The following is a 115,343-nucleotide window of genomic DNA, read 5'->3' on the forward strand; positions in this document are numbered from 1 at the left end:
TCTGATCGACCCGGACGGCGGCGAGCGGCGCGTGGAGTTGACCAACCGGACATTCGGCATCAGACATGCCTTCGTCCCTCACGTCGGGCCAGGCGTGCGGTACGGCTTTCGCGCGCACGGCACCTGGGATCCCCACTCGGGCCGACGATTCAACGGGGCCAAGATCCTGCTCGACCCGTCCGCCCGCCAGGTGTCCGGTGACTTCGGGGATCCCGCGGCCCTGTTGGCCTACGAGGACGACCCGTTCGGAGCCCCCAGCAGTCGCGATTCCCTCGGCCACCTCCCGCTCGGCGTCGTCCGCGGACCGTCGGACAACGGCGACCGGCCGCTGAGGCCTGCCGTTCCCTGGGACAGAACCGTGCTCTACGAATTGCACGTCGGGTCGTTCACCGCGCGCCACAACGGCGTACCCGAACACCTCCGTGGCACCTACCTCGGGCTCGCGCAACCGGCCGTACTCGAACACCTGGCTCGAACGGGCATCACGTCGGTCGAATTGCTGCCGGTCCACACCACGTTCACCGAACCCGGGGTACGCGCTCGAGGGATGCGAAACCATTGGGGCTACTCCACGGGCGCGTATTTCGCTCCCGATCCGCGTTTCGCCGCCGTACGAGGCAACGAAGTGGACGAGTTCCGGACGATGGTCGACGCGTTGCACAGCGCAGGGATCGAAGTGATCCTCGACGTGGTCTACAACCACACGTGCGAATCCGCGGTCGACGGGCCGTCGATCAGTTGGCGGGGTCTCGACGCGCCGGGGTACTACCTGCTCGACGGTCGCGGATCCGACGTCGACCTGACCGGTTGCGGCAACACACTCGATTCGGCGTCTCCCGCCGTGGTCCGCATGGTGTGCGACAGCCTGCGGTACTGGGTGCAGGACATGGGCGTGGACGGATTCCGATTCGACCTGGCCAGTACGCTCGGCCGACCGGGCGGTTGGCGATTCGATTCTCGTGCACCGCTGTTGACGGCGATCGGTACCGATCCGGTGCTGTCGGGCGTCAAGTTGATCGCCGAACCCTGGGATGCGACCGGTGCCGGATATCAGGTGGGCAACTTCGGGGTCATGTGGTCCGAGTGGAACGACCGCTACCGAGATACCGTGCGAGGATTCTGGGCCGGCCATCACGGAGTGCGCGAATTGGCTTCCCGCCTGGCCGGTTCCGAGGACCTCTATGCCGGCAGCGGTCGACTGCCGTGGGCGTCGATCAATTTCGTCACCGCACACGACGGATTCACCGCACACGATCTGGTCTCGTACGAACGAAAGCACAACGAAGCCAACGGCGAAGAGAACAGAGACGGCACCGACAACAACTCCTCGGTCAACTACGGCGTCGAGGGTCCGACCGACGATCCCTCCGTCCTCGACGACCGTGGGCGACACGTCCGTGCTCTGCTTGCCACCCTGACGCTGTCGACCGGAACACCGATGCTGCTCGCAGGTGACGAACTCGGCCACAGCCAGGGCGGAAACAACAACGCGTACTGCGTATCTCACGATGCACCGGCATCCGACGCCTGGGCAGTCGACTGGGACAGCGCGGATCAGAACATGATTCGATTCGTGGCGCGCCTGCTGCGCGTACGTGCGAGCGCCCCGACACTGCGTCAGCAGGAGTTCTTCACCGGCCGGGCGACGCCGACCGGTCGACCGGACCTCGTCTGGTTCGATTCCGCCGGAATCGAATTCGATCACGACAGATGGAACGACGATTCGGTGCGCACGATCTCCGCCTGGGTCGACGGGTCCGACGTGCGTTCCTACGCCTCCGACGGCGGGCAGGTGGACGACGCGAGTTCGTTGCTGATCTTGCATTCCGGCGGTCCCGCGGAGATCACGCTGGCCTGCCCCAGTTGGTCGTCGTCTCGATTCGTGCCCGTCCTCGATTCCTCTCGCGTGGACGGCGTCCCACCCGATACCACTGCACTGGAGGCAGGTTCGAAGATTTCGGTGACCGGCTCCACCGTTCTCGTGTTCCGCAGCGCCGGTAGGTGAGTCATGAACAGCTGCACGAGCGGTCCTACCCCGAGCGCGTAGAGCACCGTACCCACACCGAGAGTTCCGCCGAGCAGCCAGCCGGTGAGTACCACTGTCAGTTCGATTCCCGTGCGAGTGAGGCGAATCGACCATCCGGTGCGCGCCACCAACCCGGTCATCAAACCGTCTCGGGGGCCCGGGCCCATTCCCGCACCGATGTAGAGCGCCGTGGCGAAGGCATTGACGACGATGCCCGACACCATTGCCAGTGTCCGAACGATCGGCCCGTCCAGATGGGGCAGGATCGCCGACGTCGTATCCACGGCGACAGCGATGACGATCACGTTGCTCACGGTCCCCAAACCCGGACGCTGCCGCAGCGGTATCCACATCAGGAGCACCGCCACGCCGGTGATGGCAGTGATGGTTCCGAAGCTGAGTGACAGGTGCCGCGACAGACCTTGGTGGAACACATCCCAGGGGTTGACGCCGAGCCCACCGGCGATCATCAGCGACATGGACGCGCCGTACAGCCACAGGCCGACGTAGAGCGCCGTCAGGCGAGACGGGAGACGACGGCCGGCGACGCGTAGCGGTGAGAAAGGCATGGTGTCAGTGTCCGGTCACTGGATACCTCGTTCGATAGCCAGTTGCGCGACAGTGGACCCCCGGCCGATGCTGCGTTACATCCGGACAGCGATCACGGTCGTCGAACCGGGAGCCACTTCGGTGAAACCAGCATCTCGGACTGCGACGGCGCGACCCGCGCGGACCTCGTCCAGCGCGTGCGTCCACTGCTCCGGATCCGCCGATCGAACCGAACAGGCGAAACCGGAATCGGCCCAGGCTCGACAGTCGTCGAGGCTCATCGCACCGGCCAGCAACATCGACGCATGACCCACCTGCGCCGCGGCCTTGCCCACCGTCATCGACAGGGACGCGTCGATCCACAGCACCGGCCCGGCGCTCGGCGGTGACTCTTCTTCGGCCGGTACGTCGGTGCCGCCGATCTGAAGACGCTTGATGCGCGGATCCAGATCGCCGACGCGGCCCGGCACGAAAGCACGGGCCGAAGCGTTCCCGACCTCGACCGTGACACCCGGAACTTCCTGCGCTGCAGTCCATTGCGCGCCGCGGGCACGGCGGGCCACCTTCCTGATCCGCGCCGAGGTCCACGCAACGAAAGGCTCGTGCCACGAGGCGTCGACACCGACCCGTGGGTCGAGGCACAGCGCCACGACGGCTCGGGCGGCGGCTTCGAGTAGGTCGTTGCGCACCGGCGGGTCGGCCTTGGGTATGTGCAGCACCATGGGCATGGCCAGAACCTCAGACGGGTCCTCGGGATCCTCGGCACCGCCGTAGCCGCGGGCCAACTCGGCGTGACGCGAGGCGAAGGTGTTGGCGTCCGAGAACTGCTCGGGTTCAGCCGTATCGGACGTCGACCCGGCACGGTCCCGATCGACGGAGTCGCCGACGGCGGGGGCGTCGGTCATGGGATCGGGACGCGGCGGACTCCCCCGTCGACGGCATCCGCGGCTTCGATCTCGTTTCGGGTGACCCCGAGAATGAACAGGACGGCGTCCAAGTACGGGTGCGAGATCGCAGTGTCGGCGATCTCGCGTAGCGCGGGCTTGGCGTTGAACGCAACGCCGAGCCCGGCCGCGGTGAGCATGTCGATGTCGTTGGCACCGTCGCCGACCGCGACCGTCTGCTCCATCGGCACTCCGGCTTGGGCGGCGAACTCCCGCAGTGCGGTCGCCTTCGCAGCACGGTCGACGACGTCGCCGATGACGCGGCCGGTCAACTTCCCGTCGACGATCTCGAGTGTGTTGGCCTTGACGTAGTCGAGTTCGAGTTCGTGAGCCAAACCCTCGATCACCTGGCGGAATCCACCCGATACGACACCGCAGGCGAAACCGAGACGCCGAAGCGTCCGGATGGTCGTTCGAGCCCCCGCCGTCAGCTCCAAGCTGTCGGCGACGTCGTCGATGACGGATGCGTCCAGGCCGGCCAGCGCTGCGACACGCTGTTCCAACGACTCGGCGAAGTCGATCTCCCCGCGCATCGCCGCCTCGGTGACGGCACGTACCTCGTCTTCGCGCCCGGCCCGGGCGGCAAGCATCTCGATGACCTCGCCCTGGACCAACGTCGAGTCCACGTCGAACACGATGAGTCGTTTCGACCTCCGTGCGATGCCGGCTCGCTCCACTGCGATGTCGACGCCGATTCCCGCTGCGATCGCGGCGAGGCCGGTGCGTAGCTGGAGGTCTGCCTCAGGCGAGGTGTCGGTGGCGGTGACCTGAAGTTCGAGGCCCGTCACCGGGTAGTCCGCGATCCCACGGATGGAATCGATGTTGGTCCCCTGCCGGGCCAATTCTCTCGAGATGGTGCTGAATGCTCGCGCGGTGACCGGACGGCCGAGCACGACGACGACATGCGTGGCCAGTGTGCGTCCACCGTTCTGTGCCGCGTCGATCTCGACATCGACATGGACGCCCACGGTGGCCATCGCGTCTTCGAGTTCTTCCTGGAGCGCCTCGGGATCGCGTGGACAGGTCAGCAACACACCGAGGGTCAGCCTGTTGCGGATGACCACCTGCTCCACGTCGAGCAGGCTGACGTCGTGCCGCGACAGGGCCGCGAACAGCACCGATGTGACACCTGGTTTGTCGGGTCCCGTCACCGTTACCAACACCGCAGTGTCGCTCGATCTCACCGAATCTCCCTTTCGCACTGTCCCCCCATTACTGGTGTGCCCTGCTCGTGTCCCGCGACTGCCGCCGAACGGGCCGGACGCGCAGGGAAGATTGTCGCAAGCGAAGAGCCCCGCCCGGTAGCCGGGAGGGGCTCTCGCTGTGCTGTGGACTACCGGGGATCCGGGTCGCCCGAACCTTCGTGATCGCTGGTCGCGATCGGAGCCCGGCGGGCCTGTTCGAGTACCGCGGTGGTCTTGCCACCATGAGCACCAGGACCGACGTGCGCTTCGGACCGCATCCGCTCGACCATGTGCGGGTAGTGCAGCTCGAACGCCGGACGCTCGGAACGAATCCGGGGCAGCTCGGTGAAGTTGTGCCTCGGGGGCGGGCACGAGGTGGCCCACTCCAACGAGTTTCCGTAACCCCACGGATCGTCGACGGTGACGACCTCACCGTATCGGTACGACTTGAACACGTTCCAGACGAACGGCAGCGTCGAGGCACCGAGGATGAACGCACCGATGGTCGAGATGATGTTCAGTTCGGTGAAGCCGTCGGACGGCAGGTAGTCGGCGTAGCGACGTGGCATGCCTTCGTTACCGAGCCAGTGCTGCACCAGGAACGTGGCGTGGAATCCGAAGAACGTCAGCCAGAAGTGCCACTTGCCCAGAGCCTCGTCCATCATCCGGCCCGTCATCTTCGGGAACCAGAAGTAGATGCCTGCATAGGTCGCGAACACCACGGTGCCGAACACCACGTAGTGGAAGTGGGCGACGACGAAGTACGTGTCGGTGACCTGGAAGTCGATGGGAGGCGAAGCCAACAGCACACCGGTCAGTCCGCCGAACACGAACGTGATCAGGAAGCCGATCGAGAACAGCATGGGCGTTTCGAGCGTGACCTGTCCGCGCCACATCGTGCCGACCCAGTTGAAGATCTTCACACCGGTCGGAACAGCGATGAGGAATGTCATGAACGAGAAGAACGGCAGCAGTACCGCGCCGGTGGCGTACATGTGGTGGGCCCACACGGCGATCGACAGTGCAGCGATGGCGATCGTCGCGTAGATCAGACCCGAGTAACCGAAGATCGGCTTGCGGGAGAACACCGGGAACACCTCGGACACGATTCCGAAGAACGGCAACGCGATGATGTAGACCTCGGGGTGCCCGAAGAACCAGAACAGGTGCTGCCACAGCAGCACTCCGCCCGTTGCCGGGTCGAAGAGATGCGCGCCCAGGTGGCGGTCGGCGGCAAGGCCGAGCAGTGCGGCGGTCAGCAGCGGGAACGCCAGCAGGATCAGAATCGACGTGACCAGGATGTTCCAGGTGAAGATGGGCATCCGGAACATCGTCATACCGGGAGCGCGAAGGCAGATCACGGTGGTGATCATGTTGACGCCACCGAGGATGGTTCCCAGACCGGCGACGGCGAGGCCCATGATCCACAGGTCGGCACCGACACCGGGCGAGTGCAGAGCAGAGGTGAGCGGCGTGTACGCCGTCCATCCGAAGTCGGCCGCGCCACCCGGGGTGATGAAGCCGGCCGTGGTGATCAGCGCACCGAACAGGTACAGCCAGTAGGAGAACGCGTTGAGACGCGGGAACGCCACGTCCGGCGCACCGATCTGCAGCGGAAGAATGTAGTTGGCGAAGCCGAACACGATCGGCGTTGCGTACAGCAGCAACATGATGGTGCCGTGCATCGTGAACAGCTGGTTGTACTGCTCGTTGGACAGGAACTGCATCCCCGGCACGGCCAACTCGGCGCGCATCAACAGCGCCATCAGTCCACCGACGAGGAAGAAGGCGAACGACGTCGCGATGTACATGATCCCGAGAACCTTGGGATCGGTTGTGGTCACCGCCTTGTGGATGAACGAACCCTTCGGTCCCATCCGCGGCGGGAAAGGCCGAGCAGCATCCACCGCGGGAGCGGGCCTAGGCGCTAGGGCAGTCACAGATCCTCCTGATTGCGCGTCCGACCCCGAATCACGAGGCGACGTCACTAGTCGTGCGCTACTCGAATCGTAGACCGTCGGACCGACGCTTGCCGAACCGGTCCTACCGTGTGTCGTATTGGATTCGATCGAACCATGGTTCGGGGGGCGATCTGCCTGCGCCGTCGGCCTTTACGAGCCCTCCGACACACCCTGGAACACCTCCCGAACAGATGGCCGGGAAGGGTCCGCGGCAGTGCTCTGCGCGAGGCGATTTCCGTTACTGTGTGAGACCACCCGATCCGCAGAAAGAAGTTCCGCGTTGCCACTTCGACCACGACTCCCCCGCCGGTTCGCGCCACACACCACGGGCACGGCGGCCGCTGTCTGTCTGATGGCAGCCGTGGCGTTGACCGGATGCTCCGACTCCGCGACCGAGGACGACGCATCCACCATCGTTCGCAGTACGACGAACATTGCCGGAGCGGGGGTGGTCGGTAACAACCGGGACACCGTCGGACTGTGTCCCGCACTTGCCCCACTCGACCCGACGGGAGTCGAGGGCGATACGCGCCCCGTCGGGCACGCCGAGGGAATCAGTGCCATCCCGGCCGATCCACAGCGCATCGTCGTCCTCGACGCTGCGGGCCTCGACGCCAGCTGCGCGGTCGGGATCTGGGAACGCGTCGTCGGCGCTGCCACGCTCGACCCCGACTTCCGGGGAGACGGAGACCAACCGCTGTACCTGGGTACCGGCCTGGCGTCGGTTCCGTCGGTCGGCCCGGTCGGTGCCCCCGACCTCGATGCGATCGCCGCCCTCGACCCGGACCTGATCCTGGGGGCCGATTCTCTCGGATCCGATACCTACGATTCGCTGACTGCCATCGCGCCGACCGTGTTCACCGCGACCGGACAAGGATGGAAAGACACTTTTCTGCAGTCCGCAGCCGCCTTGGGTCGAGGCCAGGCAGGATTCGACCAGCTCGCGTCGTTCTCCGCGGATGCCGAACGCGTCGGACGCGAGATCGACGCGACCCAGACGCAGGCGTCGGTCGTCCGATTCGATGCCGACTCCATCGAGGTCGACGGTCCGGACTCGTTCGCGGGCCAGGTGCTTGCCGAGGTCGGCGTGGGGCGGCCACAGAATCAGCGTGACGGTGGTTTCTCGGTCGAGTCCGGGAACCTGGAGCCCGTCGAGGGAGACATCGTCTACCTGCGATTCGCGGGCCCGGACGGCGAGACCTTCGGCCGTGAGGTGATGGACGGCGACGCGTGGCACGCTCTCGGCTCGGTCACCGACGGGCGAGTGTTCGCGGTGAACGACACGGTCTGGTCCGGCAGTGGAGTTGTCGCGGCGCGCGCCATCCTGGCCGACCTGTCCGCTTCTCTGAACGCCTACGTGTCCTGACGCGATGCCCATTCCGGAATTCGTGCAAGCGCTCCGCAGCGTCGTCGGCACGTCACCACTCTGGTTGTCCGGTGTCAGTGCTGTCGTTCTCGACGACGATCGGCGCGTGCTGCTGACTCTGCGGGCAGACAACAACACCTGGGCCGTGGTCTCCGGAATCCTCGAGCCCGGCGAGGAACCTGCACCCGCCGCGCTGCGTGAGATCGGTGAGGAGACCGGTGTGGACGCCACGATCGTGCGCCTGACGAGCGTCGACGTGACAGAGCCCATCACCTACCCCAACGGCGACGTCGCGCAATATCTGGACATCACGTTCCTCGCTCGCCACACCGGCGGCACTCCTCATGTCGCCGACGACGAGAACCTCGACGTGGCCTGGTTCGAACTCGATGGCCTACCCGAAAACCTCACGGCCACTTCGCGATTGCGAATCGAGAAAGCCATCGCCGACGACCCGTCGGCATGGTTTCGACGCTGACTCCCCTGCCGCACCGAGTGCACAGCTCCACCGAACCGTCCCTGTTTCGATTCGTAATGTGATATCACTTTACTATCAACATCGAGAGGGAGGTTCTCATGTCCGCACCCGCTACCGTCGCCGAGAAGCCGACGGGTACACCGACCACGACCATCGCCGAGCGCACCGGCTGGGATCTGCCGGGCTGGTCGATGCTCGGCGTCGGTCTCGCGCTGTTTCTCGGCGGAATCGCCGCGTTCGCTCTCGGACTGGTCTTCTCCGTGGTGGGGCTCACGGTCGTCGGAGTCGTCCTGTTCGTGCTCTCGCTGCCGGCACTCATGGGATTGACTCTGGTGCAACCGAATCAAGCTCGCGTTCTGCAGCTACTCGGCAGTTCGTACAGCGGGACGCTGCGTACACCGGGGCTGCGCTGGACCAATCCGTTGACGTACCGCAGGGCCATCTCGACGCGAATTCGCAACCACGAGACCGGTCAATCGAAGGTCAACGACGCCGACGGCAATCCGATCGAGATCTCTGCCATCGTCGTCTGGCAGGTTGCCGATACCGCCCTGGCGTCCTTCCAGGTCGACGATTACGAGGAGTTCGTCGCCGTCCAGACCGAATCGGCCGTCCGTCATATCGCCGGTAGCTACCCGTACGACGCCGAAGGACGAATGTCGTTGCGCGAGAACGCCGACGAGATCACCGCCGCCATGTCGGAGGAAGTACACGCGCGGGTGCGATCGGCCGGCGTCGAGGTGATCGAGACCCGCATCAACCGTCTTGCCTATGCTCCGGAGATCGCGCAGGCCATGCTGCGACGCCAGCAGGCCGGAGCTGTCATCGCAGCGCGTCAGCAGATCGTCGAAGGTGCGGTGGGAATGGTGGAGATGGCACTCTCGAAGCTCGAGGAGAAACACGTCGTGGAACTCGACGAGGAGCGGAAAGCGGCCATGGTGTCGAATCTGCTCGTCGTGTTGTGCAGCGATCGTGATACCCAGCCCGTCGTCAACACCGGATCGCTGTACCAGTGAGCCATGGCCGTCGAGCGTAAGAAAATTCTGCTTCGGCTGGACCCAGCGGTGCACGACGCTCTTGCCCGCTGGGCCTCCGACGAGCTCCGAAGCACCAACGCTCAGATCGAGTTCCTACTGCGTCGAGCACTGAGCGAGCAGGGCCGAATGCCGAAGGAGGCCAGAGACATTCGCGCGCCGGGCCGCCCACCGAAGGAGTGAGCGGCCCGGCGCGAGGATGGGTTTCTAGAAGTCCCAGTCCTCGTCTTCGGTGTTGACGGCCTTTCCGATGACGTACGAGGATCCCGAGCCGGAGAAGAAGTCGTGGTTCTCGTCGGCGTTGGGTGACAGTGCCGACAGAATTGCCGGATTCACATCCGTCTCGTCCTTGGGGAACAGACCCTCGTAGCCGAGGTTGTTCAGTGCCTTGTTGGCGTTGTAGCGCAGGAACTTCTTGACGTCCTCGGTCAGACCGATCTCGTCGTACAGATCCTGGGTGTACTCGACCTCGTTGTCGTACAACTCGAACAGCAACTCGAACGTGTAGTTCTTGAGTTCCTCGCGCCGCTCCTCGCTGACCTTCTCGAGACCCTTCTGGTACTTGTATCCGATGTAGTACCCGTGGACGGCCTCGTCGCGAATGATCAGCCTGATCAGGTCCGCCGTGTTGGTCAGCTTGGCCCGTGAGGACCAGTACATCGGCAGGTAGAAGCCGGAGTAGAAGAGGAACGACTCGAGCAGAGTCGACGCCACCTTGCGCTTGAGCGGGTCGTCACCGTGATAGAAGTTCAGTACGATCTCGGCCTTGCGCTGAAGGTTGACGTTCTCCTCGGACCAGCGGAACGCATCGTCGATATCGCGGGTGGAGCTGAGGGTGGAGAAGATGGAGCTGTAGCTCTTCGCGTGCACCGACTCCATGAACGCGATGTTGGTGTACACCGCCTCCTCGTGCGGAGTGATGGCGTCGGGAATGAGGCTGACGGCACCGACCGTCCCCTGAATTGTGTCCAGCAGGGTCAGTCCGGTGAACACGCGCATCGTCAGCTGCTTCTCGACGGCGGTCAGAGTGGCCCACGACGGGATGTCGTTGGACACCGGCACCTTCTCGGGCAGCCAGAAATTACTGGTGAGACGCTCCCAGACTTCGGAGTCCTTGTCGTCCTGGACCCGATTCCAGTTGATTGCGGAAACGCGATCGATCAGCTTCACCATGTGTCCTATCTACCGAGAGAATCTGCCGAATATTGGCTTGCTTGAACACTACCCGTTGTGTCCGACATCAATAGCTAACACAAGATCTGTGTCGTGCGCGTTCTGCGTACCTGGAGGGGCGCACAACGCGCACGACGTGAGTTCGCCCTCCCAGCCCTCACGTCGAAGAACCTGCGCCACGTCTCCTGCGACGCCGCACGGATCGCTGCTGACCTCCTCGTACCCGAAAACGAGTCGCGCACGCCCGGCGAGTTCCGAAGCATTGTCACGTCGCCGATCGCGGAATGCGACCTCTTGCATCGAATGGAACCGACGACCGTCCAGGCGCACGGTCAGCGTACGAGATCCAACTCGGTACACGACGTCCTCGTAGAGTGTCCGCCCGTCGACCTGTATGGCGCTCTGCCGTTCGGCAGCCGGAAGCCCGTGAGCCTCTTCGACGTTGGTCGCATATTCGAGTTCGAGAACGGATTGAACGCCGTTCGCGAGCAAGTCGACGGCTTCGGTCAGCGCTGTGAGATACCGGTACGGCCTGCGGACGGCAATCTGCTCCCGGACGTCCGTCAATCGAATTCGTCGCTGAGTCACCGACGACACCAAGCTGCGGAAAGCCTGCCTCGGCGTAGGTTCCGACACCGCCAGATCGAGTGCAGTGTCCACCAACGTCGTTCGCGGCATGTCCCCTGGTACCCCGATGTATCTGTGTGCACGAGAACGATGCACCACCACTCCGGGATGCAATGCCGATCCGATGCCTGCCACCAGCCGTACTCCCTGCACAGGGGCCGAGCGCACCGTCGGCCGTTGATTGCACGCAGACTTTCCGTACGGCACAGTGACGTGGACCGCCGCGGATGGGTCGGGCGTGCGGAAACCCCACTCCTCCGCCGCGGATCGATGGCTCAGCATTGCGTGTCCACCTCCGTACAGAAGCGCTGCCATCAGGATTCGATCCCGCGTCAACGGCCCGGTGAAGATTGAATAGACGCCGCGCAGAACAACGATCCACGCGCCACTGTCCACTAGCTTGCGGACTCGATTTCGGCTGTACCCCAACTTCGTGACCTGCGACTGAGTGAACAGCCCCCACTGCGTGTCGATCAGAACCTGAAGTTCTCGACCGTCCCCCCGACCATGTTCCATGGCCGGCCATCCTGCCCAGTGGGTACGACAACTTCCGTCGTGCGCGTTTTGCGCCCCTCCAGGTACGCAAAACGCGCACGACGGCGAAGCCCTACAGCATGCAGGAAACGCAGCCCTCGACCTCGGTGCCCTCGAGGGCCATCTGACGCAGACGGATGTAGTACAGCGTCTTGATGCCCTTGCGCCATGCGTAGATCTGCGCGCGGTTGATGTCGCGGGTGGTGGCCGTGTCCTTGAAGAACAGCGTCAAGGACAGGCCCTGATCGACGTGTTGCGTTGCGGCAGCGTAGGTGTCGATGATCTTCTCGTAGCCGATCTCGTACGCGTCCTGGTAGTAATCCAGGTTGTCGTTGTCGAGGTACGGTGCCGGGTAGTAGACGCGGCCGATCTTGCCTTCCTTGCGGATCTCGATCTTCGACGCCACCGGGTGAATCGACGAGGTGGAGTTGTTGATGTACGAGATCGAGCCGGTCGGCGGAACGGCCTGCAGGTTCTGGTTGTAAATTCCGTACTCCTGCACCGACGCCTTCAGTGCGGCCCAGTCGGCCTGGGTCGGGATGGCGACGTCGGAGTCGGCGAACAACTTCGCGACCTTCGGTGTCGCAGGCTCCCACACCTGGTCGGTGTACTTGTCGAAGAACTCACCCGACGCGTACTTGGAATCCGGGAAACCCTTGAAGTACTGGCCGCGCGCCTTCGCCAGCTGGTTCGACGCCTGGATGGCGTGGAACAACACCGTGTAGAAGTAGATGTTGGTGAAGTCGATTCCCTCGGTCGAGCCGTAGTGAATGCGCTCGCGGGCGAGGTAGCCGTGCAGGTTCATCTGACCCAGGCCGATCGCGTGAGAGTCGTTGTTGCCCTGCTCGATCGACGGTACCGAGAAGATGTGGGTCTGATCCGACACCGCAGTCAGACCACGGATCGCCACCGCGATGGTCTTACCGAAATCGGGCGAATCCATCGTCTTGGCAATGTTCAGCGAGCCCAGGTTGCACGAGATGTCCTTGCCCACATGGCTGTACGAGAGGTCGTCGTTGAACGTCGACGGCGTCGAGACCTGGAGAATCTCCGAGCACAGGTTGGAGTGAGTGATCTTGCCCTTCACCGGGTTCGCACGATTGACGGTGTCCTCGTACATGATGTACGGGTAGCCGGACTCGAACTGCAGCTCGGCGAGAGTCTGAAAGAATTCACGCGACTTGATCTTGGTCTTGCGAATCCTCTTGTCGTCGACCATCTCGTAGTACTTCTCCGAGACGTTGATGTCGGCGAACGGCACTCCGTAGATGCGCTCGACGTCGTACGGCGAGAACAGGTACATGTCCTCGTTCTTCTTCGCCAGCTCGAACGTGATGTCCGGGATGACGATTCCGAGGGACAGCGTCTTGATGCGGATCTTTTCGTCGGCGTTCTCACGCTTGGTGTCGAGGAACTTGTACACATCGGGGTGGTGCGCGTGCAGGTATACCGCGCCCGCGCCCTGGCGTGCCCCGAGCTGGTTGGCGTACGAGAACGAATCCTCGAGCAGCTTCATGATCGGGATGACACCGGATGACTGGTTCTCGATCCGCTTGATCGGCGCACCTGCTTCGCGAATGTTGCTCAGCAGCAATGCAACTCCGCCGCCGCGCTTGGACAGCTGCAACGCGGAGTTGATGGATCGTCCGATGGACTCCATGTTGTCTTCGATGCGGAGCAGGAAGCACGAGACGGGCTCGCCGCGCTGCTTCTTGCCCGAGTTGAGGAAGGTGGGCGTCGCGGGCTGGAATCGGCCGGCGATGATCTCGTCCACGAGATCGGTGGCCAGGGCTTCGTCACCGGCCGCCAGCGTCAATGCCACCATGCACACACGGTCCTCGAAGCGTTCGAGGTAGCGCTTACCGTCGAACGTCTTGAGCGTGTAGGAGGTGTAGTACTTGAACGCACCGAGGAAGGTCGGGAATCGAAACTTCTTCGAGTACGCGTGGTTGATCAGGAACTTCACGAACTCACGTGAATACTGGTCCAGAACCTCGGGCTCGTAGTAGTTCTCCTCGACCAGGTAGTCCAGCTTCTCGTCCAGGTCGTGGAAGAACACGGTGTTCTGGTTGACGTGCTGGAGAAAGTACTGATTGGCAGCTTCGCGGTCCTTCTCGAACTGGATCTCACCATTGGGCCCGTAGAGATTGAGCATCGCGTTGAGCGCGTGATAGTCCATGTCACCGTCGCTGCGAACGGTCGCGGGTGCGGGTGCTGCGTCGGTGATGGTCGGTGCCACGGCGGTGCTCCTACTGGTCTGTGGTGGTTGATGCTCAGTGCGTGTGGGCAGCGCGACGGACTTCCCGTTCCCAGAAGTCTTCGAGTCCCTCGCGGACTCGCACTACGTCCTCGGGGGTGCCCATCAATTCGAAGCGGTAGAGATACGGAACCGCGCATTTCTGCGAGATGACGTCTCCGGCAAAGCAGAAGGAGTCACCGAAATTGGTGTTTCCGGCAGCGATGACGGCTCTGATCAACGATCGATTGTGCTTGTCGTTGAGAAACTTGATCACACGCTTGGGGACGTAGTTGGTGTCGCGGCCGGCATACGTCGTTCCTCCGCCGTACGTCGGCACGATCAGGACGTAGGGAGAGTCGACGCGAAACGTGCCGTCCGGATCTCGTAAGGGAATGCGCGTCGCGGGGATATCCAACTTCGATACGAAACGGTGCGTGTTCTCCGACGCGCTGGAGAAGTAGACGAGTGAGTTCGAGGACTGCTGTTGTGAACTCACCGCTCACTCACTTTCTCGATCTGTTCAAGCAGCGTTCGTCGCGAGGGTCTTGATGCGATCCGGGCGGAAACCGGACCAGTGGTCGTCACCGGCGACGACGACGGGGGCCTGCAGGTAACCGAGCGCCATGACGTAGTCACGTGCCTCGGGGTCCTGCGAGATGTCGATGACGGAGTACTCGATACCCGCTTTGTCGAGGGCGCGGTAGGTGGCATTGCACTGGACGCAGGCGGGCTTGGTGTAAACGGTGATGCTCATGGTGTCCCTCTTTCCGTTGTCGCCGTCGGGTGCACCGATGGCGACGATGTGCTCTGCGTGTGGCACCGAGAACATCTCCCGCTCAGGGCGACTGCGACCTGCTCGAACCCACGTCGTTCGGGCTCTTCGAGTTGTGGTCTCTCGGCGGGTCAAACACTACACCTAGTGTCCCCCATCTGCCTAGAACACGAGATGTTGCGAACAACATGCGTGGTATTCGCTGGTCACGGCCGTGCGACCGATGCTCGTTCACCCCGCATCGGCGTGTCGGACGTCACAAAAGGAGGTGTCTTTCGTCACTACGGACCGTCGCCCCGACAGTGACGTTCCCCTACGACATCCGCGCACGACGACGGCCCCTCGGAATTGCTCCGAGGGGCCGTCACGTGGATCACGCGAGTGTCAGCGTTGACGCGCCTTGAACCGCGGCTCCTTCTTGTTGATCACGAACACGACCCCATGGCGGCGAACCACCTGGGCGCCGGGCTTGCTCTTGAGCGATTTCAGAGAATTTCTCACCTTCATGAGACCAGGCTACATGAAAACGATTCCCGATACCATCAAGCGGTCACGCGCTGACGAGTTCCTTCGACGCCTTGACCAACTCGGCCACGACGTGGCCGATCTCACCGGACACCTCGGCGTTCTCACGCGGGTGAGCGGTCCCGAACTTGTCGATGGTGCCGCCGATGGAGAGCTGGACGTCCTCGAGTACGGATCCGCCGGCGATGCGGACGGCCTTGCTCGTGTCCTCGTGGGCCCACTTGGCACCGTTGCCGCTCGGCGATGCGCTGATGACCACGACCGGCTTGCCCACCATGGCACCGGCACCGTAGGGACGTGAGAGCCAGTCGATGGCGTTCTTCAGCACGGCCGGAATGGTGCCGTTGTATTCGGGCGTGACCAACAGCAGCGCAGAAGCCTTCTCGGCAGCGGCGCGCAGAGCGAGGGCGGCCGTAGGCACGGAGCCATCGACGTCGATATCCTCGTTGTAGAAGGGAACGTCGCCCAGCCCGTCGTAGACCACGATCTCGGCATCGGCCGGTGCGACGGTGACTGCAGTCTCGGCAATCTGCTTGTTCACCGATTCGGCGCGCAGGCTTCCGACGAGAACGAGTACGTGTGCGTCTGACATGAAATCTTCCTTCGAAAGTTCGGATGACGTGATCGTCGTGTCAATTCATACCATCCAAGCGGACCGCGGTCCACTTGTATTCCTCAGCGAGGTACCCTGAACAGGTGACCGGTCCGATGCTGCCCGTAGTAGGCGAAGACTCCGAACGCTGTGACGCTGCCCGCAACCGCCGGCTGCTTCTCGACGCCGCGACGGAGCTGGTGGCGACCCTCGGTGCCGACGCCGTCACCATGGAGGCCGTGGCAACGAGGGCCGGCGTCGGCAAAGGCACCGTGTTCCGGCGCTTCGGCAACCGCGCCGGGTTGATGCGAGCCCTGTTGGATCACACCGAGAAGATGTTGCAGAGCTCGTTCATGTTCGGCGAACCGCCGCTCGGGCCCGGTGCCGATCCCATCGACCGCCTCGTCGCGTTCGGTCGGGCACGGCTGGAGTTCGTCAGGGTTCAGGGTGAGGTGCTGCGGGCCGCGGAAAGCTCGGCCGACGCTCGGTATTCGGCTCCGGCGCACATGGTCAATTTCACACACGTTCTGTCTTTGCTCCGTGCAGCCGGCGTGGAGGGAGACCTGGAACTTCTCACCTATTGGCTGCTCACCCCCCTGGAAGCCACGTTGGTGCTGCACCAGTACCGAGACCTCGGAATGACGATGGATCGTCTGGCCGACGGGTGGGAAGATCTGGTGCGCAGAGCAACTCGCGTCCCATAGCGGTTGTCGGTCACGTCGCGAGGATCGACAGTGCCGCCGAATGCAAGGCAGTTCCGTACGAACGGCCGTGTCCGGCCGCATGTACGGCCAGAGGATGCAACTGGTGCAGGGCGGTCCGGTCGCGCCACCCCGTCCGCAGCGGGTGCACGGACTCGTAGCCGTCGACCATGGCGTCCAGATGAGGACAGCCGAACAGTGCCGCCATCGCCAGATCCGTTTCGCGATGGCCGCCGTGTGCCGCGGGATCGATGAGCACGACACCCGCATCGGTCCAGAAGACGTTGCCGTTCCACAGGTCTCCGTGGATTCGACTGGGCGGTTCACCGTCGTCGAACTCGCCGTCCGCCACCCGCTCGCACGCCGCCTCGACGGTCGCCGCCTCGGACTGCGTCACGTTTCCGGCGTCGACCGCGATCCGCAGATACGGCAGCACTCGCTCGGCGGCGTAGAACGAACCCCACGTGGCGTGGACAGTGTTGGTCATGGGCCGCGAGCCGATGAACAACTGCCCGGGAAACGGTGTGCCGTCCGGGCGATTCGGCGGAGCCCCGAATCCGGCCGCGCCGCCGTCGTGCATCCGGGCCAGTGCGCGCCCGAATCGACGGGCCGCGATCTCGGTGGGACGCGCGGCCGTCAACCGCTCGAGTTCGATGAACGTCGGTCCGCGATCGAGAACACCGACGACAGGCACCCCTGTCTCACCGAGCCACGCGAGTCCCGTCGCCTCGGCCTCGAAGAAGTCCGGGTGCGCGCGGGTATCTCGCTTGACGAAGGTATCGGTGGATCCGCTCACGTCGAACGACACTACGCATCCTTCTCGACCCGAACGCGTACCCGCACTCGTCATTAGGATGATCGGATGGGACACATCAACTCGGAATTGCGCTCCGGAATCATGCGTGAGCTGGCGGTACAGTCGACCATCGATCCGGTGACGGAGGTCCGCAGGCGCGTGGACTTCCTCAAGGACTACCTCGCGTCGACACCGGCCTCCGGTTTCGTACTCGGGATCAGCGGCGGACAGGACAGCACGCTCACCGGCAAGCTCGCACAACGGGCGGTGACCGAACTACGTGCCGACGGGCACGAGGCCGAATTCGTCGCCGTACGGCTCCCCTACGGTGTGCAGGCCGACGAGGACGACGCGGCGATCGCACTGAAGTTCATCGATCCCGACCGCACGGTGACGGTGAACATCAAGGAGGCCTCCGATGCCGCAGCCGCTGCGACCGCCGAGGCTCTGGGAACCGGCGAGGTCCGAGATTTCGTGCGCGGCAACATCAAAGCACGTCAACGCATGGTCGCCCAGTACGCGATCGCCGGCGAACTCGGCTATGTGGTCGTCGGCACCGATCACGCGGCCGAGGCGGTCACCGGCTTCTTCACCAAGTTCGGCGACGGCGGGGTGGATTTGACACCTCTGACCGGCCTGACCAAGCGACAAGGCGCTGCGCTGCTGCGCGAGCTCGGTGCGCCCGAAAGTACCTGGCGCAAAGTCCCCACCGCGGATCTCGAAGACGATCGACCGGCTCTGCCCGACGAGGAAGCACTCGGCGTCACATACGAGCAGATCGACGACTACCTCGAAGGCAAGGACGTCACCGAGGAAGTGGCCGACAAACTCGAGAAGATGTTCGCCGCGACGCGGCACAAGCGAACCGTTCCAGTGACACCGTTCGACGATTGGTGGAAGAACGGTCACTGACCGACCTTCGTCGGCGGCGATCGGTGACGATCAGCCGCCGGCGAACGGCGGCAGTACGTCGACTCTGCTGCCTACGGACCGCCCCAGATCGCGGGTCAACTCGTCTCCGACCAGATACGCCGACACCCGCAGAATCGGTTCCATCGGGGCTCCGTACCGAGAACGGATGGCCTCGCGCAATTCTCCCAGCGTCGCACCGGCCGGCAGAGTGAGGTGTTCCGACTCGCAGCCGGACGCGTCGACGGCGGCTGCGAAGTACCGCACCTCCACCTGCATCGTTCGACTATCGGTCGTGCTGGGCTGTGTCTCAACCACCGATTGCTCCCATACTGCGGGTCGGTGGCACGAAGCCCTCGGCGTCGATGCCGTGCCCGGCCCATTTGTTCCACATGGCTCCGCGCCATACTGCTGCCAGCTCGTCATCGGTGGCACCGCCCCGCAGCGCCGCGCGAAGATCCGTCTCGTCGTCGCTGAACAGGCAGGACCTGATGGTCCCCTCGGCGGTGAGCCTCGTGCGATCACAGTCGCCGCAGAACGAGCGCGTGACGGACGCGATGATTCCCACGGTTGCCTCCGTGCCGTCCACGCTCCATTCCTCGGCGGGAGCGGACGGATCGGCGCGACCCACTTCACGAAGATCGAAAGCAGTGGACAGCTCGTCGAGCAACGTCTGGGCGTCGATCATGTTGTTGCGGGCCCATTCGTGATCGGCGTCGAGTGGCATCTGCTCGATGAATCGAAGCGCGACCCCCTCGTCCAGACACCACCGGAGCAGATCCACGGAGCCGGAGAGCGTATCTCGCATCAGTACGGCATTGACCTTCACCGGACCGATGCCCGCCTTCTTGGCCGCTCGGATACCGGCCAGCACCGACGGCAGACGATCGCGTCGAGTCAAGCGCGCGAACTGTTCACGATCGACCGAGTCCAACGACACGTTGACGCGCGTCAGACCGGCCTCGGCGAGGGCCTGCGCACGATGTTCCAGACCGACGGCATTGGTGGTCATGGACAACGGAACGCCGTCCGCCACAGCGGAGCACGAACGAAGGATCTCGTCCAGGTCTCGGCGCATCAGAGGCTCACCGCCGGTGAAACGCACGTCGCGTATTCCCAACAGGCGCACGGCAACCGAGACGACCCGAGCGATCTCGCCAGCGGTCAGTAGGTCGGCTGCGGGGATTGCCGGCAGCCCCTCCTCCGGCATGCAATACGTGCACCGCAGCGAGCACTTCTCGGTGATCGAGATGCGCAGATCGCGTGCCACCCGCCCGAAGCGATCGATCAGATGCGGCACGTCGGGACGATCGTCCACCGGGCCGAACGACGACCCCGAGGAAGCTGCGCCTATACGTGGGATCCCGAGGGACGTGACACTGTCCACCGTCACCTCACACCTCGAATCCGTCTGTTCCTGCATGTCTCACATCGGCTTGTCTACCCAGTATGCCGCAGCCCACACGCGCCCGTCGTGTCGGCGTGCCTAGGATTGGCAGCCATGACGGCTGAGCACACTCGAGCGATCACCGGACCTGCACTGTGAGCGCCGTATCCGTCGAGGAGCACGCAGCAGCGATCGAGTGGCTGCTCGCAGACTTGGGCACCCGAGCAGCTCAACGAGTGCCGCTGACCGACGCACTGGGGCGGGTGGCATTCCACGACGTGACCTCCCCCGTCGATCTACCTCTGTTCCGGAATTCGCAGATGGACGGTTATGCGGTCGATTCTCGCTCGGTGCAGTCTGCGCCCGTGACGCTTCCGGTATCGACGATCATCGCTGCCGGACCCACCCGACCCTCAACGCTCACGCCCGGTAGCGCAGCCAAGATCATGACCGGTGCACCGATACCCGACGGAGCGGACGCCATCGTCCCCGTGGAGGACACCACGGTGACCACCGCAGGTGCGGTGACCGTCGAACGAGCCCGCGTCGCAGGCGAATTCGTGCGCGAACAGGGTAGCGACGTACGCGCGGGAACGATCCTGATCGACGCGGGCAGAGTGCTCGAGCCCCGGCACATCTCGGTTCTCGCGGCCGTCGGACTGGCCACCGTCGACGTACGGTCGCGTCCTCGTGTGGCCGTGGTGACCACCGGAGCAGAGTTGGCCGACGCAGGCGAGACGCTCTCGCCCGGTCAGATCTTCGACTCGAACGGCATCACTCTTGCCGCGCACCTGCGCGCGAGCGGTGCCGACGTGGTCACCGTCGCACGCAGCACCGACGATCCGGAACGCTTCCGAAGCATCCTCACCTCCGCAGCCGCATCGGCGGAGCTCATCATCACCTCCGGTGGAGTGTCGATGGGCGACTTCGAGGTGGTCAAGGACGTTCTCGCGCCGCTGGGTGGACAGTTCGGATCGGTTCGGATGCAACCGGGTGGACCGCAGGGCATCACGATGTTCGACGGCACTCCGGTCCTGAGTTTCCCCGGCAACCCCGTCAGCACCGTGGTGGCGTACATCATGTTCGCGCGCAACATCGTTCGGCGATCTGGCGGCCTGCCACCGGTCTTGTCGGGCCCTGCGACTCTGTTCCAGTCGATCACCTCGCCGCCGGGCAGGCGTCAACTGCTCCGCGGGAAATTGCGTGACGACGGCCGGGTCGAACTGGTCGCCGGACCGGGGTCCCACCTGGTGGCCGCACTGGCGTGGGCCGACGTGCTCATCGACATCGCCGCCGAGACGACCGAACTCGCCGCAGGATCACCCGTGGAGGTATGGCCGCTGTGACCACCGAAGTTCCGCAGAACCCCCTGTCGCACCTCGACGACGAGGGCCGCGCCCGCATGGTCGATGTGGCGCACAAGAAAGAGACCTCCCGAACCGCTGTGGCGGCAGGCGAGTTCGTCACCACGCCCGAGGTCATCGGGTTGGTGCAGGCGGACGGCATGCCGAAGGCCGATGTCCTGGCGACCGCTCGGATCGCCGGTATCTCGGCTGCCAAGCGCACGTCCGATCTGATTCCGCTGTGCCATCAACTCGCGCTCTCGTCGGTCAAGATCTCCTTCGGATTCACCGACACCTCCATCACGGTCGAAGCCACCGCGCGCACGACCGGTAGGACCGGCGTCGAGATGGAAGCCCTCACCGCCGTCGCGGTTGCCGGGCTGACCCTGCACGACATGGTCAAGGCAGTCGACCCGGGTGCGACGATGAACGGCGTCCGGCTGATCACCAAAGACGGTGGTAAGCATGGACATTGGCAGCGTGATGCGAAGGCGACCGCCCCCGACGACGACGCTCGGCCGTCGGAGGGGACGAAGTCGGCGGTCGTGCTCGTGGCCTCCACCGGCGGTGCTCGCGGAACCCGCCCGGACACCACCGGCCCGTCCATCGCATCCTGGCTGACCGATCGGGGCTTCGCGGTGCGCGGCCCGCTGGTGTACGCCGATGCCGACATCGAGGCCGGGCTGCGCGACTCGCTACGCGGCGAGCCGTCGCTGATCATCTCGACCGGCGGAACCGGCGTCTCCCCTACCGATGCAACTCCGGAGGCCACGGCGGCACTGCTCGACATCGAGATGCCAGGAATAGCAGACCAGATCCGCGCCAAGGGAACCTCCGCGACGCCGCACGCGGTGCTGAGTCGCGGAGTGTCCGGGTTGATCGGACGTACCCTCGTCGTCAATTTGCCCGGATCACCGGGAGGCGTGAAAGACGGCTTGGCCGTTCTCGATCCGCTCCTCGATCATGTACTCGCCCAGATCTCAGGAGGAGGACCCCACGATGACTGAACTCGTCGCCCGCATCTCGAACGAGCCGCTGACGACCGCCGAGGTAGAGGCCGCGGTACAGGATTCGCACCACGGTGCCGTGGTGCTGTTCAGCGGAATCGTTCGTGACCACGACGGTGGCCACGCCGTGGAAACTCTCGAATACCGCGCCCACCCCGATGCGGAACGCTTCTTGAGCCGATGCTGCTCGGAGGTCTCGTCCGAAACCGGTCTTGCGGTCGCTGCCGTGCATCGCGTCGGGGACTTGCGGGTCGGCGATCTCGCGCTCGTGGCCGCAGTCGGATCGGCTCATCGCGCCGAGGCGTTCGAGGCGTGCGCCCGACTGGTCGAACGCATCAAGGCCGAGGTACCCATCTGGAAACGGCAGGGCTTCGAAGGCGGGCGCACCGAATGGGTCGGACTGTAGAAGACCTACGCCGGCTCGAGGTATCGATGGACCGGCAACATGGCCGAGGCGTCGACTGCGTCGTCAGGGCCGCGCACGCAGGCCCGCAGTCGATGTTCGACCGCGTCCGCATCGAGTTCGGTGCCGATCAGCACCAGTGATGTCTGCTGGGCTTCACGCCGTGACCACGCTGCACTCTCGAACCGGATGTGTCGCCCTACCGTCTGCACGATGAACTTCTGCTGGTGTCCCGGCAGGTCGAAATGCACGACACCCTTGATGCGGTAGAGGTTTCCGGTCGGGTTCTCCAGAAATTCGATCAGCCGACGCGGCTCCATCGCTGCTGTGCTGACGAACTCGGTATGCGAGTACTGCGCATGCAGGTGTCGGTGGTGTCCGTGCTCGTGGCAGCTGTCGTCGTCGAGGTGCTCACGCAGAAGTTCGTCGAAGGACAACTGCACGGGTAGTGCGGATTCGACCGGCCCGTTCTGGGGCCGGTCGAACAACAACAGAGGATCGACGCGTCCGAACGACACAGCTGCGACAGGGACGTCGCCGACAATGGACCGAACCGTCGACACCACCGCAGAGCGCTCCGAATCCTCGACGGCGTCGGACTTGTTCAGTACCACCAGATCCGCCAATTGCAGATGCTGATCGATTTCGGGATGCAGGGTGCGGGTAACCGCGAATTCGACCGCGTCGACGACTCCCACCAATCCGCCGTACACGATGAACTCGTTCTCACTGCCGCGCACCATTCGAATGAGATTCCGTGGCTCCGCCAATCCGCTGGCCTCCACCACGATCACGTCTATGGCCGAACGGCGGTGTGCCAGCGTATCGAACATCGCGTCCATGTCACTGATGTCCACCGCACAGCAGATGCATCCGTTGCCCAGTGACACCATCGAATCGACCTGTCCTGCAACGAGCATGGAATCGATGTTGATCGCACCGAAATCGTTGACCACGACGCCGATCCGAATTCCCGCATCGTTGCGCAACAGATGATTGAGCAGAGTGGTCTTGCCTGCACCCAGAAAGCCGGCAACGATTACCACCGGAATTCGTCGACGCGCCACGCCGGTCGAGACTACCGGGCGGCGAGAATTCGATTCAGGAGGCCTCGAGCGAAGGTGGAGACGCTGCTGACGTTCTCGTCGGTCACCAATCCCTTCAACCCGTCGACACCGAACGATTCGACATACGGCGAGACGCTTTCGAGTAGTCGAGACAAGGCACTACGACCCGCTACGGACGTCGACGTAGCGGCGGGGACAGTCGCGCTCGTCGGCGTCGGCGCAGAGGCGGTGGGAACTGCGACGTCCGGCGACGAGGCAGCCTCGGCTCCGAGAAGATAGTCGATGATGCCGGTGGAGATGGCGATCGCATGCTTCACCTGACCGTCCGAGCCCTCGAGCACCGCCGCGTCGTCCGGGTTGGAACCATTGCCCATCTCGACGAACACCAACGGAACAGTCGTCAGTGCGGGCCCCGCGACGTCGGATCGTTCCTGGATCCCGTCGACAACGCCCGAGTAATTGGCGGGATCGAACCCGGCGCGAACGTAGGAATCTCTCATCAGCTTCGAGGCCGAGCGCCCGCCCTCGGACTGAGCCGCATCGGCCGCCGCATTCGGAATCGGCAGTGTCGGCACGATCAGATGGAATCCGTGCTTGTCGGTGTCGGTCGTCGTGCTCGTCGAGTCCGCATGAATGCTGACGGCCACATCGGCTCCGGACGCGCTGGCAGCGCGAGCCCGATCGTCGACGCACCCGCCCCATCCGGCGTCGTCGACGCGGCTGGTCTTCACCGTCGCACCGAGACTCTCCAGACTGGACCGAACCAGCTCCGAGACCTTCCAGTTGATGGTGTGCTCCGGCACCCCGTCCACCGTGGTCATGCCCGTGGTCTGGCAATCCTTGGTACCGCCGCGCCCGTCGTCGACCTGCCGTTGCAGATTCTCCGAGTGAGCTGTGCCCTGGTGACCCGGATCGAGGAAGACCGTCTTTCCCGTCAACTCTCGTCCGGCCGATTCCGTGCTGGGTGTCGCCGACGGCGCGGTGGCGGGCGTGGACGGGTCGGCCGATGCCGGTGCGCCGACGAGCGCTCCAGCACCCAGTAGACCTGCGCACATCAGCGTCACCGCAGCCGACCCGGCTGTTCGTGAAGATTTCATCGACTCGTGGGCGCTCCGGTGGAGCCGGTCGCGCCACTCCCCTCTCGGCACCTCGGACGCCGTCGAGCCACGCGGTTCCCATTGGCATCAGGAGCTACCGTGCGTCACAACAGACACTTGCTGCTCGAGTGAACCAGAAATCGAACCATTCGAGTCCCTGATCGAATTTCGTTAGCCAAAGGAGTGCATTTCGTGATCGATTCGTTGCGATCTGCCCAGCCTTCTCATGTTTCCCACGACGGCGACACCAGTGCCGCGAAACTCCGAAATCGGCCGCCGGCTCGAACCGACCCCGAGAACGAATTTCCTATCAATACCGGACAGTTTGTCTTTGTTCACCGCAACAGCGATCCCTCGCACTGCGCACACACTTAATGCCTGCGCCACGTCGGTTTCGACGAATACATCTGCAGATTCTGTGGCAATGCTGCGAAACCGGTAACAATCGATCGGCCAGCATGGATATACACATTGTTCGGCCGTATAGTCGACACAGTTCGATCTGGACATCCCCCCGCATCATTCCCTGCACCATTGGAGAGCTTCAGCATGGCCAGAAAAGTCTATGTGCAACTAGTCGATGACATCGACGAAAAACCGATCGAATCCGGTGGCGAACACATAACCTATTCGGTCAACGGAGTCAGCTACGAAATCGATCTGAGCGACAAGAACGCCAAAGAATTCCACCGCAAGCTCGACTATTACATCGAGCACTCGACGAAGGTGGGTGGAAAGCGACAGAAGAAGTCGACTTCCCCGGCCACCGGGGCGAAGCGCGACGCCAATCAGACCAAAGCCATCAGAGAATGGGCGAAGGCGAACGGCCACAACATTTCTGCGCGCGGAAGAATACCCGCCGAAGTGGAGCAGGCGTTCGACGCAGCTCACTGACTCCCGCCTTCCGAATCGGCGTCTCAGGACTCACGCTGCAGACGCCGATTCGGTGGCCGAAGCCATAGACACAACAAAAGCGCCGCCCGATGGGCGGCGCTTTTGCTTTCTCGGTGGAGCTAAGGGGACTCGAACCCCTGACCCCCACACTGCCAGTGTGGTGCGCTACCAGCTGCGCCATAGCCCCGAGTACTGCGTGCTCCCGCTCATGCGGTTGCTCGAACGAAGTTACACCATGGCTCGCGGCAGCAACAAATCAGCTGGTGCGGCCCGTACTCGATGCTCCGGTACGGGCCCCCGCGCTCGACCCCGATCAGCCGACCGTAGCCAACCATTCCGAGTCGCCCAGCGCGTCGACCACCTGTCCGTCCACCAGAACACCCGGAGTTCCGCGTGCGCCCGATGCGGCCAAGGCGTCCCGACCGGTCGTCGCGTCCGCCACCGCTGCGTCACGCTGAGCGCCCGTGGTGATGCACTCCACCGCAAGATCGCTCGCTCCGTTCGACGTTGCCAGCTCCGCCAGCTCGGCATCGGTTCGGTCGGAGTCGCTTCCTTCCTCCGGCTGGAATTCCGGGTCGAACAGCGCGGCGTGGAAAGCCGAGTAGACCCGCGCATTCTCGGTGGCGGCCACGCAGTGCGACGCCGCAACGGCCCGCGTCGAATAGTCACCCGAGGCCGAGCTCGCATCGAGGAAATTGATCAGGTGGTAGTTGACCGAGACAACGCCGTCGTCGATTTTCTGAGCCAATTCCTGGCCGTGCTTCACCTCGAGATCACTGCAGAATGGGCACATCGGGTCCTCGTAGATATCGATGACGCGCTGCGCGCCCGGACGAGCCAATACGACGACACCGTCTCCCGGCAACGACAATTCGACCTCGGGATTCTTGACCGATCCGTACCCGTCGTTCCGGGGCGCGTCGCTGCCTCGCTGCCACAGGATCGCTACCACGACGACCGCGACCACCACGAGGAATGCAATACCGCCCAGAATGTACGTCACGGTGTTCGACGAGGCCTGCGGAGTGTGTTTCGTGCTGGATGTCTTCTTCTCGCTCACAGAGCGAATACTACGGACGTATCCGTCAGCTGCGCTCGCGCTCGAGGGTGTCCGGAACGCGCGACCACCACAACCCCGCCAGTAGAAGCAGTGCGCCCGTCACGGCGAAAGCCGGACCGAACGAGACCCGTTCCACGATCATTCCGGCCACGATCGGGCCGATCACAGCGCCCACGTCGGACGCCATCTGGAAGGCAGCCAGCACGGGTCCTCCACGCGCCTTGGAGCCGATCACGTCGGCGACCGAGGCCTGCTGGGCAGGACTCATCAGGCCCGATCCGATTCCGGCGATCAACGACACCGCGAGGAACAACACCGGATCGTGGACATAGCCCATCACGACCGTTCCCAGGCCGCACACCGCCAAACCGCCCAGCATGAACGGTTTGCGTCCGCGTACGTCGGACAGGCGACCGGCACTGGTGAGAACCAGAGCGTTACCCACTGCGAACACCGTGAGAGCAATCCCGACGAACACCTCGGACCGCTGCATTGCCTCGACGACGAACAACGGCACCAGCGCCACCCGGACACCGAACACGGCCCATCCGTTCGCGAAATTCGACGCCAGGGCGGCCCGATAGGACGGGATTCGCAGAGCAGCGAGCAACGACATCGTCGGCGGCGCAGTTCCCTTCTCCGGCTTGACCAGATCGGAATTGCCGAGGGTGAAGTACACGACGGCAGCGGCGATCACCAGAGCCACGGCATAGATGACGAACGGCACCCGCAGACCGAAACCGACGAGCGCGCCGCCGACGAGCGGACCACCGATGGTTCCCAGCAAGAAAGCGGTCGCGTACAGCCCGGAGATGCGGCCTCTACTGGTAGGTGGACTGATTCTGATCAGCAGTCCGAGAGCAGACACCGAGAACATCGTCGACCCGATCCCGCCGAGTCCGCGAAACACCAGCAGCTGCCAGTACGTCTGAGCCAGAGCGCACGCACCGGTGGAGACCGCCACGATCAACAGTCCGATCAGGTAGACGGGTCGTTCGCCGAGCCGCTGAACCAGAGCGCCGCTCGCAGGCGCGAACAGCAACCGCATGAGAGCGAAGGCACTGATCACTGCCGACGCGGCCGTGTATCCGACGCCGAATTCTCGAGCGAACTGCGGCAGGGCAGGCGCGACGATGCCGAATCCGAGGGCGATGACGAACGCTGCCGAGACCAGTACCCAGATCTCCGGTGGGAGTTTGCCTCCGGGTTGGAATGCCGGCTCGGGGGCCGAGCTGTCGTGGTCGGGTGTCGGTGAGTCGGTCACGAGCTCTCGAGAGCGGACGAGACCAATTCACGTGCTGCAGCCTGGACCTCGGCGAGGTGTTCCTTGCCCTGGAACGACTCCGCGTAGATCTTGTAGACGTCCTCGGTTCCCGACGGACGAGCTGCGAACCAGGCGCTCTCCGTTGTCACCTTCAGCCCTCCCAGTGCGGCCCCGTTTCCGGGAGCCTCGGTCAGCGTCGCGGTGATCGGCTCCCCCGCCAATTCGGTGGCGGTGATCTGGTCGGGCGACAACTTGGCGAGCACAGCCTTCTGCTCCCTGGTTGCCGGAGCGTCGACGCGGGCGTACGACGGATCGCCGTACTCGGCTGTGAATTCTGCGTAGCGTTGCGACGGTGTCGATCCGGTGACCGCGGTGATCTCCGAGGCCAACAGCGCCAGAATGATTCCGTCCTTGTCTGTGGTCCACACTCGGCCGTCGTGCCGCAGGAACGAGGCACCGGCGCTCTCCTCGCCGCCGAAGCCGAGCTCGCCGTCGAGCAGGCCCGGCACGAACCACTTGAACCCGACCGGGACCTCGAGCAGCTTTCGTCCGAGACCGGCGACGACGCGATCGATCATGGAGGAACTCACCAGCGTCTTGCCGACTGCCGCCGTCGGTGACCACCCGGGCCGGTGGGTGAACAGATAGTCGATCGCGACCGCGAGGTAGTGATTGGGGTTCATCAGACCACTGTCGGGAGTGACGATGCCGTGTCGATCGGAGTCGGCGTCGTTGCCCGTGGCGATGTCGAATCGATCCCGGGCTGCGATCAGTGATGCCATCGCGTTCGGCGACGAGCAGTCCATTCTGATCTTGCCGTCCGTGTCCAACGTCATGAAGCGGAACGTGCCGTCGACCAACGGATTGACGACGGTCAGATCGAGGTTGTGTCGTTCGGCGATCGCATCCCAGTAGTCGACACTGGCACCGCCGAGCGGATCCGCACCGATGCGAACTCCGGCGGCGCGGATCGCATCGAGATCGAGCACGTTCGGGAGGTCGTCCACGTAGGTGCCGAGGAAGTCGTACCGCGAGACGCTTCCCGCGAACGCCTGCGCGAGAGTCACGCGCTTGATTCCGGTAATGCCCTCGCGGAGAAGCTCGTTGGCGCGGGCAGCGATCACCGACGTCGCATCGCTGTCGGCCGGTCCACCGTGCGGAGGGTTGTACTTGAACCCGCCGTCACGCGGCGGATTGTGGGACGGTGTGACCACGATGCCGTCGGCTTTCGCGGTCGGCCCCGACTCGTTGTACCGGAGAATGGCATGACTGACGGCGGGCGTCGGGGTGTAGCGATCCCCAGAGTCCACCAGAACGTCGACGTCGTTGGCTGCCAACACCTCCAGAGCCGTCGTCCACGCGGGCTCGGACAATGCATGGGTGTCTCGACCGATGAACAGTGGCCCGGTGATGCCTTGCGCGGAACGATATTCCACGATGGCCTGCGTGGTCGCGACGATGTGCGCCTCGTTGAACGCCGAATCCAGGCTCGAACCTCGATGACCCGAGGTCCCGAACACGACCTGCTGACTCGGCTCCGACACGTCCGGAATGCGCGAGTAGTACGCCGTGACGAGTTGCGAGAGATCGACCAGATCCTCCGGCAGTGCAGTGGTTCCAGCTCTCTCGTGCGCCACGATGCGCCTCCTCAATCCTCGAACGAACCGAATCCGGTCGACGAACCGAATTTCTCGTTCAACCCTAACGCCGCTGCCCCACCCGCGAGCTACTTGCTCTGCCGTTTCGGTGGCCGTGGCAGAAAATAGCTGGTTCGCTGCTGATATTCGCGATACCCCGGACGCTTCTCCATGCTCCTTTCCAACAGCCGAGCCCCGGTGGCGAACACCAAGAAGTACGTCATCGCGACAGGCGACAGAATCGTGAACACCCCAGGCCACGCCGAGGCCGAGACGAGGAACAGTCCCCACCACACTGCCGAGTCGCCGAAGTAATTGGGATGCCGCGTCCAGGACCACAGACCTCGGTCCATGATCTTGCCCTTGTTCGACGCGTCCGCCTTGAACGCCTTCAATTGCGCGTCGCCCACTGCCTCGAACGTCCATCCGAGTAGCCAGATCACTACGCCGAGTACGACGACGGGTAGAACCGATCCGTGTGAGACGGCGGATACCTGCAGTGGAAGGGACACGAACCACAGCGCAACCGCCTGCGTCAGATAGATTTTCCGCAGGGCGTACCAGGTTCTGTTGCCGGTGGCCTTGGACAGCAGCTCGGTGTACCGCGGATCCTCACCGTGTCCGCGTGAGCGCTGCACCATGTGCAGCGCAAGACGAAGCCCCCACACTCCGACGAGCACGACCAGCAGGAGTCGTCGCCACAGATCACCGGTTCCGGTCGCAGCCGAGATCAGCGCGATCAGAACGAAGCCGCCACCCCACGTCACATCCACGACATTGTGTCGTCCGATACGGGCACCGACGAGGGCGGTGATGATCATCAGGACAGCAGTACCGCCGAGACTCGCCAGTGACACGGTGAAGAAGTCGGACCAATTCACCGCGCGGCCACCCACACCGGGCGGACCGGTTCCATCCCGGACGACCCCTCGACCGGGCGAACGGACAAGATCTGGTCGACGCCCATCCTGTTGTCCCGGAATGCCATTCCCCCGCCGATCAGGTACAGCCGCCACACGCGCGCGACCTCTTCCCCGACCATCGCCACCACGTCGTCGTACCGCGACTCGAAGCGCTCGGTCCAGACGTCGACGGTCCGCACGTAATGCTCCCGAAGCGCATGGACGTCCCGAACCTCGAGTCCGGCCTCCTCGATCATGGCCACGGTCCGCCCGACGGGGCGCATGAACATGTCGGGCGCGATGAACGATTCGATGAATGCCCCGCCGCCGGGGTTGTCGCCTTCTCTTCGCGACATCTGCTGGATCAGTACTCGTCCGCCGGGCTTGACGTTGGCATGCAGTGCGGCGGTGTAGGTCGGGTAATTGGCCTCCCCCACATGTTCACCCATCTCGATCGACGCCACCGCGTCGAAGGGCCCGTCCGGAATTTCGCGGTAGTCCTGGATTCGGATCTCGACGTTGTCCTGCAGTCCTCGGTCGGCGATTCGCTTGTCGATGAAGGCCTTTTGTTCGCGCGAGATGGTCACTCCGACGACCTGCGCTCCGTATTCCTGTGCCGCATGCAGGCTGAGAGACCCCCAGCCACAGCCGACGTCGAGGAACCGTTGCCCGGATCGTTTGTCGAGCCCGATCTTTCGGCACACGAGGTCGAGCTTGTCGCGCTGGGCATCATCGAGGGTGTATTCCGGCGAATTCGAGGTCCAGTACGCCGACGAGTACGCCATGTGCGAATCGAGGACCAGTTCGTAGAAGTCGTTCGACAGGTCGTAATGGTGGCTGATCGCAGCGCGGTCGCGAAGCAACGAGTGCAGCCGCCCCTTCACCGAGGCCTGCGACGCGGGTGGCGGTAGTGGGCGGCCGAACACGCCGAGATCCTTGGCCAGCCGCGCCAGCCGCAGTAACGATGCCGGCCCCGGTCGTACTGCCGAGAGCCGGCGCTCACGGACCACACCCCAGACATGATCGAGAGCCGCGGCAAGATCGCCGTCGACGTCCAACTCCCCGGTGACGTACGCCTGCGCAGCACCGAGTTCACCGGGGCTCCACAGCAATCGACGAAGAGCGCTGGGGCTCCGCAACAGCACTTTCGGTGCCAGGGCGTCGCCGGCAACGGATCCGTCCCACGCCTGCAGCCGGACGGGAAGCGGGCCACCCACCAGGGGTTCCATCAACTCGGCAATTCGGTGTGCAACACCGACGCTGCGATCGGTCCGGTCCACGGTACTTGTCGAGGTGGTCATCGGTCGTCCCTTCGATCGAGCACGATCTGCTGAACATCGAGGTACCCGGATCGAAATCCGGCCTCCGAATAGCAGAGGTAGAAGTGCCACATTCGCGCGAATACATCGTCGAACCCGAGATCCGCTGCCTCGCTGCGGTATTCACGGAAGCGACTGTCCCACAGGGCCAGGGTTCGCGCGTAGTGATCACCCATGGACAGGCGCTCACGAACCCGAAGCGAGGTGTGCTGCTCGGTCACCTCCTCGATGGCCCGCACCGACGGCAGGAACCCGCCGGGAAAGATGTACTTGTGCACCCACGTGTACGTATTGCGGGTGGCCAGCATCCGGTCGTGCGGCATGGTGATGGCCTGGATCGCCACGCGTCCGCCCGGTGCCAGATGTGCATCGATCGTCTCGAAGTAGGTTGCCCAGTACTGATGACCGACGGCCTCGATCATCTCGACCGACACGATGGCGTCGTATCGGCCGTCCACCAACCGGTAGTCGAGGAGATCGATCTGTACTCGATCGCTGTATCCCGCTGCCGCGCAACGCTTACGCGCGAGCTCCTGCTGCTCCACCGACAGTGTCACCGACCGGACCGTCGCGCCGCGAGCGGCCGCGCGAATGGCCAGCTCGCCCCATCCGGTGCCGATCTCGAGGACCCTGGTTCCTTCGCCGACGCCTGCGCGATCGAGTAGCCGGTCGATCTTTCGGCGCTGGGCGTCGGCGAGCTCCACGCTGTCGTCGGGTCCCGATCCGGCGAACAACGCACTCGAGTAGGTCATGGTCTCGTCGAGGAAGAGCTCGAACAGCTCGTTCGACAGATCGTAGTGACGCGAGATGTTGGATCGAGTGTTCTTCGTCGTATTGCGCTCACTCCGTGGAGGTTTCGGGATGTAGAGCCCACGGAGTCGCTGCAAGGGCTCGGGAATCAGCGACGCCATTCGACGAGCGAAGACCTCGAGCACAGCGGTGAGATCCTCGGCATCCCAGTCTCCGGCCATGTATGCCTCACCGAATCCGATGAGGCCGCTGTCGCCGACGCGCGCGGCGAAGTCGTGTGGCCGATAGACCGTCATCAACGGTGCGTCGGACGATCCGGCCCCGAGCACTGTGCCGTCCGGCATCGCGACTCGGACCTGCAATCCCGCGACCGCACGACGGAAGAGAAAGTCGGCAACGGGCGCGGCTACCGCAACTTTCACGCCACCGGGAACGTGGGCGATCTGGGGCCAGACCCGAGGATCGACCAGCGGGCGCGGCCCGGGGCCGGACGGGTGCGACACGGAATCGGTTCGAGACACCGTCGTCATCTGTGAGCTCCTTCCTTCTGAACTCTCCGCGCCCCCGGAGGGGCAGGTTTCTGCACGATCTTCAGACCCCGCGCCCAGAGCCGAATGCCTTGCCAGCGAATCTGTATCACCACTCGCAGCGGTGCCATCGGGATCTCGAGTGCGGTACGAAGAATCGATCGCGTCGTCACCTGGCTGCGACGGCCGACGACGGTCGCCACGAACGGAGGGTGACCGAGACGTTCGAGGACGATCGACAGCCGGAGTGTGGCGTCCGGCTCGGGCAGCTGCATGGAGTACTCGCCGTCGACGTCGTTGAACGGTGAGACGTAGAACTCTTTGGAAGTCCGTGCCTCACCGTGGCGACCGGTGTCCAACAGGTACCGGTATCGCTCGCCGTAGGTGTTGTGCACCTCGGCCACCACGCAGCGGAGGTCTCCGTCGCGGTCGTGACACCAGTACACAGTCAATGGGTTGAACGTGTGCCCGAACACCCGCGCGCTGGCCAACATCGTGATGCGACCGCCGCCGAGATCGATTCCGCTCTCTGCCAAGAAGGCATCGACGTTCTGGCGAATGGTGGCACCAGGGTCACCCATGTGGTCGCGGGAATCGAATGATGCGAGTGGCCGCAGGATCCGCGGCAGTTCGGGAAGTGCGTCGAGGTCGACGAACCAGCTGTAGCTCTTGTACGAGAACGTATTTCGTATCGGTGCTCGTCGGACGTGATCGATCCGAGTGAGATACAGCGCCGCCCCGTGCGCCCGGGTGTTCGGCAGAACCGACGTCAGAGCCACGAGGCCCCCACCCGTTGCGCGGCGCGCGCTCCGGACAACGCACCGTCCTCATGGAATCCCCACCCGTGGTACGCCCCGGCGAACGACACCGTATCGGTGTCCAATTCGGGCAGCCGTCGCTGCGCTGCGACGGATTCGGGGGTGTACTGCGGGTGCTCGTAGGTCATCTCGTCGAGCACCGTGTTCGGGTCGATGCGATCTGCTCCCCCGAGGGTGACCAGCATCCTTCGATCGCTGTCACCCAATCGCTGCAACCTCGTCAGGTCGTAGCTGACCAGAACTCGATCGGGTTTGGCGCTACAGGACGGGAGGTGGTAGTTCCACGACGCTCTCGCTCTGATGTTTCGTGGCAGCACCGACGAGTCGGTGTGCAGTGCAGTGTGATTGACCGAATACGGCATAGCTCCGAGAACGCTGTGTTCGAGCGCAGTCGGCTCCGCGAGCATCTTCAGCGCGGCACCGGGATGGACTGCGATCACGGCGGCGTCGAACGTGCGCAGGTCGTCGTGGCCGTCCCGGATCTGCACCGAATCCCCGGACCGGTAGACAGCATGTACCGGATTGTCGAGCAACACCTCGTCGATGTGCTCCGCAACCCGACGAACGTATTCGATCGACCCGCCGGTGACGGTACGCCAGGTGGGAGATCCTGTGACGGTGAGCATTCCGTGGTGGCGGAGAAAAGTGAACAGGTAGCGAGCCGGGTAGGCGAGAGCAGTGTCCGGATCGCACGACCACACCGCGGACACCAACGGTGTCATGAAGTGGGATTCGAAGTATGCGGAGAACGAGTGCTGCTCCAAGAATTGAGCGAGCGTCGTCTCGGTGTCCGCGGCGTCCTCGCGCTCGAGTAGCTCGGTCGCCAGACGATGAAAACGCTTGACGTCGAGCAGCATCGAGACGAAGCGAGGCCGGAGGACCGCGGTCCGCTGCGCGAGAATGCCCCGCATTCCCTGTCCGCCCGAGTATTCGAGCCCGCAACCGTCGCACCGAACGGACATGCTCATGTCCGAATCCTGCGTCGGCACGTCGAGCTCGTCGAACAGACGGAGCAGCGTCGGATACGTGCGGTCGTTGTGCACGATGAACCCGGTGTCGACGCCCACCGGACCACCGGGGCCGTCCACGAAGTGGGTGTCCGCATGGCCGCCGAGCCGAGAGTCGGCCTCGTACAACGTCACCGACGAGTTCTTGGACAGCGCGTATGCCGCCGTGAGGCCGGCCACCCCGCTACCCACGACGGCAACACGGCGGGTCACGACGATTCTCCCCTGCAGCCCGTCGACGCACCGGATTCGCTCGAATCGGCTCGCGCCCTTGACTCGTCGGCGATACGGAGAACGAAGTCACGAGTGACGCGCGACCACACGCGCGGATCACGCAGCATGAAATGGCCTCCAGGCACCGAGAGATATTCGGCGTCGGCACCGTTCGCCATCGCGCGTTCGGTCGCACGACGGGAGGTTCGCGCGTCGGTCCACCGGTCGGCAGTTCCGTGCACCACGAGCAGCGTGCGATTCTCGTCGAATCCGTCGGCCTCCGTACCCTGCGGCCACCACGGAGCAAGCGCAACGACACCCGCGATCGACGGGTCGTCGATCAGCGCAGCAGCTGTGCGCCCGCCCATCGAGTGCCCCACCACAACCACAGGAACTCCGGGATTGCGGTCACGAATGCGGCGCAGCGCCCACCGCGCGTCCTCTACCGGCGTCCGTTCGGGGGCGTTCCAGCCGCGGAACCGATATCGCAGTTGTTGGACCGAAATATCGCGGCTACGTCCGGCCCGCCGAAGCGTCCAGGTGAAGGGCCACATTCTCAACCCCGCCAGGTGCCACGGCCTGCTGCGCGCGCGACTCACGTCCTTGCCACCGCTCAGAACCAATACCACCATCGACGGCGACGACAGCCGCTTTCCCGCGTAGAGAACTGGGGTCCGCTGGTTGCTCATGCCCTCTATTCGGCACCGAGCCCCCTCCGGGTGGGACCGGGTCGACAGCAGTGTTTGTGAGGTGTCCGACACAAAAAAAGACCGGGCCGAGAGAAAGTCTCTCGGCCCGGCCTTCACAGTGGAGCTGCCGGGAATCGAACCCGGGTCCTCTGCTGCATTGCCAGGGCTTCTCCGTGTGCAGTCCGCTATGCCTCTACTTGGATCTCCCGATCTCGCGAACAAGTCAGGATGACGATCCCAGCCACTGTTTGATGTTCCTCATCATCCCGCGGCCGGATGAATCGGTGAGCCCTCTAGCTGATGCCAGTACCCGGGCCGAGGGCAAGCCCGGACTGACAGACACGCAGTCGCTACTTAGGCAGCGAGTGCGTAGTCGCGCTGATTGGAATCGGCGCTTATAAGGTTGCGATGACGCTTACGGTGGTCTCTCGCCTGCACCGACACGCTTCCCCTGACTCAACATACAAAGTCGAAACCGTTCAGCCCCGTATGTTCCCGGACACCGTGCCCGGGCTGTTCAGTGTAACGCGTCGATCGGCCATATTCATCCCGTTAACGGCCGGCAGGTCCCTGCGCCGCGGCTGCACCGGCGTCGGACTCGACTCGATCCACTACTGTCCGCAGCATTCGACGAGCAACGGCCCTGCGTACGGGCAACGACGCGTACCACACGGCTCGCCCGGCCAGTCCGCGAGGAAAGAACACGAGTCGCTGTTCGATCGTCGGCTGCTTGGCGGTGCCACCGACCGTGAGATCCAACCACGCCTCACCAGGCAGCCGTCGTGACGACTTCAGCCGGGTGGTGTGCTCGGTTCCCGAGGCGGACGCATCCGGCCCCGTGGCGTCACGGTGCCAACCGGTGAGCACCTCGGCGTCGGCCAATCGTTCGAGCGCGGGCCGAATGGCGCTCGAACGCGCGCTGCTTCGGGCCACCCGGGTATCGGTGTAGACGACCTCTCCAGCCCAATCGGGGTCGGAGGGCAGCGGATCCGACGGGGCCGCAGTTCCGGTGGCGTCGGTCCACCGTGTCTCGACTTCGCCGTCGTCGATCTTGCGTAGAGCCAGCCGCACCGAATCTCGGTAGCCCGTCAAGCCTTCGGCCGGACGTGGAACGACGGCGTCGATATCCATTTCGTGACCGACGGCGTCGTACTGCAACGATTCGATGAGCGGCATCGCCAATCCGCGCGGAATCGGCGTCACCAACCCGATCCAGTGACCGGCCAGGCGAGGCGTCAACACCGGCAGCACGATGATGCGACGCTGGCGCAGACCGGCCACGTCGGCGTAGATGTTCATCATCTCGCCGTACTGCATGACGTCCGGCCCGCCGATGTCGTACGTGCGGGACTCGGTGACCGGAGCGCTCGCGGCCCCGATGAGGTAGTGCAGCACGTCGCGTACGGCAATCGGCTGAATTCGGTTGTGTACCCACCGTGGGGTGGTCATCACCGGCAACCGATTGGTCAGGTGGCGAATCATCTCGAACGAGGCCGAACCGGAACCGATGACGACGCCTGCCTGCAGCACGATCGTCGGGACACCCGACTCGATCAGAATTCGACCGACCTCTGCGCGTGACTTCAGGTGTGGCGACAGCTCTCCCGTCGGCGGATGCAGGCCACCGAGGTACACGATGCGGCCGACGCCGCAATCCGCAGCGACGGTGGCTACGTTCTCGGCGCTGTCGCGTTCGGTGTCGGCAAAATCGGAATGGCCCGCGGTGCCCATCGAGTGCACCAGGTAGTACATGACGTCGACGTCGCTGAGCGCCTCCTTCAGTGACTCCCGATCACTCAGGTCACCCTGGACGATCTCGACATCCGCCGCCCACGGAACGTTGTCGAGCTTGCTCGGGGTCCGAGCCAACACGCGGACCCGGTAACCCTCGTCGAGCAGACGCGGTGCCAGACGACCGCCCAGATATCCCGTGGCACCGGTGACCAGCACACGCGGCCGAGACGACGCGTTCTCGGACGTGGGGACATCGGAGGTAGAACCGGAAGCAGTCATAAACGGGTTCATTACCCGTGCGCGGGCAAGTTCAACCCGCGAGCGCGATCATCGCGATTGCCCCGAGCGCCAACGCCATTCCCACCTTCTGCAGTGCGCCGACCCGTTCGCCGAGCATCACCATCGCCAGCAACACCGTCGCAGCCGGATACAGCGAGGCGATGACGCTCACCAACGACAGCAGACCGCCCTCGTACGCGTAGATCATCGCGGCGTTGGCGACCACGTCGAGCACGCTGACGAACGCGGCAAGTTTGAGCACGCTGCCGTGTGGCGGTGCGAAATGCCCCGATGCCAACGCGACGGCCCAGACCACGGCGGTGGCCGATGCGCGGGACGCCGCGAGGGGCCACAGCCCACTGCCGTCACCGATCTGATGCAGGAAGATGAAGGCGAAGGCGAACGTCACACCCGACCCGACCGTCAGCCAGGCCACGGTGCGGGTGAACTTCATGTCGCGGCCGCCCGCGACCTCGCCGGTCACCTCGTCCGGTGACTCTTTGCTGACCAGCACGACGGCCACCAGGGCAACGGCGATGCCCACGAAGGCGATGACGCCGGGACGCTCGCCCATCGACAACCCGACCAGAACCGGGATCCCGGCGACCAGCACTGCCGTCACCGGGGACACCACTGCCATCGGCCCGGCCGCGAGCGCGAGATAGAACCACCACACGGCGACGCCGCCCGCCACACCCGACGCCAGGCCCCACAGCATCGCGGGGAGTTCGATGGTCCCGCCGACGAACGGAGCGACGAGCAACACGATGACGAGTGACAGCGGGTAGGACACGATGACCACCCGCAGGGCGGCGACTCGACGGGACGCGACACCGCCGACGAAATCGCTCACCCCGTAGCCCACGGCAGCTACCAGAGCGAGCAGAACAGCGGTCAGCGCATGCCCTTCACTCGACGCCCGAGCTCGCGGGTGACTTCGCGTTCGGCGGTGCGCTTGGCCAACGACTGTCTCTTGTCGTAGTCCTGCTTGCCCTTGGCCAACGCCAGTTCGACCTTGACCTTGCCGTCCGAGAAGTACATCGACAGCGGCACCAACGTCAGGTTTCCCTCTTTGACCTTGCCGGCCAGGCGGTCGATCTCGCGACGATGGAGAAGAAGTTTGCGGTTTCGACGCGGCGCGTGGTTGGTCCAACTTCCGAGCGTGTATTCCGCGATGTGCAGCCCGCGCAGCCAGATCTCGCCGTCGTCGACGGTCGCGAAGGCGTCGACGAGGGAGGCCTTGCCGTCGCGCAGGCTCTTGACCTCGGTGCCGACGAGCGCGACTCCGGCCTCGACGACGTCGAGTATGGAGTAGTTGTGCCGTGCCTTGCGATTGGTCGCAATGGCCTTGCGGCCCTTCTCTCTCACTGCAGGGCCCTTTCTCGAGCGTTCGATGCGTGACGCCGTATCGTCGGCAACCGCTCCAGCATAGAACCGATGGGCAACCGAATTTATTCGCGCACGTAGAGGCGCAATGTGATGTAGGCGGTGACCGCCGCCATTCCCACTCCGACGAGTGCCAGGAACGGCGAGACCAACAGCACGTCACTGTTCGATATCCGGGCCAGAATATTGGCTTGATAGACGTCGGAGAGGACGTCGTCGATGAACATGTTCTTCGCGGTGAACAGCCCGGCAATCGCCAGCGCCGAACCGACCAGAGCTGCGACCACGGCTTCGAGGAGGAACGGCAGCTGGGTGTACCACCGGGTGGCGCCGACCAGCCGCATGATTCCGACCTCGGTTCGTCTGGTGAACGCAGCGATCTGGACCATGTTGGCGATCAGGAGGATCGCAGCGATCGCCTGCACGGTGGCAATCGCGAACGCTGCGTTGCGTACTCCGTTGAGGACGCTGAACAACCGCTCCACCAGGTCTCGCTGGTTGAGCACGCTCTGCACACCCGGACGGTTCTCGAAGTTGTCGTTGATCACTCCGAATCGCTCCGGGTCGCTCAGACGCACCTTGAACGAGGCCGGGAAACTGTCGGCACTGACCAACTCGGCCAGTTCGGGTTGGTCCTTGAACACTCGCTCGGTCGCGTCCTTCACCGCGTCCTCGCGGTTGAGGTACTGCACCGAGACCACGGAGGGTGTGTTCTCGAGATCCGAGCGCAACGTAGCGCACGTCTCCTGGGCACAATCTGCGTCGGTGGCAGAGATGTCGTCGGTGAGGAAGATCTGCACCTCCACCCGGTCGAGGAAGATCTGCTGGGTCTTTCCTGCCATCTGCACCACGAGCAATCCGCCGCCGAACAGACCGAGGGAAATAGCGGTCGTCAAGATCATGGCGATCGTCATGGTGATGTTGCGGCGAAGCCCGGTGAAGACCTCACTGAAGATGAAACTTGCGCGCATCGCGGAATCCGAGCCCTTCGATTCGTTCGGTCGAGAAGTCTGAGCGGTCGAGTTCGGTGGTCGGCGTCAGCGGCCGACGCCGTAGACCCCTCGGGCCTCGTCACGAACGACTCGTCCGTTGTCCAGTTCCACGACGCGTCGACGCATGGAATCGACGATGTGGTTGTCGTGGGTCGCCATCAGCACGGTGGTTCCGGTGCGATTGATGCGCTCGAGCAGCAGCATGATGTCCTGACTGGTGTCCGGATCGAGGTTTCCGGTCGGCTCGTCGGCGAGCAGCACCAGCGGTCGATTGACGAACGCCCTGGCGATCGCCACACGCTGCTGCTCACCACCGGACAACTCGTTGGGCAGACGGTCGGACTTGCCGCCGAGTCCCACCAGATCCAGCACCTCGGGAACAGTGCGCTTGATCATCGATCGAGGCTTGCCGATCACCTCGAGCGCGAACGCGACGTTTTCCACCACGGTCTTCTGCTGCAGCAGTCGGAAGTCCTGGAACACGCACCCCATGCTCTGTCGTAGCCGCGGGACGCGACGAGCAGCGAGCCGGTTGACGTGAAAATCCGCTACGTGGATATCGCCGGACGTCGGCGTCTCTTCCTTGAGCAGTAAGCGCATGAATGTCGACTTACCCGAACCCGAGGGCCCGATCAGAAACACGAACTCGCCTTTGTCGATGGAGACCGTCACCTTGTCCAGAGCGGGCCTGGTCGAGGTCTTGTAGGACTTGGACACATTCGAGGTGCTGATCACGGGTCGCCAGTGTAGTCCTTACCCGTCGGTAACCGCCGGAAGCGAGCGGGTGCCGCGGCGAGTCCCGAGGGCCGGTAAAGGATGCCTCAGCGCGACGACGTCGGTGCAGGCCGGGACGGGATGAGCGACTGAATCGCCGGCGGGATGGGCACGCCGAACGGGGCAGTCGTCGTGGTCGGCGGGGCGGTGGTCGTCGTCGACTGGGTACCGGTGTCGTCGGCGCTCGTCGACGACTCCGGCTCGGTGGTCGTGCTGGGTGTGGTGGTGGTCGACAGACGTGAGGGCGTCGGTACGTACGTCTGCGATTCGCTCGGTTGCGTGAGCTCGTCCGGGCTCACCGCAACCGGCCCCTGAACCGCTTCCCCGTTCCTCTCGGCGATATCTGCGCTGACCTGCCCGTACAGCAGAGCGGTGAGCACGAAGCAGATTCCGAACGCCACGGTGGAGGTTCGGACGCGGCCGTAGATCTTGGCCGGAATGCGCCACTGCCGCCAATGTCGTTGCGAGCGTTCGGTTCCGGTATCGGGTGTACTCACTGGTCTTCCGTTCGATCTCGTCCCGATGATTCCGGTGCAACTCCGGCCGTGCTGACGTCGGGGGCAACGTTGATGCCCTCGGGCTGCAGCGCAGCGGCAACTCTCACACGCAGCTCTCGTCCCACCTGGAATTGCTTGCCCGGCAGCGTCCGCGCGACCAAGCGCACGTTGACCTGCCCCACCTCGATGCTCTCCACGCCCATCACGGTCGGTTCGTCGAGTAGGAGCGGACGCAAGTGTGAATCTGCGAACGCATCGCGGCCGACCGCACGCAGCAGCGCATTCACCTGAGTCAGATCGGCGGTACTGGGGACCGGAACGTCGACGACGGCGCGAGCCCAATCCTTGGACAGGTTGATCGCCTTGACGATCTGCCCGTTCGGCACGGTGATGACCTCGCCGTCGACGCTACGGACCCGCGTCACTCGGAGCGTGACGTCCTCGACGGTGCCCTCGGCATCCTCGGCGGAGCCGTTGACGGCGATCTGCACCACGTCACCGAAGCCGTACTGGCGCTCGGTGATGATGAAGAAGCCGGCGAGGATGTCTTGCACCACGCGCTGAGCACCGAAACCGAGGGCTGCACCGATGACAGTTGCGGGTGCCACGAGTCCACCGACCCCGAAGCCGAACCGGCGCAGCACCTCGATGGTGACCAGGATGTAGATGAGCGTGACCAGCACCCAGGTGATGACCTGTGCCAGGGCATGACGGTGTTTGGCGGCCTCCGACCGGACGAGCGCGTCGCTGTGCTGGTAGTTCTGGTCGATGCGGGCCGTGATCCGGGAGCCGGTCCACGTGACGAACCGCGCGGCCAGTAGCCCGCCGAGGATGTAAAGCACGATTCCGAGGCCGTTGAGCTTGACCTCGGGCGTCACGTTGAGCCAGGCCGTCATCGGTTACTGCTCCCCTCGCATTCGCCAGCGAATTCCCGATTCCAGGAAGCCGTCGATGTCTCCATCGAGAACAGTAGACGGATTGTTGACCTCGTACTCGGTACGCAAATCTTTGACCATCTGGTACGGGTGCAGCACGTACGAGCGCATCTGATTACCCCAGGAGCTGCCGCCGTCACCTTTGAGCGCGTCCATCTCGGCCCGCTCTTCCTTGCGCTTGACCTCGAGCAGCTTGGCCTGCAGCACGCGCATGGCCGACACCTTGTTCTGCAGCTGCGACTTCTCGTTCTGGCAGGTCACGACGATTCCGGTCGGAATATGCGTCAACCGGACGGCGGAGTCGGTGGTGTTGACCGACTGCCCACCTGGCCCGGACGAGCGATAGACGTCGACCCGAATGTCGTTCTCGGGGATTTCGATGTGGTCGGTGGTCTCGACGACCGGAAGCACCTCGACCTCCGCGAACGACGTCTGGCGTCGACCCTGGTTGTCGAACGGGCTGATCCGGACGAGCCGGTGCGTGCCTTGCTCGACCGAGAGCGTTCCGTAGGTGTACGGCGCCTTGACGGCGAACGTCGCGCTCTTGATTCCGGCTTCTTCGGCGTAGGACGTGTCGTAGACCTCGACGCCGTACCCGTGCTTCTCGGCCCAGCGGATGTACATGCGCATGAGCATTTCCGCCCAGTCGGCGGCGTCGATTCCGCCGGCACCGGAGCGAATGTTCACGAGGGCGTCGCGGGCGTCGTACTCACCGGACAGCAGCGTTCGAACTTCCATGGCAGCGATGTCCTCTCGGAGCGAGGCGCGTTCGGCGTCGGCGTCAGCGGTGGCGGACGCGGCGGCCTCGCCCTCTTCGCCCTCGGCCAACTCGTACAGAACCGGCATGTCCTCGAGGCGCTGCCGGAGCTCCTCGACGCGGCGCAGTTCGGCCTGCGCATGGGAGAGCTGGCTGGTCACCTGCTGAGCGTGTTCCTGGTCGTTCCACAGGTCGGGTGAGGCGGCCTGATGTTCCAGCTCGTCGATGCGTCGCCGCAGCTCCTCGACGTCGAGAACGGACTCGACTGTGGACAGAGTGGTGTCGAGCTCGGCGAGGTCTGCAGAAACGTCGGGATGCACGAGAGTCAAGGTTACCGGCACACGAACCCGTCCCCGACCGCCCCCGAAGACGCATGGTCATCCAGGTGTTCGAACCGTGCTGATTCGAACCCTGTTCGGGCACCTCGTCCGCTGTTAGCTTTCGACGAGTCGGCATATGCGCATGTCGACATCCCTGCCGCCGCACGGTGCCAGCGACATTCGATGGACAGAGGAGTCTCGTATGACCGTCACCGACCAGTACCTCGAGAACAACAAGGCATACGCCGCCCAGTTCGACGGTCCCCTACCGCTGCCGCCGTCGAAGCACGTCGCGGTGGTCGCGTGCATGGATGCCCGGCTCGACGTCTATCGGATTCTCGGCCTGGCAGACGGGGAAGCACACGTGATCCGCAATGCGGGTGGGGTGATCACCGACGACGAGATTCGTTCACTGGCCATCAGCCAGCGGCTGCTCGGCACCAAGGAGATCATCCTGATCCACCACACCGATTGCGGCATGCTCACGTTCACCGACGACGAGTTCAAGAACGACCTCCAGGAAGAAACGGGTCTGAAGCCCAACTGGGCTGCCGAGTCGTTCCCCGATCTGAACCGCGACGTTCGGCAGTCCTTGGCGCGCATCGAGCTCAGCCCGTTCGTCACGAAGCACGAGTCGCTTCGCGGGTTCGTCTTCGATGTTGCCACCGGAAAGTTGAACGAAGTCACCGGATAGGCCCGGCCACCCATATTGCCGCGTGCGAGCAGGCCCGTGCGCGGCGATAGTCTTCTGCGGTGACCGACTACTCTGCCGATCTGCATCTCGCCCTCCGGCTCGCCGACGAAGCCGACGTCATCACCCGTGGACGATTCCTCGCCATGGACCTGACGGTGGACTCGAAGCCGGATCTCACACCGGTCAGCGACGCAGACCTGGCCGTGGAAACGATGATTCGGGCGCAGCTCGGATCGGAGCGTCCCGACGATGCTCTGCTCGGCGAGGAGTTCGGTGGCACGGCTACGTTCAGCGGCCGCCAATGGGTCGTCGATCCGATCGACGGCACCAAGAACTTCGTGCGCGGCGTACCCGTGTGGGCAACGCTGATCGCGCTGCTCGAGGACGGCGTCCCCGCAGTCGGAGTGGTCAGCGCCCCGGCGCTGCATCGCCGATGGTGGGCCGCCGAGCAGCTGGGATCGTGGACGAGCGTCGGCGACGAAACCGCCCGTCGAATCCACGTGTCGAAAGTCGATTCACTGGCCGCGTCCAGCCTGAGCTTCTCCAGCCTGTCCGGCTGGGACGACCTCGGAACGAGAGACCGCTTCGTCGGACTGACCGATGACGTGTGGCGAGTTCGCGCCTACGGCGATTTCTTCTCGTACTGCCTGCTCGCCGAAGGAGCCCTCGACATCGCCGCCGAGCCGGAGGTCTCCTTGTGGGATCTGGCGGCACTCGATGTTCTGGTGCGCGAGGCGGGCGGGACGTTCACCTCGCTCGATGGACGCGTCGGGCCGCACGGCGGGAGCGCGGTAGCCACGAACGGGCTGCTGCACCAGGACATCCTCGGCCGCCTCTCCCCCGCTGTGTGATTCGGTCGGCACTCACCGGAGACGGACCGTGAGAGCAGCGCGGAGTCAGAGGACTGCGGCCAGGACCAGGGCCAGGAGCGGAGTGATTCCCTGCACGAACGCGGGCCGGAAGTACTTCGCTCCGCCGGTGGCGAGCACCAGAGCCGCGCCGACGATGCTGGCGCATGCGAAGTAGACGATCGCGTCGCCGGCCGAACCGCCCACGATGAGGCCGACCACGATGCCGATGCCGAGAAACAGGTTGTAGAACCCCTGATTGAAGGCCATCGGTTTGGTGATGTCTGCGTCGTTCTGACTGGCGACACCGAACTTCGCCCACACGGCCGGCTTGGACCAGAGCACGCTTTCCATGACGAAGATGACGACATGGAGTACCGCGGCGAGGGCGGCGAAGACCTGAGCTATCGGATGCACAGGAAACAGCCTGTCACATCGGTACGACGCAGGATACGAAAGACCCGCCACGGTGTTGTGCGCCACCAGTACTTACTCGACAGTAGACAGCTAACTTACTCGGGAGTAAGATCTGTGAAGTCCGTGCCCGACGCCGAGGAACTGGTGATCATGAGCAAGCAAGACAGTGTGGTCGACGCGAAGGCCCCCAAGGTGCCCCGCGATACTTCTGCGGTTGGCCTCAACCCGTTCAAGAGAGATGCGATCGGAACCGCCATGCGCGTTCTGACGGCCATCACCGGGTCCGAACTGGCGGAGAAGTACAACCTCCGACAGACGATCGACCGCGTCACGTACGAGAGCACCAAAACCGGTTTCAAGACTCTCGGTGCCGCCAACCGTACGTTCGCCAAGGTCACCGGAGGCGGCAAGCCCAAGCGTCTCGACGACGGTGCCGCGAAGAACCTGAGCTACTTCGACCTGACGCCCGACGACGAGCAGCGCATGATCGTCGAAACGGTCAAGGAGTTCGCCGAGGAAATCCTCCGGCCGGCCGCCTTCGAGGCCGATCACAACGCCTCCTCCCCCGAGGACCTGGTTCGTCGCTCGGCCGAACTCGGCATCACGCTCATCAACGTTCCCGAGGAACTCGACGGTGCCGCCAGCGAGCGCGGTGCGGTCACCAATTCCCTCGTCGCCGAGGCTCTCGCTCACGGCGATATGGGCCTGGCCCTGCCGATCCTCGCGCCCAGCGGTGTCGCGGTCGCCCTCACTCAGTGGGGAACGGACGCGCAGCAGAAGACGTACCTCCCGGCATTCGTCGGCGAGAAGGTGCCGAACGCAGCAGTGGTCGTCAACGAGCCCCGCGCACTGTTCGATCCGTACGCGTTGCAGACCAAGGCCGTTCGCTCCCCCAGCGGGTACAAGCTCAACGGAGTCAAGAGCCTCGTGCCTGCGGCCGGCAGCTCCGAGCTGTTCGTCATCGCCGCTGAACTCGAAGGTCGCCCGACTTTCTTCATCGTCGAGTCCGATTCCAAGGGCCTCGTCGTCGAAGCGGATCCGAGCATGGGTCTGCGCGCCGCGGGCCTGGGTCGCCTGATCCTCACCGACGTGGCAGTGCCCGAGTCGGCTCTGCTCGGTGATGGTGACGCCGACCAGCGCGCCGCCGAGTACAGCGCCGCCATCGGTTTGGCCCGTCTGGGCTGGGCCTCCTTGGCCGTCGGTACGAGCCAGGCCGTACTCGACTACGTCGTTCCGTACGTCAACGAGCGCGTTGCGTTCGGCGAGCCGATCAGTAACCGCCAGGCCGTGGCCTTCATGGTCGCCAACATCGCCATCGAGCTCGACGGCATGCGGTTGGTCACGCTGCGTGGCGCGTCTCGCGCCGAGCAGGGACTGTCGTTCACTCGTGAATCGGCCCTCGCACGCCGCCTGGCGTCCGAGAAGGGAATGCAGATCGGCTCCGACGGTGTGCAGTTGCTCGGTGGACACGGCTTCACCAAGGAACATCCGGTCGAGCGCTGGTACCGCGATCTACGGTCCGTCGGCGTCGCCGAAGGCATCGTTCTCATCTAGCTCGCCGACCCGAATTCCATGGCACTCACCCAAGGACACACACGATGATCAATCTTGAACTTCCCAAGAAGCTTCGGGCGCAGGCGAATCAGGCTCACCAGGTCGCTGCCGAGATTTTCCGCCCCATCTCCCGCAAGTACGACCTCGCCGAGCACGAGTACCCGGTGGAGCTCGACACCATGGCGTCCATGGTCGAAGGCATGTCCGACGCCGGTGGCGAAATCGGCGGAGCCGCTGGTGGCCGCGAGAAGGACAGCGAGTCGGCCAAGCCCAGCAAGACAGCCAACTCCAACGGCGGCAACATGTCCGCTCTGGTGAACGTCATCGAGACCTGCTGGGGCGACGTCGGCCTCACGCTGTCGATCCCGTACCAGGGACTCGGCAACTCCGCTATCGCCGCGGTCTCCACCGACGAGCAGCTCGAGCGCTTCGGCAAGGTGTGGGCTTCGATGGCCATCACCGAGCCCAGCTTCGGCTCGGACTCCGCGGCGGTCACCACCACCGCTGTCCTCGACGGCGACGAGTGGGTGCTCAACGGCGAGAAGATCTACGTCACCGCCGGTGAGCGTTCCACCCACATCGTGGTGTGGGCAACGGTCGACAAGTCTCTCGGCCGCGCGGCCATCAAGTCGTTCGTCGTCCCGCGTGACGCTCCGGGCCTGTCCGTTGCCCGCCTCGAGCACAAGCTGGGCATCAAGGCCTCCGACACCGCAGCCCTGCTGCTCGAGGATTGCCGCATCCCGAAGGACAACCTGCTCGGCACCGCCGAGGTCAACGTCGAAAAGGGCTTCGCGGGCGTCATGCAGACGTTCGACAACACTCGCCCTCTGGTTGCTGGAATGGCGATCGGCGTCGCCCGTGCCGCACTCGAGGAGTTGCGGTCCATCCTGGTCGATGCCGGAGTCGACATCTCGTACGAGACTCCCGCCTACAACCAGCACGCGGCGGCCGCAGAATTCCTGCGACTCGAAGCAGACTGGGAAGCCGCGCACCTGCTCGCACTGCGCGCGGCATGGATGGCAGACAACAAGGAGCCCAACTCGCTGCAGGCGTCGATGTCGAAGGCGAAGGCCGGACGCTCCGCAGTCGACATCACCCTCAAAGCAGTCGAGTTGGCCGGTACCTACGGCTACTCCGAGCGCCCGCTGCTCGAGAAGTGGAGCCGTGACTCCAAGATTCTCGACATCTTCGAGGGCACGCAGCAGATCCAGCAGCTGATCGTTGCCCGTCGCGTACTCGGAAAGTCCTCGGCCGAGCTGAAGTAAGCAGTGGCTCGTCATCGAGTCGGCACGTGATCGACAAGCGGCACCGGACTGTGCGTCCGGTGCCGCTTTCGTGCGCTTGGAAGAAATGTCGAGGGTCCGTGTCGATATCGTGATGTCTCGATCGTCGTCTTCGTGTACGGCGAATCGCGCCGCGACACCGAGGTACCGAGCCAAGGAGCGCACCATGAAGTACATCCTGTTGATCAACGCCGACACCTCCCCCGGTGCTGCACCCGGCTGCAGCAGTGTGGAGGACTGGATGACGTACGAGAAGGAACTGAAGGAGGCCGGGGTCTACGTTGCCGGGCACGCGCTGGCCGACTTGACCACTGCTACCGCGGTACGCGTCGATCCGAGCACGGGCGAACGGACCGTTACGGACGGCCCGTATGCCGAGTCGCACGAGGTACTCGGGGGTTACGACGTCATCGACGTTCCCGACCTCGATGCTGCGCTCGAGTGGGCGGCCCGCTGCCCCGGCTCCAAGGACGGCGGCACCGTCGTCGTGCGCCCGCTCGCAGAATTCTGACGCGCGGGATCGTTGGGTGAGCGAGATCGAGATCAGTCGAACGATCGGATCGGTCTTCCGTGCCGAGCGCTCGATGCTGCTTGCGTCGTTGGTGCAGCGCTACCGTGACCTCGACCTCGCGGAGGAGGTGACGTCGGATGCCATCGAGGCGGCTCTGACGCATTGGCCGATCGATGGCATACCGGCCAAGCCAGGGGCCTGGTTGCTCACCACAGCCCGGCGCAAGGCAGTCGACCGCCTCCGACGCGATGAGACACTGGCTGCGAAAGTGGCCTTGCTGCAGATCGACTCGGACCGCGGCAACCCGTCTGGCACGAATGCGCTCGACGACCGTGTGCCCGACGATCGCCTCCAGTTGTTCTTCACGTGCTCCCACCCGGCTCTTGCTGCCCAGGACCGACTCGCCTTGACGCTGAGGTGTCTCGCGGGTCTGTCCACGGCAGAGGTGGCGCGCGCGCTGCTCATCCCTCCCGCCACGGCGGCACAGCGAATAGTGCGGGCCAAGAACAAGATTCGCACGGGGCGTATTCCGTTTCGCGTTCCAGGACCGGACGAGCTGGCGGAGAGAGTGCCCATGGTGCTCGAGGTCGTCTACTCCATCTTCACCGAGGGGTACTCGGCGACATCCGGCGATGGGGTCGGACGCGTCGATCTCTCGGACGAAGCGATCGGTATGGGCAGAGTTCTGCACGCGGCTCTACCGGGCACGTCCGAGGTGACCGGCTTGCTGGCGCTGATGTTGCTGACCGACGCCAGACGCCGCGCCCGGATCGACGAACACGGCGAGATCGTACTGTTGGCCGATCAGGACCGGCGCGTATGGAATGCCGCGTTCATCGCCGAGGGAACGGAACTCGTGAGCGAGGCCCTGACCCGCGGGCCGGCCGGCCCGTACTCCGTTCAGGCCGCCATCGCGGCATTACACGACGAGGCTGCTGACGCCGCGGGCACGGACTGGCCTCAGATCGTGGCCCTGTACGACGTGTTGATGGCACTCACACCATCACCGGTCGTCGCGCTCAACCGGGCCGTCGGCGTCGCAATGACCGAAGGGCCCGAGGCCGGGCTCGAGTTGTTGGACGCCATCGCCGCTGAGCCGGTCCTGCGCCGGTACCACCCGTTCGCGATGGCGAAGGCCGATCTGCTGCACCGACTGGGCCGGATGGACGAGGCCGCCGTGCACTACCGGAGAGCACTGGATCTCGCGCGAACGGCACCGGAGAAGCGTTTGCTGGGAAGACGACTGGCCGAGGTTGCCGACGCACGGGATCAGGCGGACAGCACAGCATCCACCTGATCGGCCGTCAGCGGTCGGTCTGCGAACACCAGACGGATGGCCTCGGGATCGGGGTTGCCGATATCGGGTCCACGGGATACCAGCTTCAGCCGGCGCGCTCTGCCACGCGAGCGGAGGAGAGGTTGTGTTCGAGAAGATATGCCACGACCGGCATTTCGGGCCGAGTTCGGTGCGCGCACTCGACTGCGGATCACTGCAGATCTCGTACAACGCGTCGAGATCCGCATCTGCAGGCTCGTCGAGAACCAGTCGTGGGATCTGCATTCGCACACCGGTGATCCTAGAGGGCTCGGGTCTGGTAGACCGGTGGTAGACGATCGAGCGAAGGGTGACAGTCATGGCCGAGTGGATCAAGAAGGTCGAAGAGAACGCCAAGGGCCTCATCGCAGAGGCAGAACAGGAACTGACGGCTCTCGAGGGCGCGGACACCGTCGACCTCACCGCAGACGAGCCGGAGGATGCTGCGACCACCGACGACGATGACATCGTCACCAGCGACGATGCACGGGAGCAGGTCTCGGACTGACGTCGGTGCCCGACCCCTCCGTGTCCGGCCGAAGCACTTGGTCCACCACGACGCACGACTGGTCGATGGACGTCGATCGAGATCACCTCTCGCACATCAGAAGCCGCCCCGGTGAGTACGCGCCGGGTGGAGTGCTGCACCTGGTTCTCGAAGTCCTCGCGTATGCGGTGGACGAAGCCGAGGATCAGGGAGGCGGTCACGCGACCATCACGTTCGACTCGGACGGCACGATCGATGTAACGGACCTCGGACGAGGTACCGACACACGGTTCGACCGCGGACTCGCAATTCGCAAGCCCGTTGTGAGCACTGCAGATGTTCGATTCTTCGACCGGCTGGAGCCAGTGCTGTTGGCGGACGGACATGCCCGCCGCGGAATGTCGACTGTTGCAGCGCTGTCGGACGTGCTCGAGCACACCAACCGTCGCAGTGAGGGCTCGTGGACCCGTCGATACCAGCACGGGTTGCCCGCCACCGAATTGGTGTCGACTGCCCCTACGGATCGGACCGGTACCACGATCCGGTTTCGTCCCGATACGTCACTGCTTGCCGCAGATCAGCTGAGGCCGCACGATCTTCGCGCTCTGGTCGTCGACACCCAGTCCTTCACGGTCACGGTTCTGTAGATCTACTCGAACACGTACCAGCAGATGCTGTTTCTCCTGTGCTGGTCCTCCAACACCAGAGCCCGCACGCTGTCCGGCAGCTGTTCCCTCTGCCACTCATTTTCCGCATACGCCGCGGCGGCTGCGCTCGACGACGGTGCCGCAGCTCGAACTGCCTTGATGGCGTATGCCGCTGCTCCGAGGTCGTGTTCGGCCACGTGCGCCACGCATGCGGCCTGACCTGCGGCGTAGGCGGCGAATCGAGCCGCTCCGCGAAGGGGACGCGCTGCGCCCATCGCGTGTCCGCCGAGGGCGCGGGTCTCCATCATCGGCAGCTCACCGCGTACCCACGCGCCGATCCCGTCGATGGCTTCCCGCGGTCTGGCGTCCGACGGAACCGAGCTCTCGAACAGAGGCAGCACGTGTTCGGCACAGGCAGCAGCCCAGAGTGCCAGGGCCCGATGATCGCCATCGGACAGCAGTCCCCCGCGCCGGGCGGTGACGAGCCGGGGATCTCGAACAGCGGGCAGGATCATCCTCGGTCGCCCTCTTCGCACGGGCATCGGACAGTCCAACGTGATTGCACGGTGGCTATCAGAGCACAAAAAAGCCCGAGACAGTGTGGTCTCGGGCTTTTTCGAGTGGTAGCGGGGACAGGATTTGAACCTGCGACCTCTGGGTTATGAGCCCAGCGAGCTACCGAGCTGCTCCACCCCGCGTTGCAACTACGAAGTTACCCCTGCGTGTACGACGAATGCAAATCACGTGACCACGGGGTGCTCGGTCCAGTCGATCAGGCTCGACGCGCGGCCGAGCCGACCCGAACAGCACGTTCGCAGCCCCTCGAAATAGTGCTCCGGGTCTCTTTTCTTGCGTGTTTCGAGTCACATAACGGTCGGGTCACGAAGGTGAAACATTCCCGCCACAATGCGGCTCGAGCTGCACGAACAGGGGGCCCAATCCCACTATGTGGACGGGTCGCATCCCATATCCGCTCAGTGACGGTGAGTGAATCCTCGACTACCTTCACGGACGGCCCTAAACCGCTGGGCTTGCACCACCCCGCCGCTTCTTTCGCTCTGCCCCGCGGGTGTGGTCCCCAATACGTACGGGGGCAGAGCCGCGACGATACGAAGTGCCTGGTCGTCATCGCCATCACCACCGGCGTAACGATTCGCAGGCCAGTCGCGCCAGTCGAGCGCGGAGAGGATTCACCCCGCATGACCACTCAGAACAACTTCGGTAAGCGCGCACTCGGATTGGCCGCCATCGCCGGCGCAGCCGTCGCCATTCCGCTCGGCGTTTCTGCCGGAACCGCCAACGCAGCCCCCCACAACTGGGACGGCGTCGCACAGTGCGAGAGCGGTGGCAACTGGAACATCAACACCGGAAACGGCTACTACGGTGGCCTGCAGTTCTCGCAGAGCACCTGGACGGCCAACGGCGGAACCGGATCACCCGCCAACGCCTCCAAGGCCGAGCAGATCCGTGTCGCGGAAAATACCCTGCAGAGCCAGGGACCGGGCGCATGGCCCGTCTGTGGTCAGCAGCTGACCACCGGCACCTCGGCAGCCGAGCCCGAAGCGGCACCGGCACCGGCTCCTCAGGCAGCACCGGCACCGGCCCCCGCGCCTGCCGTCGCACCCGAGGTCGCAGCAGCTACACAGGCCGCTCAGGGCGCATTCGATGCAGCATCCAAGCTCGCCGACCAGTACGGCCTGAGCACTCAGTTCCAGCACTTCGCTGCTGCGAACGCTCCAGTGCTCGCGCCCATCGGACGCTGATTCACCGGCAGTTCGCTAGAACTGCCTCGTTCCGCTCGCAGTGGATGCCCAGCGCATCCGATGTAGCGAACAACGACAGAGCCGCCTCACCGATTCGGTGAGGCGGCTCTGTCGTTGCAGTCAACCCGGTGGAACAGTGCCGATCAGCTACCGGCCCCGTTGTACGCGTCGACCGCCTTCTGCAGGTTCTCCAGCGCGGTGCCGAGCTGCGCCAGGTTGCCGCTCTGTTGTGCAGTCCGCACGGCGGAGAGTGCGTACCGCGACTATTCGGGTGAAGCGTCGTTGAGCCCGAGCGAAGTGGCATCGGAGTCGGCCACGATGTCGAACATCCGGTTGCTCGATCCGAACATCCTTGCGCCGACATTCACTCAGCAGCGTCAGATCCGTAACTTCTACGGATTCCCCGACACACTGGCCGTCGACCGCTACCCGGACGCGGACGGCAACCTCCGCGACTACGTCGTCGCCGCGCGTGAGATCTCACCGCAGACTCTCGACGCGAACCAGCGTGACTGGATCAACCGCCACACCGTGTTCACGCACGGAAACGGCTTCGTTGCTGCTCCTGCCAACTCCGTCGACGAGGCTGTCGCCGACGAGTCCAGCGGCGGGCGTGGTGGTTATCCCAACTACCAGGTGAACTGGATCGAGAACAACGCCGAGGGAACCGTGCGTAAGGACGGCCCAGGTGACCTCGATCAGCCGCGCATCTACTTCGGCCCGGTCATCGCGAATTCCGACGCCGACTACTCCATCGTCGGCTCGGCCGAGACCACGTCATCGGTCAAGCCGTACGCAGACCTCGTTGCCGCGATGTTGCGCTCGATGTACGTGCTCTCCTTGTCGGCCGCGTTCGGACGAACCGAGAACTGTTCCATCACCAACGGCCAGACGGCACCGATGAGGATCGACGACAACACCAACAGCGCTGTGGCCAAGGCGGGGATTCTGAGGTCACGAAGGAAGATGGCCGCAAAGAAGGCAACAGCACAGATGACCGCGATGGCCAACAGAATCAGCTTCGCCGGCAGCACCGCATTGATGTCGGTGAAGCTGGCACCGGTGAACGTCGGCTCCTTACGACTGCTCGACAACAACGTGTATCGGTCGAACCAGTAGGCGATGGCCTTGAGCAGGACGAAGGTGCCGGCCAGCACAGCGAGCTGAATCCGCGCCGCACGGGTGAGCGCTCCTTCTCGGCCGGCGAGACGAATGCCGCCGAAGACGTACTGCGTCACCAGATTTGCGAAGAATGCGACCAGGATGGCAACGAACAGCCAGTTCAGGATGAAGCGGTAGAACGGCAGATCGAACGAGTAGAACCCGACGTCCAGGCCGAACTGCGGGTCGGTCTGGCCGAAGTCGCCGCCATGCAGGAACAGCTGCACGGTGACCCAGTTCGTCTGCGCGATCATGCCGGACAGGAAACCGAACACGACCGGGATTCCGATGCCGAACAACCGCAATCGGCTCATCACCGTGGTGCGGTATCGAGCGATCGGATCGTTGGGTCCGGCCACCGGAACGAACACCGGGCGATTGCGATACGCGACGACCAGCGCGCCGAAGACGATGAGCCCGACGACGACCGAGACGACGAGGAAGATCACCAACCGGGTCAACAGAGTGGTGGTGTAGACGCCGCGGAAGTCGACTTCTCCGAACCACAACCAGTTCGTGTAGATATCGATCAACCGCGGACCGATGAGCAGCAAAGCTGCTACTACCAAGGCCAATACGAGCAAGATCCGGCTTCGCCGCGACAACGACGGCATACCGGTGGGGGGCCTCATGCCCACGTGCCACACTCCAACTTCGGGCGACGCCGATGGCGCCGCAGATGACTGTCACGGCGCACCTCGCGTGCGCCGCATGTCCGTTTCGCCCTACTGTACGTACGTTGATCCTACGGCTGTGACGCCCGTACTGCGGCCCCGCCGGACCGCAGGTCAGGAGCATCGACATTCGTGGAACCATTCGGATGCGAGGATAGTGCGGTGAGCAACGACAGTGACGGACTGCCCGGCCAGGAACATTTCGGAGACGACTTCGACCCCGAGTCGGGCGGACCCGGCGTCGCCGAGGCATTGGCTCGGTGCGCGCGTGAGGTGGCGGACTTCGTCGACGCGGGCGGGTGGGGCCAGTCGCCCCAGATGTTCGCGCTGGTGCCCACCGCTGCCCTCGCCGCGGCAGAACCCGGCCTGCTCGACGATCTGGCCGACGGTGCTGCACTCACACCGATCCAGCAGCATTCGTTGCCCGAGGACATCACCGGCGGCTCCCCCGCCCTCGACGAATTCCTCGCCACGTCGACGTGGCCCGAGGGCGTCGTGGGATGCGCACTCGTCCAAGAGATCGTCGTACTCCCCCCGGCGGCGGAGTCGGCACTCGACGATGCGCTGATGCCGCTTCTCGCAGATCCCGACGCGGCCGACAACGCGGCGCGATCGGCCGCCGAGAACCATCCTGAGAAGCGTGACGCGCGGCTGATCGTGGCAGTGCTCAAGGACGGGCCGTCGTTGACGTTGTTGCAACTGCATCCGGACGAGGACGCCGATCCGTTCGCTCCCATCGACCTACGCATCGCCGAGGACCTGGCACCCAACGTCGTCCACGGTCTGTACGCGACGTTCGATGTGGTCGACGACGAATAAATACGACCGAGCGGGTCAGCTACACGTCGGAACGTCTTCGCCCGACCCGATCGCTCGGAGCGAGTCGATCGCGTTGTCCAGCGATTCGACTCGCACCAAGCGCAGACCGTCGGGCACATTCTGTTGCGCCTCACCACAATTGGCGTCGGGCACCAGGAACGTGGTGGCCCCTGCCTCGCGAGCTGCTATCAGCTTGTAGGGAATACCGCCGATGGGGCCGACCGTTCCCGCTGCGTCGATCGTGCCGGTTCCCGCCACGAATTCGCCGTTGCTCAGCTCGCCGGGACTCAGTTTGTCCACCACCGCGAGGCTGAACATCAAGCCGGCGGACGGACCACCGACGTCGGCGAGATTGAACTTCACGTCGAACGGAACGTCGGGCTGCTCCTCGGGCGTCACACCGAGATATCCCTTGGACGGGTCGTCCGGCCTGGCCCCGAGCACAACGGAACCCGTACGAGGGGCACCATCACGCACGTAGTCGATGTCGAGCGAATCGCCGGGTGCCTTGGCGCTGACGGCCTCGCGAACCGCGCCTGCCGTCGAGACGGGGGTGCCGCCCACCGCAACCAGAGTGTCTCCGATGTTCAGCACGCCTGCGGCGGGGCCGTCCTGGGCCACGCTCGTCACCGACAGCGACACCGGGAGGTCGAGGTGATGCAGAGCGGCGAGTTCAGCACTGGATTCCGATTGCTCGAAATCGGCCTGATTACCCTCCTGCACTTCCTCTTTCGACTTGTCCGGTGGGTACACCTCCTCACGAGGCACCAGTCCCTGACGCCCACTGGCCCAGAACCCGAGAGCCTCGAAGAGATTGAGCTGATCCCGCACGGCCACCGTCGTCATGTTCAGATGGCCTGCGGTGGGGTCGACGTCGGTGCCGTCGATCTGGACTACGGGCACGCCGTCGACGTCACCGAGAGTGTTGTACGTCGGCCCGGGGCCGAGTGCCGCGAACGGAACGGTGACGACCGAGCCGGTGACGCCCAGCACCACGACCGGTACCAGCGCTGCGACGAGTGTGGCGATCCTTCGGTTCACTCGGTAGACACTAGATCCGAACGTGCGGCGGCGTGGATACCGCCCCTGCCGGAGCCCGACGCACGATGCGACGAAGCCGTTCTGTTCGCCGTCAGCGTGACGATCTTTCGCGCTCCGAGTGCTCATGGCTTGTACCGTTGAGCCATGAGCAATTTTGGTTTCGGTGCTTCCGACGACGACCCGGACAAGAAGAAGGATCCGGACGGGTCGGGTAACCCCGCCGGTTTCGGGTTCGGGGCGGAGGGCTTCGACCCTGCACAACTGGGCCAGATGCTCACCCAGTTCGGCCAGATGCTCAGCGGCATGGGTGCCGCGGGGTCGGGCGGATCGTCGGCCGGACCGGTCAATTACGACCTCGCCAAGCAATTGGCCCGACAGCAGATGGGCGATTTCAGCCCGGTGTCGGCCGGGGAGCGTGAGGCCATCACCGAGGCCGCGCACCTCGCCGAGCTCTGGCTGGACGGTGCCACCACATTGCCTGCCGGTGCCACCAAGACTGCAGCGTGGACGCCGGTCGACTGGCTGGACAACACCATCGACACCTGGAAGCGGCTGTGCGATCCGGTCGCCGAGCAGATTTCGGGCATGTGGACCTCGGGGTTGCCGCCGGAGGCTCAGCAGATGGCCGGACCGATGATGGGCATGCTGACCCAGATGGGCGGAATGGCGTTCGGCTCGCAACTCGGTCAGGCACTGGGCCAACTGTCGAAGGAAGTTCTCACCTCCACCGACATCGGTCTCCCGCTCGGCCCGTCGGGCACCGCCGCGTTGCTACCGTCGGCGATCGCGTCGTTCAGCGAAGGTCTCGAACAGCCCGAGCGTGAGGTGCTGGTGTTCCTGGCCGCCCGCGAGGCTGCACACCAGCGGCTGTACAGCCATGTCCCGTGGCTGCGCCAGCGAGTTCTCGCCACTGTCGAGGAATATGCTCGCGGCATCCGCATGGATTTCTCGGCAATCGAGGAAGCCGCTGCCGGGCTCGACCCGTCGGCGCTGACGGATCCGTCGAAGATCGAAGCGCTGCTGCAGCAGGGTTCGTTCGAGCCGCAGACCACACCCGAGCAGAAGCACGCTCTCGAACGTCTCGAAACGTTGCTGGCACTGGTGGAGGGCTGGGTGGAGACCGTGGTCACGGCCGCACTCGGCGACCGTCTCCCCGGCGCGGTTGCCCTCGCCGAGACCATTCGCCGTCGCCGCGCCTCCGGCGGCCCGGCAGAGCAGACGTTCGCGACGTTGGTCGGTCTCGAGTTGCGTCCCCGCAAGGTGCGCGAGGCCGCCGATCTGTGGCACCAACTACTGGCCGCCGCGGACGTGGAGGGCCGCGACGGGGTGTGGGCACACCCGGATCTCCTGCCCGACGCATCCGACCTGGACAATCCGGCGGCGTTCATCGACCGAGTCGTCGGCGGCGGCACCTCCAGCTTCGACGACCCCATCGCGCAACTCGAGGCGATGGAGGCAAAGGAGGCCGCCGAACGAGCGGAACACAGCACGGACGACGCCTCGGAGGACGGCGACGACCATCCGGACAAGGGCTCTTCCACACCCTGAACCGGGACGGCGCACACCAATGCCGTCGGCCCCGTCGAACGCCTGCTCGAAGCCCATTTTCCCCTGTGGATAACGTGCTTCGAGCGGGCGTTTGCCGTTCGACCGAGTGTCACAGTGTGGTTCATGATCACATCGACCGTTCGACTCGATCCCGCGGTGGCCATCCTGCCGCGACGGGACGGAACCGTTCAATTGGGGTGGAGCCCCGAGACCAGCGTCGTCGTCACTCCCCCTCCCGGTGCGGAACCGGGCTCGATACTCGAGATCCTGCGGCTTCTCGCGGCAGGACGTTCCAGGCCTCACATCGTCTGTCACGCAATGACGTTGGGTTTGTCCGCGAACCGAGTGTCGTCGATGCTCGCCGAATTGGACGATTCCGGCCTGCTCGTGCACGGCACGAGTGGCCCGGCGGCGAGCAACGCGGACGCTCCGTCGAGTGAACTGCGCGACATTCGTTCCGTGCATCTCGTGGGCCGCGGGCCGCTCTCGGATGCGCTGACCGCCGGGTTGCGGCGCACCAGTGTCGCGGTGACCAGAACGAGCCTGACCCCGACACGCTATCCGCACCTCGCCGTGAACTCGTGGCAGTACGACGTGGTCGTGCTCACCGACGACCTCGTCGCCGAGCCTCGTCTGGTGACCGATCTGGTGCGGAAAAGGATCCCGCACCTGCAGGTGCGACTGCGGGACGGGAAAGGAATCGTCGGCCCGTTCGTAGTGCCCGGACAGACGAGTTGCCTGCGCTGCGCCGATCTCACCCGCTGTGATCTCGATCCGGAGTGGCCGCATCTGTCCGCACATCTGCTCGGCACGGTGGGCCAGGCGAGTACCGCCACGGTGTTGGCCACGGCGGCGTTCGCGTTCGCGCAACTCGAGACCCTCATCGATCGCACGGACGGAACGATGCCCGAAACCACCGACTGCACGATGGAGCTGAGTTTCGCGGCAACCGGTACGTCCGTGCACAAAAGACAGTGGACGCGACATCCGCATTGCGATTGCTGGTACTGACGACACGGTCACTCGACCACCCGCCCACCTCGGCAGTCGAGGCCACGGTTTCACCGGTCCGAGCATTTGTCGGAAGGTTCAGCCATGATGGAGCTGTGTCAGACATACCGCGCCGTGGATCCACTCGTACCGCGAAACTAGCCAGCATTCCCCTGGGAATGGCCGGACGTGCCGCGATGGGCTTCGGAAAGAAGCTCGCCGGCGGAAACCGCGACGAGATCGACGCGGACATGGCCGCCAAAGCAGCCGAGCAACTCTTCTCCGTCCTCGGAGAGCTCAAAGGCGGGGCCATGAAGCTCGGTCAGATGCTGTCGGTGATGGAAGCCGCCGTCCCCGAGGAGTATTCGGAGCCCTACCGTGAGGCACTGACGAAGCTGCAGGCTCAGGGCCCGCCCATGCCGGCCAAGACGGTGCATCGCGTACTCGATCAACAACTGGGTACGGCGTGGCGATCACGGTTCGAGAGTTTCGACGACACCGCAATCGCCTCGGCCAGCATCGGCCAGGTCCACCGAGCCACGTGGGCGGACGGGCGCGACGTCGCGGTCAAGATCCAGTATCCGGGTGCGGACGACGCCTTGCGGTCGGACCTCAAGACTCTGTCTCGTTTCGCGAATCTGTTCAGCACGGTGCTCGCCGGTACGGACGTCAAGCCCGTGCTCGAAGAGCTGACGGCGCGCACCGAGGACGAGCTCGACTACCGCATCGAGGCAGCCAATCAGCGCGCCTTCAGCAAGGAATTCGCGGGCGATCCTCGGTTCGCGGTACCCAAGATCGTCGCCAGCGCCCCGAAAGTGGTTGTGAGCGAATGGATGACGGGCAGACCCCTGGCCGATGTGATCGCGCACGGAACTGCGGACGAGCGTAATCGAGCCGGCGAACTACTCGCGCGGTTCGCGTTCGAGTCTCCCGCACGCGCGAAGTTGTTGCACGCGGACCCACATCCGGGAAACTTCATGATGCTCGACGACGGCCGAATGGGCGTCATCGATTTCGGGGCATGTGCTCCGATGCCCGACGGCCTGCCTCCGGTCCTCGGCCGGATGGTCGCACTCGCTCGTGACGACAAGTTCGACGAACTGGTCGAACTGTGCACCGAAAGTGGCTTCGTGGTGCCGGGTCGCACGGTGACGGAGAAGGAAATTGCCGATTACCTTCGCCCGTTCACAGACCCGATTCACACCGAGTCGTTTCACTTCACTCGGGCGTGGCTGCAGAAAGCGGCAGGCACCGCAGCCGATTTCAACAGCGCACAGTTCCGCACCGTTCGCTCGCTGAACATGCCGCCGGAGTACGTGATGATCTTCCGGGTACTGGGTGGCCTGGTGGGAATCTGCGCGCAGCTCGACGCCTATGCGCCGTACATGGCAATTCTGACGGAATGGTTGCCCGGCTTTACCGAGTGAATCACTCGGTGAAGCCGGACCTCCGGATCGAGCTTCATGCCGCGTTCTTACGTGGCCGTCCGCGAGGACGCTTGCGTGCGATGACAACACCCTGTTCCAGGATCTCGCCACCCCATACGCCCCACGGCTCGGCGCGATCCAATGCGGCGCTGAGACAGGTTTGGCGGATGGGGCATTCGGCGCACAGCGCCTTGGCCTGCTCCAATTCGGCAGGGGTGTCGGCGAACCACATGTCGGGGTTCGCCGCTCGGCAAGGCACCGACAGCTCGAGCTCCGCCGATTCGGCGAAACTTGTTGCTGCGTAGGTGCTTTCGGACTCTGGTCGGCATGTCGTCCGGATCGTGGCGGTTGACACGTCGGTCTCCTCTACTTTTCGTGCGGCGTCGTTATCGGTTCGAGGGGTAATGCGAACCATGTCGGCCTCACGCTCGGGTAGAGGATCTACCTGAACGACAAAGGCCACGGTCCGCGAGTGCGGGTCCGTGGCCTGGTGGGCAAATCGAAGCGTCTACCTACAGTGAAGTCGGTATCTGCTGTCGAACACGGACGCGCGTGGTGCGCGGTGACGTCGATGGGTGTACACAGCGGGTGCTGCCAACGCCAGGACGCCGGGGGCGGAATTCGACCCGAGGGCTTCCGATGCGGACTGGTGCATCGGGCCGAAAGCGGTGGGACGAATCCACGTCTGCGCAACCGAGCCGGCGGCTACGGCCGCAGCAGCGGGCGTACCGACCAGTGCATCGCCGAAGGGCGTTGCACCGCAGACAGGGCTGAGCACGACGGTTGCTCTTGCACCGGCGATGTCGAATGTGTCGATCATGTTCTTCAGCTCCTGTTCTGGTCTCGTGGGCGGACTGGGCAGTGTGCGGTCTCCCGCGACACGAGAAACAGACTAAGCCCCCCGCCGAGATCTGCACAAGTTATTTTTGACCAGCAGTTTTACGGCAACTGTTCGACGGACGGTTACCGGTCGGAGGACCGCACCACCGTGAGCACGTCCTCGCCGAAGCGCTCGAGCTTCTTGGCCCCGATTCCCGGTATCGCAACAAGCCCACGCTCGTCCTGCGGTTGCTGTTCGGCGATAGCAGTCAACGTGTTGTCACTGAACACGACGTATGCGGGCACCTTGAGTTCACGAGACTTGTCCAGGCGCCACGACTTCAACGCGTCGAGCAGGGCGATGTCCACGTTGGACGGGCAGCTATCGCATCGTCCGAGCATCGTGGCCGACGTGCCGATCAACGGCTTACCGCAGATTCTGCACTTGGGCCCCGACCTCTTGGCCGCGGGTGCCGCGATGCGCGACGCGGGCGAATCCTCGGGCACCAATCCGACGAGGAATCGGGAGCGGCGACGCGACTTGCGCCCACCCTCGTTACGGGCCAGGGCCCACGACAGGTGCAGGTGGACCCGCGCCCGGGTGACACCCACGTAGAGAAGGCGACGCTCTTCCTCGACGGCGGCCTCGTTGTTCGCACTGGGATCGTTGCCGATCGCGTGAGATATCGGCAGCGTTCCGTCGGCAAGCCCGACGATGAACACTGCATCCCACTCGAGCCCCTTCGCCGCATGCAACGAGGCCAGCGTCACGCCCTGCACCGTCGGTGGATGCCGCGCCTCGGCGCGAGCCGCGAGTTCACCGAGAAGTGAGTCGAGGGTCAGTTCGGGGTCGTGCACCAGCAATTCCTCGGTGAGTTGCACGAGACCTCCCAGGGAGGCCCACTTCTCCCGCGCCTGCGCACCGGTCGGCTCGGTAGCGGTCAACCCCAGTGGAGCCAGCACGGCCCGAACCAGACCGGTCAGGCCGTCCCCGGCACGAGAACCGTCGGGTAGATCGTCTCGGCCAGCAGCCTGGCGCAGTGCATTGACTCCCTGCCGCACTTCGGGTCGAGTGAAGAAACCCTCGCCGCCGCGAACCTGATAGGGAATCTTCAGCTCGGTCAGGGCCTGCTCGTGCGCCTCGGACTGCGCATTGATGCGGTACAGAATTGCGATCTCGGCAGGCTCGACGCCTTTCGAGATCAACCTCTTCACCGCGCGTGCCACTCCGTCCGCTTCGGCGGGCTCGTCGTCGTACTCGAAGAACTCCGGCTCCGGACCGGAATCACGCTGACCGATCAGCTGCAGCCGAGTGCCCGCAATGCGACCCCGCGCGGCACCGATCACGCGATTGGCCAACGACACGACCTCCGGTGTCGATCGGTAGTCACGTTCGAGACGGACAACGGTGGCCTCGGGATACTTGCGAGAGAAGTCGAGCAGGTAGCGAGGGGACGCTCCGGTGAACGAGTAGATCGTCTGATTCGCATCACCGACGACGGTGAGGTCGTCACGATCGCCCACCCAGGCGTCGAGAACCCGCTGTTGGAGCGGCGTCACGTCCTGATACTCGTCGACGACGAAGCAGCGATAGCGTTCGCGGAATTCGTCGGCCACCGAAGAGTGCTCTTCGAGCGCCGCGGCGGTGTGCAGCAGCAGATCGTCGAAGTCGAGCAACATGCCGTCGCCGCCGCGAGATTTGAGTTCTTCGTATCCCGCGTACACCGCAGCGACCTTGGCTGCGTCCATGGGCACGTCGCGTCGGTTGCTCGCCGCTATGCGCGGGTAGTCCTCGGGGGCGATCAACGAGCCTTTCGCCCACTCGATCTCGCCCGCGAGGTCGCGGATGGCGTCGGTGGACGTGGAGACGCCGGCCCGGTTCGCTGCCTGCGAGACCACGGTGAACTTACGGTCGAGCAACTGCCACCCGGTGTCGCCGACGACCTGTGGCCAGAAATATTTGAGCTGGCGCATCGCGGCAGCGTGGAAGGTACGAGCCTGCACCGGAGGTCCCTCTCCCCCGACGCCGAGTTCTCGAAGACGGCCGCGCATCTCACCGGCCGCCCGCGCGGTGAAGGTGACCGCCAACACCTGGCCGGAGGACACGTGCCCCGCGGACACGAGATGCGCGATGCGTCGAGTGATCGTGCGAGTCTTGCCCGTTCCGGCCCCGGCGAGCACACAGACCGGACCACGAGGAGCCAGCACTGCCGCGGATTGCTCCGGATCGAGACCGGCAGTCATCGCGTCGTCAGCCATGGGTCCATTGTGTCAGTGCCTACCGACAGCGATGTCCGGGCCCGACGCCGCCGAGACTCGCCGAGGCCGCCGTCACGGAACAATCACCTGCGCCCTGCTGTTGACTGTCTGCGTGACCACTACCGAGAACACCCCACAGACCCCGGCCGCGCTGACCGTCTACTCCACCACCTGGTGCGGGTACTGCCGCCGGCTCAAGACTCAGCTCGACGAGGCGGGAATCGCCTACTCCGAGATCGACATCGAGCAGAACCCCGAGTCCGCCGAGTTCGTCGGCAGCGTCAACAACGGAAACCACATCGTGCCCACCGTGCAGTTCGCGGACGGATCGACGGCAACCAACCCCAGTCTCGCCGAGGTCAAGCGCGCTCTGGCGCTCTGATCGAGCGTCAGGTCGTCGCTGCCCACGCCTCCAGCATCCCGCGAGCGATCGAGATGGATCCGGGAAGCAGCAATCGAGACGTCGACTCCGATCCCCAGTCGCCCAGTTCGAGGGCGGCGACGACCTCGGTCCGCTCGAACCAGTGCGCCTCGGCGATCTCGCCGTCCTGGAACGCGAGCGGCTGATCCGGGTCGGCGACGGCCGAGAAGCCGATCATCACCGAACGCGGAAACGGCCACGGCTGACTGCCGAGATATTCGATGCCGGATACGTCCAGCCCCACTTCTTCCTTGATCTCCCGCGCGACACAGGTCTCCAGCGATTCGCCGGCCTCGACGAATCCGGCCAACACCGAGAACCGACGTTCGGGCCACATCGGTGCGCGCGCCAACAGCACTCGATTCGCGCCGTCGTGAACCAGGCAGATCACCGCAGGATCGGTGCGCGGAAACTCTTCGTGACCCGAGGACGTGCTGGTCCGCGACCAGCCTGCAGCCGACGGAACGGACGGAGCGCCGTCGAGCGAGCTGAACCGCGCACTGGCGTGCCAATTGAGGATGGCCAGAGCCCCGGTGACCATCGACAGCGACACACTGTCGAGGCGCTCACCGTCGGTGCGCAGATCTCCCAACGTGCCCTGGACGAGTTCTACGCGCCGGGTCCACAGGTGACGATCCTCATGAATCCCGAGGAAGACCACGTCCTCGGTCGGTTCCGTGGCCACGTCTGCGGCGTCGACGAAGACCAGACCACCGTCGTCCACTGCGAATCTGCCGCGACCGTCCACGTCGAGTATGCGAGCCGTGGACCAACCGGCGGCCAGTGCCGCTGTGTCACGGCGCAATTCCTCGGCCCGGTCGAGCGGTGATCGAGACAGTCGAGGTGGATGGACGAGCTGAAAATTCGGCACGCTCACGACCCTACTGGGCCTGCTCAGTCGGCCACGCGACGGATGTACAGCAGTCGGTCGGTTGCCTCGATCGCGTCGACCTCGGGTGATCCGACCCGGAACAGCTTGCCGCCCCGGACCACTCCCAACACGATGTCGGCCAGATGACGCGGTGAACCGCCCACCTCGTCCCGCTCCACCTCTCGCTCTGCGACGGCGAAGCCTGCCTCCGGGGTGAGAAGATCCTCGATCATCTCCACGACGGACGGTGTGGACGTGGCAATTCCGAGCAGCCGACCCGCAGTTTCGGACGAGACGACCACCGAGTCCGCACCGGACTGGCGCACCAGGTGCGTGTTCTCGGCCTCTCGGATCGCCGCGACGATCTTGGCCTTCGGAGCGATTTCCCTGGCCGTCAGCGTCACCAGGACCGCCGTGTCGTCGCGATTGGTCGCCACGATGATGGCCGCGGCATGTTGAGCGCCCGTGAGCCGAAGCACATCGGACTTGGTGGCCGAGCCGTGGACGGTGACCAGACCCATCGCCGAGGCCGCGTCCAGCACGGTCTGGTCGGTGTCGACCACGACGATGTCCGAGGCCGACACTCCGTCGCCGAGCATCGCGTCGACTGCGGTTCGGCCCTTGGTACCGAAACCGATGACCACGGTGTGATTGCGCACGCTGCGTCTCCATCGCTGAATTTTGAATGCCTGTCGAGACCGCTCGGTGAGAACCGACAGCGTGGTGCCGACCAACAGAATGAGGAACAGGACTCGTAAGGGGGTGATGACCAGAATGTTGACCAGCCGCGCAGACGGACTCATCGGCGCGATGTCACCGTATCCGGTGGTCGACAACGACACCGTCGCGTAATAGAACGCGTCGAGGAACGACAGCTCGCCGTTCTGATTGTCGCTGTAGCCGTCGCGATCGAGGTAGACGACGAACGCCGCGAGAAAGAGAATTCCCAACGCCATCAGAACCCGCTTGTAGATCGCGCTCCACGGGCTGGATTCGATTTCCGGAACCCGCAGCACACCTACCAGCGCGAAATCGGGCTTGTCGGTCAACGCGCCGCTGTCCCCCAGGCGCGTGCGCAACCTACCTCCCACGTCGCCCACCGAGGTGCTCACCGAAGTCGAGATCATTCACGGCACGCAGCGTAACCCCATGCCGCGCTTCTGCGTCGACAACCGACCGCTTCGAGCGGACCGGATGGGCGGATGCAGCACCGTGTGGCACGGTGTGTGCATGACACAGAGACCGAGTCAGGCCGCAGCGCTGCGTCTCGCGGGATTGCTCGCCGGCGCCGGAGTACTCCATTTCGTCACTCCCCAATTCTTCGATGCGCAGGTACCGACCGCCCTTCCAGGTTCGGCGCGGACGTACACCCAGGTATCGGGAGTAGCCGAGCTCGCTGTGGCTGCCACGTTGGCCGCACCCCGCACCCGTCGAATGGGCGGTGCGTTGGCAGCGGGCCTGTTCGTCGCGGTCTTCCCCGCCAACATCAACCTCGCATGGAAGTACGTACGCAGCTCCAAGACGTCACCGGCCTTGAAGGCCGCCATGATCGCTCGTCTCCCCCTGCAGATCCCACTGGTCACCGAGGCTCTGAAAGCTCGTCGACTGGCACCGTAGTGTCGACGTCGTCCACGACGGATCGACCTTCGAGCAGCGCCGCCAAAGCTGTTGCGTCAGGCAGCTTGTCGGGCGAGATGGTACGACCGCTGCGGACGTAGTGGAACGCCGCACGGACGCGATCGAGCGGTACCGGCTCGGCACGACCGACGGACATCAACTCCGCCCACGCCAGCCGGTACGCCGCCAGCTGCATCGCCACCGCCTGCTGCTCGGACGCCGACGGTTCGGCTCCGGTCTTCCAGTCGACGACGGTCCAGCCGCCGTCCGGGTCGGCGAACACCGCGTCGATCCGACCGCGCAGCACTGTTCCTGCCACCGACGTCTCGAACGGCACCTCTACCTCCACCGGACTGCGCAGAGCCCAATCGGAGGCCTCGAACGCCCGCTGAAGAGTGTCCAGGTCCACATCGGCAGAAGCACCGGTATCGGCGGAGCCCGGTAGTTCGTCGAGATCGAGCAGGCGGGTCGCGCCGAACCGGCGCTCGATCCACGCGTGAAACGCTGTTCCCCGGCGCGCCAACGGATTCGGGGGAAACGGAAGTGGCCGGCGCAGTCGCGAGGCGAGCGCATCCGGATCTGCCGCCAAGTCGACCAGCTGCGTCACCGACAGGTTCTCGGGTAGTGCGACATCGACCCCGGCAACGGCCCGCGCCGAGCGCTCGGCCAGCAAGGTCCGGACGTCGAAGCCCCACTCCTCCGGGTCGTCCTCGTCCTCGTCTTCGTCCGAATCATGGTGGGAGCCGGCCCTGTCGGCCAGGGCCCGCAGAACGTCGGCCGCACCACTCTCGATCGCGCCTCGCCGCGGCCCGAGCGGATCTCGCGGCCAGGATGCCGTATGCGGCTCGGCCCCCAACGGGTTGACGGCTCCGGCTTCGGGGGCCGGTGCCCACTGCTCGACCACCGCGACGGCGTCCTCGGCCGTCGAGGTGTACCGGTGGAGCTCGTCGAGAAACTCGGACGGGCCACGAGGCTTCGTGGACGTCTCGTCCCACTGATGCGCCGAGACCAGCAGCACCCGTTCGGTTCTGGTGAGTGCAACGTAGAACAGTCGACGATCCTCCGCGAGCCGACGCCGAGCGAGTGCATCCTTGTGCCGCTTGACGGCGTCCTCGAGGTCCTTTCGGTTGTAGAGGTCCTCGAGCTCGAGTACCGGTACCCCCTCGGAACCTTCACCGTCGAGAGCGCGGTCGCCGCGCAGGGACGGCGGCAGTTCGGCCATCGCCCCGAGCCAGGTCGACGAGGCGTTCGAGGACGGGAACACTCCGGTCGCCACGTGCGGTACGGCCACGACCTCCCATTCGAGGCCCTTCGCCGAATGCACCGTCAGCACCTGTACTCGATGCGGGGCGACCTCGACCTCGCCCGGAGCCAACCCGTCCTCGACAGTCTCTGCCGCCGCGAGGAACGACAGGAATCCGGTGACCGTGGCCGTTGGATTGTCGGCGTAATCGGCCACCACATGGGCGAATTCGTCGAGATGCTCGCGCCCGACTGCACCATCGACACCGAACGGTGTCCGCGCCTGCGCTTCGACGCCGATGCCCATGATGCGTTCGATGTCGGCGACCAGTTCCGTCAGCGGCTGCCCGATTCGGTCGCGCAACAGATGTAGTTCTCCGGCGAGCGCAGTGATGCGTCGGTGCCCGGCCTCCGAATATCGTTCGGCCGAACCTGGATCGGCGATGGCGTCGGCCAGACCGGCCTGCTCCGACTGTTCCCCCGGCAGGGCACTTCCGAGCGCGGCGTCGAGCGCCTGTGGGTCGTCGACACGGCCCGCGGTGCCGTAGCCGCCCCGAATCTCGAGCTCCTTGGCGCGCTGAGCGAGCGCCCGCAGATCGGCGGCCCCGATCTGCCATCGGGAGCCCGTGAGGATACGCATGGCCGAGCTGCCCGCAGTCGGATCGGCCACCAGACGCAGCATCGCGGTGATGTCGGCGACCTCCGGCACATGCAGCAATCCGCCGAGCCCGACCACCTCGACGGGTAGGCCACGGCTACGCAGCACCTCGGCGATCGGCTCGGCATCGGCGTTGCGCCGCACGAGTACCGCGGCACTGGGCGGAGGCCGGTCCAGTTCGAGGGCGTCGCGGTAGTGCTCGGCTATTCGGTCGGCGATCCATTCCCGTTCGTCGAGGACGGTGTCGGTGACGGCCAGCCGTACATCGCCGGGCACCGCGCCCGGCCGGGCCCGCAGGGTCGGCACCGGTACACCGACGCGGCGCAGGGGGTCGGTGATCAGATTGGCGAGAGCGAGTGCCTCGGGCGGGTTGCGCCAGCTGGTGAGGAGTTCGAGCCGCGGTGCCGGACTGCCGTCCGCCTGCGGGAAATCGGTGGCGAACCGCGGCAGGTTCGCCGCCGACGCCCCTCGCCACCCGTAGATCGACTGCATCGGATCGCCCACGGCTGTCAGCGCCAGGGTGGCATCGCTACCGGATCCGAACAGTGAGGACAGCAGCACCCGCTGGGCATGACCGGTGTCCTGGTATTCGTCGAGCAGAACGAGCCGAAAGCGTTGCCGCTCTGCGATTCCCACTTCGCGATGTTCGGCCGCGACCCGCGCCGCCATCGACATCTGCGAACCGAAATCCAGTGCCCCTTCGTGCCGAAGCGTCTGCGCGAGTCGTTCCACCAACGGCAGCAACGTGATTCGTTGATGTTGGGCATCGAGGATGTTGAGCAGCTCCTTGGTCGGCCCACCACGTTGACGCGGACCGGGGCCGAGTGTGTGCACCAATTTCTCGAGTTCCACGTGCGCCTCGCGCAGCTGGTCGGGGTCCACCAGATGCTCGGCCAGCTGACCGGAGAGGGCGAGTACCGCCTCGGTCACCGACGTGGGATTTCGGTCGGTGTCGAGATCGCCGTCCCACGTGCTGACCACACGATGCGCGAGCTGCCACAGTTCGGTCTCCGACAGCAGCGTCGCGGAGGGCTCGATGGGCAGCAACAGGCCGTGCTCGGTGAGCAGTCGCCCGGCATACGAGTGGTAGGTGCTCACCTCCGGCTCGGCGGCGAGAATCCGTTCGCGCAGTGCCAGACTCGGATCCAGCGCGCGCACCAGATCCGACCCGGCGAGCCGCGCCAGCCGAGCGCGGATTCGGGACGTCAGTTGCTGCGCAGCCTTGCGGGTGAAGGTCAGTCCGAGTACCTGATCCGGATCGACGAACCCGTTGGCCACCATCCACACCACTCGCGCGGCCATCGTCTCGGTCTTCCCAGCCCCTGCGCCTGCCACGACGAGCGTCGGACCGGGTGGGGCGGCGATCACCGCCGCCTGCTCGTCGGTGGGTGGGTGCTTCTGCCCGAGGGCGCGGGACAGTTCGACGGGTGAGACCCGCACGGTTGCGCTGCGCGTCGCCGAGGCGGTCACTGCTCGGTCACCTGCCGTCCTGTCTCGTGGGCCGGGCAACTGGATTTGACGGGGCAATGTCTGCACCCGTCGTTGACTCTGGCTTCGAAGACGGGACCCTGCGTCGCCGAGGCCGCCCGGTGGACGGTGTCTCGCCATTCCTCGAGTTTCTCCGGTGTCGGCACCTCCTGGATCCGCTGCGTTGCGCCGTCCTTGTTGTGCGGTTTGGCCACGAACACCAACCGGGCACCCCCGGGTTCGCCCGCGGGCTCTCCCTCGATTGCGCCCGCGGCAGCGGCGACCTGATACGTAGCCAATTGATGGTGATTGCGCGCGTCTTCCTTGGACATCACCGTTTTGGCCGTCTTGACGTCGATGACGACCGGGCGGCCGTCCGGATCGTGTTCGAGCCGATCGATCCGGCCGCGCAGGGCGACCGCAGGCTCGTCCTCGGATCGGGCGGCCAGAATGCCGTCGACCTGTACCTCGACGCCCGCCTCGGTGAGCTCGCCTCGGGTGCCCTGCAGCCAATTCTCGAACGTGTCGAGCATCGCCCCGGTTCGATCGAGCTCGTGACGCGAGAACCACTGTGATCCGAGATCGACTGCATCCCACGCCGTCTCGAGTGCCCGCCTGAGCTGGTCCGGTGGAATCCGGCCTGCCACCGCCTGCACCAGAGTGTGCACGAGGGTTCCGGTGACGGCGTGAGTGTTGGTGCCGTCGTTTCCTCCGTGACGTTCGAGCATCCAGCGCAGCGGGCACGTGGTGAGCTGTTCCACCGTCGATGGCGAGAGCGGGACCGGCCCATCGCCGAGGTGCCACAGGGGCTCGCTGGTGCTGAGGCCCGCAATTCCGAACCACTCGTCGGGATGTGCGCCTCGGACGCCGGCCTCGGCGAGTGTGGCCAGGTGCCGCGCGGCGCGCGCTCGCTTGTCCGGATCATGTTCGGCGACAACGGGATCACAGACGACCCCGCGAAGCTCGGCGACCAACATCGGTAATGCCAACACCCGGTGCGGGGTCGGCGGCTCGGAACCTTCGGGCAGCGGGACGGGATCTGCGTCGCCGTCGACTCCCCGGAGTTCGTCGACGAATCGGGAGCGGACCAGATCGGTATCGCCCGTGCTCGAGTCCACGGCGGTGACGAGCAGAGTGGAGCGCGCGCGACTGCACGCCACGAGGAAGAGCTTGCGTTCCTCGGCGAGTAGCGGTGCAGCTTTCGACAGTCGTCCGTCGAGGGCCGCAGCCGCGTCGACCTTGCCGGACACCAGATCGACGAGCGTGTCGGTTCCGAGGAGGCTGCCGCGCGCTCGCAGACCCGGCCACAGCCCCTCCTGAACCCCGGCGACCGCCACCAGTTCCCATTCGCGACCGGCTGCCGAGTGCGCGCTGAGCAGCGTCACCGCATCGGCCGGCGCAGTCGAACGATTCGAGCTCGAGGTAGGAATCTGTTGCTGCGCAATGTAATCGAGGAATCCGCCCAGCTGCGCGCGCGGCAGCCTGTCGACGTAGGCCGCCGCGGCGTCGAAGAGTGCGACCACCGCGTCGAGGTCTCGATCGGCCTGAGCACCCGCGGACCCACCCCACGCGGACGCGGCGGCCCAACGCCGCTCGAGTCCGGACGCCTGCCACGCAGCCCACAGCACGTCCTCGACTCCGCGGCCCTCCCGAGCCACCGCTCGCGCCTTACGAACGACGCTCAGTGCTCGTCGCAGCGGTGCCGCTTCCACGTCCGACAGACCAGTGATCCACCCGAACTTCTCTCGCGTCTCGCCGGTGAGAACGACTCTGAGCAGTTCGGCCGAATCGCGCTCGCCGCCCGAGGCCAGTTCGAGTCTGCGGACACCTCGGCGCAGCCGCCGCAGACCTACCGGATCGGCACCCCCGATCGGGCCGGACAGCAGAGCCAGCGCATCTTCTCCGTCGAACGACGGGTCGGAGATCGCCCGCAGCACCAGCAGCAAGCCCACCGCTCCGTGCTGGCGATGCAACGGCAACTCCGAAGCCGGGGTGATCATGGGGACACCGGCCGCGTGCAGAGCGCGACGCAGCGGCGCGACGGTACGCGGGACCGACCGCACGACGATCGCCATCTCGGACCAGGGCATTCCGTCGATCAGGTGCGCGCGTCGCATGGCGTCGGAGATGATCGCGGCTTCCTTGGCAGGCGAAGACACGACGTGTACCCGGGCCTCCGGCTCGCCGAACCGAGCCGTGGCCACCGGCTCGGGACTGCGGTGCCGACCGAGCCCGGGCAGTCGCCCCGCCACGATGTCGGTCAGTTCCGCCACTGCAGGCACCGATCGAAAGTTCCGCGTCAGGACCACCCGTCGAGGCGAGTCCGCATCGAGCAGATCGGCCACGAACGTGGGATCCGCTCCACGGAACGTGAAGACGGATTGATCGGGGTCCCCGGCGATCACGGTCGATTCGGTATCGGTGCCGATCAACCGAATCAGCTGCGCAGCTTGCGGATCGAGGTGCTGTGCATCGTCGACGACGAGGTGCCGGATGCGGGCGCGCTCACTGCGCAGCAGATCCGGGTCGGTGGCGAACGCCATCAGTGCGCTGCCGATGAGCTCGGCCGCGTCGAGGCCCGGTGCCGTGGCCCCTGCGGCTTCGACGCCGACTGCGCCGCGCAGCAACATGGCTTGTTCGTATCGAGCCGCGAATTTGCCGACGGCGATCCATTCGGGTCTGCCGTGCGTGCGGCCCAGCTTGACCAGATCCTCGGGTCCGATTCCGCGTTCTGCGGATCGGAGCATCATGTCTCGCACCGCGGTGACGAATCCTGCGGTACCGAGAGCCGGGCGCAATCGATCCGGCCAGTCGGTTGCGCCGTCCTCGATGTCGCCCCGCAGCATCTCGCGGACCACCGCGTCCTGCTCGGCACCGGTCAGCAGTCGAGGAGGCGGATTGCCGTAGAGGGAGGCCTGCAACCTCAGTACCGCGAACGCATACGAGTGCACCGTGCGTACCAGCGGTTCGCGCGTGGCGCGCAGCGCGTGATCGCCGCTGAACAGACCGGCGGTGATCTGCTCGCGGAGCGTGATGGACGCGCGCTTCGACTGAGTGAGCACCAGGACCGATTCCGGATCGCCGGACACGATTCGGGAGACTGCGTAGTCCGCCACGAGCGCTGTCTTTCCCGAGCCGGGCCCGCCGAGCACCTGCCAGGGGTTCCATCGAGGAGCGCCCTGAGCCGCCTCCGCCGCCGAATCGGGAGTCCACGCCAGCAACCGGGCAGCGGAATCGGTCCACCGGCGGGGCGGCTGCGCCACCCTGGGTGCACGGACGAGGGTGACCGTCGCGCCGTGTCTGCCGTCCGTGCTCATGCGGGACATGCAATCACGACCCACCGACACGAACGGCCGTGCCCCGATCCGGCGGCCCGGGGGCGGCAGCCGACCCGTCCCTTTCGAAACCGGGGCCTTCGATGCGGCATAGTGGTTCACGTGCCCGAATTGAATCTGCATACGTTCGGACCCGCAGACGGTCCCGAAATCCTCGCCGTTCACGGTGTAACCGGCCACGGTGCCCGTTGGTGGGACCTCGCCGAGAATCACCTGCCCGAGGCCCGCATTCTGGCTCCCGATCTGATCGGCCACGGCCGTTCTCCGTCCGTTCCACCGTGGGACATCGACGCTCAGGTCACCGCACTGAAGGCCGTGCTCGACGCCCATGCGCGCGGTCCGGTCGTGGTGCTCGGACATTCGTACGGCGGCGCGTTGGCCGTGCATCTCGCACAGCGGTTCCCGGAGGTGGTGCGCGCGCTGGTGCTGCTCGATCCTGCGATTGCCTTGCCGCCGGAGGAGCTGCTCGAGGTCGCCGAGGCCACTGCGAAGTCCCCCGATTACACCGACGCCGACGAGGCGCGTTCGGAGAAGATCCACGGGGCTTGGGCGGACGTGCCCACCGAGTTGCTCGACCGCGAGGTCGCCGATCACCTGGTCCCTGCCGACGGCGGGAAGGTCGCGTGGCGAATGTCGATTCCGGCCATCGTTGCGACGTGGGGCGAGCTCGCTCGTCCGATCGTGGTGCCCGCCGAGAGCGTCCCGACCATCGTGGTGCGGGCCATGCGCGTCGAACCTCCTTACGTGACCGAAGAATTCGTGTCCGCGCTCCGAGACAAGCTCGGCGAGAACCTGCGCACCGTCGAACTCGACTGCGATCACATGGTCGGCCAGGCCAAGCCGGCCGACGTGGCCGAGCTGGTGCGATCCCTGCTGTAGATGGCTCCGATCACCGAGGCGCAGGTGGAGCGGGTACGCGCGTTGGTCGCGTCGATTCCCGTCGGTTCCGTTGCCACCTACGGGGACATCGCGGCGGCGGCCGACCTGTCCAGCCCCCGCATCGTCGGGTGGATCATGCGGACCGACTCCGCCGATCTGCCGTGGCACCGTGTCCTGGGTGCAAGCGGAAAGCCTGCGGCGCATCTGGCGACGAGACAACTCGAGACGCTGCGCGGAGAAGGTGTCGAGATCCGCGACGGGCGAGTGTCGCTGAAGTCCGTTCGCTTCGACTTCGGGGCGCTCCCCCAGCCTCCGACGTCGACCACTAATCTCGAAGGATGAACATCGGAGATCGGCTCGGGCAGTTCGATCCACGCCCTGCGGCGAAGTTCGCCCTGTCCAAGGCGAGCACTTTCGTCGCCGCGGCCGGCCTGGTGATCGACGAGGTCTCGGGCACGCGGGTAGCGGGGCACATCGAGTTGACCGAGGAACATTTCACGCCCTGGGGCGTCGTGCACGGTGGGGTCTATTCCAGCGCCGTGGAAAGCGCCGCGAGCATCGGTGCGAGTGAGGCGGTCAAGGATCGCGGCGAGTTCGCGGTCGGAGTGCACAACGGAACCGATTTCCTGCGCGCCAGCAAAGGCGGACGGGTGGATGTTCTCGCGGAACCGTTGCAGCAGGGCCGCGTTCAGCAACTCTGGCTGGTCACGATCATCGCGACCGACAGCGGTAAGACCATCGCGCGCGGCCAGGTTCGACTGCAGAACGTGCCGCTGCCGACGTGATGGGATCGCACCGGTGAGCGGCTCGTCGACCGAGCCGATCTGCGACGCCATCGTGCTCGCGGGTGGTCGCGGATCGCGAATGGCAGGCCTTGCCGGCTCGCCATCTGCAGAAGTCGACAAGCCCGCGCTCACCGTCGGCGGACGACGACTGGTCGACATTGCAGTGTCGGCCGTCTCGGACTGTCGCCGAACGGTACTGGTGGGCCCCACACGCGACGCAGTACCGGGTTCGGTTGTGCAGACCCGAGAGTCCCCCGCCGGCGGCGGCCCGGTGGCAGCTCTGGCCGCCGGACTCGAAACACTGGACGGCACAGCCGATCTGGTGGCAGTCGTAGCGTCGGACATACCGCTGCTGAATGCTTCTGCGGTGCATTCACTGATCGATCAGTTCTACCGAGTCGAGACCGACGCAGTGTTCGCGGCCGACGCCACCGGTCGCACCCAGTTCCTGCTCGGAGTCTGGCGCTACAGCGCGCTGCGCTCGGCGGTGGCGGCGCTCGATACCGTCGAGGGCGCCCCGATGCGCGCACTCGTACCGAACGAGCACCGCGTCGTCACGGTTGCCGATATCGAGGACTGCGACACCCCTGCCGATCTGGTAGCCGCGCGCGCCGCAGCCGCGTCGAGATCGGACGACGTACTCGACATCGACGCCGCGCACGAACGAATTCGACAGCGAGTAGCCGCCCTCCCGGTTCATCGAATTCCGTTGCAGGACACGGCTGGGACCGTGCTCGCGCAACCGTTGGTGGCAGCAACAGCACTGCCTGCGGTCGACATCTCCGCGATGGACGGATTTGCCGTGAGCGGACCCCCTCCGTGGACGCTGAGGCCCGATATCGCCTACGCCGGAACGTCCGGCATCGCCCGACTCGCCGACGGCAGCGCAGTACGCATCGCGACCGGCGCAGCGCTTCCTCCCGGTGCCACTGCGGTCGTTCGCGACGAACACGCGGTCACGACACCGGCCGGCGTCGTGGAACGCGCACCGACGGCGACGTCGACCGACGACACGCGTCGCCGCGGCGAGGACTGGCTTCCCGGAACGGAGTTGGTTGCCTCGGGTACCGCAATCGGCACTGCTGTTCGGTCACTCGCCGCGAGCGCGGAGGTGACCGAACTCGATGTGCGGGGACCGGTTCGCGCACAAATTGTCATTAGCGGGAACGAGATTCGGGTATCGGGTCCGCTGGCACCCGGGGAGACCAGGGATGTACTCGGATCGGCGCTGCCGGAGTATCTGGCGCACTGTGGAATCGCTGTCGTGGACGCACTGCTGCTCGACGACACGGCGACCGCGTTCGCCGACCTTTTGGGAAGTACCGAGAACATCGACCTCGTGGTCGTGGTCGGAGCCACCGGAGGAGGTGCCGCCGATCAGCTACGCTCCACGCTCGCCGCCCTCGGTGCCGAAACCGTCGTCGGGCGAGTGCGCGTGCGTCCCGGCGGATCTCAGATCACCGCGACCCTGCCCGACGGTACGGTTGTCCTCGGCCTCCCCGGCAATCCGCTCGCGGCAGTGAGCACGGCGCTGCTGACCGCACCGGCGATCGTCGACGCGCTCACCGCTCGCATTCCGCGTTCACCGCGAACGGGGTTGTTGTCCAATGCATCCGAGGTTCGAGCCCCGATCCCTCGAATCGTTCCCGTGGTGGCCGACGGTACCCGCTGGCGAGCCGACGTCAAGGTCCGGACAGCTCATCTGGCGCACCTTGTCGGCCGTGATGCTCTCGCCGTGATACCCGCCGACGTCAGCGACGACGAGCCGGTGACAATTCTTCCGTTGCCGTACTGAATTCCGAACCGGCCAGCAGCCGAACACCCTCTTGGTACCGCTCGACGACGAGATCGACGATGGCCGGATGCACCCCGAGCGGCGCACCGACGCCGTCGGCTCCCACGTCGGCCAACCGATTGTGGAAGAGCCCACGAGCCAGCAGATAGCTCGCCACGAACACTCGATCGTGCCCGGCTTCCCGCAGCCCGGACACCGCCTGCGCGACGGTCGGCGTACTGGTGGCCACGTATCCGATCTTCACCGGTGTCCGAGCCGCGTCCGCGAGCATGGCTGCCGCGATCCGATGTTCCTGCAACGCACGAGGATCGGACGATCCTGCGGCCGCGAGCACGATGCTCTGGCCGGCTCGCCAGCCGGCGTCCCGGAGCCGATCGACCATCACTCGTGCGAGCACCGGGTCCGGCCCGAGGGCACGGGTGACGGCGACCGACGAGTGCGCACAGTCCGTGATCTCGCGCGGCACGTCGGTGTGGACGTGATAACCCGATGCCAGAAATGCCGGAACGACGACCGCCGATTCCGGAGTGTCGCGCAGTACCTCGGACGGGGACGGTCCCAGCACGTCGACGAAGGCGACACGCGTAGTACCGATCTGCTTCGAGACGGCGTCGGCGAGCGCGGCGACCATCTCCACACCGCGCGGGTTTCGAGTGCCGTGTGCGACCAACACCAAGGTGGGTTCCATCAGTACTTACTCCCCTCGCTCACGGCAACAGCCCCCGTGGGTTCGTGTGCATCGCAGTCGGATTCGGTCTCGATATAGTCCAACGCGATACGGTAGCCGCGTTTGACCACGGTCTGGATCGCCTTGGGTGCCCCCAGTGAGGAACGGAGTCGGGTCATGGCGGTCTCCACCGCGTGGGTATCGCCACCCCCTCCGGGCAACGAGGCCAACAGGTCTTCACGGGAGACCACGCGCCCCGGATTACGACTCAGCGTCTTCATCAGCGCCATCCCGGCCGGGGACACGGGCCGCACCTCCCCGTCGACCACCACACACCGTCCCCGAACACTGACCACATGCCCGCCTGCGTGCAGGCGACCGGTTCTCCTGGGCAGCTCCTCGGCGATGTGACGGGCGAGCGCGCCGAGGCGCGCACGCGCAGGCGCAGTGGTGGCAACCGACAGCTGTTCGAGCGGGGCTGCGGTGACCGGCCCCACGCACACCGGGAGCACCCGCGTACGCATCGACTGCAGCAGAGGCTCGAGTACGCCGTTCTCGTCGGCACGCATCAGCATCGACGCGACCGCCGGTGCCGAGGTGAAGCTGATGGCGTCGAGTTCACCGACGACGACCGACTCGATCATGCGATCCATCGGACTCTGATCGTCGGGCGCCGTCCAACGGTAGACGGGCACCGGTACCACTTCGGCTCCGGCGCAACGCAGTACCTCGCAGAAGTCCGGAACCGGCTCCCACTCGGTGGTCGCGCCGTGCAGTTGTACCGCTATGCGTTTGCCCTCGACGCCCTCGGCGAGCAGATGTTCGAGCACTTCGGCGGACGACTCGGAGGCAGGCGACCATTCTTCACGTAGATCCGCCGCTCGAATGGCACCGGTGGCCTTGGGACCACGCGCCAACAGTCGCGACGCACCCAGAGCACGACCGAGTTCTTCGGCTCGCCCCCAACCGTCGGCGGCCTCGATCCAGCCACGAAAACCGATTCCCGTGGTGGCGACGGTGATCTCGGGTGGTGCAGCGATGATCGCCGCGGTGACGCGTTCCAACTCTGCGTCGTCGGCGAGCGGGATGATCCTGATCGCAGGCGCGTGCATCACACTGGCCCCACGCCGCTCGAGCAAAGTCGCGAACTCCTCGGCGCGACGCGACGCCGTCACCCCGACGGTGAACCCGGCCAGGGGCATGTCCGCCCCGGCATTTTCGGTCACGTAGATCCGCCGCGGACGAGCACGACACCCTCGACCGTGGCGACCTCGAACGAGCCGAGCAAGACCTCCGCATCGTCGAGGCAACGTCCGTCGACGAGAGAGAAGACCTGCTTGAGCAGCGGAGACGCGACCGTGGGCTCGCCGCCGCGGTCGCCGACCAGACCACGCGACATCACTGCGGCCCGGCCGTAGGGATCTATGTTGCCCACGGCGAACAGTCGTCCGTCGTCGAGCAAGAACAGTGCCGCCTGGGTGCCGCCGCGCAGCAGCACCGCCACCCCGCGGCCCGGGATTAGAGCGTCGAGGGTGCAGGCCGGGGTCCAGTCTCGCGAAAGATCGTTCGGTACCGAAGTATGTGAATCGATGACAGTCATGACGTACCTCCTGGTCAGCTATTTGACGCTGCCCGTGTTTCTTGGCCGTTAAGCGGCGATTACCCACCTGTGCACATGCGCTCAGGTTCGTGACCTGTCAGTTGTCAGGAACCCGTCACTCGATCACGTCACGCTCCGATGCGCGGCATCCCCATCAGCACGGGCACCTTGCGTGCGCCGGACTCGTCGAACGCGATGGTCGGATCGGCCTCGGCCGGAGCGTTGACGAAGGACACGAACCGGCCGAGCTTCTCCTCGTCCTCGAGCACCCCTGCCCATTCGTCCTTGTAGCCGGCGACGTGGCGTGCCATGTCTGCCTCGAGTTCTGCGCCGATGCCCAGGCTGTCCTCGCAGACGACGGCTTTGAGGTGGTCCAATCCCCCATCGAGCGATTCCAGCCACGGTGCGGTGCGTTGCAGGCGGTCCGCGGTGCGGACGTAGAACATCAGATAGCGGTCGATGTAGCTGACGAGTGTGGCGTCGTCGAGGTTGGACGCGAGCAACTGGGCGTGCTTGGGCGACTGGCCACCGTTGCCGCCCACGTAGAGATTCCAGCCACCTTCTGTGGCAATGATGCCGACGTCCTTGCTGCGGGCTTCGGCGCACTCACGTGCGCAGCCCGACACTCCGAACTTGATCTTGTGCGGCGAGCGCAGTCCGCGGTACCGGTTCTCGAGGTCGACGGCCATTCCCACCGAGTCCTGAACACCGTAGCGGCACCAGCTGGACCCGACGCAGCTCTTGACCGTACGCAGCGACTTTCCGTACGCCTGACCCGATTCCATGCCTGCGTCGACGAGCCGCTTCCAGATTTCGGGAAGCTGTTCGACGCGGGCACCGAACATGTCGATGCGTTGCCCGCCGGTCACCTTGGTGTACAGCCCGAAGTCCCGGGCGACCTCACCGATGACGATCAACTGCTCGGGCGTGCACTCGCCTCCCGGCATCCGAGGCACCACCGAATAGGTGCCGTTCTTCTGGATGTTGGCCAGGAAGTGGTCGTTGGTGTCCTGCAACGACGCCAGTTCACCGTCGAGAATGTGATCCGACGAGGTGGACGCGAGAATCGAGGCCACGACGGGCTTGCAGATGTCGCAGCCGGCACCCGATCCGTACTTGGCAATCAACGACGAGAAAGTTCGGGTGTTCGTCGCCCGCACGATCTCGAACAGCTCGGCCCTCGACTGAGAGAAGTGCTCGCACAACGACTTCGACAGCACCACTCCCGATGCCGCCAGCAGTGATTTGATCGACGGCAAGCATCCTCCACAGGTGGTGCCTGCCGTGGTGCAGCTCTTCACCGCGGCCAGATCGCACGCACCGTCGGAGATGGCCGAGCAGATCGCACCCTTCGTCACACCGTTGCACGAGCAGATCTCGGCGTCGTCGGGAAGCGCTCCGATGCCGACCTGCTCGGCCGCCGGAGAGATCAACGAACCCGGATCGCCCGGCAATTCGCGTCCGACGAGCGGCCGGAGCAGCGAGTACGCCGATGCGTCGCCGACGAGGATGCCGCCGAGCAACGTCTTGGCGTCGTCGGTGACGACGAGCTTGGCGTAGGTGCCCTTCGGCGCGTCGCTGAAGACCACCTCGAGCGCACCCGGAGTTGCGGCCATCGCGTCACCGAAGCTCGCCACATCGACGCCCATGAGCTTGAGCTTGGTCGACATGTCCGCTCCGGGGAACTCCGCTGCGCCGCCGAGCAATCGGTCGGCCACCACCTCGGCCGTCGAGTATCCGGGCGCGACGAGTCCGTAGCATCGGCCTTCGACCGCAGCACATTCGCCGATGGCGTAGACGTCGGGATCGGATGTGGTGCAGCCGATGTCGACCAGAATACCGCCGCGCTCGCCGACGTCGAGGCCGCTCTCGCGAGCCAGCCGGTCCTGCGGTCGTACCCCCGCGGAGAACACCAGCAGCGCCGCGTCGATCGTATCGCCGTTGCTCAGCGCGACCGTCAATCCGGCGCTGTCGTTCTCGGTGATCGACGACGTGCCCACTCCCACATGCACGTTCAATCCGAGATCGGTGACGAGGCGGGCCAGTAGCGCACCGCCGCCTTCGTCCACCTGAAGCGGCATCAATCGCGGCGCGAACTCGATGACGTGCGGCGTCATGCCCATCTTCTTCAACGCATTCGCCGCTTCGAGGCCGAGCAGGCCGCCACCGACGACCACGCCCACGGCTCCCGGTCCAGCGGCGTCGGCGCGTGCACGGATCCTGTCCAGATCGTCGAGGGTGCGGTAGACGAAGCAGGCGGGCAGGTCGTGTCCGGCGATCGGCGGGACGAACGGGTAGGAGCCGGTGGCGAGGACCAGCGCGTCGTAGTCCACGGTGTCGCCGGCCGAGGTGATGACGGTTCGGTGGTCACGGTCGACGCGTTCGGCCCGCACCCCGGTACGCATCTCGACCAGGGAGTCGCCCGGATAGTCGTTGCCCGCCAACGCAAGTTCCTTGTGGTCCCAGGCACCGACGTAGGACGACAGACCCACCCGGTCGTACGCCGGCAGAGCTTCCTCGCACAGGATCGTGATCTTCCACTCGGCACCCTCGTCGCGCGCCCGCAGCGCCTCGACGAACCTGTGCCCTACCATTCCGTGCCCTACCACTACCGCGTTCTTCATTGCGGGTCCTTCCGATTTCGTTGCCGTGCAGAATGTTTCGAGCGCGCCTGCACCGAGCGTCAGACGGCTACCGGAGCGTCGGCATCGGCGGAGTCGGTCCTGCGCAGGTAGATCGCCCACGTGACGATCGCGCAGACCACATAGAAGCCGAGGAACACCCAGAACGCTGTGGTTGCCGACTTCGCACTACCGGAGTACGACGCCCGCAGCACCAGGTTGATGGCGACACCGCCGAGTGCGCCGATGGCACCGGCGATCCCGATCAGTGCGCCGGACATCTTGCGGGACCAGTGCTGCTGTTCCTCGACCGTCATGCCCTGCAGTGCAACAGATTTTGCAGCGAAGATCGCGGGAATCATCTTGTACACCGACCCGTTGCCGAGGCCCGAAAGCAAGAAGAGTGCGATGAATCCGATGACGAAGAGGACCATCACAGTGCCGCTGGCCGCCCCGGGCGTCGAGTCGTCCCAGGTGCTGGCCGCTACCAGAATTCCGGTGGAGAAGGTCATGGCCACGAACGTGTACAGGGTGATTTTTCCGCCGCCGATCTTGTCGGCGAGCTTGCCGCCGAACGGACGCGACAGCGACCCCAGCAGTGGCCCGAGGAACGCGATCTGTGCAGCGTGCAGCGAGGCCTGGGCCTGCTGAGCCGCCGTGGCGGGTGCCCCGTCGGTCAATCCGGCCAGGAAGTTGATCTGGAGTACCTGCCCGAATGCGAAGCTGAAGCCGATGAACGATCCGAACGTGCCGATGTAGAGGAAGGCGATCCACCATGCGTCGGAGAACTTCAACACGTCGATCATGGAGCGGCCGTTGGTCTTCTGGTTGTCGAGGTTGTCCATGTACAGCGCGGCACCGACGGCGGCGATCGCGATGAACACCAGGTACACGGCGCAGACGATCTCGGGTGCGGTGTTGCCGACGGTAGCGATGACCAGCAGACCGATGAGCTGGATGACCGGTACGCCGATGTTGCCTCCGCCGGCGTTCAGTCCGAGGGCCCAACCCTTTTCGCGCTGCGGATAGAAGGCGTTGATGTTCGTCATCGACGAGGCGAAGTTACCGCCGCCGACTCCGGCGAACGCCGCCACGATGATGTACGTGGTGTACGAGGCCGGGTTCAACATGAAGTACATCGTCAACAGCGTGGGAATCAGCAACACCAGAGCGCTGAAGATGGTCCAGTTGCGCCCGCCGAATTTCGCCGTGGCGAACGTGTACGGAATGCGCAGGACAGCACCGACGAGGGTGGGGACGGCCACCAGGAAGAACTTGCCCGCGGCATCGATGCCGTAGACCGACAACGGCATGAACAACACCATCACCGACCAGATCGACCAGATCGAGAAGCCGACGTGTTCGGCGACGACCGACCAGATCAGGTTTCGTTTGGCGATCTGCTTACCGCCGCCTTCCCACGCCTGCACGTCCTCGGAATTCCAATGCGCGATCCGGTGATTCACCGAGACGGGAACGGTTCCGGGCGGAACGGGTGCGGTGGCAGCAGAGCCGGTTTCGGCTGAAGCGCTGCGAGAAAGGCTGGTCACGTATGGCCTCCTGGTTCGGTGAGTGACACCAAGATAGGAAAGCCATGTTGCAGCGGCGCTGCGTGCGGTGACCCGCTGATTAACTCGTTCTCACCCGCTCGTCGACGCGTACGTGAGATCGAACGCGTCGACGAGCCGGGTCACCAGGAGTCTTCGAGCATCCGAGGTCGACAGCACAGATAGCCGCCGACCAGCAGAATCACAACGCATCCGGTGAGCAGCGTCAGCGGCAATCCCCAACCGCCGGACACGGTGTGCAGGAAGCCGAACAGTATCGGTCCGGTGGCCGACACCACGTAGCCCAGCCCCTGGGTGAAGCCCGAGAGCGAGGATGAGCCCACCGCGGTGCGGGTCCTGAGATTGATCAGCGTCAGCGACATCGGAAAGGTCATCGTGCCGAGGCCGATCAGGCACACCCAGATCACCGTTCCGGCGGCAGGCGAGAAGTGCAAGCCGGAGAACCCACAGAGGTAGCACACCGCGGCGACCAGGACGAGGCCGAACGGATTTCGCAGTTTTGCGCAGAGGGTCGGCGTGGCCAGCGACGTGACCAGGCCCATCGCTCCGAACGCGGCGACCGAGGCTCCGGCCAACCCCTCGCCGATACCCGAGTCGATCAACAGCGTCGGCAGCCACGTCAACATCGAATACGTGATCAGCGACGTCATCGCGAACATCATCACCATTCCCCACGCGAGCGAGGATCGATGGATGCGGCCGCCGGATCGGGTGTGCACGGCCGCCGAACCGGCCTCGGCAGAGACGTCCTTCTCGTCGCGACCACGTCGGGCGATCACGACACCGAGCCACGGCAATGCTGCGGCAACACCGACGATCGCCCAGACCCCGATGGAGAGCCGCCACCCGTGGGCATCGGCGACCGGAACCGCGAGCAGCGGCGGAATCATGGTGCTGATCTGGAGTGCACAGATGTAGATGGTGCTGACCACTGCGAGTCGATCCGAGAAGTACCGCTTGACCAGAGGTGGAATGACGACGTTTCCGATACCCATGCCGGCGAGGGCGATCGCGGACAGCGCCAGCAACGACGCCGTGTTCGGCGCGAATGCCCGGGTGGCCATCCCGATCGTGGTCAACGCCATGGCGAGCAGGGCGGCGCGCTCGAGACCGGTGCGCTTGGCGAGAAGCGGTGTCGCCAACCCGAACACGGCGAACATCGCCGGCGGCAGCATCCCGACGACGCCGATGACGGCATCCCCGAACTGCAGATCCGTTGCGATCCTGCCGAACAGAGGGCTGATGGACGTCACGGCGGCGCGCAGCGTCAGCGCAGAAAGAACGATGGCGGCGAACACCAGCAGTCGGCCGCGAACGAGTGATGTACCGGTCTGGGTGGTCTCGGAAACGGTAGGCGCACTCACCGCGTAATCATAGGATGACCGGATCATCGGGTGCAACGCAGTATCATCGTCGGCGCAGCACCCCGAGCACTGCACCGCCCCCAGAACGAGGAGCCTCCGTGCGCCAGGTCCACCGATCGAGCCTGATCACCCAGGTCACTGCAGCCCTGCGCGACGAGATCACGTCGAAACGATGGCCGGTCGGCAGCAGAATTCCCACCGAACCGGAGCTGTGCGAGATGACCGGCACCGGGCGAAACACGGTTCGTGAGGCCGTTCAGGCACTCGTCCACGCCGGCATGGTCGAGCGACGGCAGGGGTCGGGAACGTTCGTCATGACCTGCTCGGACCTCGGCGGCACCCTGGGCAAGTACTTCTCGGACGCCCGTTATCGCGACGTCACCGAGCTCCGGGAAACTCTCGAGGTGACCGCAGCAGCATTGGCTGCGGATCGACGCGACGAGCACGACATCCGAGAGATGAACGACGCCCTCGAGAACCGCAATGTCGCCTGGTCGAGCGGCGACGTGCCGTTGGCCGACGCCGTACGAATCGACGCGCGCCTGCATCGGAGCATCGTCGCCGCCAGCCACAACGCGATCTACCTGGAGTTCTACGACTCGTTGCTACCGGTGATCCACGAGACGATCAGAGAACACGCCACTGCTCACGACGACGACTACGTCGCCGAGCACACAGCCCTCGTCGACGCCATCGTGGACGGTGATTCGGCCCGGGCAATCGCCTCCGCCCGGTCGCTGTTCCGCGAACTCTCCGCCCCTCCGGGCCACGCGCCCGAACCTACAGAATGAGACGCACCAGATCTGCCGTGCGCGCGAGGCCGGGAAATGCCTCCGACGTCGACCGCGGATGAAGTGCGTGCACAGCCAGACGAAACATCAACGCGCGCAACAGCATCTGCGGCCATTCCGGTAGATCGTCCCACCGGCCCACCAGACCGTCGTCGGCGTCTCCCCACGAGAGCGCGTCCACCACGGCGACGCCGGCAGCCCACGACGCCGGACGCCAGTACGGGGTGATATCGCTGATCCCCGGAGCATCGCTGCCGGAGAACAACACCGTCCCGAACAGGTCGCCGTGTACCAATTGGTCCGGCGATTCGACGGGCTTACGCAGTGTCGCAAGCTGTTTGACCAATTCGAGGCTGCTCTTGCCGTCACTCGACGACGGCTCCGGCGCACCCGCACCGCGAGCGGTCCGTAGCGGAACGGCCTCCCAGGCGGCCCGGTCGGCCGCGACGAACACGTCGACGTCGGCCCACGGGGCGACGGGTGGCTGCACCAAGAAGCGGGGACGTTCCAACTGCGCGGTCGCTGCGTGCAACCGCATGGACAACGAGACCACTTCGTCGTGGCGAGGCTCGGGTTCGCCTGCGACGAACGTATCTGCACGCCAACCGGACACGACGTATCGACCATCGGTCGAGCGCACCGGTCGAGCGAGGCGCACACCGTCCACAGTCAGTGTTTCTCGCACCTTCGCAGACCAGGCTGCGCGAGCGTGATCGGCGACGGGCGAGAGCACGACGTCACCCAGACGCCACCCTCCGTCCCAGTCCGCACCCAGTGGCGCAGGCTCGACATCGCGCAGCCCGAACGTAGAGATCACGTGCTGAGGAGGTTCGACAGAGCTCACGAACGCCACGGTACCGCCGATCGGGCAGAGCTCTGCGGACGACGCGCGCATGCGGCCCAGCCGCCACGTCAGTAGATGGGCAGGCCGGGCTCGATCTGCTTGGCCCACTCCACGATTCCGCCGTCGAGATGGGTTGCGTCGGTGAAACCGGCACCGACGAGTGCGTCGAGAACCTCCGCGGACCTGATGCCGGTTTTGCAGTACAGAACGATCGGTACCTGCTGTGGCAGCTCGGCCAACGCCGCCCCGGACAGAATTCGCCCGCGTGGTATCAGCCGAGCGCCCTCGATGCGGACGATGTCCCACTCCACCGGCTCACGCACGTCGATCAAGGCGACCTCGCGTCCGGAATCCAACATCGCCCGTAGCTGCTCGGGGCTGATCGAGGCGTCGTCGGATTCGACGGCCGGCACCACCCCGCAGAAGGCGTCGTAGTCGATCAGTTCCGTGATCGGGGTTCGGTGCGGATCACGGGCCAGTCCGACGGTTCGGTAGCTCATGGCCAACGCGTCGTAGATCATCAGCCGTCCCAGCAGCGTCTCGCCTATTCCGGTGATCAACTTGATGGCTTCGGTCACCATCACCGACCCGATCGAGGCGCAGAGCACGCCCAGGACGCCACCCTCGGCGCAGGAGGGCACCATTCCCGGCGGCGGAGCCTCGGGGTACAGATCTCGATAGTTGATCCCGACGCCGCCCGGAGCTGCATCCCAGAACACCGAGACCTGCCCCTCGAACCGGTAGATCGAACCCCACACGTACGGGATACCGACCAGTGCGGCCGCGTCGTTGACGAGGTATCGGGTGGCGAAGTTGTCGGTGCCGTCGAGAACGAGATCGTAATTGCCGAAGATGTCGATCGCGTTGGACGAGTCGAGGCGGACCCTGTGCAGCACCACCGAGACGCCGTCGTTGAGTTCGAGGATCGAGTCCCGTGCGCTGTCGGCCTTCGGTCGTCCGACGTCGGACCGCCCATGGATGACTTGTCGCTGGAGGTTGGACAGCTCGACGTCGTCGAATTCCACGATGCCCAGAGTTCCGATGCCGGCGGCCGCGAGGTACAGCAGCGCAGGCGAACCCAGTCCGCCGGCTCCGACCACGAGCACGCGGGCGTTCCGCAACCGCTTCTGGCCGTCCGTTCCGACGTCCGGAATGATCAGGTGACGGCTGTACCTGGCAACCTCCTCGGAGGTCAGTTCACCGGTGGCTTCGACCAGTGGCGGTAGGTGGACCACGCTCAGCGACACTCCTCGACTCGACGGGGCGACCGCACAATTGCGTTCGCCGCCTTCGAATCTAATCCGCGATCGCTCACCCGCGCGGATAGGGCCACGGGTTGAACCGGCAGGTCTTGCCGTCCATGGGCACGACGCCCTCGGGGTCGAGCCGCGCGATGTCGTCGTTGGCCGTTCCGAACGTCTGCTGCATCATCACCGGTGCCAGCCCGCCGTCGGTTTCGCACGGCTGGTGCTGCTGGTAGCCGATGGCGTGCCCGACCTCGTGGTTGATCTGATATTGACGGTAGGAACCGATGTCTCCCTGGAAGGAGATCGCTCCGCGTACCCATCTGGGTTCGTTGAGCACGACCCGTTCGATGCCGGGGTTGTAGCAGGACACCTCGAGTTGGATGTCGTATCCACACGCCTGCCGAATGGACATCTGCGACGTCAGGGAGATCCGGAAATCCGGGTCACCCTGATCGATACGGCGGAACGCGAAACGTGGGTCGTTGGTCCAGCTCTTGGGGTTGGCCAACGTCTGATCCACCAGACGGCCGAACGACTCGTCGCCGCCGAAACCGACGGTGTCCACACCGTCCTCGACCTCGACGGTATAGGTGAACACCCGCTCGGTTCCCTGGCCGACCTGCTCGGTGCTTCCGGCGACGGTGTGCCAGGTGCCTGCCCCCTGCACCGCGAACGGTCCACCGTCGGGCAGCTCACCGGACGAGATCGTTTCCGCGAAGTTGCCGTCGGCCTGCGGCGGGACCCCGATGATTCCGGTTCCGGACGTATCGGAGCTCAGCGTGCCGAACCCTGGGTCCTGCGAGGTGCCCTGAGAGGCGGTGCCGACAACCGGGTCACCGGCCCGAACGGCATCGACGACCACGAGCGCGGTGACGGCGATCAGGATCGGTACCGCGTACGCCCGCCAGCCGTAGGTGGCGGCGAACTTTCCCAACTTGGTCTGTTTACGCACGTCACGCTCGGGGCGGCGACTGCGGTCCTTGACCTCGCGCTGCGTCGGGTCCCACTGCGCGCGCAAAGGCTGATGCGACCCACGACCACCCACGCCTCGTGGAAGATCGTCCGACCGCTCGTCGAACCCGCCGGACTGCACACCGCCGCGAATTCGCGGCTCGCCTCGGTCAGTCACTCGCTCACGATCTCACAATCCTGCTCGCTCGCCGCTCGGCACGCCGATACCGGGGACGGATCTATCGGGCTCTCGGTACGACAAACATCGTACAAACAAACCATCCGATGTGATTCGAGATCGACCGTTTCCGACAAGGATCCCCCAGGATCCCAGCGGTGCCGACGGCCACGAGTATCGTTGCCCGTGATCTGCGCTACGAGCGGTCCGAACCGAAGGCCACCCGCCGAAAGTTCACGCCGGACCGCACGTTGTCGAACCAAGACGAGCGCAGCTGTCGACGCGATGGGAACATATTTGATGACAGATCTCGACGACCGGAGGTCCTCCGACCGTCCGGCCACCACCGGCAACCGCCGCAGCGCCAGGCTGCCGCGTGATGCCCGTCGGGCGCAACTGCTGGCTGCTGCGAGCGAAATCTTCGTGACCCGCGGCTATCACGCGTCGGGAATGGACGAGATCGCCGAATGCGCCGGAGTCAGCAAGCCGGTTCTCTACCAGCACTTCCCCGGCAAACTCGAGCTGTACCTGGCGGTACTGCAGAGCTACGTCGACACCCTCATCGCCGGGGTTCGTCAGGCTCTGCGTTCGACGACGGACAACAAGCAACGCGTCCGCGCCGCGGTTCTGGCGTTCTACGATTTCGTCGACACCGACACCCAGGGTTTCCGTCTGGTCTTCGAGTCGGATCTGATGGGTGACCCTCAGGTCAACGCCCGCGTGGAGCAGGCGACCGAAGCATGCGTCGACGCCGTCTTCGACCTGGTCGCCCACGATTCCGGACTCGATCCGTACCGAGCACGAGTGCTGGCCGTCGGCCTAGTCGGTGCCAGCCAGTTCACCGCGCGCTACTGGCTCGAAGCAGATCGGCCGATCTCCAAGGAAGACGCCGTCGACACCACGGTCTCACTGGCCTGGGGCGGCTTGTCGCACGTTCCGCTGCAGTCTCCGTAACCAGCCGGTCGGGCATCCCTCCCACATACGCCACACGCCCCTCGTTCGAGTAGAACGAGGGGCGTGTGGTGTTACCGGCCGTCTCAGGTGGTTGCGAACCCGACCTTGCGAGGATCGGACGGGCCGATCTCGACGTACGACACCTTGGCGGTCTGGATCAAGAACTTGCGTCCCTTCTCGTCCTCCAACGACAGCACTCCGTCCTTACCTGCGAAGGCGGTCGATACGAGCGCCTCGACCTCGGCCGGGGACTGCGCACTGTTCACGACGAGCTCACGGGAACTCTCCGACACACCGATCTTGACCTCCACGGTCAACCTCCGAACTCTCGACAACTGACGCTGTTCTCGCCAGGCTAGTGCAGCCCGCGTGCCGCAGCCGCTTCCAGGCCTGTGCTGTCAGCGAACACCGGCGGGGACCCGCCCCGCCCGGTGCCCGATCGAGCCGATCAGTCCAACCCGAGCGAGGACATCCGCTCGGCATGCTGCTCCTGCATGCGATCGAACAGTGCGACGACCCCGTTGAGGTCGCCCGACGCGGTGATGACGAGATCGGTCAGCGACTCGCGCTGCGCGAGCACGAACTGGGCCTGCGTGATCGCCTCGCCGAGCAGTCGACGCCCCCACAACATCAGGCGTGCCTTGTCCTGGGAGCTCGCCCGGACCCGTTCGGACACCTCGTGGACGACGAACTCCGAGTGCCCGGTCTCGGCCAACACGTCGCGAACGATCTCCGCGACGTCGGGGGCGAGGCTGTGCGCGATCTGCCGGTAGAAATCAGCGGCGATTCCGTCACCCACGTATGCCTTGACCAGAGACTCCAACCAGGTCGACGGCGTGGTGGAGGCGTGGTACTCGTCCAGAGCCCGCACGAACGGATCCATCGACGAATACACGTCGAGGCCACGGTTGGACAAAGCCTGTTCCAACGTCTCGAAATGACTCATCTCGGCGGCGGCCATACTCGCCAGCGCCACCCGGCCTTCCATGGACGGAGCCATTCGAGCGTCCTCCGCCAACCGGTAGAACGCAGAGATCTCGCCGTAGGCGAGCACGGCGAACAAGTCGGGAACGCCCGGGTGATCGTGTGCGATCGCGGGCTCCCCTCTGTCCGGATCGCTCGACCCGACGAGGGCGGTGGATGCAACTGCGGGCGACGACGACTCCGACGAATGGGCTCCCATTCCACGAATCGTAGACCCGTGTCCGACGCCCCGTCGCGGGGCGCGTCACACCTGCCGCGACCCGTCGACCGTGGAGAATCGGGCCGGGCAAGCTACCATGGTGTCGATCGTTGCTCGCGGACCTGTCACACGGACCGAAAGCCGATGCGGCGATCATCGATAATGTGTGCGCACCTGATCCGGGTCGCCTCGAGAGCTTCGCCGCAGCGAACGTCACAGTTCGCGGCCGCGCTGAGGCTGACGGCGACATCACATCGGATTGAGGGCATCGACTTCGGCCGGCAATAGGCCTGTGCCCTTCCTTGTGCGTACGTTCGACCACGAGGAAGGCCAGTCCCCTGAGCAAGATAGTCGTAGACCAAGAATCCGAGACCGGCGACACCACCCTGTCGGCCCAACTGGACGACACGCATGTGCCACCGACGTTCGCCGAGTTGAACGTCGACGCCGACATCGTTCGTGCACTCGCCGACATGGGTATCGAGCGCACCTTCGCCATCCAGGAGCTCACTCTTCCGCTGGCCATCGCGGGCGACGACCTCATCGGGCAGGCCAGGACCGGAATGGGCAAGACGTTCGGTTTCGGCGTGCCTCTTCTGCATCGTCTCGCCACGGAGAATTCCGGAACGACCCCGCTCGACGGCACGCCACGCGCGCTGATCATCGTGCCGACCCGTGAGCTGTGTGTTCAGGTCAGCTCCGACCTCGAGAATGCATCGAAGTACCTCAGCGCCGCGAACGGCCCGGTGAAGGTTCTTTCCATCTACGGCGGTCGCCCGTACGAAGCTCAGATCAGCGCGCTCCAGAACGGCGTCGACGTCGTCGTCGGCACCCCCGGCCGTCTACTCGACCTCGCCAAGCAGAACCACCTGATCCTCGGCAAGGTCGGCGTCCTGGTTCTCGACGAGGCCGACGAGATGCTCGACCTCGGGTTCCTTCCCGACATCGAACGCATCCTGGGCATGGTCCCCGACAAGCGTCAGACGATGCTGTTCTCCGCGACGATGCCCGGCCCGATCATCACGCTGGCGCGCACGTTCCTGACGCAGCCGACGCACATCCGGGCCGAAGAGGCTGAGTCCTCCGCCGTGCACGATCGCACCGCCCAGCACGTCTACCGGGCGCATGCACTCGACAAGGTCGAGATGGTCGCCAAGGTCCTCAAGGCGGAAGGCCGCGGCGCGACGATGGTGTTCACCCGCACCAAGCGCACGGCGCAGAAGGTCTCCGACGAGCTCGCCGAGCGTGGCTACTCGGTCGGCGCGGTCCACGGAGATCTCGGGCAGGTCCAACGCGAGAAGGCTCTCAAGGCGTTCCGCACCGGCAAGATCGACGTGCTGATCGCCACCGACGTCGCGGCCCGGGGTATCGACATCGACGACGTCACCCACGTCATCAACTACCAGTGCCCCGAGGACGAGAAGACCTACGTCCACCGCATCGGCCGTACCGGCCGTGCAGGGCGCACCGGTATCGCCGTCACCCTCGTCGACTGGGACGATATCCCGCGCTGGCAGCTGATCGACAAGGCCCTGAATCTGGGTATGCCGGATCCGGTCGAGACCTACTCGAGCTCGCCGCATCTGTTCGCCGAGCTCGATATCCCCACCGATGCGACCGGCACCGTACGCAAGGCGGCACCCGCGCGAGCCGCAGAGCAGGCCGCTGACAAGGCCCCCGACACCGAGTCCGCAGCACCGTCGGCAGAGGCGTCCGCACCGAGCAAGCCGCGCCGCTCACGCAGCCGCCGTCGCACCCGCGCGGGACAGGACGGGGACCAGGCCTCGACCTCGACCGACTCGGCCAACGCCTCTGCATCGACCGCGAACCCTGTTGCGGCACAGTCGGATTCGACCGATTCGTCGACACCGGAAGCGTCGACCAAGACCGCTCCTCGTCGCCGACGCCGTCGCCGCACGAGCGGATCGTCCGCCGAGACCGGACCGTCGACGGCGAGCGCGTCGGAGTAGTCTCCCGCCGTGCTGGCTCCAGAACGTAGGTCGAGAACCGATCTCGTCGTCGCGGCAGTCATCGCGGTGACGGTGGTCGTGGCCGCGAGCGTCGCTTGGCTCACGGGTGACGCTCGGGGCACCACCTCTGTCACGGCCGACAATCCACTCGCGCCGTCCGAGGCGGCCGCCTCCGTGCCCGCCGCCCTGTCCGAGTTGTGGCGGGCACCGAGTTCGGCGACGGATTCGGCGCATACGCCGGTTCCGGTCGTGACCGGTTCGGCAGTCGTGACCGCCGATGGCGGTTCGGTCGTCGGCCACGACCCCCGTTCCGGCGACCCGGCGTGGTCGTACTCGCGAGACCTACCCCTGTGCTCGGTGATCGCCTCCTGGAACACTGCCGTCTCGGTCTACCGCGACGACCGCGGTTGCTCGCAGGTGACCACGCTCGACGGATCGACCGGCGTCCGCGCAGCACAGCGCACGTCCGACGCAGACGACTCGGTGTACCTCTCGTCCGACGGCACCTACGTGACCTCGCGAGGTGACACTCGGATGGAACTGTGGCGCTCGGACATGGTGCGCACACTCGAATACGGGCGCGTCGATGCTCCGGTCAACCCGGGTACTCAGCCGAGAACCGGATGCACGCTCCTGTCCACCACGTCGTCCAATTCGCGGACGGCGGTACTCGAACAGTGCCCGGGTGAGCCGGCCGCACGACTGTCTCTGCTCAACCCTGCCCCCAAGGATGCGAGCGAACCCGAGGAGTACGGATCCTCGGTGGTCCCGGATCTCGTCACCTCGGAGCAGGAGCCGACATCCGGACGCGTCCTGGCTCTGACGGGAAGCCTTGTCGCGCTGTATGTTCCGTCCGCAAACGGTGCCCCTGCGCGCATCGCGCTCTACGACGACACCGCCACGGCCGTCTCCGAGTTCGCGCTCCCCGCGGGCCTCGGCCCAACATCCGCACCGCCCGCCTCGCCGGCAGCGAAACAGGGTTCGGTGTTCACCTGGTTCACCGGCTCCGGAGTGCAGGCACTGAACTCCACCGACCTGACTCCGGCGTGGTCCATGCCCGGGGCCCTCGGCAGCGGTGCCGTCATGGCCGGCAGGCTACTGGTTCCCGTGCCCGACGCGATCGCGGTGGTCGAGCTCGCCACCGGCACGGTGATTGCCGAGATTCCGATCGATCGCGGCGACTACGACGGACCGGTGCAGACCTCCGTGATCGGCGATGTCGTCGTCGAGCAGCGCGGTTCCGACCTGGTCGCGCTGGGTTGATCGAGGACGGCCGATCGGAGGAGCTACTCCGCAGGGTCGTACGTCTTCAGTTCTGCTGTGCCCTCCCAGTGGGCCAACAAGTTCTCGGCCAGCTCGCGATACGCCTGCGCGCCCTTGTTCTTTCGCCCCGACAGCACCGTTGCGCCGGATGCACTCGCCTCCGCGAAACGCACCGTCCTGGGGATCGGCGGAGCGAGGACCGGCAGCGAGTACCGATCGGAAACATCGCCGAGCACGTCACGGCTATGGGTGGTACGGGCATCGAACAGGGTGGGCAGTGCACCCAGCAGTGCGAGGTCGGGGTTGGTGATCTGCTGCACCTCGGACACCGTCCGCAGTAGTTGTCCGACGCCGCGGTGAGCGAGCGTCTCGCACTGGAGTGGGACCAGAACCGATTGCGCTGCAGTGAGACCGTTGAGCGTGAGAACACCGAGCGAGGGTGGGCAATCGATGACGACCACGTCGAAATCCTGCAGAATCGGTGCCAGAGCACGCTTGAGTGCGAACTCGCGACCGGCGCGCATGAGCAGCAGCGCCTCCGCACCCGCGAGGTCGATCGTGGCGGGCAACAGCACGATCCCCTCCGCCGTCTCGATCAGTACGTCCTCGACCTGTGCGTCCCCGGTCAATACCTCGTGCACCGACGAGTCGAGCTTGTCCGGGTTGTGACCGAGCGAGAACGTCAGGCATCCCTGCGGGTCGAGATCGACCACCAGAACGCGTCGGTCGAGTGCGTGCAGCGCGGCTGCCAGCGAGGCGACCGTAGTGGTCTTGGCCACGCCGCCCTTCTGATTCGCTACCGCAAGAATTGTCGTCACGCCCTGATCCTTGCCTAGATTCGCCGCTCGAGCGAGGTTTGTCGGTTCCGGGCGCGTCAGTGCATCACGATCGGCGGCGCGGATTCCTGAGAAACGTGCTTGGTTCGGGGCAGGAAGAACGCGGGCACGAACGTGATGACGATGAGCACCAACGCGACCATGAAGGTGGTCCCGAACGCGCGCGCCGAGATGTCGAATGCTTCGAGCTGGCTCGAGGCCGTCAGCGCCGGCTTCTGCTGCGCGGTCAACACCACCGACATCAACGCGGTTCCGATCGATCCGGCGGCCTGCTGGACGATGTTCATCAATGTCGAACCGCGGGCGACTGTTTCGTTCGTCAACGTCTGCAGCGCAGCAGTCATGATGGGCATCATCGTCGAGCCGAGCCCCACCCCCATGACGAACAAGGCTCCGATCAACAACGTGTACGACGTGCTGGTGCCGACCTGGGTGAACACCGCCATGCCTGCGGTGATCAGGACCATGCCCATCAGCACGATTCGTCCTGGACCGGTCTTGTCCGCGATCACTCCGGCGATCGGCATGGCTATCATCGCGCCGATACCCTGCGGTGCGAGAAGCAGCCCGGCCGACAGTGTGGACTCGCCGCGGAGCAGGAAGTAGCTGGGAAACAGCAACCCTGCGCCCATGAACGCGACCATGAAGAAGGTGGTCGTGATGACCGCGACGGTGAGTGAGCGGTTCCGGAAGAGCCTCAGGTCGATCAACGGATGCTCGACGCGCAGAGCGTGGAAGACGAACAACACGATCAGCACCAGGCCCACGATGACCGGAACCAGCACCTTGACGGCCAGTACGGTCTCGGTTTCGACGACCGACGACGCACCGTAGAGAAACAGGGCCAGACCGGGCGAGAGCATCAGCATCCCGCGGAAGTCGAACGATTCCGACGGGGTCGGATTGTCTCGCGGAAAGATCACGATTGCGGCGATCAGCGCGAGAATGCCGATCGGCAAGTTGATGAGGAAGATCCAGTGCCAGCTCGCGGCCTCGATCAGCCACCCGCCGAGGATGGGGCCCGCGATGGGCCCGATCAGCATTGGCACACCGAGCACGGCCATCACCCGGCCGATCCGTTCGGGGCCGGCGGCACGCGTCATGATCGTCATGCCCAGGGGCATCAACATGCCTCCGCCGAGGCCCTGCAGTACGCGGAACACGATCAACGACGTGATGTCCCAGGCGAAACTGCACAGCACCGAACCGAGAACGAACAGCACCAGTGCCGTGATGTAGAGACGCTTGGTGCCGAAACGGTCCGCAGCCCAGCCCGTCAACGGGATGACGGTGGCCAAGGCGAGGGTGTACCCGGTCATCGTCCAGGCCGCGTTGGCATACGTGGTCTCGAACACGTCGGTGAACGTCCTCAAGGCCACGCTGACGACGGTGACGTCGAGAATCGACATGATCGCGCCGAGAACGACGACACCGGCGATCTTCAGCAACGCTCCGTCGAGCTTCTCCGGGGCACCGGAGGGCGCGGGCTTCTGCAAGTCGGTCATTGTTCTCCAGATCGATGAGAAGAGCTACGAGGTCAATGCAGTGAGCACACTGACGGGCAGGACTGCGTTGCCTGCGACGGTGAAGATCCAGAAGAGAATAACCGTCCGGTAGGTCTGGACTCAATCGCGTTTTCGGACACATCCACCGGTTCGGTATGACGAAGCCCACACCCGACCGGCAGGCATGATCGTGTGCATGACCAACCACGGAGCCGTCGAGGCCGGCCGAGTCGTTCTACTCCGTCACGGGGAAACCGAATGGGCCCTCGCGGGTAAGCACACCGGAAACACCGATGTTCCACTCACCGCGCACGGTGAGCAGCAGGCAGTCGAGGCCGGCTCACTGCTGACTCTGCTGAATTTGCGCGACCCGGTGGTCATCAGCAGCCCGCGCGAACGGGCCCGTCGAACAGCCGATCTCGCGGGGCTCGAGGTCGATCGAACATGGGATGCGCTGTCGGAGTGGGACTACGGCGACTACGAGGGCATCACGTCGTCGGAGATCCACGAGACAGTGCCGCACTGGACCGTCTGGACGCACCCGTGCCCGGGCGGAGAGTCGATCGGTGACATCGCTGTTCGCGTCGAACTGGTGTTGTCCGTTGTTCTTCCACTGCTCGAAGGCCGGGACGTGGTGCTGGTGGGACACGGCCATTTCTCGAGAGCACTGATCGCCGGCTGGACGGAAGCGTCCATCACCGAAGGGAAGCGCTTCGCATTGTCCCCGGCCGCCTACTCACTGCTCGGTTTCGAGCACTCCTTTCGACAGCTCATCGCCCACAATGTTCACCCCTCGATTCTCTCTGCAGCCACCGATCGCTCGATCGGCACCGACCCGGCCGGAGGTCCACGATGATCCGCCGCGCCACCGAAGACGATGTATCCGCCATCTGCGGGTTGGTCCACGAACTGGCGGAGTACGAGAAGGCGTCCTCGTTGTGCACGGTCCGAGACGACCACCTTCGGTCGGCTCTGTTCGGTGAGAATCCGTCGGTGTTCGCGCACGTCGCCGAGCACGACGGCGTGGTGGTGGGGTGCGCGCTGTGGTTCTTGAACTTCTCCACCTGGGACGGGGTCAACGGAATCTATCTGGAGGACCTCTACGTGCAGCCGGACGCACGCGGCCATGGGTTCGGAACCGCACTGCTGGCAGCGTTGGCGGCCGAGTGCGAAGCCAACGGCTACACGCGGCTGACCTGGTCGGTGTTGGACTGGAACACCCCGTCGATCGGGTTCTACCGAGCGTTGGGCGCGCAGGCTCAGGACGAGTGGACCACATTCCGATTGACCGACGGTGCCCTGAGGGACCTGGCAGCGAAAGCGTCCTAGAGACGCGGTTCGTCGTCGACGTCGCTGTACTCGGCCGCCATCCACTGCGACGAGGGTGGACTGAACAGCAGCACCAGCACGGCAACCACGACGATTCCCAGAACGATGCCGTAGACGGTCTGATGTGAACCGGTGAGCAGCGACCACACGACGGGAAGCAGCAGTAGCTGTACGACGGTTGCCAGTGCCCTCCCCCACCGTTTGCCGAGAACCAGGGCGACGCCTGCAGCCCCGACCCCGAGGCCCAGCACGCCGAACCACCCGGCCGTGCCGTACCCGTTGGCGACAGCGTTGTCGCCCTCTCCGGAGACCGCGCGCACGACGAGAACGAAGGCCGCGACCAGCGAGACGGCACCTTGTGCTGCGACGAGGACCCCGGCGGATCGAAAAGTGGCCGGTGGGGTGAGGTTCTCGGGTTGGGTGGACACGGGACCAGCCTAGGCAACCGGGAGTGGAGCCTGCGGGACGACCCGGGTGGCGCGAGTGGAGCCTGCGGAACGACCCAGGGGGCAGGAGTGGAGCCTGCGGAACGACCCAGGGGGCGGGAGTGGAGCCTGCGGAACGAGCCGGGTGGTGCCGGTGGAGTCCGCCGAGCCACCCGGTTAGTGTTTGTTCCTGTGCGTGCGCTGCTGATCGTCAATCCCAATGCGACTTCTACGACGGCTGCAGCTCGGGATCTGTTGGCTCATGCATTGTCGAGTCGGTTGCGGGTGACGGTGGCGCAGACGACGCATCGTGATCATGCGTCGGAGTTGGCTCGGGGTGCCCGTGAGGACGGGGTGGGCCTGGTGATCGTTCACGGGGGTGACGGCACGGTGAACGAGGTCATCAACGGTCTGCTCGGGGTTCCGTTGCCGACGTCGATGCAGGCGGTGACGATCGGCGCGATTCCGCCTATTGCGGTCGTTCCCGGTGGTAGTGCGAATGTGTTCGCGCGCTCTCTCGGAATCGAGGCGGATCCGGTAGCGGCCACGAATCAGTTGATCGGTCTGCTGGACGCGCGGGCGCGGCGGACGGTCGGTCTGGGGCATTGCGACAACCGGTGGTTCACGTTCAATGCCGGGATGGGTTTGGACGCGGAAGTGTGTCGGGCCATCGATGCGAGCCGGAAGGACGGTACGCCGGTGTCGGCGACGCGTTATCTCCGGTTCTCGGTGCAGGAGTTCTTCAAGCACAAGCGTCGTCCGGCGCAGTTGACGGTGGAGGTTCCCGGGCGGGATCCGTTCGAGAACGTGCACTATGCGTTCGTGTCGAACTCGAGTCCGTGGACCTTCTTGAACGATCGTCCGGTCCATACCAATCCCGGGACCGCTTTCGATTCGGGTCTCGGTGTGTTCGCGATGCGCTCGACGGCACTGTTCCCCACGCTGCGGGTGTCGCGTCAGCTGTTGGCCAAAGGTGCAGAACCGAAGTCTCGCAAGTTGATTCGAGTCGACGACGTCCCGAGTGTTCGAATCACGTCTGCAGAACCGATGGGGCTGCAGATGGACGGAGACTATCTGGGTGAACGCACCGAGGCGGAGTTCTTCTCAACTCCCGACGCATTGGATGTTGTCGCGCCCGTCACGTGAGACCCACTGTGACCTGCGCGCGAAGATGCTCGATGGGCAATTTCCTGCGAAATCACGAGCAATATCTGCCGAGTCGGGGTAGAAAGGAGCGCAGAAGGCTAAAGCGAGCCTAACAGAGTGAGCTTGACCACGGTCACGCGCGTATCCCTTGACTTCACCTGAGTTCGTGAAAGCATTCACAAGCAACAGTGCGGAAACATTGGTTACCCACTCGTGAAACAGAAGAGAAACGAAACGGCGCTTCGGCGCCCGGTAAGGAGCAGAGGATGGACTGGCGCCACAAGGCAATTTGTCGCGATGAAGATCCGGAACTATTTTTCCCGGTGGGAAACAGTGGTCCGGCGCTCGCGCAGATCGCCGATGCCAAAGTCGTCTGTACTCGGTGCCCCGTCACCGCAGAATGCCTGTCCTGGGCACTCGAATCCGGCCAGGACGCAGGAGTATGGGGCGCAATGAGCGAAGACGAGCGCCGTGCACTCAAGCGACGCAACGCACGTACGCGCGCACGTAGCTCCGTCTAGACGCAGACACACAACACTCGGTAGGCCCGGTATCCGCTCAGCGGATACCGGGCCTTCTGCATGTCGGGCTGCATAGCGGGCGCTTCCACAGATCGGGCGTCCTCACGTCACAGTGCGGCCGGTTCGTAACGCACTGTTCACGAGCGGCCCGTCAGGCTCGCGGCACCCGACGGCCCAGTGGCACTCGCAGCATGGCGTCGGTGCCACCTCCAGGAGCCGGATGCAGGCCCAGAGAACCGTTCAGTTCGACCGACACCAGAGTGCGTACGATCTGCAGCCCCAGTCCGTCCGAACGCTCCAACGAGAACCCTGCGGGCAATCCGCGACCGTCGTCGTGGATGACGACGTCGAGCCATTTCGACGAACGATCGGCACCGATGCGCACCACGCCGACCGATCCGGCGTCGAACCCGTGCTCCATCGCGTTCTGCACCAGCTCGGCCAACACCATCACCAGCGGTGTCGCCCGCTCGGCGGAGAAGACACCGAGTTGGCCGTCTCGGACCACCCGCACCCGAGGGTTGACGGTGGCGATGTCGAGCATGATCGGCACCAACCTGTCGACTATCTCGTCGAGATCCACTTCTTCGTCGACCGACATCGACAGCATCTCGTGCACCAGCGCGATGGACGTCACGCGGCGAACGGATTCGGACAACGCGGTGCGAGCTTCCTCGTTCTCGAGGCGACGCGACTGCAGTCTCAGCAGAGCCGCCACGGTCTGCAGGTTGTTCTTCACCCGATGGTGGATTTCGCGAATCGTCGCGTCCTTGCTGAGCAGCGCACGGTCGCGGCGCTTCACCTCGGTGACGTCTCGGACGAGTACGGCTGCGCCCGCGGATCGACCGTGCGGCTGCAGTGCCAACGTGCGCACCAGAACCGTCGCGCCGCGGGCGTCCACTTCCATTCGGTGCCCGACGTTGCCGGACAGTGACGACCGGATATGGTCGGCCACTTCTTGCGAATCGAACGGGTCGGTCACCAGAGACCGCGTCACCGACGCGAGGTCACGGCCCGACAGTTCCGTCGTCAAACCCATCCGGTGGTACGCCGACAGCGCATTGGGGCTCGCGTAATCCACCCTTCCCTCGGTATCGATGCGGATGAAGCCGTCGCCGGCCCGCGGCGACGAGTTGACGTCGGTTCGCTCTTCCGGCGTCGGAAACGTTCCCTCACTGATCATCAGGCACAGATCGTCCGCGCATTCCCGATACGCGACCTCGAGCGCACTCGGCGGACGAAGCTGGGCCGGATTGGTGTCACGGGTCAGCACGGCGATGACGTGCTCTCCACACCGCACGGGAATGCTCTCGCTGCGGGTCAGAACACCACCCTGCACGATCTTTCGCTGTTGCAACGCGACGAGCACTTCGGGGTGCTCGGACTCGGAGATCGTCGTCCCCACGATGTCGTGGGTGAACACCGTCGGCGCGGTGGTGGGTCTGCACTGGGCGACACACAGCACGTCCGCCGACCCGTCCGAGACGTCGTCGGTACCGACCCAGAGCAACACGTCCGCGAACGACAGGTCGGCCAGGAGCTGCCACTCCCCTACGACGCGCTGCAGATGGTCCACCGCGGCACCGGGCAGATCGGTGTGTTCGGCCAGCAGGTCACTGAGGGTCGACACGGGTTCTCACGCAGCCGTCGGTCAGGACACCACAGCGATGAGATCGCCCTGTTGAATGACATCCCCCACTGCGACGTCCACGGACGTGACGGTTCCTGCGGTCTCGGCGAGCACGGGAATCTCCATCTTCATCGACTCCAGCACGACCAACGTGTCACCGACCTCGACGGCATCACCGCGGGCCACGACCACCTGAAACACCGTCGACACCATCTCCGCACGAACATCCTCGGACACCGGCGAACCCCTCTCTCACGACACCTCGAACCGCGGCGGGCACACACCGGAGACCATGCCCGTCACAGTAAGCCAATCACACGTGGGAGACTGTAGTGAACAAACGAGAGGAGCCCATCATGGGAAAGCGTGGACGTAAGAAGCGTGCTCGTAAGGGCAACAAGGCCAACCACGGCAAACGTCCCAACAGCTGACGTTCTGCCACCAGCCACGAAGGGCCGAGAAGCACTGCTTCTCGGCCCTTCGTCGTCGGTACGATCTGGCTATTCGGAGTCGACGCTACGGGTCAGCACCGTACGTCGGATTTCGACGCTGAGTCGCTCGCGGAGCCCGGCGGGCGCTTGATCTCCGCCACATTTACGGGAGATCAGCCGCTTGACCTTCTCTTCGATGCCGTACGCCTCGAAGCACGATCCGCACTCGTCGATGTGCTTCTGCAACCGTTGCCTGCTGGCCTCGTCGCACTCGTTGTCCAACATGATCCATACGTCCGCGATCACGGCCGAGCAATCCAGTCGCTCGAATTCGGCGTCGGCTCCGCCGTCGCCCACAGAACCGCCGCCGATGATGTCATCGCCGGAATCACCGGTGCGCGTCACTGGACTACCTCCTGCTCGTGCCGGTCGACTGCGCCGTCCCGGTTGAATCCACGGTCGCGGGCCACACCCGCCAGCAAACCTCGAAGTTGCTTACGCCCACGATGCAAGCGCGACATCACCGTTCCGATGGGCGTTCCCATGATCTCCGCGATTTCCTTGTACGGGAAACCCTCGACGTCGGCGTAGTACACCGCCATCCGGAATTCCTCGGGCAACGACTGCAGAGCGGCCTTGATGTCGTCGTCCGGCAGTGCGTCCAGCGCTTCGACCTCGGCCGAGCGCAGGCCGGTGGACGTGTGTTCAGCGGTCGCGGCGAGCTGCCAGTCACTGATCTCGTCGGTCGGGTACTGCGCCGGCTGACGCTGCTTCTTGCGATAGGAGTTGATGTAGGTGTTGGTCAGGATTCGGTAGAGCCACGCCTTGAGGTTCGTGCCCTCACGGAACGACCGGAACGCCGAGTAGGCCTTCACGAACGTCTCCTGCACCAGGTCCTCGGCATCTGCGGGGTTGCGCGTCATCCGCAGCGCGGCACCGTACAGCTGGTCGAGCATCGGCAACGCGTCACGCTCGAAGCGTTCGGTCAGCTGGGCCTCGGTCTCGGCTGCCCGCTGCTCGGCGATCGCCTTCTCGTCCGCTTCGGTGGGAGTCCTGGCTTCTGTCACGCTGATCCCTTCGGTAGCTTCCACCACCCAGGCTACCGCGCCCGAAGTCGGCTTCTGCGACGAGATCACCCCCTTGATCGCCAAGGGACGTCCCGCGGTCAGCACTGCCATTCGTCATTCCTTCCGCCTGCATCCGTATCTGCCCTGTCACAACACTGCCGCGCGCCGCGGTGTTCCCGCCGCAGTCGATAGAGTCCGACGAATGGCTGCGTCGACTCCCGCTCTTGCGCTGCTCACCGCACGGAAGGTGGCGCATATCGTGCACACCTACGAGCACGATCCGCGCACGCAGTCGTTCGGCAGCGAGGCCGCCGAGATTCTGGGCGAGCGCCTCGGCGTGCACCCGGAGCAGGTGTTCAAGACCCTGGTCGTCGAACGCGCAGATCGTTCGCTGGCCGTCGCGGTGGTCCCCGTCACCGGACTGCTCTCGTTGAAAGCGGCAGCAGCCGCTCTGGACACGCGGAAGGTCGCGATGGCCGACAGAGCTGCCGCCGAACGGTCGTCGGGCTACGTGTTCGGTGGAATTTCTCCGCTCGGCCAACGTAGATCCCTGCCCACCGTCATCGACGACTCGGCACTCGAGTTCGACCGTGTGCTGTGCAGCGGAGGTCGCCGTGGCCTGGAGATCGAACTCGCTCCGGCCGATCTGATCCGCCTCACGCGCGCCGTCACCGCGCCCATCGCCGCACACTGACCGCCGATGAGCGAAGATGGACCGGTGAGCACTTGGACAGCCCCCGCCGCCGATGGACCCATCGACGCGACAGTCACTCTGCCCGGATCGAAGTCGATCACCAATCGCGCGCTGATCATCGCCTCGCTCGCATCCGGCCCGTCGACCGTCACCGGCGCGCTTCGCAGCCGCGACACCGACTTGATGATCCATGCTCTGGAGACACTGGGCGTGCAGGTGGCCGCCGACCGCAACGATCCGACGTCTCTCCGCGTGACGCCGGGAACGCTGCACGGTGGATCCGTCGAGTGCGGCCTGGCCGGAACGGTCATGCGTTTCGTCCCGCCCCTGGCCGCGCTCGCCGACGGCGTGGTGTCCTTCGACGGAGACGAGCAGGCTCGCATCCGGCCGCTCGACACCATCCTCGACGCACTGCGCGCTGTGGGTGCCGACGTCGACGGCAGCGCGCTGCCGTTCACGATGCGCGGTACCGGTTCGCTGCGTGGTGGATCCGTCGGAATCGACGCCTCGGGGTCGTCGCAGTTCGTCTCGGGCCTGATGCTCTCGGCCGCGGCGTTCGACGAGGGAATCGAGATCCATCACATCGGTAAGCCCGTCCCGTCCATGCCGCACATCGACATGACCGTCGAGATGCTGCGCCGTGCGGGTGTCCGAGTCGACACCCCGGAATCGAGCGGAGACGCGAACACCTGGCGCGTGCATCCCGGTTCGGTCACCCCCGTCGACTGGAGCATCGAGCCGGATCTCTCGAACGCCACCCCGTTCCTCGCTGCCGCCGCTGTCACCGAAGGTGTTGTGCGAGTACCGAATTGGCCTGAGTCGACGACTCAACCCGGCGATGTGTTCCGCGAGATCCTTACGCAGATGGGCGCGGTGGTCGAACTACGCGCAGGGGTGCTGACCGTCGAAGGTCCGAACACGTTGCGCGGCATCGACTTCGATCTACACGACGTCGGCGAGCTGACCCCCACCGTCGCAGCGCTCGCCACCCTGGCCGAGGGGCCGTCCATCCTGCGCGGCATCGCCCACCTACGCGGTCACGAGACCGACCGACTGGCCGCACTGACGACCGAGATAGTGCGCCTCGGCGGGCGAGCGGTCGAAACCGACGACGGCATTCGCATCGATCCCGCACCGCTGCACGGCGGCACCTGGCACTCCTACGCCGACCACCGCATGGCCACTGCCGGCGCGATCGTCGGGCTCCGCGTCCCGGGCGTCGAGGTCGACGACATCGGCACCACTGCCAAGACTCTCCCCGGCTTCGAGAACCTGTGGGACACGATGTTGTCCGCTTCCACACCCAGCGGGGTCGGATCCTGACCGCGCGCCGCTACGACGAGTCCGACGTCCGCATCCGGCCGGGCAAGAGTTCTCGTCCGCGCACCAAGACTCGACCCGAACACAACGACGCCGAAGCCGGCATGGTGGTGTCCGTGGACCGCGGCCGCTGGGGCTGCGTACTCGACGGTGACCCGTCTCGGCCGGTCGTGACGATGCGGGCCCGCGAGCTGGGGCGAACTCCGATCGTGGTGGGCGACGAAGTCGGTATCGTCGGAGATCTGTCGGGCAAGGTCGACACTCTGGCCCGAATCGTGCGCGTGGCCGAGCGGCGAACGGTGCTGCGCCGCACCGCGGACGACACCGACCCGTTCGAACGCGTCGTGGTGGCCAACGCCGACCGACTGCTGATCGTCGCAGCGCTTGCCGATCCACCTCCCCGCACCGGCTTCGTCGAGCGCGCTCTCGTCGCAGCGTACGTCGGCGGACTCGAACCGGTGCTGTGCCTGACCAAGAGCGATCTCGCTGCACCCGACGAGTTCACCGCGTCGTTCGCAGATCTGGACGTCCCGGTGGTACTGGCGGGCCAGTCCGAGGACCTGACCGAACTGACCGCCATGCTGACGAACAAGGTCACCGCGCTAATCGGACACTCCGGTGTCGGCAAGTCGACGCTTGTCAACAGACTGGTGCCCGACGCCTATCGCGCGACCGGGGTGGTCTCGGGCGTCGGCAAGGGCCGCCATACGTCGACGCAGTCGGTGGCGCTGCCGCTACCGGGCGGCGGATGGGTGGTCGACACTCCCGGCATCCGATCGTTCGGATTGGCGCACATCTCGCCGGAGAACGTCGTGGCCGCATTCTCCGACCTTGCCGAGACCATCGAGGACTGCCCCCGCGGCTGCACTCACCTGGGTCCGCCGGCAGATCCCGAGTGCGCTCTCGACACGCTCACCGGGGATGCAGCACGACGGGTGGCTGCCGTACGGCTCCTGCTGGAAGCGGTTCGAACGAACGAAGCCTGGTAGAGACCCACGGGGTCTGTACCAGGCTTCGCTGCTCGGAATCGGAGGCGGTCAGGCTGCTTTGCCGACCAGTCTGCGAATTCCCTTGCGCTTCTTGGTTTCTGCGATCGCGGTCCGAAGGCCACGCCGCTTTCCGGTGTCGGGATCGACGGCGAACAGACCTGCAGGCGCCTGTTCCCATTTACGCTCGGACGCGGTTTCCGGCGCGTCGTCGCTGGTCGCCTTCAAGTACTTGTTCGGAAGCGACAGCTTGGCGATGGTTCGCCAGGACAGGAAGTACTGGTGCACGATCGAACCGGTCGTGTACGGCAGGTCGTACTTCTCCGCGAGTTCGAGAACCCGAACCTTGATCTCCCGCAGACGATTGCTGGGTAGATCGGGGAACAGGTGATGCTCGATCTGGTAGCAGAGATTGCCGCTCATGAACTCCATGACCGGACCCGCGTTGAAGTTCGCGCTGCCCAGCATCTGACGCAAGTACCACTGCCCCTGCGTTTCGCCTTCCATGTCCGACTTGGTGAACTTCTCGGCACCGTCGGGGAAGTGCCCGCAGAAGATGACGGTGTTGGTCCACACGTTGCGCATCATGTTCGCGACGATGTTCGCCGTCAGCGTGCTCTTCCAGGCAGGTCCGGTGAGCAGTGGATGCAGGACGTAGTCCTTACCGATCTGCTTGCCGACCTTCTCGAGAACCTCGCGACGCTTCTGCTCGAATTCCTCACGTGGGACGCGGCCCTTGGCCACCTTGCCCAGTTCCAGGTGCTGCAGCGCCACGCCGTACTCGAAGAACAGCTGCAGCAACAGGTTGTAGACCGGGTTGCCGATGTTGAACGGCTTCCAACGCTGGTCGCGGGTGACACGCAGCAGGCCGTAACCCACGTCGTCGTCCATGCCCAACACGTTGGTGTACTTGTGGTGGATGTAGTTGTGCGTCTGCTTCCAGTGCGCCGAGGGCCCCGTGTTGTCCCACTCCCACGAGGTGGAGTGGATCTCCGGATCGTTCATCCAGTCCCACTGGCCGTGCATGACGTTGTGGCCGAGCTCCATGTTCTCGATGATCTTCGCGACCCCGAGCATGGCGGTACCGACCAGCCATGCCGGGCGGCGGCGACTGGCGAACAGGACTGCACGTCCGCCGATGTCGAGCGAGCGTTGCAGCCGAATCGTGTTCTTCACGTACCGGGCGTCGCGTTCACCACGGGACGCCTCGATGTCTCGCCGAATCGCATCGAGCTCGTGGCCCAATGCTTCGATGTCGGCGTCGGTCAGATGCGCGTATTCCTTGATGTCCGAAATCGCCATGGGAAACAGCCTCCTGGCAGTTGTGAACACACAGCGTGCGGTAGTGAGCCGTGTGCATTTCCGTCACCTACCGTATCGTAACTTACGGTCGCGTAGGTTACGGGCGTGAATCTGTGTGACGATTCACAATCAGGCGGTGACGTCCGATCGCCGGAGCGCCTTCGCCTGTCGTTTGGCTTCTTTCTTCGCGTTGCGCAGAGCTCCTCGCGCCTCCTGCATCGCCGAGCGCAGTCCACGGCGCTGGCCGGTGAGCGGGTCGATCCGAAGTGCGTGCACGGTCGGCGAATCGCCGACGCGCCAACGCCGCTCCGACGATGTCTCGGGCGCGTTGTCCGAGGTTGCGCGCAACCACTTGTCGGGCAGCGACAGCTTGTGGATGGTCCGCAGTGCCAACAGGTACTGCTTACCGAGCGACCCGGTCGTGTACGGCAGGTCGTACTTGTCGCACAGCGCGTGCACCTTCTCGGCGATCTCCGAGTACCGATTGCTCGGCAGGTCCGGGAACATGTGGTGCTCGATCTGGTAGCAGAGGTTTCCGCTCATGAACGCCATGACGGGGCCGGCCTCGAAGTTGGCACTACCGAGCATCTGCCGCAGGTACCACTCGGGACGGGTCTCGTTCTCGAACTGACCGATCGTGAACTTCTCGGCGCCGTCGGGGAAGTGACCGCAGAAGATCACGGCGTAGGCCCAGAGGTTTCGAACCAGGTTGGCCGTGGCGTTGGCGGTCAACGTGGACTTCCACGCCGGGCCGGACAGGGCCGGGAACAGGACGAAGTCCTTGCCGACCTGCTTGGCGATCTTGCGCGCGAAAGCGCGGGCCGCCGGTGACTTGAAGAGGCCTTTTTCGTGTTCCCCGTCGAGCTGCTTCTGAGCGTCGTAGTCGTGCAATGCGATGCCCCACTCGAACGTCGTCGCCAGCACGACGTTGGCGAGCGGCTGAACGAGGTTGATCGGCTTCCACGGCTCGTCGCGGGTCATCCGCAGGATGCCGAAGCCGATGTCGTCGTCCATTCCGACGATGTTGGTGTACGTGTGGTGCGAGTAGTTGTGCGCCCGCTTCCACTGCTCCGACGGTCCGGTCTGGTCCCACTCCCACGAGGTGGAGTGAATTTCCGGATCGTTCATCCAATCCCACTGGCCGTGCATCACGTTGTGGCCGAGTTCCATGTTCTCGATGATCTTCGCGACGCTGAGCATCGCGGTCCCCACGAGCCATGCCGGCCGGTACTTGCTGCCGAGCAGCACGGCGCGTCCGCCGAGCTCGAGCATGCGCTGAGCTCGAATGGTCCGGCGGATGTATGCGGCATCGCGTTCACCGCGACTGTCCTCGACGTCGCGGCGAATAGCGTCCAGTTCGCGCCCGAACGCTTCCATGTCTTCTTCGGTCAGGTGAGCGAACTCTTTGATGTCGGTGATGGCCACCGGGTCCTCCAACAGTTGTGTGCGGCGCCCGAAATACCGGGGTTCAGCGTGGGCAACCTACGTGAGCGTAACCCAGCAGCCTGAGAAGGCAGTGTGCGAAAAACAGACCTACAGTTCCAATGTGCAGTCGCCCGCGGCCGCGGAAATGCACGTCTGGACGCGGTCACCCTCGCTGTGTTCCTTACCGGAACGCAGGTCGATCACATGCCCTGCGGTCAACGGCACCACACACGTCTGGCAGATACCCATACGGCAGCCGAACGGCATCCGAACACCCACATTTTCGCCCGCTTCGAGCAGTGTGGTCGCCCCGTCCGCCGCCGCTTTCTTGTCGGACTTGGAGAACGTGACGGTTCCGCCCGAACCGGACGTATCGGCGCGTGAGATCTCGAACCGCTCGAGGTGCAGCTTGTGCTCGATGCCCTCGCGCTTCCACGTCTTCTCGATTTCTTCGAGCAGTGCCGCGGGACCGCAGGCCCAGGTGTCGCGGGTACGCCAGTCGGGGTACAGCTCGTCGAGCGAGGACAGAGCGAACTTGCCATCGGAACGCGTCAGCTGCACGTGAGAGGTGAACTCGGGATGCGACTTCTCGAGGGCTGCGAGTTCGGCCGCGAACATCACCTCGTCCTCGGTGGGGGCCGAGTGGATATGCACGGTATCGGGCATGTCGCCGTGGCGATCGAGTGCTCTGAGCATCGAGATGACCGGGGTGATGCCGCTACCTGCGGTGACGAAGAGAATCTTGGCGGGCGGCGGAACGGGCAGTGCGAAATTGCCCTTCGGTGCCGCCAGTCGCACGATGGTCCCCTGCGGCACGCCGCCCACCAGATGTGACGACAGGAACCCTTCGGGCATCGCCTTGACGGTGATGGAGATCAGCTTGTCTTCCCAGTTCGGCGGCGAGGTCAGTGAATACGAGCGCCAGTGCCACCGACCGCCGAGATGCAGTCCGATTCCGATGTACTGACCCGGCTGATAATCGAAATTGAAGCCCCACCCGGGCTGGATCACCAGTGTCACCGCGGTAGCGGTTTCCTTCTCCACGCGTACGACGCGGCCGCGCAGTTCACGGGCCGACCACAACGGGTTGGCGAGGTGCAAGTAGTCGTCTGGCAGCAAGGGAGTGGTGATGCGGGTGAAAGCACCACGCAGCATGTTCAGCCTCGGCCGCTTGGGTGCCGAGACACCGGCCACCGGGGCCTCCAACCACTTCTTCAGATCCATCGGGTGTTCCCCATCCCCTCGATCGTCGTACCGAACCGCGTGCGGGCATCGAGGTTACGCTACCGTAGGTTGAGTCCCCTGGTCACCTCTGCAGGCAGCCCAACCGTGGATATCGCCAGGTCGTGGCCGAGAGCAGGATCACAGCAGATCGAGCAGAAACGGTAGTTCCTGGGGGGCGTACCACGCCAGCGTGTGGTCTTCGGCATCACCGAGAACAAATTCTGCGTCGGCGTCGCCCATGTCCGCTGCATCCACGGCGGAGACAGCCTTGGCAACTGCTTCTTCGGCCCCTTCCAGATCGACGTGCACCGACGCGACCTGATCCATTCGCAGCGGTTCCTTCAGCCGAACGACAGCGTCGTCGAGATCGGGACGCAGGGTGGGATCGTCGACGTCTGCGGCAATCACCGCCCGTCGGTAGACCACGCCGTCGGCCACCGTCCCCGTGTCCGCCTCGTCGTCGACGGCCGCGGCGATCAGGCGCAGCGAGGCACGCGCGGCCTCCCCCATCGCGACCTCGGACAACTCCTCGTCGTCGCCCGACGAATACGCCTCACGCAAGGTGGGCGTCACCGCGAATGCGGTGCGCGAGACCGGACTGAACTCGCCCTCGGCTGCGAGCACTTTCAAGAATTCCAGCGTCGCCGGAACGTAGACACGCATTGCAGAAGACCTCACACTCTCGATTCGTTGCTGGCGTCGACCAACTCTTCCAGCGCCTCGTGCAGTAGCGCTGTCACCACATCCACATCGGGCATCGCTCCGCGGTCGGCGTTGAGCCCGAAGAACACGAAACCGTCGTACGACGTCAGCCCGATACTCAACGCCTGATTCTCGAACAGCGGCGACACCGGGTACATCTCGAGCATCCGGGCACCACCGACGTACAGCGGAAACTGCGGGCCCGGCGCGTTCGTGACGATCAGGTTGAACACTCGTTGCGAGAGTCGGCTACCCGCCCGCGCACCCATGGCATGCAGGCTCGCCGGAGCGAACCCACTGATCCGCATCAGCGTCTGAGCCGTCACACCGCGGCTCTGATGAGAATGGGCCTCGGTCGCGTGCGCGATGTGAGACAGCCGAACGACGGCGTTCGACTCCCCCACCGGGAGGTCGACGAGGAACGAGGACACCTCGCTGCGATCGTCCTCGGCCGGCTCACCGGACATGTCGCTGCCCTCACCGAAGCCGACGCGATCGGACGAGACGTACACCGACATCGGCACCATGGCCCGCACCGTGGACGATGCCGTGACGGGTTCGCCGCGCGAGAGCAGCCAATTTCGCAGCGCGCCGGTGACGACTGCGAGCACGACGTCGTTGATCGAGCAGTCGAATCTGTCGTGGATCCTGCGGTAATCGGCCAGCTCGGTCTTGGCCACGGCGAACCGACGATTTCGTGAGATCGGCGCGTTCAGTGGGCTGGACGGGGCGCTCTGTGTCGCGGTACGCAGCACGGCCGCGACCTTGCCCGCGGCGCGCAATGCGTCGCCCGCGAGACCGGCAACCCCGTTGACCGCGCCGCGCAACGTCTCGATGCTCTCGCCCGGACGCACCACCAGTTCGGTGAGCGCGTCGAGCACCAACACCGAGTCCTTGGGCTCACGGGCAGGCATCCACAGCTCCTCGGCCATCGGCGCGGGGTTCTTGCTCGCGTCCAGAATGACCTGACCGATGTCGAGCGCATTTTCGCCGTCGACGAGGGCCGAATGAGACTTGGTGAAGATGGCGAAACGATTCTTCGCGAGGCCCTCGACCAGGTACATCTCCCACAACGGTCGGGTGCGATCGAGCGGCCGTGAGGTCAGTCGCGCGATCAGGTCGTGCAACTGATCGTCCGTCCCCGGCTTGGGTAGTGCCGAACGACGGATGTGATAGGTGATGTCGAAATCCGCGTCGTCCACCCAGACCGGCCGCGCCAAACCGAACGCGACTTCGCGGACCTTCTGCCGGTAGCGCGGAACCAGCATCAGTCGCTGTTCGACCAACGACAGCAGTCGGTCGTAACTGAAACCGCTCCGCGGGGTCCGAAAGACGGCGAGCGAGCCGAGGTGCATGGGACTGCTGCCGGCCTCGAGAAAGTAGAACGACGCATCCTGCGCCGTCAGTCTGGTCGCCATCGCGTGTCTCGGTCCCCGTCCTCGCACGTGGTGCGCCCCGATCGATACCGCCTGTTGCGCGGTGTGCTCGAACTCAGAGTACGTGGGTTCGCGACGTGAGTCCCAGTGCCGGGTGGGCACCGACGTGTCGCCGATCTCGGGAACCGAAAATCGATCGCGACCGTCAATGTCGGTGTGAGCGTCATCGAATCCAACGATCCGCCGGACACCGGGGACGACAGCCCGATACCGTCGCCGGCGGACTCTCGGCTGCGCGCCGAGCACCACTGCTTTCTGTCGCGGCCGACCCAGTTCGAGCCGCCACTCTCGGCAGGCGCGGTGCACACCTGGGGACGGGGTGAGAGCCCGCACAGGCCACCGGAACGCCATCCGGCATCGGTACGCAGCACTCGCCCCCGCCGCCGGGCCGAGGCACCCCATCGACCGATCGTGCAAGACGTGCCCGCCGATGCGCGGGCGAGCGCCGAACGCGCCATGCGGTTGCTCATCGAGGTGATCGACCGCAGGCGCAGTGCCGAGCAACTGTCCTCGTTGTTCACTGCGCCCGTGATCGACCTGATTCGCACCATCGTCCGCACGCCCCCACCGGGACGGCGACTCGGATTCGCCGCGGTGCGTCGCGTGCACGTCGCTTATAGATCGGACACGTCGGCCGAGATATTCGGCTCGTACACCCGCGGCCCACGCACCTTCGCCTTCGCGGGCCGAATCGAGCAGGCGGTCGACCCGCGGCGGCCAGGATGGACGGTCACCTCGCTGCGAGTGGGTTGAGAACACGGGTCGCCCGGCGAGGTCGCGCCGGATCGACCCGGCCGACTACTTCTTGCGCTTGGAGCGCGCCGACTTCTTCGGTGCTTTGTTCTGCGCTCGCGCTGCTTCGCGACGCTCGCGTCGGGTTCCCTCGGCCGCCGACTCCGCGCTCGCTGCAGCATCCGATCGCTGCACAGCCGTACCGCCGCCCTCGGCCGGGCCGGAGAACGTCAATCTCTGTTCGTCCCGCTCGTCGAGTCCTTTGGCACGCAGAGCTGTGGGAGCTGCCTGAGCTGGAGCGGCAGGGGCCGGGGCCGCCTTGGCCGCAGGCCGATCGCCCGTGGCCGCAGGTGCCGACGTTGCCGCAGGTGCCGGGCGACCGGATCCGACGGGTGAGGCCAACCCGGGGGCAACCGCGAGACCTGCGGACGCGGCCGGACCTGCCGGGGCTGGGGTTGCTTCGACCTGGAGGTTGAACAGGAAGCCCACCGACTCCTCTTTCAGCCCGTCGAGCATGCCCTGGAACATGTCGTAGCCCTCCCGCTGGTACTCGACCAGTGGATCTCGCTGGGCCATCGCACGCAGTCCGATGCCCTCCTTGAGGTAGTCCATCTCGTAGAGATGCTCGCGCCACTTGCGATCGAGGACGGACAGCAGAACCCGACGTTCGAGCTCCCGCATTCCGTTCTCGCCTGCGATGCCGTCGATCTCGGCCTCGCGAGCGGCGTAGGCCGAGCGGGCGTCCTCGAGCAGCGCCTCGCGCAGCTCGTCGCGGCTCAGGTCACCCTTCTCGCCGTCCTCGTTCTCGCCCGAGAGAACCTTGTGGTCGATACCGACCGGATACAGAGTCTTCAGAGCCGTCCACAACTGCTCCAGATCCCAGTCCTCGACGTAGCCCTCGCTCGTCGCACCATCGACGTAGGCGGTGATCACGTCGGTGATCATGCCCTCGACCTGGCCCTCCATGTCGGCACCTTCGAGGATGCGCCTGCGCTCCTCGTAGATGACCGTGCGCTGCTGGTTCATCACCTCGTCGTACTTGAGGACGTTCTTGCGGATCTCGAAGTTCTGCTGCTCGACCTGGGTCTGTGCGCTCTTGATGGCCTTGGACACCATCTTGGCCTCGATCGGGACGTCGTCGGGCAAGTTGAGCCGAGTCATGATCGATTCGAGTGCGCCGCCGTTGAATCGACGCATCAACTCGTCGCCGAGCGAAAGGTAGAACCGCGATTCGCCCGGATCACCCTGACGACCGGAGCGCCCTCTGAGCTGGTTGTCGATACGACGTGAGTCGTGGCGCTCGGTTCCGAGAACGTACAGGCCACCGGCCTCGCGCACGGTGTCCGCGTCGGCCTTGACCTGTGCCTTGACCTCATCCAGAGCAGGCTCCCAGGCGGCCTCGTACTCCTCGGGAGTCTCCACCGGGTCCAAGCCCTGCTTACGCAGCTTCAGGTCGGCGAGGATGTCCGGGTTGCCGCCGAGCACGACGTCGGTGCCACGGCCGGCCATGTTGGTCGCCACCGTCACCGCGCCCTGTCGCCCGGCCTCGGCGATGATCGTCGCTTCCTGCTCGTGGAACTTCGCATTGAGCACGTTGTGCGCGACGCCGCGCTTGGTGAACTGCTTGGACAGATACTCCGACCGTTCCACGCTCGTGGTGCCGATGAGAACCGGCTGGCCCTTCTCGTGCCGCTCGACGACATCGTCGACCACCGCGTCGAACTTGGCTTCTTCCGTCTTGTAGATCAGGTCGCCGTTGTCGACGCGGACCATCGGGCGGTTCGTCGGGATCGGAATGACGCCCAATCCGTAGATCTGATGCAGCTCCGCGGCCTCGGTCTCGGCCGTACCGGTCATGCCGGAGAGCTTGTCGTACAGGCGGAAGTAGTTCTGCAGAGTGATCGTGGCGAGGGTCTGGTTCTCGGCCTTGATCTCCACCTTCTCCTTGGCCTCGATCGCCTGGTGCATGCCCTCGTTGTAGCGGCGTCCCACCAGGATGCGACCGGTGAACTCGTCGACGATGATGACCTCGCCGTCGCGGACGATGTAGTCCTTGTCCTTGGTGTAGAGCTCTTTGGCCTTGATGGCGTTGTTCAGGTAGTTCACCAGAGGCGAGTTGGCCGCCTCGTACAGGTTGTCGATACCGAGCTGATCCTCGACCAGCTCGACGCCGGCCTCGTGCACACCGATGGTGCGCTTGCGGATATCGACCTCGTAGTGGGTGTCGACCTTCAGCATGGGGGCGATCCGGGCGAACTCGCCGTACCACTTGCTCGACGCGTCGGCGGGGCCCGAGATGATCAGTGGGGTTCGCGCCTCGTCGATGAGGATCGAGTCGACCTCGTCGACCACGGCGAAGTTGTGTCCGCGCTGCACCAGATCGTCGAGCGAGTGCGTCATGTTGTCGCGTAGGTAGTCGAACCCGAACTCGTTGTTGGTGCCGTAGGTGATGTCGGCGGCATACGCTGCACGGCGTTCGACCGGCGTCATCCCGGACAGGATCACGTCCACCGACAGACCCAGGAAGCGGTGCACACGGCCCATCCACTCCGAGTCACGCTTGGCGAGGTAGTCGTTGACCGTCACCACGTGCACACCGTCGCCGGAGATGGCGTTCAGGTAGGCAGGCAGAACAC

Annotated in this window: 109 protein-coding genes, 2 tRNA genes, 1 other RNA gene and 3 pseudogenes (2 of these 115 only partly in view); 44 read left to right on the top strand and 71 right to left on the bottom strand. The window is 65.0% G+C overall.

Features of this window, described 5'->3' with window-relative positions:
* Nucleotides 1-2,005 carry the 3' portion of a glycogen debranching protein GlgX gene (glgX, locus tag RFA01S_RS14630; RefSeq protein ID WP_052060654.1) on the top strand. The gene continues 152 nt to the left of window position 1, outside the view, so 2,005 of the gene's 2,157 nt are visible here — the last part of the coding sequence; its start codon lies off the left edge, out of view; its stop codon occupies nucleotides 2,003-2,005.
* 11 nt (nucleotides 2,006-2,016) lie between these two features.
* Here the strand turns inward: glgX and yczE are convergent.
* From yczE to ctaD, 4 genes and pseudogenes are all read right to left on the bottom strand, one after another.
* Nucleotides 2,017-2,595 (bottom strand): annotated as a pseudogene (yczE, locus tag RFA01S_RS28635) (membrane protein YczE); the annotation flags it as partial.
* Nucleotides 2,596-2,670: 75 nt separating this feature from the next.
* Entirely contained in the window at nucleotides 2,671-3,480 is an 810-nt protein-coding gene (locus RFA01S_RS14640; protein ID WP_027496611.1) for an aminoacyl-tRNA hydrolase, read from the bottom strand.
* Nucleotides 3,477-4,703 (bottom strand): phosphoserine phosphatase SerB, encoded by a 1,227-nt coding sequence (gene serB / locus RFA01S_RS14645; protein ID WP_027496610.1) that lies wholly within the window; start codon nucleotides 4,701-4,703, stop codon nucleotides 3,477-3,479. The genes RFA01S_RS14640 and serB overlap by 4 nt, the downstream gene beginning before the upstream one ends.
* A 149-nt stretch (nucleotides 4,704-4,852) precedes the next feature.
* Nucleotides 4,853-6,643, bottom strand: a complete 1,791-nt coding sequence (gene ctaD / locus RFA01S_RS14650; RefSeq protein ID WP_027496609.1) for an aa3-type cytochrome oxidase subunit I — start codon at nucleotides 6,641-6,643, stop codon at nucleotides 4,853-4,855.
* 373 nt (nucleotides 6,644-7,016) lie between these two features.
* Between ctaD and RFA01S_RS14655 the strand changes: the two genes are divergently transcribed.
* The 4 genes from RFA01S_RS14655 to RFA01S_RS14670 all read left to right on the top strand — a co-directional run bounded on the left by RFA01S_RS14655 (nucleotide 7,017) and on the right by RFA01S_RS14670 (nucleotide 9,725).
* Nucleotides 7,017-8,030, top strand: a complete 1,014-nt coding sequence (locus RFA01S_RS14655; RefSeq protein WP_052060637.1) for an ABC transporter substrate-binding protein — start codon at nucleotides 7,017-7,019, stop codon at nucleotides 8,028-8,030.
* A gap of 4 nt (nucleotides 8,031-8,034) precedes the next feature.
* Nucleotides 8,035-8,508, top strand: a complete 474-nt coding sequence (locus tag RFA01S_RS14660) for an NUDIX hydrolase (protein WP_032372661.1) — start codon at nucleotides 8,035-8,037, stop codon at nucleotides 8,506-8,508.
* Nucleotides 8,509-8,606: 98 nt separating this feature from the next.
* Nucleotides 8,607-9,524: an SPFH domain-containing protein gene (locus RFA01S_RS14665; protein WP_027496606.1), complete on the top strand. Its 918-nt coding sequence runs from the start codon at nucleotides 8,607-8,609 to the stop codon at nucleotides 9,522-9,524.
* A 3-nt stretch (nucleotides 9,525-9,527) separates the two neighbouring features.
* Nucleotides 9,528-9,725, top strand: coding sequence for a type II toxin-antitoxin system antitoxin (locus RFA01S_RS14670; protein ID WP_032370750.1), 198 nt, complete (start codon nucleotides 9,528-9,530; stop codon nucleotides 9,723-9,725).
* Nucleotides 9,726-9,749: 24 nt separating this feature from the next.
* Here the strand turns inward: RFA01S_RS14670 and nrdF are convergent, their stop codons facing one another.
* The 7 genes from nrdF to RFA01S_RS14705 all read right to left on the bottom strand — a co-directional run bounded on the left by nrdF (nucleotide 9,750) and on the right by RFA01S_RS14705 (nucleotide 16,004).
* A complete protein-coding gene (gene nrdF, locus RFA01S_RS14675; protein ID WP_027496604.1) occupies nucleotides 9,750-10,715 on the bottom strand; it encodes a class 1b ribonucleoside-diphosphate reductase subunit beta in 966 nt (321 codons plus the stop codon).
* 48 nt (nucleotides 10,716-10,763) lie between these two features.
* Nucleotides 10,764-11,858 (bottom strand): type IV toxin-antitoxin system AbiEi family antitoxin domain-containing protein, encoded by a 1,095-nt coding sequence (locus tag RFA01S_RS14680; RefSeq protein WP_072692099.1) that lies wholly within the window; start codon nucleotides 11,856-11,858, stop codon nucleotides 10,764-10,766.
* A 91-nt stretch (nucleotides 11,859-11,949) separates the two neighbouring features.
* Entirely contained in the window at nucleotides 11,950-14,115 is a 2,166-nt protein-coding gene (gene nrdE / locus RFA01S_RS14685; protein WP_032370748.1) for a class 1b ribonucleoside-diphosphate reductase subunit alpha, read from the bottom strand.
* A gap of 34 nt (nucleotides 14,116-14,149) precedes the next feature.
* On the bottom strand, nucleotides 14,150-14,611 hold the full coding sequence (gene nrdI, locus RFA01S_RS14690; protein ID WP_027496602.1) for a class Ib ribonucleoside-diphosphate reductase assembly flavoprotein NrdI: 462 nt from the start codon (nucleotides 14,609-14,611) through the stop codon (nucleotides 14,150-14,152).
* Between the two features lie 24 nt (nucleotides 14,612-14,635).
* On the bottom strand, nucleotides 14,636-14,869 hold the full coding sequence (locus RFA01S_RS14695) for a redoxin NrdH (RefSeq protein WP_027496601.1): 234 nt from the start codon (nucleotides 14,867-14,869) through the stop codon (nucleotides 14,636-14,638).
* A gap of 402 nt (nucleotides 14,870-15,271) precedes the next feature.
* Complete coding sequence (ykgO, locus tag RFA01S_RS14700; RefSeq protein WP_032387197.1) at nucleotides 15,272-15,394, bottom strand: type B 50S ribosomal protein L36; 123 nt, start codon at nucleotides 15,392-15,394, stop codon at nucleotides 15,272-15,274.
* 43 nt (nucleotides 15,395-15,437) lie between these two features.
* Nucleotides 15,438-16,004 (bottom strand): NAD(P)H-dependent oxidoreductase, encoded by a 567-nt coding sequence (locus RFA01S_RS14705; protein WP_032390074.1) that lies wholly within the window; start codon nucleotides 16,002-16,004, stop codon nucleotides 15,438-15,440.
* A gap of 104 nt (nucleotides 16,005-16,108) precedes the next feature.
* Between RFA01S_RS14705 and RFA01S_RS14710 the strand changes: the two genes are divergently transcribed.
* Nucleotides 16,109-16,708: a TetR/AcrR family transcriptional regulator gene (locus tag RFA01S_RS14710; RefSeq protein ID WP_027496598.1), complete on the top strand. Its 600-nt coding sequence runs from the start codon at nucleotides 16,109-16,111 to the stop codon at nucleotides 16,706-16,708.
* Nucleotides 16,709-16,718: 10 nt separating this feature from the next.
* On the opposite strand, the gene RFA01S_RS14715 is transcribed toward RFA01S_RS14710, so the two are convergent.
* Nucleotides 16,719-17,501 (bottom strand): fructosamine kinase family protein, encoded by a 783-nt coding sequence (locus tag RFA01S_RS14715; RefSeq protein ID WP_032387466.1) that lies wholly within the window; start codon nucleotides 17,499-17,501, stop codon nucleotides 16,719-16,721.
* Between the two features lie 66 nt (nucleotides 17,502-17,567).
* On the opposite strand from RFA01S_RS14715, the gene nadE reads away from it, so the two are divergent.
* The gene (gene nadE / locus RFA01S_RS14720; protein WP_032366345.1) at nucleotides 17,568-18,413 is read left to right on the top strand and encodes an NAD(+) synthase; all 846 of its coding nucleotides are present in this window, start codon (nucleotides 17,568-17,570) and stop codon (nucleotides 18,411-18,413) included.
* Nucleotides 18,414-18,443: 30 nt separating this feature from the next.
* Here nadE and RFA01S_RS14725 read toward each other — a convergent pair whose 3' ends face one another.
* A complete protein-coding gene (locus RFA01S_RS14725; protein ID WP_027496595.1) occupies nucleotides 18,444-18,689 on the bottom strand; it encodes a MoaD/ThiS family protein in 246 nt (81 codons plus the stop codon).
* Nucleotides 18,690-18,720: 31 nt separating this feature from the next.
* A complete protein-coding gene (moaA, locus tag RFA01S_RS14730; protein WP_094643087.1) occupies nucleotides 18,721-19,773 on the bottom strand; it encodes a GTP 3',8-cyclase MoaA in 1,053 nt (350 codons plus the stop codon).
* 179 nt (nucleotides 19,774-19,952) lie between these two features.
* Between moaA and RFA01S_RS14735 the strand changes: the two genes are divergently transcribed.
* The 3 genes from RFA01S_RS14735 to RFA01S_RS14745 are packed head-to-tail and all read left to right on the top strand — an operon-like array spanning nucleotide 19,953 to nucleotide 22,553.
* Nucleotides 19,953-21,143: a molybdopterin molybdotransferase MoeA gene (locus tag RFA01S_RS14735; RefSeq protein ID WP_032407030.1), complete on the top strand. Its 1,191-nt coding sequence runs from the start codon at nucleotides 19,953-19,955 to the stop codon at nucleotides 21,141-21,143.
* Entirely contained in the window at nucleotides 21,140-22,147 is a 1,008-nt protein-coding gene (gene moaCB, locus RFA01S_RS14740; protein WP_255032404.1) for a bifunctional molybdenum cofactor biosynthesis protein MoaC/MoaB, read from the top strand. The genes RFA01S_RS14735 and moaCB overlap by 4 nt, the downstream gene beginning before the upstream one ends.
* Nucleotides 22,140-22,553, top strand: coding sequence for a molybdenum cofactor biosynthesis protein MoaE (locus RFA01S_RS14745; protein ID WP_027496591.1), 414 nt, complete (start codon nucleotides 22,140-22,142; stop codon nucleotides 22,551-22,553). Before moaCB ends, RFA01S_RS14745 begins: the two co-directional genes overlap by 8 nt.
* A 5-nt stretch (nucleotides 22,554-22,558) precedes the next feature.
* Here RFA01S_RS14745 and RFA01S_RS14750 read toward each other — a convergent pair whose 3' ends face one another.
* Nucleotides 22,559-23,617 carry a CobW family GTP-binding protein gene (locus RFA01S_RS14750; RefSeq protein ID WP_032407029.1) on the bottom strand — a complete coding sequence of 353 codons (1,059 nt, stop codon included), beginning with the start codon at nucleotides 23,615-23,617 and terminating at the stop codon, nucleotides 22,559-22,561.
* A gap of 11 nt (nucleotides 23,618-23,628) precedes the next feature.
* On the bottom strand, nucleotides 23,629-24,714 hold the full coding sequence (locus RFA01S_RS14755; protein WP_230591198.1) for an N-acetylmuramoyl-L-alanine amidase: 1,086 nt from the start codon (nucleotides 24,712-24,714) through the stop codon (nucleotides 23,629-23,631).
* Between the two features lie 549 nt (nucleotides 24,715-25,263).
* Here RFA01S_RS14755 and RFA01S_RS14765 point away from each other — a divergent pair.
* A complete protein-coding gene (locus RFA01S_RS14765; protein WP_027496587.1) occupies nucleotides 25,264-25,608 on the top strand; it encodes a histone-like nucleoid-structuring protein Lsr2 in 345 nt (114 codons plus the stop codon).
* A gap of 114 nt (nucleotides 25,609-25,722) precedes the next feature.
* On the opposite strand, the gene RFA01S_RS14770 is transcribed toward RFA01S_RS14765, so the two are convergent.
* The 19 genes from RFA01S_RS14770 to prfB form a co-directional block, all read right to left on the bottom strand.
* Nucleotides 25,723-25,795 (bottom strand) — tRNA-Ala (locus tag RFA01S_RS14770).
* A gap of 126 nt (nucleotides 25,796-25,921) precedes the next feature.
* On the bottom strand, nucleotides 25,922-26,668 hold the full coding sequence (locus RFA01S_RS14775) for a DsbA family protein (RefSeq protein WP_032366341.1): 747 nt from the start codon (nucleotides 26,666-26,668) through the stop codon (nucleotides 25,922-25,924).
* 25 nt (nucleotides 26,669-26,693) lie between these two features.
* Entirely contained in the window at nucleotides 26,694-27,851 is a 1,158-nt protein-coding gene (locus RFA01S_RS14780; RefSeq protein WP_051365365.1) for an MFS transporter, read from the bottom strand.
* Nucleotides 27,852-27,928: 77 nt separating this feature from the next.
* The gene (gene pgm / locus RFA01S_RS14785) at nucleotides 27,929-29,569 is read right to left on the bottom strand and encodes a phosphoglucomutase (alpha-D-glucose-1,6-bisphosphate-dependent) (protein ID WP_027496584.1); all 1,641 of its coding nucleotides are present in this window, start codon (nucleotides 29,567-29,569) and stop codon (nucleotides 27,929-27,931) included.
* A gap of 89 nt (nucleotides 29,570-29,658) precedes the next feature.
* Nucleotides 29,659-30,390: a DUF1295 domain-containing protein gene (locus tag RFA01S_RS14790; protein ID WP_094695494.1), complete on the bottom strand. Its 732-nt coding sequence runs from the start codon at nucleotides 30,388-30,390 to the stop codon at nucleotides 29,659-29,661.
* A 56-nt stretch (nucleotides 30,391-30,446) separates the two neighbouring features.
* Entirely contained in the window at nucleotides 30,447-31,772 is a 1,326-nt protein-coding gene (locus RFA01S_RS14795; RefSeq protein WP_052057231.1) for an SAM-dependent methyltransferase, read from the bottom strand.
* Nucleotides 31,769-33,070 carry an SAM-dependent methyltransferase gene (locus RFA01S_RS14800; protein ID WP_032387195.1) on the bottom strand — a complete coding sequence of 434 codons (1,302 nt, stop codon included), beginning with the start codon at nucleotides 33,068-33,070 and terminating at the stop codon, nucleotides 31,769-31,771. The genes RFA01S_RS14795 and RFA01S_RS14800 overlap by 4 nt, the downstream gene beginning before the upstream one ends.
* Nucleotides 33,067-33,846, bottom strand: coding sequence for a DUF1365 domain-containing protein (locus RFA01S_RS14805; RefSeq protein ID WP_052057230.1), 780 nt, complete (start codon nucleotides 33,844-33,846; stop codon nucleotides 33,067-33,069). Before RFA01S_RS14805 ends, RFA01S_RS14800 begins: the two co-directional genes overlap by 4 nt.
* Nucleotides 33,837-35,123 carry an NAD(P)/FAD-dependent oxidoreductase gene (locus tag RFA01S_RS14810; RefSeq protein WP_201010647.1) on the bottom strand — a complete coding sequence of 429 codons (1,287 nt, stop codon included), beginning with the start codon at nucleotides 35,121-35,123 and terminating at the stop codon, nucleotides 33,837-33,839. The genes RFA01S_RS14805 and RFA01S_RS14810 overlap by 10 nt, the downstream gene beginning before the upstream one ends.
* Nucleotides 35,102-35,794 carry an alpha/beta fold hydrolase gene (locus RFA01S_RS14815; protein WP_032387193.1) on the bottom strand — a complete coding sequence of 231 codons (693 nt, stop codon included), beginning with the start codon at nucleotides 35,792-35,794 and terminating at the stop codon, nucleotides 35,102-35,104. The genes RFA01S_RS14810 and RFA01S_RS14815 overlap by 22 nt, the downstream gene beginning before the upstream one ends.
* 116 nt (nucleotides 35,795-35,910) lie before the next feature.
* Nucleotides 35,911-36,281, bottom strand: a transfer-messenger RNA (tmRNA) gene (ssrA, locus tag RFA01S_RS14820).
* Between the two features lie 65 nt (nucleotides 36,282-36,346).
* Nucleotides 36,347-37,807, bottom strand: coding sequence for an SDR family NAD(P)-dependent oxidoreductase (locus tag RFA01S_RS14825; RefSeq protein WP_052057229.1), 1,461 nt, complete (start codon nucleotides 37,805-37,807; stop codon nucleotides 36,347-36,349).
* A 31-nt stretch (nucleotides 37,808-37,838) separates the two neighbouring features.
* Entirely contained in the window at nucleotides 37,839-38,705 is an 867-nt protein-coding gene (locus tag RFA01S_RS14830; protein ID WP_480434456.1) for an EamA family transporter, read from the bottom strand.
* Nucleotides 38,702-39,175: an SsrA-binding protein SmpB gene (gene smpB / locus RFA01S_RS14835; RefSeq protein WP_027496576.1), complete on the bottom strand. Its 474-nt coding sequence runs from the start codon at nucleotides 39,173-39,175 to the stop codon at nucleotides 38,702-38,704. Before smpB ends, RFA01S_RS14830 begins: the two co-directional genes overlap by 4 nt.
* A gap of 83 nt (nucleotides 39,176-39,258) precedes the next feature.
* On the bottom strand, nucleotides 39,259-40,164 hold the full coding sequence (gene ftsX / locus RFA01S_RS14840; RefSeq protein WP_032366335.1) for a permease-like cell division protein FtsX: 906 nt from the start codon (nucleotides 40,162-40,164) through the stop codon (nucleotides 39,259-39,261).
* A 66-nt stretch (nucleotides 40,165-40,230) separates the two neighbouring features.
* Complete coding sequence (gene ftsE / locus RFA01S_RS14845; RefSeq protein ID WP_027496574.1) at nucleotides 40,231-40,920, bottom strand: cell division ATP-binding protein FtsE; 690 nt, start codon at nucleotides 40,918-40,920, stop codon at nucleotides 40,231-40,233.
* An 86-nt stretch (nucleotides 40,921-41,006) separates the two neighbouring features.
* Nucleotides 41,007-41,456, bottom strand: coding sequence for an Rv3103c transmembrane domain-containing protein (locus RFA01S_RS14850; protein ID WP_032387191.1), 450 nt, complete (start codon nucleotides 41,454-41,456; stop codon nucleotides 41,007-41,009).
* On the bottom strand, nucleotides 41,453-42,352 hold the full coding sequence (locus RFA01S_RS14855; protein ID WP_027496572.1) for a mechanosensitive ion channel family protein: 900 nt from the start codon (nucleotides 42,350-42,352) through the stop codon (nucleotides 41,453-41,455). The genes RFA01S_RS14850 and RFA01S_RS14855 overlap by 4 nt, the downstream gene beginning before the upstream one ends.
* Before the next feature lie 3 nt (nucleotides 42,353-42,355).
* A complete protein-coding gene (gene prfB / locus RFA01S_RS14860) occupies nucleotides 42,356-43,468 on the bottom strand; it encodes a peptide chain release factor 2 (protein ID WP_027496571.1) in 1,113 nt (370 codons plus the stop codon).
* A 202-nt stretch (nucleotides 43,469-43,670) separates the two neighbouring features.
* On the opposite strand from prfB, the gene RFA01S_RS14865 reads away from it, so the two are divergent.
* Nucleotides 43,671-44,162, top strand: a complete 492-nt coding sequence (locus tag RFA01S_RS14865) for a beta-class carbonic anhydrase (protein ID WP_027496570.1) — start codon at nucleotides 43,671-43,673, stop codon at nucleotides 44,160-44,162.
* 59 nt (nucleotides 44,163-44,221) lie between these two features.
* A complete protein-coding gene (gene hisN, locus RFA01S_RS14870) occupies nucleotides 44,222-45,013 on the top strand; it encodes a histidinol-phosphatase (protein WP_032407028.1) in 792 nt (263 codons plus the stop codon).
* 45 nt (nucleotides 45,014-45,058) lie between these two features.
* On the opposite strand, the gene RFA01S_RS14875 is transcribed toward hisN, so the two are convergent.
* A complete protein-coding gene (locus tag RFA01S_RS14875) occupies nucleotides 45,059-45,427 on the bottom strand; it encodes a DUF1304 domain-containing protein (RefSeq protein ID WP_094695466.1) in 369 nt (122 codons plus the stop codon).
* Between the two features lie 144 nt (nucleotides 45,428-45,571).
* On the opposite strand from RFA01S_RS14875, the gene RFA01S_RS14880 reads away from it, so the two are divergent.
* The 6 genes from RFA01S_RS14880 (at nucleotide 45,572) to RFA01S_RS14910 (ending at nucleotide 51,224) form a co-directional block, all read left to right on the top strand.
* A complete protein-coding gene (locus RFA01S_RS14880; RefSeq protein WP_032366564.1) occupies nucleotides 45,572-46,981 on the top strand; it encodes an acyl-CoA dehydrogenase family protein in 1,410 nt (469 codons plus the stop codon).
* A 44-nt stretch (nucleotides 46,982-47,025) separates the two neighbouring features.
* Nucleotides 47,026-48,246, top strand: a complete 1,221-nt coding sequence (locus RFA01S_RS14885) for an acyl-CoA dehydrogenase family protein (RefSeq protein WP_032366333.1) — start codon at nucleotides 47,026-47,028, stop codon at nucleotides 48,244-48,246.
* Between the two features lie 184 nt (nucleotides 48,247-48,430).
* Nucleotides 48,431-48,775 carry a YciI family protein gene (locus RFA01S_RS14890; protein WP_027496565.1) on the top strand — a complete coding sequence of 115 codons (345 nt, stop codon included), beginning with the start codon at nucleotides 48,431-48,433 and terminating at the stop codon, nucleotides 48,773-48,775.
* Nucleotides 48,776-48,791: 16 nt separating this feature from the next.
* A complete protein-coding gene (locus tag RFA01S_RS14895; RefSeq protein WP_032407027.1) occupies nucleotides 48,792-50,072 on the top strand; it encodes an RNA polymerase sigma factor in 1,281 nt (426 codons plus the stop codon).
* 337 nt (nucleotides 50,073-50,409) lie between these two features.
* Complete coding sequence (locus RFA01S_RS14905) at nucleotides 50,410-50,598, top strand: hypothetical protein (protein WP_032366331.1); 189 nt, start codon at nucleotides 50,410-50,412, stop codon at nucleotides 50,596-50,598.
* Nucleotides 50,599-50,603: 5 nt separating this feature from the next.
* A complete protein-coding gene (locus tag RFA01S_RS14910) occupies nucleotides 50,604-51,224 on the top strand; it encodes a DNA topoisomerase subunit B (protein WP_202902204.1) in 621 nt (206 codons plus the stop codon).
* Nucleotides 51,225-51,226: 2 nt separating this feature from the next.
* Here RFA01S_RS14910 and RFA01S_RS14915 read toward each other — a convergent pair whose 3' ends face one another.
* A complete protein-coding gene (locus RFA01S_RS14915) occupies nucleotides 51,227-51,739 on the bottom strand; it encodes a putative immunity protein (protein ID WP_032407025.1) in 513 nt (170 codons plus the stop codon).
* 106 nt (nucleotides 51,740-51,845) lie between these two features.
* Nucleotides 51,846-51,922 (bottom strand) — tRNA-Met (locus tag RFA01S_RS14920).
* 501 nt (nucleotides 51,923-52,423) lie between these two features.
* Between RFA01S_RS14920 and RFA01S_RS14925 the strand changes: the two genes are divergently transcribed.
* The gene (locus RFA01S_RS14925; RefSeq protein ID WP_027496561.1) at nucleotides 52,424-52,987 is read left to right on the top strand and encodes a transglycosylase family protein; all 564 of its coding nucleotides are present in this window, start codon (nucleotides 52,424-52,426) and stop codon (nucleotides 52,985-52,987) included.
* A 255-nt stretch (nucleotides 52,988-53,242) separates the two neighbouring features.
* Nucleotides 53,243-53,761: pseudogene (locus RFA01S_RS27290) on the top strand (UPF0182 family protein); the annotation flags it as partial.
* On the opposite strand, the pseudogene RFA01S_RS14935 reads toward RFA01S_RS27290, so the two are convergent.
* Nucleotides 53,755-54,786, bottom strand: a pseudogene (locus tag RFA01S_RS14935) (UPF0182 family protein); the annotation flags it as partial. The pseudogenes RFA01S_RS27290 and RFA01S_RS14935 overlap by 7 nt on opposite strands.
* Before the next feature lie 288 nt (nucleotides 54,787-55,074).
* Here RFA01S_RS14935 and RFA01S_RS14940 point away from each other — a divergent pair.
* Nucleotides 55,075-55,641 carry a PPA1309 family protein gene (locus tag RFA01S_RS14940; RefSeq protein ID WP_094695495.1) on the top strand — a complete coding sequence of 189 codons (567 nt, stop codon included), beginning with the start codon at nucleotides 55,075-55,077 and terminating at the stop codon, nucleotides 55,639-55,641.
* Between the two features lie 15 nt (nucleotides 55,642-55,656).
* On the opposite strand, the gene RFA01S_RS14945 is transcribed toward RFA01S_RS14940, so the two are convergent.
* The gene (locus RFA01S_RS14945; protein WP_032387460.1) at nucleotides 55,657-56,682 is read right to left on the bottom strand and encodes a YlbL family protein; all 1,026 of its coding nucleotides are present in this window, start codon (nucleotides 56,680-56,682) and stop codon (nucleotides 55,657-55,659) included.
* Nucleotides 56,683-56,826: 144 nt separating this feature from the next.
* Between RFA01S_RS14945 and RFA01S_RS14950 the strand changes: the two genes are divergently transcribed.
* The 3 genes from RFA01S_RS14950 to RFA01S_RS14960 all read left to right on the top strand — a co-directional run bounded on the left by RFA01S_RS14950 (nucleotide 56,827) and on the right by RFA01S_RS14960 (nucleotide 60,647).
* A complete protein-coding gene (locus tag RFA01S_RS14950; protein ID WP_032407023.1) occupies nucleotides 56,827-58,230 on the top strand; it encodes a zinc-dependent metalloprotease in 1,404 nt (467 codons plus the stop codon).
* Nucleotides 58,231-58,353: 123 nt separating this feature from the next.
* On the top strand, nucleotides 58,354-59,241 hold the full coding sequence (locus RFA01S_RS14955) for a hypothetical protein (RefSeq protein ID WP_032407098.1): 888 nt from the start codon (nucleotides 58,354-58,356) through the stop codon (nucleotides 59,239-59,241).
* 95 nt (nucleotides 59,242-59,336) lie between these two features.
* Nucleotides 59,337-60,647: an ABC1 kinase family protein gene (locus RFA01S_RS14960; RefSeq protein ID WP_032366327.1), complete on the top strand. Its 1,311-nt coding sequence runs from the start codon at nucleotides 59,337-59,339 to the stop codon at nucleotides 60,645-60,647.
* A 34-nt stretch (nucleotides 60,648-60,681) separates the two neighbouring features.
* Here the strand turns inward: RFA01S_RS14960 and RFA01S_RS28005 are convergent, their stop codons facing one another.
* The 3 genes from RFA01S_RS28005 to RFA01S_RS14975 all read right to left on the bottom strand — a co-directional run bounded on the left by RFA01S_RS28005 (nucleotide 60,682) and on the right by RFA01S_RS14975 (nucleotide 63,725).
* The gene (locus RFA01S_RS28005; protein ID WP_032407097.1) at nucleotides 60,682-61,002 is read right to left on the bottom strand and encodes a WhiB family transcriptional regulator; all 321 of its coding nucleotides are present in this window, start codon (nucleotides 61,000-61,002) and stop codon (nucleotides 60,682-60,684) included.
* A gap of 153 nt (nucleotides 61,003-61,155) precedes the next feature.
* Nucleotides 61,156-61,467 (bottom strand): hypothetical protein, encoded by a 312-nt coding sequence (locus tag RFA01S_RS14970; protein ID WP_032366326.1) that lies wholly within the window; start codon nucleotides 61,465-61,467, stop codon nucleotides 61,156-61,158.
* A 143-nt stretch (nucleotides 61,468-61,610) separates the two neighbouring features.
* Entirely contained in the window at nucleotides 61,611-63,725 is a 2,115-nt protein-coding gene (locus RFA01S_RS14975) for an ATP-dependent DNA helicase UvrD2 (protein WP_032366325.1), read from the bottom strand.
* Nucleotides 63,726-63,837: 112 nt separating this feature from the next.
* On the opposite strand from RFA01S_RS14975, the gene RFA01S_RS14980 reads away from it, so the two are divergent.
* Complete coding sequence (locus RFA01S_RS14980) at nucleotides 63,838-64,107, top strand: mycoredoxin (protein ID WP_032407096.1); 270 nt, start codon at nucleotides 63,838-63,840, stop codon at nucleotides 64,105-64,107.
* Nucleotides 64,108-64,114: 7 nt separating this feature from the next.
* Here RFA01S_RS14980 and nudC read toward each other — a convergent pair whose 3' ends face one another.
* Complete coding sequence (nudC, locus tag RFA01S_RS14985; protein ID WP_032391659.1) at nucleotides 64,115-65,017, bottom strand: NAD(+) diphosphatase; 903 nt, start codon at nucleotides 65,015-65,017, stop codon at nucleotides 64,115-64,117.
* A 23-nt stretch (nucleotides 65,018-65,040) separates the two neighbouring features.
* On the bottom strand, nucleotides 65,041-66,108 hold the full coding sequence (locus tag RFA01S_RS14990) for a potassium channel family protein (protein WP_027496550.1): 1,068 nt from the start codon (nucleotides 66,106-66,108) through the stop codon (nucleotides 65,041-65,043).
* 139 nt (nucleotides 66,109-66,247) lie between these two features.
* Between RFA01S_RS14990 and RFA01S_RS14995 the strand changes: the two genes are divergently transcribed.
* A complete protein-coding gene (locus RFA01S_RS14995) occupies nucleotides 66,248-66,634 on the top strand; it encodes a DoxX family protein (RefSeq protein WP_032407095.1) in 387 nt (128 codons plus the stop codon).
* Here RFA01S_RS14995 and RFA01S_RS15000 read toward each other — a convergent pair.
* Nucleotides 66,597-70,004 carry an ATP-dependent helicase gene (locus RFA01S_RS15000; RefSeq protein ID WP_032407022.1) on the bottom strand — a complete coding sequence of 1,136 codons (3,408 nt, stop codon included), beginning with the start codon at nucleotides 70,002-70,004 and terminating at the stop codon, nucleotides 66,597-66,599. The two genes, RFA01S_RS14995 and RFA01S_RS15000, sit on opposite strands and share 38 nt — an antisense overlap.
* Nucleotides 70,001-73,327, bottom strand: coding sequence for an ATP-dependent helicase (locus tag RFA01S_RS15005; protein WP_032390060.1), 3,327 nt, complete (start codon nucleotides 73,325-73,327; stop codon nucleotides 70,001-70,003). Before RFA01S_RS15005 ends, RFA01S_RS15000 begins: the two co-directional genes overlap by 4 nt.
* 111 nt (nucleotides 73,328-73,438) lie before the next feature.
* Between RFA01S_RS15005 and RFA01S_RS15010 the strand changes: the two genes are divergently transcribed.
* From RFA01S_RS15010 to RFA01S_RS15025, 4 genes are read left to right on the top strand one after another with little or no spacing between them, the layout of a single operon-like run.
* The gene (locus RFA01S_RS15010) at nucleotides 73,439-74,215 is read left to right on the top strand and encodes an alpha/beta hydrolase (protein WP_032370927.1); all 777 of its coding nucleotides are present in this window, start codon (nucleotides 73,439-73,441) and stop codon (nucleotides 74,213-74,215) included.
* A complete protein-coding gene (locus RFA01S_RS15015) occupies nucleotides 74,216-74,557 on the top strand; it encodes an MGMT family protein (RefSeq protein WP_027496546.1) in 342 nt (113 codons plus the stop codon). It abuts the gene before it with no gap.
* Complete coding sequence (locus RFA01S_RS15020; RefSeq protein ID WP_238325086.1) at nucleotides 74,554-75,000, top strand: PaaI family thioesterase; 447 nt, start codon at nucleotides 74,554-74,556, stop codon at nucleotides 74,998-75,000. Before RFA01S_RS15015 ends, RFA01S_RS15020 begins: the two co-directional genes overlap by 4 nt.
* A gap of 13 nt (nucleotides 75,001-75,013) precedes the next feature.
* On the top strand, nucleotides 75,014-76,795 hold the full coding sequence (locus tag RFA01S_RS15025) for an NTP transferase domain-containing protein (RefSeq protein WP_072692101.1): 1,782 nt from the start codon (nucleotides 75,014-75,016) through the stop codon (nucleotides 76,793-76,795).
* Here the strand turns inward: RFA01S_RS15025 and RFA01S_RS15030 are convergent.
* The 6 genes from RFA01S_RS15030 to RFA01S_RS15055 all read right to left on the bottom strand — a co-directional run bounded on the left by RFA01S_RS15030 (nucleotide 76,752) and on the right by RFA01S_RS15055 (nucleotide 84,615).
* On the bottom strand, nucleotides 76,752-77,486 hold the full coding sequence (locus tag RFA01S_RS15030; RefSeq protein WP_052060633.1) for a sirohydrochlorin chelatase: 735 nt from the start codon (nucleotides 77,484-77,486) through the stop codon (nucleotides 76,752-76,754). The genes RFA01S_RS15025 and RFA01S_RS15030 overlap by 44 nt on opposite strands.
* The gene (locus RFA01S_RS15035; RefSeq protein ID WP_052060652.1) at nucleotides 77,483-78,664 is read right to left on the bottom strand and encodes a uroporphyrinogen-III synthase; all 1,182 of its coding nucleotides are present in this window, start codon (nucleotides 78,662-78,664) and stop codon (nucleotides 77,483-77,485) included. Before RFA01S_RS15035 ends, RFA01S_RS15030 begins: the two co-directional genes overlap by 4 nt.
* A 20-nt stretch (nucleotides 78,665-78,684) precedes the next feature.
* Complete coding sequence (gene nirD / locus RFA01S_RS15040; RefSeq protein ID WP_032366318.1) at nucleotides 78,685-79,062, bottom strand: nitrite reductase small subunit NirD; 378 nt, start codon at nucleotides 79,060-79,062, stop codon at nucleotides 78,685-78,687.
* A 128-nt stretch (nucleotides 79,063-79,190) separates the two neighbouring features.
* Nucleotides 79,191-81,686 carry a nitrite reductase large subunit NirB gene (nirB, locus tag RFA01S_RS15045; protein ID WP_032407019.1) on the bottom strand — a complete coding sequence of 832 codons (2,496 nt, stop codon included), beginning with the start codon at nucleotides 81,684-81,686 and terminating at the stop codon, nucleotides 79,191-79,193.
* Nucleotides 81,687-81,745: 59 nt separating this feature from the next.
* Complete coding sequence (locus RFA01S_RS15050; protein ID WP_032407092.1) at nucleotides 81,746-83,149, bottom strand: nitrate/nitrite transporter; 1,404 nt, start codon at nucleotides 83,147-83,149, stop codon at nucleotides 81,746-81,748.
* A gap of 224 nt (nucleotides 83,150-83,373) precedes the next feature.
* Nucleotides 83,374-84,615 carry an MFS transporter gene (locus RFA01S_RS15055; protein ID WP_027496539.1) on the bottom strand — a complete coding sequence of 414 codons (1,242 nt, stop codon included), beginning with the start codon at nucleotides 84,613-84,615 and terminating at the stop codon, nucleotides 83,374-83,376.
* A 98-nt stretch (nucleotides 84,616-84,713) separates the two neighbouring features.
* Between RFA01S_RS15055 and RFA01S_RS15060 the strand changes: the two genes are divergently transcribed.
* Nucleotides 84,714-85,406, top strand: coding sequence for a FadR/GntR family transcriptional regulator (locus tag RFA01S_RS15060; RefSeq protein ID WP_027496538.1), 693 nt, complete (start codon nucleotides 84,714-84,716; stop codon nucleotides 85,404-85,406).
* Here RFA01S_RS15060 and RFA01S_RS15065 read toward each other — a convergent pair.
* The 3 genes from RFA01S_RS15065 to RFA01S_RS15075 form a co-directional block, all read right to left on the bottom strand.
* Nucleotides 85,396-86,250, bottom strand: coding sequence for a TIGR02569 family protein (locus RFA01S_RS15065; protein ID WP_027496537.1), 855 nt, complete (start codon nucleotides 86,248-86,250; stop codon nucleotides 85,396-85,398). The two genes, RFA01S_RS15060 and RFA01S_RS15065, sit on opposite strands and share 11 nt — an antisense overlap.
* Before the next feature lie 68 nt (nucleotides 86,251-86,318).
* The gene (moeZ, locus tag RFA01S_RS15070; RefSeq protein WP_080729269.1) at nucleotides 86,319-87,485 is read right to left on the bottom strand and encodes an adenylyltransferase/sulfurtransferase MoeZ; all 1,167 of its coding nucleotides are present in this window, start codon (nucleotides 87,483-87,485) and stop codon (nucleotides 86,319-86,321) included.
* A 76-nt stretch (nucleotides 87,486-87,561) separates the two neighbouring features.
* Entirely contained in the window at nucleotides 87,562-88,590 is a 1,029-nt protein-coding gene (locus RFA01S_RS15075) for a DUF3152 domain-containing protein (protein WP_370878773.1), read from the bottom strand.
* A 336-nt stretch (nucleotides 88,591-88,926) separates the two neighbouring features.
* Here RFA01S_RS15075 and fasR point away from each other — a divergent pair, with 336 nt between their 5' ends.
* Complete coding sequence (gene fasR, locus RFA01S_RS15080; RefSeq protein WP_027496534.1) at nucleotides 88,927-89,580, top strand: HTH-type transcriptional activator FasR; 654 nt, start codon at nucleotides 88,927-88,929, stop codon at nucleotides 89,578-89,580.
* An 83-nt stretch (nucleotides 89,581-89,663) separates the two neighbouring features.
* Here the strand turns inward: fasR and RFA01S_RS15085 are convergent, their stop codons facing one another.
* Together RFA01S_RS15085 and RFA01S_RS15090 are read right to left on the bottom strand one after the other, a co-directional pair.
* Nucleotides 89,664-89,891 (bottom strand): DUF3107 domain-containing protein, encoded by a 228-nt coding sequence (locus RFA01S_RS15085; RefSeq protein WP_027496533.1) that lies wholly within the window; start codon nucleotides 89,889-89,891, stop codon nucleotides 89,664-89,666.
* 137 nt (nucleotides 89,892-90,028) lie between these two features.
* Nucleotides 90,029-90,763: a ferritin-like fold-containing protein gene (locus tag RFA01S_RS15090; RefSeq protein WP_032366312.1), complete on the bottom strand. Its 735-nt coding sequence runs from the start codon at nucleotides 90,761-90,763 to the stop codon at nucleotides 90,029-90,031.
* Between the two features lie 413 nt (nucleotides 90,764-91,176).
* Between RFA01S_RS15090 and RFA01S_RS15095 the strand changes: the two genes are divergently transcribed.
* Both RFA01S_RS15095 and RFA01S_RS15100 read left to right on the top strand, forming a co-directional pair.
* Entirely contained in the window at nucleotides 91,177-92,733 is a 1,557-nt protein-coding gene (locus RFA01S_RS15095) for a DEAD/DEAH box helicase (protein ID WP_238325164.1), read from the top strand.
* Between the two features lie 9 nt (nucleotides 92,734-92,742).
* Nucleotides 92,743-93,996, top strand: a complete 1,254-nt coding sequence (locus RFA01S_RS15100; protein ID WP_032408115.1) for an Rv3212 family protein — start codon at nucleotides 92,743-92,745, stop codon at nucleotides 93,994-93,996.
* A gap of 23 nt (nucleotides 93,997-94,019) precedes the next feature.
* Here the strand turns inward: RFA01S_RS15100 and RFA01S_RS15105 are convergent, their stop codons facing one another.
* The gene (locus RFA01S_RS15105) at nucleotides 94,020-94,814 is read right to left on the bottom strand and encodes a ParA family protein (RefSeq protein ID WP_027496529.1); all 795 of its coding nucleotides are present in this window, start codon (nucleotides 94,812-94,814) and stop codon (nucleotides 94,020-94,022) included.
* Nucleotides 94,815-94,870: 56 nt separating this feature from the next.
* Nucleotides 94,871-96,337: a DHA2 family efflux MFS transporter permease subunit gene (locus tag RFA01S_RS15110; RefSeq protein ID WP_032408114.1), complete on the bottom strand. Its 1,467-nt coding sequence runs from the start codon at nucleotides 96,335-96,337 to the stop codon at nucleotides 94,871-94,873.
* Between the two features lie 196 nt (nucleotides 96,338-96,533).
* On the opposite strand from RFA01S_RS15110, the gene RFA01S_RS15115 reads away from it, so the two are divergent.
* Both RFA01S_RS15115 and RFA01S_RS15120 read left to right on the top strand, forming a co-directional pair.
* Nucleotides 96,534-97,193 (top strand): acid phosphatase, encoded by a 660-nt coding sequence (locus RFA01S_RS15115; protein WP_052060878.1) that lies wholly within the window; start codon nucleotides 96,534-96,536, stop codon nucleotides 97,191-97,193.
* The gene (locus RFA01S_RS15120) at nucleotides 97,190-97,666 is read left to right on the top strand and encodes a GNAT family N-acetyltransferase (protein WP_032372690.1); all 477 of its coding nucleotides are present in this window, start codon (nucleotides 97,190-97,192) and stop codon (nucleotides 97,664-97,666) included. The genes RFA01S_RS15115 and RFA01S_RS15120 overlap by 4 nt, the downstream gene beginning before the upstream one ends.
* On the opposite strand, the gene RFA01S_RS15125 is transcribed toward RFA01S_RS15120, so the two are convergent.
* Nucleotides 97,663-98,094: a hypothetical protein gene (locus RFA01S_RS15125; protein ID WP_032408113.1), complete on the bottom strand. Its 432-nt coding sequence runs from the start codon at nucleotides 98,092-98,094 to the stop codon at nucleotides 97,663-97,665. The genes RFA01S_RS15120 and RFA01S_RS15125 overlap by 4 nt on opposite strands.
* A 189-nt stretch (nucleotides 98,095-98,283) precedes the next feature.
* Between RFA01S_RS15125 and RFA01S_RS15130 the strand changes: the two genes are divergently transcribed.
* Together RFA01S_RS15130 and RFA01S_RS15135 are read left to right on the top strand one after the other, a co-directional pair.
* Nucleotides 98,284-99,237: a diacylglycerol/lipid kinase family protein gene (locus RFA01S_RS15130; RefSeq protein ID WP_027496525.1), complete on the top strand. Its 954-nt coding sequence runs from the start codon at nucleotides 98,284-98,286 to the stop codon at nucleotides 99,235-99,237.
* Nucleotides 99,238-99,503: 266 nt separating this feature from the next.
* Entirely contained in the window at nucleotides 99,504-99,758 is a 255-nt protein-coding gene (locus RFA01S_RS15135; RefSeq protein ID WP_032366305.1) for a WhiB family transcriptional regulator, read from the top strand.
* A 151-nt stretch (nucleotides 99,759-99,909) separates the two neighbouring features.
* Here the strand turns inward: RFA01S_RS15135 and RFA01S_RS15140 are convergent, their stop codons facing one another.
* The gene (locus RFA01S_RS15140; protein ID WP_027496524.1) at nucleotides 99,910-101,388 is read right to left on the bottom strand and encodes a sensor histidine kinase; all 1,479 of its coding nucleotides are present in this window, start codon (nucleotides 101,386-101,388) and stop codon (nucleotides 99,910-99,912) included.
* 21 nt (nucleotides 101,389-101,409) lie between these two features.
* Nucleotides 101,410-101,625 (bottom strand): biotin/lipoyl-binding carrier protein, encoded by a 216-nt coding sequence (locus RFA01S_RS15145; protein ID WP_027496523.1) that lies wholly within the window; start codon nucleotides 101,623-101,625, stop codon nucleotides 101,410-101,412.
* 119 nt (nucleotides 101,626-101,744) lie between these two features.
* On the opposite strand from RFA01S_RS15145, the gene RFA01S_RS28540 reads away from it, so the two are divergent.
* Nucleotides 101,745-101,819, top strand: a complete 75-nt coding sequence (locus RFA01S_RS28540) for a 50S ribosomal protein bL37 (RefSeq protein ID WP_370878772.1) — start codon at nucleotides 101,745-101,747, stop codon at nucleotides 101,817-101,819.
* Nucleotides 101,820-101,888: 69 nt separating this feature from the next.
* On the opposite strand, the gene rsrA is transcribed toward RFA01S_RS28540, so the two are convergent.
* Together rsrA and RFA01S_RS15155 are read right to left on the bottom strand one after the other, a co-directional pair.
* Nucleotides 101,889-102,176, bottom strand: coding sequence for a mycothiol system anti-sigma-R factor (rsrA, locus tag RFA01S_RS15150; RefSeq protein ID WP_027496522.1), 288 nt, complete (start codon nucleotides 102,174-102,176; stop codon nucleotides 101,889-101,891).
* 44 nt (nucleotides 102,177-102,220) lie between these two features.
* Nucleotides 102,221-102,997: a sigma-70 family RNA polymerase sigma factor gene (locus RFA01S_RS15155; protein ID WP_027496521.1), complete on the bottom strand. Its 777-nt coding sequence runs from the start codon at nucleotides 102,995-102,997 to the stop codon at nucleotides 102,221-102,223.
* Nucleotides 102,998-103,088: 91 nt separating this feature from the next.
* Between RFA01S_RS15155 and ybaK the strand changes: the two genes are divergently transcribed.
* The 3 genes from ybaK to rsgA are packed head-to-tail and all read left to right on the top strand — an operon-like array spanning nucleotide 103,089 to nucleotide 105,889.
* Nucleotides 103,089-103,580 (top strand): Cys-tRNA(Pro) deacylase, encoded by a 492-nt coding sequence (gene ybaK, locus RFA01S_RS15160; protein ID WP_032408112.1) that lies wholly within the window; start codon nucleotides 103,089-103,091, stop codon nucleotides 103,578-103,580.
* Between the two features lie 6 nt (nucleotides 103,581-103,586).
* On the top strand, nucleotides 103,587-104,903 hold the full coding sequence (aroA, locus tag RFA01S_RS15165; protein ID WP_032408111.1) for a 3-phosphoshikimate 1-carboxyvinyltransferase: 1,317 nt from the start codon (nucleotides 103,587-103,589) through the stop codon (nucleotides 104,901-104,903).
* The gene (gene rsgA / locus RFA01S_RS15170; protein WP_027496518.1) at nucleotides 104,855-105,889 is read left to right on the top strand and encodes a ribosome small subunit-dependent GTPase A; all 1,035 of its coding nucleotides are present in this window, start codon (nucleotides 104,855-104,857) and stop codon (nucleotides 105,887-105,889) included. Before aroA ends, rsgA begins: the two co-directional genes overlap by 49 nt.
* Nucleotides 105,890-105,937: 48 nt before the next feature.
* Here rsgA and RFA01S_RS15175 read toward each other — a convergent pair whose 3' ends face one another.
* The 5 genes from RFA01S_RS15175 to RFA01S_RS15195 form a co-directional block, all read right to left on the bottom strand.
* Nucleotides 105,938-107,188, bottom strand: a complete 1,251-nt coding sequence (locus RFA01S_RS15175) for a fatty acid desaturase family protein (RefSeq protein ID WP_032408110.1) — start codon at nucleotides 107,186-107,188, stop codon at nucleotides 105,938-105,940.
* A 129-nt stretch (nucleotides 107,189-107,317) separates the two neighbouring features.
* A complete protein-coding gene (locus RFA01S_RS15180) occupies nucleotides 107,318-108,613 on the bottom strand; it encodes a fatty acid desaturase family protein (protein ID WP_032366301.1) in 1,296 nt (431 codons plus the stop codon).
* Between the two features lie 108 nt (nucleotides 108,614-108,721).
* Nucleotides 108,722-109,837, bottom strand: coding sequence for a ferredoxin reductase (locus RFA01S_RS15185; RefSeq protein WP_027496515.1), 1,116 nt, complete (start codon nucleotides 109,835-109,837; stop codon nucleotides 108,722-108,724).
* A gap of 138 nt (nucleotides 109,838-109,975) precedes the next feature.
* Nucleotides 109,976-110,500, bottom strand: a complete 525-nt coding sequence (locus RFA01S_RS15190) for a DUF6912 family protein (protein WP_032366300.1) — start codon at nucleotides 110,498-110,500, stop codon at nucleotides 109,976-109,978.
* Between the two features lie 11 nt (nucleotides 110,501-110,511).
* Nucleotides 110,512-111,957 (bottom strand): WS/DGAT/MGAT family O-acyltransferase, encoded by a 1,446-nt coding sequence (locus RFA01S_RS15195; RefSeq protein ID WP_027496513.1) that lies wholly within the window; start codon nucleotides 111,955-111,957, stop codon nucleotides 110,512-110,514.
* Nucleotides 111,958-112,131: 174 nt separating this feature from the next.
* On the opposite strand from RFA01S_RS15195, the gene RFA01S_RS15200 reads away from it, so the two are divergent.
* Complete coding sequence (locus RFA01S_RS15200) at nucleotides 112,132-112,728, top strand: Rv3235 family protein (RefSeq protein WP_139278451.1); 597 nt, start codon at nucleotides 112,132-112,134, stop codon at nucleotides 112,726-112,728.
* Nucleotides 112,729-112,773: 45 nt separating this feature from the next.
* Here RFA01S_RS15200 and secA read toward each other — a convergent pair whose 3' ends face one another.
* On the bottom strand, nucleotides 112,774-115,343 hold the 3' portion of the coding sequence (secA, locus tag RFA01S_RS15205) for a preprotein translocase subunit SecA (protein ID WP_032408109.1). 334 nt of this gene lie beyond the right edge of the window; the window shows 2,570 of its 2,904 coding nt (coding positions 335-2,904); the start codon falls outside the window, past its right edge; it ends in the stop codon at nucleotides 112,774-112,776.

It is taken from the genome of Rhodococcoides fascians NBRC 12155 = LMG 3623, from assembly GCF_001894785.1.
In the GTDB taxonomy this organism is placed as follows: domain Bacteria; phylum Actinomycetota; class Actinomycetes; order Mycobacteriales; family Mycobacteriaceae; genus Rhodococcoides; species Rhodococcoides fascians.

Coding starts and splice junctions, on each gene's coding strand:
- RFA01S_RS14640 (WP_027496611.1), bottom strand. CDS start 3,480: ATGACCGACGCCCCCGCCGTCGGCGACTCCGTCGATCGGGACCGTGCC.
- RFA01S_RS14655 (WP_052060637.1), top strand. CDS start 7,017: ATGGCAGCCGTGGCGTTGACCGGATGCTCCGACTCCGCGACCGAGGAC.
- RFA01S_RS14660 (WP_032372661.1), top strand. CDS start 8,035: ATGCCCATTCCGGAATTCGTGCAAGCGCTCCGCAGCGTCGTCGGCACG.
- RFA01S_RS14665 (WP_027496606.1), top strand. CDS start 8,607: ATGTCCGCACCCGCTACCGTCGCCGAGAAGCCGACGGGTACACCGACC.
- RFA01S_RS14670 (WP_032370750.1), top strand. CDS start 9,528: ATGGCCGTCGAGCGTAAGAAAATTCTGCTTCGGCTGGACCCAGCGGTG.
- nrdF (WP_027496604.1), bottom strand. CDS start 10,715: ATGGTGAAGCTGATCGATCGCGTTTCCGCAATCAACTGGAATCGGGTC.
- RFA01S_RS14680 (WP_072692099.1), bottom strand. CDS start 11,858: ATGGAACATGGTCGGGGGGACGGTCGAGAACTTCAGGTTCTGATCGAC.
- RFA01S_RS14695 (WP_027496601.1), bottom strand. CDS start 14,869: ATGAGCATCACCGTTTACACCAAGCCCGCCTGCGTCCAGTGCAATGCC.
- ykgO (WP_032387197.1), bottom strand. CDS start 15,394: ATGAAGGTGAGAAATTCTCTGAAATCGCTCAAGAGCAAGCCCGGCGCC.
- RFA01S_RS14705 (WP_032390074.1), bottom strand. CDS start 16,004: ATGTCAGACGCACACGTACTCGTTCTCGTCGGAAGCCTGCGCGCCGAA.
- nadE (WP_032366345.1), top strand. CDS start 17,568: ATGGGACACATCAACTCGGAATTGCGCTCCGGAATCATGCGTGAGCTG.
- RFA01S_RS14725 (WP_027496595.1), bottom strand. CDS start 18,689: ATGCAGGTGGAGGTGCGGTACTTCGCAGCCGCCGTCGACGCGTCCGGC.
- RFA01S_RS14745 (WP_027496591.1), top strand. CDS start 22,140: ATGACTGAACTCGTCGCCCGCATCTCGAACGAGCCGCTGACGACCGCC.
- RFA01S_RS14755 (WP_230591198.1), bottom strand. CDS start 24,714: ATGAAATCTTCACGAACAGCCGGGTCGGCTGCGGTGACGCTGATGTGC.
- RFA01S_RS14765 (WP_027496587.1), top strand. CDS start 25,264: ATGGCCAGAAAAGTCTATGTGCAACTAGTCGATGACATCGACGAAAAA.
- RFA01S_RS14790 (WP_094695494.1), bottom strand. CDS start 30,390: ATGATCATCACCGCCCTCGTCGGTGCCCGTATCGGACGACACAATGTC.
- RFA01S_RS14795 (WP_052057231.1), bottom strand. CDS start 31,772: ATGACCACCTCGACAAGTACCGTGGACCGGACCGATCGCAGCGTCGGT.
- RFA01S_RS14800 (WP_032387195.1), bottom strand. CDS start 33,070: ATGACGACGGTGTCTCGAACCGATTCCGTGTCGCACCCGTCCGGCCCC.
- RFA01S_RS14815 (WP_032387193.1), bottom strand. CDS start 35,794: ATGAGCAACCAGCGGACCCCAGTTCTCTACGCGGGAAAGCGGCTGTCG.
- RFA01S_RS14825 (WP_052057229.1), bottom strand. CDS start 37,807: ATGACTGCTTCCGGTTCTACCTCCGATGTCCCCACGTCCGAGAACGCG.
- ftsX (WP_032366335.1), bottom strand. CDS start 40,164: ATGCGCGCAAGTTTCATCTTCAGTGAGGTCTTCACCGGGCTTCGCCGC.
- RFA01S_RS14855 (WP_027496572.1), bottom strand. CDS start 42,352: ATGACGGCCTGGCTCAACGTGACGCCCGAGGTCAAGCTCAACGGCCTC.
- RFA01S_RS14865 (WP_027496570.1), top strand. CDS start 43,671: ATGACCGTCACCGACCAGTACCTCGAGAACAACAAGGCATACGCCGCC.
- RFA01S_RS14885 (WP_032366333.1), top strand. CDS start 47,026: ATGATCAATCTTGAACTTCCCAAGAAGCTTCGGGCGCAGGCGAATCAG.
- RFA01S_RS14890 (WP_027496565.1), top strand. CDS start 48,431: ATGAAGTACATCCTGTTGATCAACGCCGACACCTCCCCCGGTGCTGCA.
- RFA01S_RS14905 (WP_032366331.1), top strand. CDS start 50,410: ATGGCCGAGTGGATCAAGAAGGTCGAAGAGAACGCCAAGGGCCTCATC.
- RFA01S_RS14915 (WP_032407025.1), bottom strand. CDS start 51,739: ATGATCCTGCCCGCTGTTCGAGATCCCCGGCTCGTCACCGCCCGGCGC.
- RFA01S_RS14925 (WP_027496561.1), top strand. CDS start 52,424: ATGACCACTCAGAACAACTTCGGTAAGCGCGCACTCGGATTGGCCGCC.
- RFA01S_RS14950 (WP_032407023.1), top strand. CDS start 56,827: ATGAGCAATTTTGGTTTCGGTGCTTCCGACGACGACCCGGACAAGAAG.
- RFA01S_RS14955 (WP_032407098.1), top strand. CDS start 58,354: ATGATCACATCGACCGTTCGACTCGATCCCGCGGTGGCCATCCTGCCG.
- RFA01S_RS14970 (WP_032366326.1), bottom strand. CDS start 61,467: ATGATCGACACATTCGACATCGCCGGTGCAAGAGCAACCGTCGTGCTC.
- RFA01S_RS14975 (WP_032366325.1), bottom strand. CDS start 63,725: ATGGCTGACGACGCGATGACTGCCGGTCTCGATCCGGAGCAATCCGCG.
- RFA01S_RS14995 (WP_032407095.1), top strand. CDS start 66,248: ATGACACAGAGACCGAGTCAGGCCGCAGCGCTGCGTCTCGCGGGATTG.
- RFA01S_RS15005 (WP_032390060.1), bottom strand. CDS start 73,327: ATGTCCCGCATGAGCACGGACGGCAGACACGGCGCGACGGTCACCCTC.
- RFA01S_RS15015 (WP_027496546.1), top strand. CDS start 74,216: ATGGCTCCGATCACCGAGGCGCAGGTGGAGCGGGTACGCGCGTTGGTC.
- RFA01S_RS15020 (WP_238325086.1), top strand. CDS start 74,554: ATGAACATCGGAGATCGGCTCGGGCAGTTCGATCCACGCCCTGCGGCG.
- RFA01S_RS15035 (WP_052060652.1), bottom strand. CDS start 78,664: ATGCCCCTGGCCGGGTTCACCGTCGGGGTGACGGCGTCGCGTCGCGCC.
- nirD (WP_032366318.1), bottom strand. CDS start 79,062: ATGACTGTCATCGATTCACATACTTCGGTACCGAACGATCTTTCGCGA.
- nirB (WP_032407019.1), bottom strand. CDS start 81,686: ATGAAGAACGCGGTAGTGGTAGGGCACGGAATGGTAGGGCACAGGTTC.
- fasR (WP_027496534.1), top strand. CDS start 88,927: ATGACAGATCTCGACGACCGGAGGTCCTCCGACCGTCCGGCCACCACC.
- RFA01S_RS15090 (WP_032366312.1), bottom strand. CDS start 90,763: ATGGGAGCCCATTCGTCGGAGTCGTCGTCGCCCGCAGTTGCATCCACC.
- RFA01S_RS15110 (WP_032408114.1), bottom strand. CDS start 96,337: ATGACCGACTTGCAGAAGCCCGCGCCCTCCGGTGCCCCGGAGAAGCTC.
- RFA01S_RS15115 (WP_052060878.1), top strand. CDS start 96,534: ATGACCAACCACGGAGCCGTCGAGGCCGGCCGAGTCGTTCTACTCCGT.
- RFA01S_RS15120 (WP_032372690.1), top strand. CDS start 97,190: ATGATCCGCCGCGCCACCGAAGACGATGTATCCGCCATCTGCGGGTTG.
- RFA01S_RS15135 (WP_032366305.1), top strand. CDS start 99,504: ATGGACTGGCGCCACAAGGCAATTTGTCGCGATGAAGATCCGGAACTA.
- RFA01S_RS15155 (WP_027496521.1), bottom strand. CDS start 102,997: ATGGCAGTGCTGACCGCGGGACGTCCCTTGGCGATCAAGGGGGTGATC.
- ybaK (WP_032408112.1), top strand. CDS start 103,089: ATGGCTGCGTCGACTCCCGCTCTTGCGCTGCTCACCGCACGGAAGGTG.
- aroA (WP_032408111.1), top strand. CDS start 103,587: ATGAGCGAAGATGGACCGGTGAGCACTTGGACAGCCCCCGCCGCCGAT.
- RFA01S_RS15175 (WP_032408110.1), bottom strand. CDS start 107,188: ATGGCGATTTCGGACATCAAGGAATACGCGCATCTGACCGACGCCGAC.
- RFA01S_RS15185 (WP_027496515.1), bottom strand. CDS start 109,837: ATGGATCTGAAGAAGTGGTTGGAGGCCCCGGTGGCCGGTGTCTCGGCA.
- RFA01S_RS15190 (WP_032366300.1), bottom strand. CDS start 110,500: ATGCGTGTCTACGTTCCGGCGACGCTGGAATTCTTGAAAGTGCTCGCA.
- RFA01S_RS15195 (WP_027496513.1), bottom strand. CDS start 111,957: ATGGCGACCAGACTGACGGCGCAGGATGCGTCGTTCTACTTTCTCGAG.